This window comes from Streptomyces sp. NPDC033221, assembly GCF_055577005.1.
On record NZ_JBVIQN010000024.1, the window covers coordinates 56,101 to 141,587 of the forward strand.

General features: G+C 72.1%; 56 protein-coding genes and 3 pseudogenes (1 of these 59 running past the window's edge). 28 read left to right on the forward strand and 31 right to left on the reverse strand.

The annotated features are described in order from the left end of the window. Nucleotides 1–243 carry the end of an oxygenase MpaB family protein gene (locus ACZ53K_RS27590; protein ID WP_468841516.1) on the forward strand. 573 nt of this gene lie to the left of the window's left edge, so only the last 243 of its 816 coding nucleotides appear in the window; its start codon lies off the left edge, out of view; the stop codon is at nucleotides 241–243. A gap of 420 nt (nucleotides 244–663) precedes the next feature. Next, nucleotides 664–1,851, forward strand: a complete 1,188-nt coding sequence (locus ACZ53K_RS27595) for a cytochrome P450 (RefSeq protein ID WP_468841518.1) — start codon at nucleotides 664–666, stop codon at nucleotides 1,849–1,851. Between the two features lie 54 nt (nucleotides 1,852–1,905). On the opposite strand, the gene ACZ53K_RS27600 is transcribed toward ACZ53K_RS27595, so the two are convergent. Then, entirely contained in the window at nucleotides 1,906–2,940 is a 1,035-nt protein-coding gene (locus tag ACZ53K_RS27600) for a sulfotransferase (RefSeq protein WP_468841520.1), read from the reverse strand. Nucleotides 2,941–3,249: 309 nt separating this feature from the next. Between ACZ53K_RS27600 and ACZ53K_RS27605 the strand changes: the two genes are divergently transcribed. Then, nucleotides 3,250–4,413: a threonine synthase gene (locus tag ACZ53K_RS27605; protein WP_468841522.1), complete on the forward strand. Its 1,164-nt coding sequence runs from the start codon at nucleotides 3,250–3,252 to the stop codon at nucleotides 4,411–4,413. Between the two features lie 109 nt (nucleotides 4,414–4,522). Here ACZ53K_RS27605 and ACZ53K_RS27610 read toward each other — a convergent pair whose 3' ends face one another. Next, nucleotides 4,523–6,808, reverse strand: a complete 2,286-nt coding sequence (locus tag ACZ53K_RS27610) for an ATP-binding cassette domain-containing protein (RefSeq protein WP_468841524.1) — start codon at nucleotides 6,806–6,808, stop codon at nucleotides 4,523–4,525. Between the two features lie 272 nt (nucleotides 6,809–7,080). Here ACZ53K_RS27610 and ACZ53K_RS27615 point away from each other — a divergent pair, with 272 nt between their 5' ends. From ACZ53K_RS27615 to ACZ53K_RS27640, 6 genes are all read left to right on the forward strand, one after another. Continuing rightward, nucleotides 7,081–8,988 (forward strand): hypothetical protein, encoded by a 1,908-nt coding sequence (locus ACZ53K_RS27615; RefSeq protein WP_468841526.1) that lies wholly within the window; start codon nucleotides 7,081–7,083, stop codon nucleotides 8,986–8,988. Continuing rightward, a complete protein-coding gene (locus ACZ53K_RS27620) occupies nucleotides 8,985–10,568 on the forward strand; it encodes a SagB family peptide dehydrogenase (RefSeq protein ID WP_468841528.1) in 1,584 nt (527 codons plus the stop codon). Before ACZ53K_RS27615 ends, ACZ53K_RS27620 begins: the two co-directional genes overlap by 4 nt. 146 nt (nucleotides 10,569–10,714) lie before the next feature. Next, on the forward strand, nucleotides 10,715–10,897 hold the full coding sequence (locus ACZ53K_RS27625; RefSeq protein WP_468841530.1) for a hypothetical protein: 183 nt from the start codon (nucleotides 10,715–10,717) through the stop codon (nucleotides 10,895–10,897). Between the two features lie 85 nt (nucleotides 10,898–10,982). Beyond that, a complete protein-coding gene (locus ACZ53K_RS27630) occupies nucleotides 10,983–12,944 on the forward strand; it encodes a TOMM precursor leader peptide-binding protein (RefSeq protein WP_468841532.1) in 1,962 nt (653 codons plus the stop codon). An 85-nt stretch (nucleotides 12,945–13,029) separates the two neighbouring features. After that, nucleotides 13,030–15,624, forward strand: coding sequence for a lantibiotic dehydratase (locus ACZ53K_RS27635; RefSeq protein WP_468841534.1), 2,595 nt, complete (start codon nucleotides 13,030–13,032; stop codon nucleotides 15,622–15,624). Further along, entirely contained in the window at nucleotides 15,611–16,624 is a 1,014-nt protein-coding gene (locus tag ACZ53K_RS27640) for a lantibiotic dehydratase C-terminal domain-containing protein (RefSeq protein WP_468841536.1), read from the forward strand. Before ACZ53K_RS27635 ends, ACZ53K_RS27640 begins: the two co-directional genes overlap by 14 nt. On the opposite strand, the gene ACZ53K_RS27645 is transcribed toward ACZ53K_RS27640, so the two are convergent. Continuing rightward, the gene (locus tag ACZ53K_RS27645) at nucleotides 16,593–19,418 is read right to left on the reverse strand and encodes a helix-turn-helix transcriptional regulator (protein WP_468841538.1); all 2,826 of its coding nucleotides are present in this window, start codon (nucleotides 19,416–19,418) and stop codon (nucleotides 16,593–16,595) included. The two genes, ACZ53K_RS27640 and ACZ53K_RS27645, sit on opposite strands and share 32 nt — an antisense overlap. Before the next feature lie 294 nt (nucleotides 19,419–19,712). Here ACZ53K_RS27645 and ACZ53K_RS27650 point away from each other — a divergent pair, with 294 nt between their 5' ends. Then, on the forward strand, nucleotides 19,713–20,492 hold the full coding sequence (locus ACZ53K_RS27650) for an SDR family NAD(P)-dependent oxidoreductase (protein WP_468841540.1): 780 nt from the start codon (nucleotides 19,713–19,715) through the stop codon (nucleotides 20,490–20,492). 150 nt (nucleotides 20,493–20,642) lie between these two features. Beyond that, nucleotides 20,643–21,038: a DUF779 domain-containing protein gene (locus tag ACZ53K_RS27655; protein WP_468841542.1), complete on the forward strand. Its 396-nt coding sequence runs from the start codon at nucleotides 20,643–20,645 to the stop codon at nucleotides 21,036–21,038. 162 nt (nucleotides 21,039–21,200) lie between these two features. Here ACZ53K_RS27655 and ACZ53K_RS27660 read toward each other — a convergent pair whose 3' ends face one another. Beyond that, entirely contained in the window at nucleotides 21,201–22,148 is a 948-nt protein-coding gene (locus ACZ53K_RS27660; protein ID WP_468841544.1) for a DUF1444 domain-containing protein, read from the reverse strand. 486 nt (nucleotides 22,149–22,634) lie between these two features. Between ACZ53K_RS27660 and ACZ53K_RS27665 the strand changes: the two genes are divergently transcribed. The 3 genes from ACZ53K_RS27665 to ACZ53K_RS27675 all read left to right on the forward strand — a co-directional run bounded on the left by ACZ53K_RS27665 (nucleotide 22,635) and on the right by ACZ53K_RS27675 (nucleotide 24,459). Beyond that, a complete protein-coding gene (locus tag ACZ53K_RS27665; RefSeq protein WP_468841546.1) occupies nucleotides 22,635–23,165 on the forward strand; it encodes a methylated-DNA--[protein]-cysteine S-methyltransferase in 531 nt (176 codons plus the stop codon). Between the two features lie 6 nt (nucleotides 23,166–23,171). Continuing rightward, a complete protein-coding gene (locus tag ACZ53K_RS27670) occupies nucleotides 23,172–23,576 on the forward strand; it encodes a winged helix-turn-helix transcriptional regulator (protein ID WP_468841548.1) in 405 nt (134 codons plus the stop codon). 415 nt (nucleotides 23,577–23,991) lie between these two features. After that, on the forward strand, nucleotides 23,992–24,459 hold the full coding sequence (locus tag ACZ53K_RS27675) for an RICIN domain-containing protein (RefSeq protein ID WP_468841550.1): 468 nt from the start codon (nucleotides 23,992–23,994) through the stop codon (nucleotides 24,457–24,459). A 37-nt stretch (nucleotides 24,460–24,496) separates the two neighbouring features. Here ACZ53K_RS27675 and ACZ53K_RS27680 read toward each other — a convergent pair whose 3' ends face one another. Further along, entirely contained in the window at nucleotides 24,497–25,609 is a 1,113-nt protein-coding gene (locus ACZ53K_RS27680) for a Gfo/Idh/MocA family protein (protein ID WP_468841552.1), read from the reverse strand. A 140-nt stretch (nucleotides 25,610–25,749) separates the two neighbouring features. On the opposite strand from ACZ53K_RS27680, the gene ACZ53K_RS27685 reads away from it, so the two are divergent. Further along, on the forward strand, nucleotides 25,750–26,097 hold the full coding sequence (locus ACZ53K_RS27685) for an ArsR/SmtB family transcription factor (protein ID WP_468841554.1): 348 nt from the start codon (nucleotides 25,750–25,752) through the stop codon (nucleotides 26,095–26,097). A 265-nt stretch (nucleotides 26,098–26,362) separates the two neighbouring features. Beyond that, the gene (locus ACZ53K_RS27690; RefSeq protein WP_468841556.1) at nucleotides 26,363–27,022 is read left to right on the forward strand and encodes a TMEM175 family protein; all 660 of its coding nucleotides are present in this window, start codon (nucleotides 26,363–26,365) and stop codon (nucleotides 27,020–27,022) included. A 426-nt stretch (nucleotides 27,023–27,448) separates the two neighbouring features. Here ACZ53K_RS27690 and ACZ53K_RS27695 read toward each other — a convergent pair. The 15 genes and pseudogenes from ACZ53K_RS27695 to ACZ53K_RS27765 all read right to left on the reverse strand — a co-directional run. Continuing rightward, a pseudogene (locus tag ACZ53K_RS27695) lies at nucleotides 27,449–28,147 on the reverse strand (MerR family transcriptional regulator); the annotation flags it as partial. Between the two features lie 321 nt (nucleotides 28,148–28,468). Then, complete coding sequence (locus ACZ53K_RS27700; protein WP_468841558.1) at nucleotides 28,469–29,959, reverse strand: NAD(P)/FAD-dependent oxidoreductase; 1,491 nt, start codon at nucleotides 29,957–29,959, stop codon at nucleotides 28,469–28,471. A 57-nt stretch (nucleotides 29,960–30,016) separates the two neighbouring features. Further along, nucleotides 30,017–31,165 (reverse strand): 3-dehydroquinate synthase, encoded by a 1,149-nt coding sequence (gene aroB, locus ACZ53K_RS27705; protein ID WP_468841560.1) that lies wholly within the window; start codon nucleotides 31,163–31,165, stop codon nucleotides 30,017–30,019. 323 nt (nucleotides 31,166–31,488) lie between these two features. After that, the gene (locus ACZ53K_RS27710; RefSeq protein ID WP_468841562.1) at nucleotides 31,489–31,725 is read right to left on the reverse strand and encodes a hypothetical protein; all 237 of its coding nucleotides are present in this window, start codon (nucleotides 31,723–31,725) and stop codon (nucleotides 31,489–31,491) included. Nucleotides 31,726–31,887: 162 nt separating this feature from the next. Then, nucleotides 31,888–32,169 (reverse strand): DUF5133 domain-containing protein, encoded by a 282-nt coding sequence (locus ACZ53K_RS27715; protein WP_468841624.1) that lies wholly within the window; start codon nucleotides 32,167–32,169, stop codon nucleotides 31,888–31,890. A 46-nt stretch (nucleotides 32,170–32,215) separates the two neighbouring features. Then, entirely contained in the window at nucleotides 32,216–33,121 is a 906-nt protein-coding gene (locus ACZ53K_RS27720) for an RNA polymerase sigma factor SigF (protein WP_468841564.1), read from the reverse strand. Between the two features lie 206 nt (nucleotides 33,122–33,327). Then, complete coding sequence (locus ACZ53K_RS27725) at nucleotides 33,328–33,741, reverse strand: DUF3662 domain-containing protein (protein ID WP_468841566.1); 414 nt, start codon at nucleotides 33,739–33,741, stop codon at nucleotides 33,328–33,330. Nucleotides 33,742–33,845: 104 nt separating this feature from the next. After that, on the reverse strand, nucleotides 33,846–34,067 hold the full coding sequence (locus ACZ53K_RS27730) for a hypothetical protein (protein WP_468841568.1): 222 nt from the start codon (nucleotides 34,065–34,067) through the stop codon (nucleotides 33,846–33,848). A 130-nt stretch (nucleotides 34,068–34,197) separates the two neighbouring features. Then, on the reverse strand, nucleotides 34,198–35,028 hold the full coding sequence (locus tag ACZ53K_RS27735; RefSeq protein ID WP_468841570.1) for an ABC transporter permease: 831 nt from the start codon (nucleotides 35,026–35,028) through the stop codon (nucleotides 34,198–34,200). After that, nucleotides 35,025–35,978 carry an ABC transporter ATP-binding protein gene (locus ACZ53K_RS27740; RefSeq protein WP_468841572.1) on the reverse strand — a complete coding sequence of 318 codons (954 nt, stop codon included), beginning with the start codon at nucleotides 35,976–35,978 and terminating at the stop codon, nucleotides 35,025–35,027. The genes ACZ53K_RS27735 and ACZ53K_RS27740 overlap by 4 nt, the downstream gene beginning before the upstream one ends. Before the next feature lie 65 nt (nucleotides 35,979–36,043). Continuing rightward, the gene (locus ACZ53K_RS27745) at nucleotides 36,044–40,456 is read right to left on the reverse strand and encodes an amino acid adenylation domain-containing protein (RefSeq protein ID WP_468841574.1); all 4,413 of its coding nucleotides are present in this window, start codon (nucleotides 40,454–40,456) and stop codon (nucleotides 36,044–36,046) included. Further along, nucleotides 40,441–48,036: an amino acid adenylation domain-containing protein gene (locus ACZ53K_RS27750; RefSeq protein ID WP_468841576.1), complete on the reverse strand. Its 7,596-nt coding sequence runs from the start codon at nucleotides 48,034–48,036 to the stop codon at nucleotides 40,441–40,443. Before ACZ53K_RS27750 ends, ACZ53K_RS27745 begins: the two co-directional genes overlap by 16 nt. Next, nucleotides 48,024–58,922: a non-ribosomal peptide synthetase gene (locus ACZ53K_RS27755; protein WP_468841578.1), complete on the reverse strand. Its 10,899-nt coding sequence runs from the start codon at nucleotides 58,920–58,922 to the stop codon at nucleotides 48,024–48,026. The genes ACZ53K_RS27750 and ACZ53K_RS27755 overlap by 13 nt, the downstream gene beginning before the upstream one ends. A 215-nt stretch (nucleotides 58,923–59,137) precedes the next feature. After that, nucleotides 59,138–60,313, reverse strand: coding sequence for a sensor histidine kinase (locus ACZ53K_RS27760; protein WP_468841580.1), 1,176 nt, complete (start codon nucleotides 60,311–60,313; stop codon nucleotides 59,138–59,140). Between the two features lie 11 nt (nucleotides 60,314–60,324). After that, nucleotides 60,325–60,978: a response regulator transcription factor gene (locus ACZ53K_RS27765; protein WP_468841582.1), complete on the reverse strand. Its 654-nt coding sequence runs from the start codon at nucleotides 60,976–60,978 to the stop codon at nucleotides 60,325–60,327. A gap of 169 nt (nucleotides 60,979–61,147) precedes the next feature. Here ACZ53K_RS27765 and ACZ53K_RS27770 point away from each other — a divergent pair, with 169 nt between their 5' ends. Together ACZ53K_RS27770 and ACZ53K_RS27775 are read left to right on the forward strand one after the other, a co-directional pair. Then, nucleotides 61,148–61,672, forward strand: a complete 525-nt coding sequence (locus tag ACZ53K_RS27770; protein WP_468841584.1) for a hypothetical protein — start codon at nucleotides 61,148–61,150, stop codon at nucleotides 61,670–61,672. A 455-nt stretch (nucleotides 61,673–62,127) separates the two neighbouring features. Further along, entirely contained in the window at nucleotides 62,128–64,176 is a 2,049-nt protein-coding gene (locus ACZ53K_RS27775) for a transglycosylase domain-containing protein (RefSeq protein WP_468841586.1), read from the forward strand. Nucleotides 64,177–64,260: 84 nt separating this feature from the next. On the opposite strand, the gene ACZ53K_RS27780 is transcribed toward ACZ53K_RS27775, so the two are convergent. Together ACZ53K_RS27780 and ACZ53K_RS27785 are read right to left on the reverse strand one after the other, a co-directional pair. After that, a complete protein-coding gene (locus ACZ53K_RS27780; protein WP_468841588.1) occupies nucleotides 64,261–65,535 on the reverse strand; it encodes a polysaccharide deacetylase family protein in 1,275 nt (424 codons plus the stop codon). A 181-nt stretch (nucleotides 65,536–65,716) separates the two neighbouring features. Beyond that, complete coding sequence (locus ACZ53K_RS27785) at nucleotides 65,717–66,850, reverse strand: amidase domain-containing protein (RefSeq protein ID WP_468841590.1); 1,134 nt, start codon at nucleotides 66,848–66,850, stop codon at nucleotides 65,717–65,719. Nucleotides 66,851–67,076: 226 nt separating this feature from the next. Between ACZ53K_RS27785 and ACZ53K_RS27790 the strand changes: the two genes are divergently transcribed. Further along, nucleotides 67,077–69,467 (forward strand): ATP-binding cassette domain-containing protein, encoded by a 2,391-nt coding sequence (locus tag ACZ53K_RS27790; RefSeq protein WP_468841592.1) that lies wholly within the window; start codon nucleotides 67,077–67,079, stop codon nucleotides 69,465–69,467. A gap of 36 nt (nucleotides 69,468–69,503) precedes the next feature. Here ACZ53K_RS27790 and ACZ53K_RS27795 read toward each other — a convergent pair whose 3' ends face one another. The 4 genes and pseudogenes from ACZ53K_RS27795 to ACZ53K_RS27810 all read right to left on the reverse strand — a co-directional run bounded on the left by ACZ53K_RS27795 (nucleotide 69,504) and on the right by ACZ53K_RS27810 (nucleotide 74,536). Beyond that, nucleotides 69,504–71,135, reverse strand: coding sequence for a carboxylesterase/lipase family protein (locus ACZ53K_RS27795; protein WP_468841593.1), 1,632 nt, complete (start codon nucleotides 71,133–71,135; stop codon nucleotides 69,504–69,506). A 56-nt stretch (nucleotides 71,136–71,191) separates the two neighbouring features. Beyond that, nucleotides 71,192–72,755 (reverse strand): annotated as a pseudogene (locus ACZ53K_RS27800) (alpha-amylase family glycosyl hydrolase). 159 nt (nucleotides 72,756–72,914) lie between these two features. After that, nucleotides 72,915–73,532 carry an HAD family hydrolase gene (locus ACZ53K_RS27805; RefSeq protein ID WP_468841594.1) on the reverse strand — a complete coding sequence of 206 codons (618 nt, stop codon included), beginning with the start codon at nucleotides 73,530–73,532 and terminating at the stop codon, nucleotides 72,915–72,917. A gap of 41 nt (nucleotides 73,533–73,573) precedes the next feature. Next, nucleotides 73,574–74,536, reverse strand: a complete 963-nt coding sequence (locus ACZ53K_RS27810; protein ID WP_468841595.1) for a GlxA family transcriptional regulator — start codon at nucleotides 74,534–74,536, stop codon at nucleotides 73,574–73,576. A gap of 328 nt (nucleotides 74,537–74,864) precedes the next feature. Here ACZ53K_RS27810 and ACZ53K_RS27815 point away from each other — a divergent pair, with 328 nt between their 5' ends. Together ACZ53K_RS27815 and ACZ53K_RS27820 are read left to right on the forward strand one after the other, a co-directional pair. Further along, nucleotides 74,865–75,332 carry a DUF2269 family protein gene (locus ACZ53K_RS27815; RefSeq protein ID WP_468841596.1) on the forward strand — a complete coding sequence of 156 codons (468 nt, stop codon included), beginning with the start codon at nucleotides 74,865–74,867 and terminating at the stop codon, nucleotides 75,330–75,332. 2 nt (nucleotides 75,333–75,334) lie between these two features. Further along, nucleotides 75,335–75,619: a DUF3817 domain-containing protein gene (locus tag ACZ53K_RS27820; protein ID WP_468841598.1), complete on the forward strand. Its 285-nt coding sequence runs from the start codon at nucleotides 75,335–75,337 to the stop codon at nucleotides 75,617–75,619. On the opposite strand, the pseudogene ACZ53K_RS27825 reads toward ACZ53K_RS27820, so the two are convergent. The 4 genes and pseudogenes from ACZ53K_RS27825 to ACZ53K_RS27840 form a co-directional block, all read right to left on the reverse strand. Further along, nucleotides 75,616–75,717, reverse strand: a pseudogene (locus ACZ53K_RS27825) (phosphotransferase); the annotation flags it as partial. The gene ACZ53K_RS27820 and the pseudogene ACZ53K_RS27825 sit on opposite strands and share 4 nt — an antisense overlap. 205 nt (nucleotides 75,718–75,922) lie before the next feature. After that, on the reverse strand, nucleotides 75,923–76,642 hold the full coding sequence (locus ACZ53K_RS27830) for a phosphoribosyltransferase (protein ID WP_468841600.1): 720 nt from the start codon (nucleotides 76,640–76,642) through the stop codon (nucleotides 75,923–75,925). A 141-nt stretch (nucleotides 76,643–76,783) separates the two neighbouring features. Further along, entirely contained in the window at nucleotides 76,784–78,133 is a 1,350-nt protein-coding gene (locus ACZ53K_RS27835; protein ID WP_468841602.1) for an erythromycin esterase family protein, read from the reverse strand. Further along, a complete protein-coding gene (locus tag ACZ53K_RS27840) occupies nucleotides 78,123–78,818 on the reverse strand; it encodes a dienelactone hydrolase family protein (RefSeq protein WP_468841604.1) in 696 nt (231 codons plus the stop codon). Before ACZ53K_RS27840 ends, ACZ53K_RS27835 begins: the two co-directional genes overlap by 11 nt. A 337-nt stretch (nucleotides 78,819–79,155) precedes the next feature. On the opposite strand from ACZ53K_RS27840, the gene ACZ53K_RS27845 reads away from it, so the two are divergent. The 6 genes from ACZ53K_RS27845 (at nucleotide 79,156) to ACZ53K_RS27870 (ending at nucleotide 83,243) form a co-directional block, all read left to right on the forward strand. After that, entirely contained in the window at nucleotides 79,156–79,527 is a 372-nt protein-coding gene (locus tag ACZ53K_RS27845; protein WP_468841606.1) for a VOC family protein, read from the forward strand. Between the two features lies 1 nt (nucleotide 79,528). Then, complete coding sequence (locus tag ACZ53K_RS27850; RefSeq protein WP_468841608.1) at nucleotides 79,529–80,476, forward strand: DNA-3-methyladenine glycosylase family protein; 948 nt, start codon at nucleotides 79,529–79,531, stop codon at nucleotides 80,474–80,476. 177 nt (nucleotides 80,477–80,653) lie between these two features. Continuing rightward, nucleotides 80,654–81,118, forward strand: a complete 465-nt coding sequence (locus ACZ53K_RS27855; RefSeq protein WP_468841610.1) for a cupin domain-containing protein — start codon at nucleotides 80,654–80,656, stop codon at nucleotides 81,116–81,118. A 101-nt stretch (nucleotides 81,119–81,219) separates the two neighbouring features. Continuing rightward, the gene (locus ACZ53K_RS27860) at nucleotides 81,220–81,609 is read left to right on the forward strand and encodes a hypothetical protein (protein ID WP_468841612.1); all 390 of its coding nucleotides are present in this window, start codon (nucleotides 81,220–81,222) and stop codon (nucleotides 81,607–81,609) included. Nucleotides 81,610–81,910: 301 nt separating this feature from the next. Further along, on the forward strand, nucleotides 81,911–82,447 hold the full coding sequence (locus ACZ53K_RS27865; protein ID WP_468841614.1) for a VOC family protein: 537 nt from the start codon (nucleotides 81,911–81,913) through the stop codon (nucleotides 82,445–82,447). Further along, nucleotides 82,440–83,243, forward strand: coding sequence for a MerR family transcriptional regulator (locus ACZ53K_RS27870; protein WP_468841616.1), 804 nt, complete (start codon nucleotides 82,440–82,442; stop codon nucleotides 83,241–83,243). Before ACZ53K_RS27865 ends, ACZ53K_RS27870 begins: the two co-directional genes overlap by 8 nt. A gap of 30 nt (nucleotides 83,244–83,273) precedes the next feature. On the opposite strand, the gene ACZ53K_RS27875 is transcribed toward ACZ53K_RS27870, so the two are convergent. Beyond that, nucleotides 83,274–83,810: a hypothetical protein gene (locus ACZ53K_RS27875; protein ID WP_468841618.1), complete on the reverse strand. Its 537-nt coding sequence runs from the start codon at nucleotides 83,808–83,810 to the stop codon at nucleotides 83,274–83,276. A gap of 481 nt (nucleotides 83,811–84,291) precedes the next feature. Between ACZ53K_RS27875 and ACZ53K_RS27880 the strand changes: the two genes are divergently transcribed. Then, entirely contained in the window at nucleotides 84,292–85,338 is a 1,047-nt protein-coding gene (locus ACZ53K_RS27880; RefSeq protein WP_468841620.1) for a DUF2332 domain-containing protein, read from the forward strand. The last annotated feature ends 149 nt before the right edge of the window (nucleotides 85,339–85,487 follow it).

Below are 85,487 nucleotides of genomic sequence, written 5' to 3' on the forward strand. Positions count from 1 at the left end.
GCCACCCGCGGAATGCTGATCCGGCGCTTCTTCCCGGCTCCGTTGGGCCCGTTCGTCCGTACCGCCGCGGACGCGTTCCTGGACGGGCCGCTGCGCCGGGCCGTCGGTGCCCGCCGCCCCTCCGCTCCCGTACGTGCCTTGGTCGACGGCGGCATGCGCCTGCGTGCCCGCCACAACCGGCGCGCTCACGCCGCCCCGGGCTACCGGCCGGACCTGCCGCCCGTCGTGCGCGATCTCGCTTGACGGGATCGGCCGCGACGCTGCAATTTCGCAGGTCCTGTCCCCGTGGCTGCTCGCCTTTCCTGCCGTCTGTCATGTCCCATGCGTCCAACGCGGATACATGGCCGGTTGGACAGGCCCATTGTCCATGGATCCGTCCAACCGGTTGCGGTTGACCCTTTACATCGGTGACCGCAAAGTTGGGGCCATCGGATCTCGCATTCTCTGCAGCAGCGGGGCGGGCATCGGCCGGTGCGGGAGGGCCGGGTGAATTCCGGTGATGCCGCGGAATGCGCCGCATCAGGATGGTGGTGATGTCGGATTGCCACGGCCGCTGTGACCGCTGCCCCCGCGGGAAATGCGGGCGCGTAAAGGCTTACACGCATTACCGGACCCGGCGGTGGTCCGCGTTGCCGCAGTCGACGACGGAGAAGGGATGTCAGGATGACGCCGCCCCACGAGATACCCGTACACCTCCGCCGGGACCGCTTCGACCCGGTTCCCGAGCTCCGGCGACAGATCAAGGAGTCGCCGCTGACGGTGGCCGACGTGGACTTCGGGCCCTTCGGCCGGGTGAAGTGGCTTGCCACCGGCGAGGCCGAGGTACGGGAGGTGCTGGGCGACCTGAAACGGTTCAGTTCCGCACTGCCCGACTCCGGCGAGGACGGGACCGGTACGCCGGCCCTGCCGGGGAACCTGCTGACGTGCGACCCGCCCGACCACACCCGCCTGCGGCGGATGGTGGCTCCGGAGTTCACAGCGCGGCGGACCCGCAGGCTGGAGCCGCGCATCCACGAGGCCGTGGCGGAGTGTCTGGCCGCCATGGAGCGCGTCGGGCCGCCGGCCGACTTCATGCGCCAGTTCGCCTGGCCCCTGGCCGGGCTGATCACCTGCGAGCTGCTGGGCATTCCCCGGGACGACCGGGCGGAACTGGCGCGTTACCTGGACATCTCGCAGAACGACGCCGGGTCCCCGGAGCAGCAGACGGCCATCGGGAAGGCGTACTGGGCGTACATGGTCAAGCTCGCGAACCGGCAGCGCCGCGACCCCGGCGACGGCCTGTTCGGCGCGGTGGTGCGCGCGCACGGCGCGGACATCGGCGACGAGGAGCTGGCGGGCATCGGCGCGACCTTCGTGTCCGACGGGTTCCTGCAGGTCGCCGGCATGCTGGGGCTGGGCACGCTGGTACTGCTGGACCACCCCGACCAGCTCGCGCTGCTCCGGGAGCGGCCGGAGCTGATCGACCGGGCCGTGGAGGAACTGCTGCGCTACGTCACCGTCATCCACACCGTGACGCCGCGGACCGCCCTGGAGGACGTCGCCATCGGGGACCAGGTGATCAAGGCGGGTGAGCGGGTGGCCTGCTCCCTGTTCGCCGTCAACCGCGCGCAGGGCGGGCCCGAGGCCGACGGCTTCGACCTCACCCGGGAGCCCGGGCCGCACATGGCCTTCGGGTACGGCCTCCACCACTGCGTCGCCGCTCCGCTGGTCAAGATGGAGATGGCCAGCGCCTACCCGGCGCTGCTGCGCCGGTTCCCCGGCCTGCGGCTCGCGGTGCCGCCGGACGAGGTCCGCTTCCGGGTCTCGCAGACGCGGCAGTTCAGCCTGGAGAGCCTGCCGCTGGACTGGTGAGGCTGCGCCTGACCGCGCCGCCCCCGCGCGGCCGTACCGCCCCGGGCCCCTTGATCACCGATCCGGTTGTTCCGCCAGGATGCCGGCGCCCGGGGCGCAGCTCTCCCCCAGTTCGCCGAACGCGGCGGCCGGCAGCCTTCGGGCGGCGCCACGGCGACTGTGGTCGAGGAGTGCGGACGCGGTGCGCAGCCATTGCGGCTCGGGGTCGACTCCGACGAACCCGGCCAGGCGGGTCAGCTCCTCGGCGGGACTGTCGAGGAGGCCCTCGTAGGCGAGTGTGGTGCGCCGGTTCGCAGGTAGCTGTCCGAGGAACTTCGTTCCGTCGGTGACGAGTTCGGACCACAGGGCGCCGAAGGTACGCAGCGGGATGTCCCGGTCGAGTACCAGGGCGGGATCGAAGCGTTCGTCGAGCAATGGCGACAGGTCAGCGGGAAGCGCGCGCACGTGCTGGTCGGTGAGGTCGGCGAAATTCCCGACTCCGGCGCGTGCCTTGATCTCGCGCAGCAGGGCAATCGTGCGGTATCCGGTGTGGCGGCTCATCGACAGGGCGCAGTCCGGTCCGTCCCTGAACATGTGCACGAACTTCGCTTCCGGGAACGCGGCCCGCAGCCCTGGTGCCCAGCCGATCGAGTAGCCGGAGCGCTCCACGACGGCGGTCCGTCCGAACCGCGCGCAGAGCAGGCCGAACAGCTCTCGGTGATGCTCGGCCGCGGTGCGCTCGGGCCATGGGACCACTGACATGTGGAGCTCGTCGAGCAGCTCGTCCGGGGCGTCGGTGAGGTGCGGCAGCACCATCAGGGAGAGCGCGGGAATGCCGGTGGTCTCCGCCGCGTACCGCCCCGGCCGGCGGGTGTAGAGGAATTCCGGCATCGTCAGACCGCTGCGCAGCATCCGGTCGAAGTGCAGGGCGGGCCGGAAGAGGAACTGCCAGAACTCTTCACCGGTCACTGTCCCCTCGGGGAAGGCGGCGTCGCCGACGGAGGCCATGAATTCGTTGAGGCTCAGTACGTCCGGATGGGCGTTGAGGATGCGGGACAGAGCGGTCGAGCCGCTACGTCCCGTTCCGATGACGAAGGTCAAGGAGCGCATGGTTCAGCCTCCGTGGTGTCGCGACACTCAGGACCGGGAGACATCACTCCCGGCGCATGAACGCTTCCCTCCGGCGGCGACATTACTGCCGGTTCCCCCAAGGCGACCGCACGCCGTGCCACGGCCGGCGGCCGGGCGGTACGCCGGTGCCGACGGCGCGACACGCTGAGGAAGCACCGGCCACGGTCCGCGCGGACCGTACAGTGATCGCCACCGCCGTCGTCCACCCACCGCGGACCGCCCACGGCCTTCGCGCGGGTATCGAATCCTTCCGCCGCACAAGGGGACATCGCCGTACCTATGGTCGCCGTGATCGAAAGGGACGCGGGTACGAAGTTCGTACTCGCGTGCGCATGCTGCGCCGCCGAGCTGGAACCGGCGCTGGTGTACCGGTGTCCGGAATGCTCGGGGGCGCTGGAGCCCCGCTACGAGCTGGCGGGTGCCGCCCCGCGCGACCACGAGGACCCCGAACAGGTTTACTTCGACTTCCTGCCGCTCTCCTCCCCCGGGTTCCTGGACAGCCGGGTGACCATCCGTACGCCCTCCCGCCCGGCGCCCCGCCTCGGTGCGGCGATCGGGGTGCCGGGGCTGTGGGTCAAGGACGAGTCGCGGCAGCCGACCGGCACCACCAAGGACCGGCTGGCCTCGGTCGTACCGGCGGTGCTGCGCCAGTACGGGGTGAAGGAATTCGTCGCTTCCAGTACGGGCAACAGTTCCACGGCGCTCGCCCGCGCGGTGCTGCGGGACCCGGCGATGCGGGCGCACTTCTTCTGCGGCGCGGAATTCGTCAGCAATCACGCGATGGCGGAGAGCGAGCAGATTTCGCTGACCGTCGTCCCGGGTACGTACGTGGACGCGTCCGACGCGGCCCGCAGATTCGCCGCGGAGAACCGGTTGCACCTCGACGCCGGATTCTTCAACTGGGCCCGTCGCGAGGGGCTCAAGCTGGCCTATCTGGAGGCCGTCGACGCGATGGACCGCACACCGGATGTCGTCGTGCAGGCCATCAGCAGCGGTATGGGATTGCTGGCCGCCCACAAGGGGCTGCGGGAATACCTGGAGATCGGCCGGGCCGACCGGATGCCGCGCTTTCTCATGGTCCAGGAGGAGTCCTGCGCCCCGGCGGCGAAAGGCTGGCGGGAGGGCCGTACGGAGCTGACCGACGCCGACCGGATCGACTGTCCCACCGGGCTGGCCACGGCCATCCTGCTCGGTAACGGCGCGCCGTACTACCCGTATCTGCACCGCATCGCCTCGGAGACCGGCGGTTCGATCGTCTCGGCGTCCCGCGCCGAGCTGGTCGAAGCGCGGCGGATGCTCGTCGGACTGGAGGGGCTGGACGTGTGTTACGCGTCGGCGGCGACGATCGCGGCGGTGCGCGCGGAAGCGGCGGCGGGCCGGATCGGGAAGGGCGCGACGGTGCTCGTCAATCTGACCGGACGCGATCGGACCGCGGCGGGTGGCTCCGTATGAAGGGAGGGAGTGGCCCGCACCGGACGGCCGGCGGTGGCGGCCGTGGCCGTCCGGCGACATGACGCCGCTCCCCTGGCATGCGGGCAGGGACCGGCCCCGTCACGTACTCTCAGCGCCCCACGTACTCCCGCAGATGCCGAGCCGTCAGTGTGTCACCGCGGTCGACCAGCTCGGCGGGGGTCCCCGTGAAGACCACCTGCCCGCCGTCGTGTCCGGCCGCGGGGCCGAGGTCCACGATCCAGTCCGCGTGGGCCATCACCGCCTGGTGGTGTTCGATGACGATCACCGAGTTGCCGTGGTCCACCAGCTGGTCGAGCAGGGCGAGCAGCTGGTCGACGTCGGCCATGTGCAGGCCGGTGGTGGGCTCGTCCAGGACGTACGTCGTCGCTTTCTCGTTCATGTGGATGGCCAGTTTGATGCGCTGCCGTTCGCCTCCCGAGAGGGTGTTGAGCGGCTGGCCCAGCCGCAGGTAGCCCAGTCCCACGTCGGTGAGCCGTCCAAGGACGGCGTGCGCCTGCCCGGAGGGGAAGAACGCGTGCGCCTCCGCCACGGACATCGCCAGCACCTCGCTGATGTCCTTGCCGCGCAGCTTGTACGTGAGGACCTTCGGCGTGAACCGCTTGCCCTCGCACTCCTCGCACACTGACGCGACCCCCGCCATCATCGCGAGGTCGGTGTAGACCAGCCCGATGCCGTTGCAGTGCGGGCAGGCGCCCTCCGAGTTGGCGCTGAACAGGGCTGCCTTGACGCCGTTGGCCTTGGCGAAGGCGGTACGGATCGGGCCGAGCAGCCCGGTGTAGGTGGCCGGGTTGGAGCGGCGCGAGCCGCGGATCGGTGACTGGTCGGCGACCGCGACGCCCTCGCGTCCCGCGACGTAGCCGTGGATCAGCGAGCTCTTGCCGGAGCCCGCGACGCCGGTGACGACGGTCAGTACCCCGAGCGGTATCTCCACGTCGACGTTCCGCAGGTTGTGCCGGTCCGCGCCTTCGATCGTCAGGGTGCCGCGCGGTGTGCGTACCGTCTCGCGCAGCCGGGCCCGGTGCTCCAGGTACCGCCCGGTGAGCGTCCCGGAGGCGCGCAGTCCCGGCACGTCCCCGGTGTAGCAGATCCGCCCGCCGTCCGTGCCTGCGCCCGGGCCGAGGTCCACGACGTGGTCGGCGATGGTGATGACCTCCGGCTTGTGCTCGACGACGAGCACCGTGTTGCCCTTGTCCCGCAGGCGCAGCAGGAGGTCGTTCATGCGCTGGATGTCGTGCGGGTGGAGTCCGACGGTCGGTTCGTCGAAGACGTAGGTGACGTCGCTGAGGCTGGACCCGAGGTGCCGCACCATCTTCACGCGCTGTGCCTCGCCGCCGGAGAGGGTGCCGGCGGGGCGGTCCAGGCTCAGGTAGCCGAGGCCGATCTCCACGAGGGAGTCGAGCAGGTGCCGCAGGTTGGCGAGGAGCGGCGCCACGGAGGGGTCGTCGACCGCGCGCAGGAACGCGGCGAGGTCGCTGATCTGCATGGCCGAGCACTGGGCGATGGTGGTGCCGTCGATGGTGGAGGAGAGCGCGGCGGCGCTCAGCCGGGTGCCTCCGCAGGCGGCGCAGCCGGTGAAGGCGACGGCGCGGTCCACGAAGGCCCGGATGTGCGGTTGCATCGCGTCGCGGTCCTTGGACAGGAACAGCCGCTGGACCTTGGTGACGAGCCCTTCGTACGTCGTGTTGAGGGTGGCGGCCTTGACCTTGGTCGCGGGCTTGTGGAGGAAGTCGTGCCACTCCCGCTCGGTGTAGTCCTTGAGTTTCTTGTCCGGCGGGAAGAACCCGGAGCCGGCCATGACCTGCCAGTACCAGGAGCCGACGGCGAAGTTGGGCACCGTGACGGCGCCTTCGTCGAGGGAGAGTTCGCGGTCCACGAGCTGGTCGATGTCGATCGTCGACACCTGGCCGATGCCTTCGCATTCGGGGCACATGCCTTCGGCGCTGTTGAAGCTGAAGGCGCTGGAGGTGCCGATGTGCGGGGTGCCGAGGCGGCTGAAGACGATCCGCAGCATGGTGTACGCGTCGGTGGCGGTGCCCACGGTGGATCGGGAGTTGGCGCCCATCCGCTCCTGGTCGACGATGATGGCGGCGCTCAGGTTGCGCAGCGCGTCCACGTCGGGGCGGCCCAGGCTCGGCATGAACGACTGGATGAACGCGGTGTAGGTCTCGTTGATCAGGCGTTGTGCCTCGGCGGCGATGGTTCCGAAGACGAGCGAGGACTTGCCCGACCCGGACACTCCGGTGAAGACGGTGAGCCGCCGCTTGGGCAGGTCCAGTGACACGTCGGTCAGGTTGTTCTCGCGTGCGCCGCGCACCTCGATGACGTGGTGCAGGTCCGCGGCGGCCGGCCGGGGGCCGGAGGGGGCAGCGGGCATGTCGGTTCCTTCTCCTCTGGTGCGGCCGGGCGGTGGCGCCTCGGACGGTCGGGGCGGCAGGGGGCGGGCAGCGGCCTTGGACCCCCGTCGCGTCGCCGTACTCTGCCACAATTTCCGCGTACGGTGTACTCGGTTAGCGCGTGGAGCCCGGTCACGGCAGGCCGCCGGACCGTAGCCCGATCACTGTGGTCGGTCTACGGTCCGGCCGTAGAGACGTGCGTCGCAGGCGGTGGTGACACTCGGGGGCGATCCGCCGACCCCGAGGACAGACGATGCGACCGAAACTCAAGCCCGACGTGCTGTACGTGCCCACCGCGGAGGGGGTGCACCTGTTCGGTGCGGGCGCCGGCCTCGAACTGCGGGGCGGCGCCATCTATCAATGGGTGGACCGGCTGGCGCCGCATCTGAACGGCACCACCACCCTGGAGGGGCTGCTGGGCGGCCTGCCGGAGGACAAGCGCGCCGTGGTCGCGGCGCTGCTACGGCGCCTGGAGGAGGGCGGCTGCCTCACCGACGCGGAGGAGGACGAGCCGCACGGCCTGACAGCTCGTGAACTGGAGACGTACGCGCCGGAGATCGCGTTCGTCGAGTACCACCGCGGCTCGGCGGCCCGGCGTTTCGAGACGTACCGCAACAGTGCGGTGGTGGTGCTGGGCGCCGGGCCCGCGTTCACCGCGCTGATCGCTTCGGCGCTGCGCTCGGGTGTCCGCAGGCTGCGCGCGGTGTGCACGCCGGAGTTCCCCACCGACGAGGACCGGCTGACCGAGCTGACCGAGCTGACCGGCAGTTCCGTACAGCGTGACCCCGACCAGGAGCTGATCCGTACATCCCTGTCCGGTGACTCCGACGCGGAACTCGCCGCGGCACTGGAGGGGGCCGACGCCGTCATTCACGTGTCCTCGGCGCCGGTGACGGACCGGGCCGTACGGCTGCACCGGCTGTGCGGACAGGCCGGTCAGCTCCTCGTGCAGGGCCTCGTGCTGGATGACGTCGCCTGGCTGGGGCCGTCCGGCGACGCCTGGGCGTCGGCCTGGCAGCGCCTGGCGGCGCCGGAGCCGTCGCGGCCCAATACGTTCCTCACCGGTCCCGCCGCGGCCGTGGTCGCCGGTCACCTGGGCCTGGCCGCGTTCACGGCGCTGACGGGCGCGCGGGAGAACGAACCGGCGATGCTGACCCGGATCGACCTGGAGACCCTGCGCACCTCGACGCACACCTTCCTCCCGCACCCATCCACCATGGACGCGACGGAGGAGAGCGCCGAGGAGTTCGGGCAGCGTGTCGAGCGGCTCCGTTCGGCCGGCCCGCTGCCCGCCGCGGAATTCTCCGCACGCGCCGCGACCTGCTTCGACCGGTACACGGGGGTGCTGCGGGCCCTGGAGGAGGGCGACCGCACACAGATACCGCTGAATGTGACCGAGGCGGTACGGCCCGAGGAGGCCGGTGAGCGGGTCTTCGGGTGGGGCACCGGTTTCGCGCAGGCCCGGCAGCGGGCGGCGCTGCGCGGGCTGGCCCGGTACGCGGTGACGGCGCCCGATCCGCGGCGGTTCGCCGGTGGCGGTTCGGTGCGGGGCTGGGACCTGGCGGGCAAGGAGGTCACGGCGGTGCCGGCTCGGGACGTGTTCACGTCGGGGCCCGGTGTGGCCGCCGCTCTCGACTGGACCGAGGCGGTGACCGCGGCGGTCGCGCAGCAGTGTGCGCGGCTGGCGGTGGAGGACGTGCGGTCGGGCGCCGTGGAGGCGGTCCGGCTGGACGTGGCGGGCGCGCCGCTGGACGAGGCGGGCCGCCGCCATCTGGACATGCTGCGCCCGGCGGGTGGCGAGGTGGTGGCCGCCGACATCGGTGCGGCGTTCGGTGTGCCGGTCCTGGCCTGGTGGCAGGGCGCCCGGCCGGTCGGGGTGACCTGCGGCCCCGGCGCGGTGACCGACGGGCTCGAACTGGTCCTGCTGGACCGGCAGTCCGAGCTGACCGGCGAGTCCGCGTACGCTCCGCGGCCGGTCCCGGAGATCGGCGCACCGCCGCGTGGGCCGGGCGGCGCGCCCGTACCGGCGGACGCGGACCTGCCCGCGCTGGTGGAGGCGCTGGCGTCGCGGGGACGGTCCCCGGTCGTGGTGCCGCTCGACCACGACCCGGCCGTGCACGCGGTGCTGCCGAACATCGTCCGGGTGGTGCTCGCCGGATGACCAAGGCCATCACCGGCCGGGCCGGGTCGCTGGGGCTGCGGTTCTGGTACGACACCTTCGAGGGCGTACGGGAACTGTTCGCCGAGGGCCACGGTTCGGAGGGCGGGCCGGACGATCCGCTGCCGAGCAAGACCTACCGCGGGCTGCCCCGCCAGGTGCTGGCCGCCCCGCCACGGCGCATCGGTGACGCGCGCTGGTCCTTCCCCGGCTTCCGCGACCAGCATCCCGAGGGCCCGCCGTCCAGGCCCTGGGACGGGAACACACTGTCCGCGCTGCTGCACCACACCTACGGTCTGGGCCGGATGGAGCTGGGCCCGCAGGCCGCCTGGCCGTACCACCGGCTGGTGGCTTCAGCGCGCTGCTTCCACCCGATGGAGCTGTACGTGTGGCTGGGCGGCGACACCGGGGGCGTACCGGCAGGGTGTTACCACTACGACCCGCTGCACCACGCACTGACCGCGCTGCGGCCCGGCGGCATCCCGGACGAACTGCAGGCGGCCGTGGCCGGCAAGGGCCGGGACACAACCGCGCTGCTGGTGCTCTCCGCGTACTTCCGCAAGACCGCGTTCCGGTACCGCGACTACGCCTACCGGCTGTGCGCGCAGGAGTCCGGCATGGTCATCGGCAACGCGCTCATGGTGGCCGGTGCGCTCGGCCTCGACGCCCGCGTACACCACCGGTTCCTGGACGAGCCGGTGAACCGGGCGCTGGGCCTGGACGGCGCGGAGGAGACCGCGTTCGCCGTGCTGGAGGTCGGGGCGCGGGACGGTGTGCCCGCGGCTCCGGCGTCCGGCCTGGCGCCCCTCGTGACGGAGCATGTCCGTACCAACCGGGAGGATCCGGCCCGCTGGACGCGGCTGACCACGCTGGACGCCGGCAGCCGGCTCACCGGAACCACCCGCTTCGAACCGGTCGACCCGGCGCCGTTCCACCGACCCGCCGGCGGCACCGCCGAACCGTTCGCCGACGACGACCGGCCGCCGGAGAGCGTGGAGCTGGGCGACGCGCTGCGCCGCAGGGACTCGGGCGGGCGGATGTTCCTGCCGGACCGTACCGCGTTGCCGCGGCGGCAGCTCGCGGACCTGCTCCGGTACGCGCTGGAGCCGGTGCCCTCGGACCACGGTGATGCACCGCTGCGGCCGCTGCTGGACTGTCACGTACTGACGCTCAACACCGGCGGCCAGGCTGCCGGGTTGTACCGGCTGGACCCGGCCCCCGCGCTCGTCCCCGTACCCGGACGTGACGGGCGGCCCACGGTGACCATGCTGTGCGACCGCACTCCGTCGGTGAACACCGCGCGCGCCAACGCGGTCGTCTTCCTCACCGTGGACCGCTACGAGGGCGACCGCGGATTCGGGGACCGCGGCTACCGGATCCTGCACCACGAAGGCGGCATCGCGGCCCAGCGCCTCAGCGTGCTGGCCGCCGCGGAGGGTCTCTCCGCCCGGATCACCAACGGGTACGACGACCGGGTCGTGCGGGAACTGCTCGGCGGCGGTCCCGCCCACGTACCGATCTTCGCGATCGTGCTGGGCCGGCGGCAGGCCACCTCCCAGTACGAGCCCCCACTGGACTGGTGACCACAGGCACCGTAGGGCTCCGGTCCCCCGGCAGACCCTACGGGTCCTCCGTAGAGACCCGGAGCCCCCGCGGATCACAGAATCGGCTCGGACAGCGGGCGACCGCCGTCCGCAACCGTCACCCACAGAGGAAGGAGGGACACGACATGGACGCGAACCTGAAGCTGGACCTCGACGACCTGAGCGTGGACCAGCTCGACATCCTGCCGACCGCCCCCGGCTCTACCCTGGAGTCGATCAACGTCGGCCACGCCATGGTCGAGATCGGCGCATCCAACTGCACCTCGAAGGGCTCGCCCGCGAGCTGCTGCTCTTGTTGCTGCTGCTGATCAAGCCGCACGGCAGGGCCGTGCCCGGCGCGTTCCGCGCGTCGGGCACGGCCCGGTGCCACTGACGGGACAGGAAAGACGGAACGTGCGAGGAACGCAGGAGGGGATCGTGCCGGACCGGCCGACCGGACTCGCGGTACGGGGCGAAGGGCTGCTCGCACAGGCGGTCCGCGACGCGGTCTCCCGCCGGCATCCGCCGGCCGCCGAGGACAGCGACCGGTGCGCCGCGCTGCTCACCGTCGACGACGGCTGGCGGGAGGCCGACGTGCCGGGCCGCCCGGACCTGCCGTGGCTGCCCGTCCGGGTGGAGCTGGGCAACGTCGTCATCGGGCCGCTGGTCCTGCCGGGGCGGCCGGGGTGCGCGCAGTGCGCCCGTACCCGCAGGGAGCGTGCCCTGGGGCCGGACAGTCCCCGCGCCGAACTGCTGCGCCGCCACGGTGATCAGCTCGCCGAACGGCCGTCGCCGCTGCTGTCCGCCTGGGCACGCGACACGGTCGCGGCCGTCGTGGAGGCGGAGGCCGCCGCCGTGCTCGACGACCCGGAGCGCGCCGGCACCCGCAACGCGATCACCATCATCGGCCTGGCCGCCCTCACCGCCGACTCGCACCCGTTCCTGCCCGACCCCTGCTGCCCCCGGTGCGGCAGCCTCCCCGACGACCGGCCGCCGGTCCTGATGGACACCCCGCGGCCCAAACTCGGCCGGGACACCCATCGCGTACGCAGTCTCGACACCGGCTGGGACGGTCTGCTGCGGACCTACGTGGACGGGCACACCGGCATCGTCCAACAGCTCGACGTCCGCACCGATTACGCCTACCCCATGGTCTCCGCGCCGCTGCGGCTGCCCGACGGCATCCAGGAGGCGGGCTTCGGCCGCGGCCTGGACTACAGCGGATGTGAACGCACCGCGCTGGCCGAGGCCCTGGAGCGGCTGGGCGGCGCGCGGCCCGGCGGCCGGCGTACGGCCGTCCGCGCGGGCTACGAGCAGGTCGCCGACCGCGCGGTGTGCCCGACCGACCTGGGCCTGTATCCCGCGGACCGCTACGCGGACCCGGAATTCCCCTATCCGGCGTTCACGCCCGACCTGGAGATCAACTGGGTGTGGGGGCACTCCTTCGGCCGCGGCGGGCCCGTGCTGGTGCCCGAGGACTACGCCTATTACCGCACCCATCACGGGAATGCCCAGGCCCGCCCGCTGGCCTACGAGGTCTCCAACGGCTGTGCCCTCGGCGGCTGTCTGGAGGAGGCCGCGCTGCACGGCATCCTGGAACTGGCCGAGCGGGACGCGTTCCTGCTCACCTGGTACGCCCGGCTGCCGGTGCCGCGCGTGGACCTGGACACCGTGGCCGATCCGGCGGTACGGCTGCTGACCGAGCGCATCCGGCAGGACACCGGCCACCGGGTCGCCGCCTTCGCCACCACGCCCGAGCACGGCATCGCCACGTCCTGGGTGATGGCCGTGCACCCCGGGGACGGGCTGGAACCCGCCGCGATCTGTGCCGCGGGCGCCCATTTCGACCCCGAGAAGGCGCTGCTCAACGGCCTCTTGGAGCTGACGGCGAACCTGGGCTGGAACCGTGCCGCCTACCGCGAGGAGCTGCGCCGGATCGAGGCGATGGTCGCCGATCCGCACCAGGTGCGCGAGATGCGCGACCACGCGCTGCTGTACTGCCACCCGGACGCGTACGACCGGTTCGGTTTCCTGCCCGGCGAGGACGCGGCGCAGCCGGTGGCCGAGGCGTTCGCCCGGGCGACGTGCCGGCCGCGCAACGCGGACCTGCGCGACGACCTCGCCGAGGTGGTCGAACGTTTCACCGCCCAGGGCCTGGACGTGATCGTGGTCGACCAGAGCACCGACGAACACCGCGCCGCCGGCTTCGCCTGCGCGAAGGTGATCGTTCCCGGTCTGCTGCCGATGACGTTCGGGCACCGGATGCGCCGCACCCACGACCTGCCCCGGCTGCGCGAACTGCCGGCCCGGCTCGGCCACCGGGACGGGCCGCTGGAGCCGGCGGACGTCAACCCGCACCCCCACCCGTTCCCGTGACGCTCCGGCCGCCCCCTCCCCGTACGGCCGGACCCGCCCGTACGCAACGACCAGAGCCGACCCGCACGCGAAGGCAGGGACAACGATGAGTGGCTTCCACGTCGCGGACACGTTCGGCGTACGCGTCGGCGGTCTGCCGGTGTCGGTGCTGGACGGCCTGCGATCGGCCGAGGTGTGGCGGCGGACCGGCGCGCTGCTCGACGGCGCGCGCGAACTGGCCGGGCGCGGCGCGGAACTTTCCGACGCGCTGTACGCGTTGATCGGACAGGACCCCGCCGTCAAGCCGGCACTGGTCGCGCTGCGCCGGGCGGTGCACAACCAGCGGACGCCGGGCGAGCGCTGCTGGAACGACGAGGTACGCGCCGCCCTGCCCGCCGGGGTGGTGGCGGACGTCGAGCGGTGGTCAAAGCTTCTGGCGGCCCACCGGCAGGACACCGACGACCTGGACCGCCTGCTCCCCCAGGACGCCGCCGAACGCCATGCCGCCCTGCGCGAGGCGGCCGCGCACCCGGTGTTCCGGCACGGTCTGATCCAGGGCAGCCCGGTGCTCCACGAGCAGCTGCGCAAGTGGCTCCGGCGTCCCGAAGGCACCCCGCCGGACCGGAAGCTGGCCCTGCGGCTGGCCAAGTACCTGTCCCGGGTGGCGGCCAAGACCAGCCCGTTCAGCACCTTCACCGTCAACGGCCTCGGCCGGTGGGACGGTCCGCGTGCGGATGCGGGCGGACCGGTGGTGCGCGACACCGTCGAGATCAACCTGTGGCTCGTCCAGCAACTCGTCCGGCGGCTGCGCGAGCACCCGGCCCTGGCACCCGCCGTCCGGCTGCGGGCCAACCCGAGTGCCCTCCTGGCCGACGGCCACTGGGAGTTCCTGGGCCCCGGCGAGGAGGAGCCGCTGCGTACCCTCCCGGTGTCCGCGCCGGTCCGAGCATGTCTGGACTTCGTCTCCGACGGCCCCCGCCCGCGCCACGAGGTGGCCGCCCACCTGGTCGAGCGGAGCGGCGCCACTCGGGAACAGGCCGGGCAGTACCTCGCGCGGCTCACCGAGCTCGGTCTGCTGGAGGCCGTGCCCCCCTTCTCCGAACAGGCGATGGACCCGCTCGCCGAGCTGCGGGCATGGGTGGACACCGGCGGCCCGGCGCTGGCCGAGGTGTCGGCGCAGCTAAAGGAGGTGGCCGCGCTGCTGGACGGGTACCCGGGGCTGAGCGACCCGGACGACCGTCAACGGCGCAACCAGGAGATCCACGAGGCGCTGGGCCGGGTCGCCGAACGCGTCGGGCCGGAGCACGTCATCGTGCCGCCCAAGAACCACATCATCGAGAACGCCCTGCTCGTCGGACCACCCCCGGCCCAGGACCGGCAGGCGTGGGAACCGCTGCTGCGCGACCTGGACACCGTCCGCCGCTGCTTCGCAGCGCTCGACCCGGCGCTGCCCGGCCGGGTGGCGCTGGCCCGGCTGTTCACCGCGCGCTTCGGGGCCGGCGCGGGCGTACCGTTCCTCGCGTTCCACCGTGCCGTACAGGAAGAGCTGCGTACGGACCCGCAGCTGCCCGGCCTGCTGACCGTCTCGCAGCACGGCTACGCGCCGCTCGCCGACAGTCCGCTGCCCCGGATCAAGGAGCTGCTGCGGATACGGGCCGGGCTCACCGGCGCGGCCCTGAACGCGCGGCCGGACGCCGACGGGGTGGTGCACGTCGATCCGGCCCGGCTGACGGCGCTGGCCGACAGCTGGCCCGCGTGGCTGCGGCCGCCCGGTTCGGCCGCGTTCTACGGCCAGCTGACCGGCGGGCCCGGAGACCCGGCCGGGTTCGTGGTGAACGCCGTCAACGCGGGGCACGGGCGGGGCCGCGACCGGATCCGCCGGCTGCTCGGCCAGGCCGGAGTCACCGTGGCGGGTGAACCTTCCGGCCCGCCCGGCGACGTGATCCTGGCGGACACCTGCCACCACTACGGCAGCAATGTGGGCCTGCGCGACCTGACCATGACCGACGAGATCGACTACCCCGGCTCGGCGAGCCCGCGTCCGGCGGAGCGGCGCATCCCGCTGCACGACCTGGAGGTGCGCCACGACCCCGTACTGGACCTCCTCGTGCTGTGGTCGCGCACCCGCGACCGCCAGGTGCGGCCGGTGCACCCCAGTCTGATCGCGGAGTTCTGGCTGCCGCCGGCCATGCGGCTGCTGATCCAGGCGTTCGGCGACACACCGACCCTGCTCATTCCCGGCCGGCGGATGTTCGGCGACATCTCCCCCGTCACGGCGCAAGGCGTGCTGCGCGAGCCCCGGATCACGATCGGTACGGTCACGGTCAGCCGCCGCCAGTGGGTGTTCCGTACGGGCGAGGCGCCGGTGCGCGGCAAGGGCGAGGCGGACCGCCCGTACCTGCTGCGCCTGGCCGCCTGGCTGCGCGAACACGGCGTCCCGGAGCGCTGCTTCGTGCGCGCGCTGGATCCGTCCACGCTGACCGGCGGCAACATCTGGCAGCTCAAGTCACGCAAACCGCTGTACATCGACTTCGCCGACCTGCTGCTGGTCGGGCTGTTCGAGCGGATGCTCACCGAGGAGGGCAGTCTGCTGTTCCTCCAGGAAGCCCTGCCCGACCCGTCCGCCGCGCCGCACTACGGGGACGCCGGAGCCCGCGTCACCGAACATCTCGTGGAGGTCGGTCCCGATGTCCGCCGTTGACCGCCCGGTGCACCCCGCCACCGCCGAAGCGTCCGACTGGGTGTGCGCCCACGTCTTCCGCGACACCGGCCACGACGCCCTGCTCACCGAGTGCGTCCGCCCGCTGGTCGCCGGCCTGTCCGCCGACGGGCTGCTGCACCGCTACTTCTTCCTGCGGTACTGGGAAGGCGGCCCGCACGTACGGCTGCGCCTGCTGCCCACCGGTACGGAAGCGGCCCGCGCGGTACGGCAGCGGGCCGCCACCGCGATCGGTGCCTTCCTGCGGGACAGTCCGGCGCCCGACACCGTGGACCGCACGCGGTACGCCGGACTCGCCGGCGAACTGGCCTCCCTGGAGGACCTTCCGGAACACGACCGGGTGCTGCGCCCGAACAACACGGTCGAGTTCCTGCCGTACCGGCGCGAGCACGCCGTGTACGGGCACGGCGCGGCCATGGCCTCCACCGAAGAACACTTCCAGGAGTCCAGCGAACTGGCCCTGGCACTGATCGCGGCCGGTGCGACCGGGCAACAGCGGGCACTGCTCGCCCTGGACCTGATGCTGTCCGTACTGGCCCTGTGCGACGAGCTGCGCGCGCAGTGGGTGGCGAGCGGGCAGCCGCTCATCCCGTTCGCCGGTGGCAGCGAGCCCGCCGCCACCGAGGAGCACTACCGAGCCAGACGGGACCACCTGCGGGAACGTGCGCTGCGCGTGTGGCAGCTCGCCCCGGACCCCACCGGGTCGACCCCGCAGGCGCACTGGCTGCGGTCGATCCGCCGGCTGCAGGACCGGCTCACCGGCTGGGAGGACTCCGGCACCTTCACCTCCGCGTGGGCAGGCTCGCCGCTGGCGCACGGCCCCGACCTGGCCGCGCTGCCGCACCCGGCCACCACACTGATCCTGCTGCGCTGCGCACACCTGGCCAACAACCGGCTCGGTCTGACCCTGGACCAGGAGAACCACCTACGCTTCCTGGCAGGCCGGATCGTCACCGACCTGCCACGGACGCCGGTCCCCTGACCCGGCCCGGCGTCAGGGGCCGGGAGGAGGACGGACCGGGTCCGGTGTGACGGGCGCTGCCGTCGGACACCGGGCGCGCCCGGTCGTCCGGCGTCTCGGCGGACGGCTGCGCCGGGAACGCCGCGGCCAGCTCCTGGCGGCCCGAGATGCCCAGCTTCCGGTAGACGCCGGACAGGTGGAACTCCACCGTGCGCATGGTCAGGAACAGCATCTGGGAGATCTGCCGGTTGGTGTGGCCGCTCCGGGCCAGCCCGGCGATCTTCGACTCCTGCGGTGTCAGCAGCGGATGCGTACGGAGTGGCTTGTCGTGGGCCGGGGCGGGCTCCGGCGCCGTACCCAGCCGCCGGGCCAGCGGCACGGCACCGCACTCGCCGGCCAGCTCCAGCGCCGCGGCGTACTCGCGGTCCGCGTCGGCCGGCCGGCCCGCGGCGCGCAGCGCGGCACCCAGGTCGGCCCTGGCCACCGCCAGTTCCAGGCGGGCGGGCGACGCTTCGAGGTGCCGTACCGCTTCGGCCAGCAGCATGCGCCGGCGCTCGCCCGACCGGGTCATGGCGAGGGCGTGCCCGGCGATCCCGATGGTGCGCGGCGTGCCCCAGCGGCGGGCGGCCTCCAGTTCCTCGCGCGCCAGGGATTCGGCCGGGTCGGTGGCGCCGTCGGCGGCCAGCGCGAGCGCCGCGCGGGAGCGCCACGGCACGATCGCCGGATTGACGGCTCCCCGGCGCGTCAGCTGCCGCCCGGCGGCCAGCAGATCGGCGACCGCCCGGGCGTGTTCCCCGCGCAGCCGCCACAGGGCCGCCCGCGCGGCGAGCAGGTACGGACCCTCGTACCGGCCGTGCGGCTCGTCGTCCGGACCGTGCTCACCGGACCCGTGTGCGGCCAGCAGCGCGGCGGCCTCCTCCTGGTCACCGCAGAGCACCAGCGCCTCCACCAGGCCGGCCACCGCGAAACCGGTGATGATCGGCAGCGCGGTGCGGCCGGGGCCGATCTCCTCGATCACCGGCCGCAGGATGGCCACGGCGCCGGGCAGGTCCCCGGCGACCCGGCAGATCCTGGCGCGGGAGATATCCGCCGTCAGACCGGCCCGACGGCCCGACATCGCGCGGCTGAGCCGCCCGGTGCGCCAGCAGTGGGACCGCGCCTCGGCGAGTTCGTCGGCGCGGATCAGGGCCGCGCAGCTCTGCCAGATGCGCCCGAGGTCGCCGTGCTCCACCCCGGTCAGCGCCTGCCGCGCCGCGGCGAGGGCCGCGTTCCGGTCCGTTCCCCGGTCGGCGGCGATCGCGGCCCGCAGATTGGCCCGTTCCCTGCTGCGCCCGTGACCGGCCGGCTCCGGCCCGTCCGCCAGGCGGTGCGCCTCGGCGGAGGGGCCCGCCGGGTCGAGCAGCGAGACGGTGGCCTTGCGGAGCGTGAGCCCGCGTACCGCCTCCGGGTGGCCGGTGCCGATCCGGTCGGTCGTCTCGTCCAGTACGGAGGCGGCGTCCGCCGGCCTGCCCCGGTCGATCAGCATCCCGGCCACGTCGAGGGCGAGTTCGGCGCAGACCTCGGGGTCCTCGGACTCGCGCAGCAGGGTGTCCAGTCCGCTGAGTGCCAGGTCCGGGTCGACGAAGGTCTCGGCCTCGGCCAGTTCGCGCCGTACGGCCGAGCGGACGTCCGCGGGCAGCCGGTCCCGCAGCACGCACCGCAGATAGCGGCTCGCCTCCTCGGCCCGTCCCTCGTGCAGCAGTTTGCGGGCCGCGGTCCGCAGCGGCTCGACCGCCCACTCCAGCCCGGTCGGGCCCGCGGCGGCGAGCTGCTGGGCGATCCGTTCCGCTCCCCACTGCTCGTCGCGCAGGATCCCGGCCACCTTCAGGTGCGCGGCTATCCGGGAGCCGACCGGCATCCCGGCGAGCACCGCGGCGCCCAGCAGCGGGTGCCGGAACGCCGGCGGCACCCGGTTGGCGAGCACCTGCCGCGTCACGAGCGTGTCGATGGCCTGCAGCGCCCCGGGCACCGGCAGTTCGGCCAGCGTGGCGGCGTGGGCGACCTCCGCGCTGTCCCCCAGAATCGCGACGGCCCTGGCCATGGCCAGGGCCGGTCGGGGCAGGTCGTCGAGCCACCGCCGGGTACATCGCAGGGCTTCGGGGCCGATCGCGCCGCGCAGGTCCGGTGCCGTGACGGCCGTCGCCGGGCGGCCTGCCAGGTGGGCCAGCAGCAGGCCGGGGTTGCCGCCGGTCAGTTCGTGGCACACGGCGGCCGCGGCGGCGTCGAGCGTGAGGCCGCACTGCTGCGCGGCGAATCCGGCGACGGCGTCCGGCGGCAGGCCGGTCAGTTCGATGTGCTCGGCGCGGGCGAGGAGTTCGGCCACGCCGGTCGACCGGCCGCCCTCGGGGTCGTCGCCGGCCGCGCCGATGACCAGCAGCGGTGCGGGCCGGTCGGACGCGGCCAGGGCGACCAGCCAGCGGGCCGTCGACGCGTCGATGTCCATGAGGTCGTCGACGCACACCGCGAGGGGCGAGCGTGCCAGCACGTCCCGACCGTGGCCGACGTAGGCGTCCAGGGTCTCCGGTCCGTCGCCGCCCGGGCGGCCGAGGGCCTGGCGGGCCGCGGCGAACGGGGTGTCCCGTACGGCCGGCCCGCCGGTGGTCGTCCCCACCCGGAAGCCCGCGGCCGCGGCGCGGGCGGCGGCCGTCTCCAGCAGCGCGCTCTTGCCGGCGCCGCGTTCCCCCCACACCGCGACGATCGCCGGAACGCCGCCGCCCGCCCGCCCGATCAGCCCGTCCAGCTGGGCCAGCTCCCCTTCACGACCGGTTAACGGCATCGACAGCCCTCCCGATAGACATGAATATGTCGGGACGTCATGACACCCGATAGGTTCGTCCATCTTTCATCCTGATACGCGCCAAACCGGAACGGCTACTGCCGACCGGGCCAAGAACGGCCGATTCGGCACCTCTGTCGGCCAATTCCGGTCTGCCGAGGGCCCGGCTCCGGGGCTTCGCACCGCCGGACCGGCCCCGCCCCCGGAACGCGTCCGCGGGCGACGCCCCAGCGTCGCGCCCGTACCAACGCCCCGAAGCTCTCCGGCGTCCGCCCGCCCGTCTAAGGTGCGGCAATGACCTCGCACACCTATCTCACCGAACTGTTCTCACTGGACGGGCTGGTCGCCGTGGTGACCGGCGGCAGTTCCGGCATCGGCCGAGCCATCGGCGGGGCTCTCGCCCGCTCCGGCGCGAGCGTCGTGACCGTGGCGCGCAAGGAGGCCGAACTGCGCGCGACGGTCGACGAGCTGACGGCCGACGGCTGCCGGGCCGCGTGGGTGAGCGCCGACCTCGGTACGCGTACGGCCGTACGCGAAGCGGCCGAAGAGGCGGCCGGGGTGTTCGGTGAGCCCGACATCCTCGTCAACTGCGCCGGGGTCAACCTGCGGCCGCCGATGAGCGAACTGGACGACGCGGTGTGGGACACCACGATGGCGGTGAACCTGGAGGCGCCCTACCTCCTGGGTCAGCGCTTCGGTCCCGGCATGGCCGAGCGGGGTTTCGGGCGGATCATCCACATCACGTCCCAGCAGGCGCACCGGGCGTTCGTGCAGAGCGGCGCGTACGGCGTGTCCAAGGGGGCGCTGGAGTCGCTGGCCCGCTCCCAGGCCGAGGCGTGGTCGCCGTACGGCGTCACCTGCAACACCCTCGTGCCGGGCTTCGTGCTGACACCGCTCAACGCCCGTCTGGCGTCCGACCCCGAGAAGGTGGCGGACCTGGCCGCCCGCACCATGACCGGGCGCAACGGCCTCGCCGAGGACTTCGCGGGCGCCGCGGTCTTCCTCGCGAGCCGCGCCTCGGCGTACGTCACCGGGCAGTCGCTCTTCGTGGACGGCGGCCTCTCCGTACACTGAGCCGCCCCGCGACTACACTTCACGCGGCGCCGGCCGGCCACCTCCGCGGCGAGCCCCCGGAGCCGCACCGCCCCGATCCGGACGCACGGCGAAGGAGTGGCACATGAACCGTTACGAGCCCGCGGCCCCCGGACGTCTGCGGCGGACGCCATGAGCGCCGGAGCGGAACACCTCACCGGGCGCATCGCCCTGACCTCGGCGGCCGAGGAGCTGATCCGGCGGCTCCGCGCGGCCCACGGGCCGCTGATGTTCCATCAGTCGGGCGGGTGCTGCGACGGCAGTTCCCCGATGTGCTATCCGGCGGGCGAGTTCCGTACGGGCGCGGCGGACGTACTGCTCGGGCGGCTGTCTGTGCCGGGCGTCGCCGAGACGGTGGACTTCTGGATGGCGGCGGACCAGTTCGCCCGCTGGCGGCACACCCATCTGACGGTGGACGTCGTGCCGGGGCGCGGCGGAGGCTTTTCCCTCGAAGCTCCCGAGGGGGTGCGATTCCTCATCCGCTCGCGGCTGTTCACCGAGGAGGAGCGGGCGCGGCTCGGCGACTGAGGCGGCGGCCCGGGCCCCGGGCGGAAGTCTGGTGAGGCCCCGCGCACGGGGGATGACGCGGGGCCTCACCTGGTGAAACGACCGAACCGGGTGCGGGGTTCCCCGCCGACGCCCGACTTTGCGAAAAGTTTTCACCTCAGCCCCGGAGCCGACGCACCGCCCTCACGCCTCGTCCTGTACCAGCCGCTCCAGCATGTCCTGGAAGTCGACGTCCACGACCACCCGCAGCCCGTCCCCGTCCGGCTCGCTCAGCCGCGTCATCGCGCCGCGCCGCCACCAGTACACGTTGGGACTGATCGCCCCCGCCGCGTCCTCGTGGCCCGCCGCGGCGAACTGCGCCATGGCCTGGAGCGCCGGGACGACCTGCGCGTCATGGATGGGATGGAAGGCCAGCTGGTGGCGGAAGGGCAGCGCGACCAGCGCGCCGTCCTCGGTCAGCGGCGTCCCCATGATCCGCTCGACCAGCTCCTCCAGGACCAGCACCCGGCTGGCGGTGAAGAACGAGTCGCCCAGCACCACCTCGAAGGCCGAACCGTCACCGCGCCGGACCGTCTCGTGCCCCTCCACCGGCAGCGCGCGCAGGTTGTTCAGCGCCCTGATCCGCAGCTCGGGCACCTCGCCCAGGTCCGTCAGCGAGTCCTCGCTGAGCATCTGCACGGCCTCCGGCAGGTCCAGGGCCAGCACCTCGCGCAGCCCGGGGGCCGGCGTCCGCCCGTACCGGAAGGCGTCCGCGGGCGGCAGGGTCTCCTCGGCGACCACCCGCGGGAACAGCCGGGCCCGGATCTCGTCCTCGGAAAGGGTCTCCATCGGCTGCGGCCCGTCCATGGTGCGCAGCACCTTGCCCACGTGGTCGCGGATCATCCCCGGCCACACCCGCTCGCCGCGCCGGTCGCGGTGGCAGACCGCGGCGAGGTTGCCGAGGCCGAACCGGCGGCCGCCGGCGTCGGCGACCACGCCCGCGTACACCGTGACCTCCAGGCCCCGTTCGGCGAACGCCTGCCGGACCTGCGCCCGGAAGACGCCGCCCTCCCGCTCCGAGAAGAAGGAGAACTCCCCGTCGCGCGGGGCATCGCGCGGATCCCGTTTCGGTCCACGGCGGAACAGGCCCATCTCTTCCTCCCGGCGACGGCCACGATGCCGCCGATCGTAACGGGTGCACCGAAGCCCCCGACCCGGTCCCCGGCCCGCCGCACCCCGGCTCCCCCGCCGCACCGTTGTACGGCCGGCCGGGGTCCTCCATGGTCATGCTGCCCAGGAACGCGGCTGGTCATGGCGCTCGTGGGCAGCGGGACCGGCAGCCGGGCGACGGGCGGGTGCCGCCCGTGGCGCGATAGGCTGCGGGGCCCGCTCTGAGGGTGTGGCGGCCCCGGCGGGTGCACTGGCTCCGGCGGCGCGCGCCGCTACCGCCCCGCACCGGACGCACCGGACGCTTCGGCGGCGGTACGCGGACACGTCCATCGCCCGCACGGGCGTCGCCAGCGGGAATGCGACGTCCGAATCCCGCCAGCCGCCACACCCCGGCGGCGGCACAGTGGAAGTGACGGACGAGCCGGTGAACGGCGCCATAGCTCAGAGAACAGAGAAAGGGGCCGGACGATGACGGCCACGACGGTCCACACGACACTCGGCAGCCCGCTCGGCGACCTGCTGCTGGTGGGCGAACCGTCCACCACCGCACCGGGCGGCACCGCGCTGACCTCCCTGTCCGTACCGGACCAGAAGGGCGGCGCCACGGTCCTCGGCACGTGGACCCACGCCCCCGCGGCCTTCACGGAGATCGCCGCACAGCTCAGCGCCTACTTCGAGGGCCGGCGCACCAGCTTCGCCATCGAGTACGTACCCGGGGGCACCCCCTTCCAGCAGCGCGTCTGGGAGGCCCTGGAGGCCGTCCCGTACGGCGAGACGTTCACCTACGGCGACATCGCCACCCGCATCGGCGCCCCGCGCGCGGCGGTACGCGCGGTGGGCACCGCCATCGGCCGGAACCCGCTGCTGGTCGTCCGCCCCTGTCACCGGGTCATCGGCGCCAACGGCACCCTCACCGGCTACGCGGGCGGCCTGCAGCGCAAGGAACAACTCCTCCGCCTGGAAGGCGCGGCCTGCGTCGCGGGGACGCGCACCGCTTGACGGCCGGTGTGGCGGTACAGGGAGCCGGCTCCGTTCCCAGGCGTTTTCCAGTGGTCACCCGAGTACGCCGACCTGCGGCGCGCGGACTCTCTGGCGCGGGAGATCTTCTCGGACGTCGCCAACAAGTGGGCGCTCCTGATCATCGAGGCGCTCGGCGAGCGCACCCTGCGTTTCAGCGCGCTGCGGAACGAGGTCGAGGGCATCAGCCACAAGATGCTCACCCAGAACCTGCGCATGCTGGAGCGCAACGGCCTGGTCGGCCGGAAGGTCCACCCCACCGTGCCGCCGCGGGTCGAGTACACCCTCACCGAACCGGGCCGGGCCCTGCGCGCCACGGTCGACGCCATGTGCGGCTGGACCCACCGGTACCTCGGTCACATCGAGGAAGCGCGCCGCGGCTTCGACGCCTGACCCACCGGGCCACAGCAGGGAACGGCGCCAAGTCCCCCCGGTCCCGGCGCCGTTCCGCCCGCCGCTCCTCCCTTCCCCCCACCACCCGCGAACGCGGGCCGGGAGGAGCGGCCGGCAGCGGCTGGACCCGAGTCGGGCAATCCCCCGCATCACCCAACCCAGGCAGCCTCGGCCGGAGCCCGTCCGCAGTGGGACGGGCGCCCGAAGCACTGCCGAGTATATTGGCTCGGAGCCAGTCAACGCAGCGGCTGCACCATGACCTTTTTCGAGCGGCCTGTTCCGCGAGCCCCACGATCATGCTCCGGGCCGTCTCCCGCGTGACGTTCCGGCGCGGCGAACACGGCAGCCACACCCGTTTTCGTACACTTGAGCGAATCGACGGCGGTGGGCCGCGACGACGGAAAAAGGGGCGGACGTGAGAGATGCCGAGGGTCTTGCGGCGGTCGGCGAGGGGGCGTATGTGCTGCGCAATGTGGGCAGCGGCCTGCTGCTGGAGGTCGAGGACGGCCGCAAGGGCAGCGGGGCGAACGTGCGGCAGGGCACGGAGGACGGTTCACCGGCCCAGCTGTGGCGGGTCACCGAGGTCCACCCCGGCAGCGGACTGCGCCATCTGACCAACGTGGGCAGCGGCAAGCGCCTGGACGTCACCGGCGCCTCCACCGAGAACGGCGCCAACGTCCAGCAGTGGAAGGCCAACCATTACGGCGCGCAGGAGTGGCTGCTGGAACAGGACGTGGCCACGCCCGGCACGTTCACGCTGACCAACTACGCCAGCGGCCTGCTCCTGGAGGTCGCCGACGACAGTCCGGAGCCGGGGGCCAACGTCCAGCAGTGGGAGGACCGGGACCGCCCGGGCCAGTGGTGGCGGCTGGAGAGCCGCTGACAGGGGCGGCCGAGCCGGGGCCCCCGCCGTCGCCCGCTCAGAAGCCGGCGGCGCGCTCGATGCGGTCGAGCAGGCGGTGGCGGCGGGCGGCGTGGGCGAAGTCCGGGGCATGGTGGGTGCCGCCGGCCAGATCGGTCCGGATCTGCTCGTAGGCGTGGGCCACGGTGTACGCCACCTCCGTGGTGCGGCCGGCGAACGCGGGGAGCGTCGCGTACGCGTCGGGGAGCGGCAGTTCCGCGAGCACCGCGTCCTCACCCCGCGCGCCGTACACGGTGACCTGGCCGAACTGCAGATGACCCGAATCGCCGGTGACCAGCAGGTCGCCGGCGGTCCCGTTGATCTCCCAGTGGAAGTTGGTGGCGCGGGACAGGCCGCCACGGAAGTGCACCGAGGCCACCGCGCCGCCTTCGAGTACGCCGCTGACGGCGATCTGGTCCGGCACGTCCATCCGCGCCGGCTCGCCGGTCACTTCGTCGTACACCTTCGGACGCCGGGTCGCCATGGTGGCGTCCAGGTCGGTGAACTCACCGAGGGCCATGGTCACCGCGTCGATGGTGTGACCGAAGGGAATGGTGAGCATGGAGCCGCCGTTGCCGCGGTCGAGGAGGTACGCGCCGTCCGGCTCGAACCGCGCCCCCCAGCGACGGCCCGAGGCGATGATGCTGGTGGACAGCACCTCCCCCACGTACCTGTCGGCGATCAGGTCCCGTACGTACCGGACCGGCGGCGCGGAGCGGGCCTGCAGCCCGACGAAGGTGCGGACACCCCGGGCTTCGGCGACGGCGGCCAGCTCTTCGGTCTCCGCGAGACCGTTGCCCAGCGGCCACTCGCTGAGGACCATCTTCCCGGCTTCGAGGGCGGCCAGGGCCAGTTCGCGGTGGTGCGGGACCTTGACCGCGACGACCACGAGGTCGACCTCGGCACGCCGTACGAGTTCGTCGGCGCTGCCGAAGGCCAGCGGAACGCCGTACTTCTCGCCCGCGGCCCGTGCGGACCGCGCAGTACTGGCGGACAGGGCGCGGACCTCGTATCCCGGTACGGCGGACAGTGCGGGCAAGTGGGCGCGGGCGGCCCAGCCGCCGGAGGCGCTGAGGCCGATGATGCCGACGCCGATCGGGGCGGCGGTGGGGGTGGGGGTGTGCGCGGGCATGGCGGATTCCTTTCACCGGGCACGCGGAACGCGGTGGTGCGCTCGGTCGAGCGGCGATCACGACGGTAAACCATGTTCGCGCTAAAGTGAACATGGTTCGGTGGCTGACCACGCGCGGGACAGTGGGGGATACTGAGGGCATGGCCAGCCGAACGTCCTCCCCCCTGCTCCACCCCGACGAGCGGGACTTCGACCTGTTCACCGTCATGAGCGCACTCACCGACCCGGTCCGGCTGAGCATCGTCCTCACCCTCTCCACCGAGTCCGCGGTGCCCTGCGGCACCTTCGACCTGCCCATCGCCAAGTCCGCGCTCAGCCGCCACCTGCGGGTGCTGCGCGAGGCGGGCGTCATCAGCCAGCGGGACGAGGGCACCCGCCGGGTCAACTCACTGCGCGCGCGAGAGCTGGACCGCCGCTTCCCCGGCCTGCTCACCCTCGTACTGAAGGAAGGCTCCGAGCGCGGCGCGCCGCAGCCGGTGGCCGGCTGAGGAGCACGCCCTGCGGGAGATGCCGGTACCGATCGGCTGAACCGACCGGGACGCCGGCCCGGTCGACGTGTTTTCGCCTCGGGATGAGCAGAAGCACGATAGCTTCCACAGCGGCAGGGACATTGTCACCGGGGACAGCCACCGCATCCCCGCCGCCAGTGGCTGACACCGAAATGTGCCCCCAGTCCGGTCGGCCCACCCTTTCACCCCTCGCCACCAGCACCCTTCAAGGTCACACAGGGAATCCTGATGTCAGGAAGTTCGGATGAGCGGAAATGTGCGGCCGAAGCCGGGGTTTTCGCCCGAGAGGCTGACCTTCTTCACGGATGCGATCTTCGCGATCGCGATGACGCTGCTGGCCGTCGAATTGAAGCGCCCGGACGAGAAGGAGCTCGCGTCGGCTCGTGCGCTGGGTGGTTTCCTGGTCGACCAGCGGGACTCCTACCTGGCGTTCGCGCTGGCATTCGTCCTTCTCTGGTCGGTGTGGCGCCGCCACCACAAGCTGATGGACCGGATCGGCAAGCTGTCTGCCGCCTTCACGGCCTGGCACGCGCCATTCCTCATGCTGGTCGCGTTCCTTCCGTTCCCGACAGCGGTCATCGGCGTGTCCGTCGGCAATCCGCTGGCGCAGACCCTGTTCGCCGGCACCATCGCGGCCATGGCCTGCTGCGAGGCCGTCATCAAGGAGATCTCCACCAGCACCGGCCTGATCACCGGCGACGCCGCAGAAACCCGTCGGCACACCGATAACTCCTGGGCAGTCGGCCTCTGGTTCGCCCTCAGCGCCGTCGTCGCCTGGCTGCTCCCGTACGCCTTCGTCCTGTGGTTCTTCGCCTCGCTGGCCGCCCGGTACGGAGGAGCGCTGATCTCCCGCCTGCGCACTTCCCACCCGGATCCGCACGACGGGGATACGCCGCGGAGCTGAGCGCCGGCCCGTCCGGGACCGCACCGCACATACGGTAGGGCGGGCCCGGTTCGGCGGTTCAGTCACCTGGAGGGGGGGCGTTTTCGCCGCCGACGGCGCCCCGTCACAGTGGCTTGTTCTTGCTTGAGCCGGTCGAAATTCTCACGGACGTAACGGCGTATCTCCGTCATCGGGAAGGGAGTCGGGGGTTGTTCGAGCGTGAGGTTGCCCTGTTCCCACCTGGCCGCGGTGACCTCGTCCCAGGAAGCGTGCGCGTAGACCTCCAGCAGGACGGGTGGCATATGTGGTTCTGCCAGCAGGTCGGCTTTGTTGACCAGGATATCCCGCATGGTCCGGAGGTTGGGCAGGAACACCGTGGTGATCCAGAGTCGCCATTCCACCAGTTCCTCCTCGGTCAGTGGCAGCTCGTCCGGCCCGTGCTGCAATGGCGATCAACTCGTACGCGGCGCGCCAGTGCTCGTTCTCCACGCGGGAACGTCCGATCGCGCGGTACTCGTCGGCAGTGGCCACCCGAATCCGGCTCAGCGCGCGGTACTGGGCGTCGATCTCGGCCTGCACCGCATCGGAGTCGGCGGGCACCTCGGCGGCCAGCAGTTCGGCCAGCCGGATCATCTGGGCCGTGCGCTCGCGCTGGGCGGCCTCGATCTCGGCTTCGCTGAGCGTCGAGTTGTACTGCTGGACGGCCTCGGCCAGCTCCGGAAAGTCGCGCAAGGTCTTCATGTACTGGGTGGGCCGGATGCCTTCGAACAAGTTCTCCGCTCGGTTGATGCTGGTCATGGGGCTGCCGTCCTTCCTGGACCGCTCCAGTTCGGTGATGGCGCGGGAGACGGTGGCGGCCAGGGCGTCGAGCCGGTCGCGTTCGGCGAGCAGCCGGCGAAGGTGGCCGCGCAGGGCCTCCACTTCGCCGACCTGCGCGGCCAGGATCCGGCCGATCTCGGACAGGCCCAGGCCCAGCGCCCGCAGTACGAGAATCTGCTGCAGGAGCAGCAGCTGCGGTTCCTCGTAGTAGCTGTGGCCGTTCGCGCCGATCCACGCCGGCGGCAGCAGACCGGCCTGGTCGTAGTGCCGCAGGGTCCGGGCCGTCACGCCCGACATGCGCGCGACCTCCGCGATCGGCCACGCCATCGCCGCCTTCCAGCCCGGCTGCACTCGGATTCCGTACCCCCTGGGAGCCGTCACGCCGGCCGGCGAGAGCGGGAACACACTGATCTCTCCGATGCCGACGTGGCCCATCGCCTCGTGGCAGCGTGGCAAGGCACCGGACCAGCCGTGGCAGCCGTGGACGACAGCGCACTCCTCGGCTTCATGGCGGCCACGCTGGAGGACCGATCCGGGCACCAGCGCTCACGAATCCGCATGCATCAGCACGCGTCCGTACAACGGGGAAGACGTGAGATCTACCGCCGCCTTCACGCGGCTCTGGCCGACCGCCTCACCGCTGCGCCCTCATCGACGAACCGCGGACGAGTGGTGCGCGCGGGCGGCGTGCAGGTGGTCGGCCAGCCATCGGGCGGGGTGATCGTTGCCGCGGGAGGCCAGGATGAAGGCGAGCAGAAGGATTTCCGGGGGCAGGGCGGCTGGGTGGCCCAGCCGGTCGAAGAGCCGGTGGGCGCGGTCGTGTACGTAGGTGGCCACCGGTTCGTCGTCGAGGAAGAACGGCAGCTGCAGGCCGTGTTCCCTGGCGGTCTCGGCGGCGTGGGAGGCGGTTTCGGTGAGCGACTGCTCCGCCGTCATGGTCTCGATGGGCGCCCGGTGCGGGGTGAACCACGCCATGTCCGCGTCCGCGTCCGGCGGGCCAGGGGCGAGGAGTTGGCCGGCCAGATGACGGGCGATGGCCGGGGCGCAGTGGAAGCCGTCGCGGTAGGTGCCGGTGGCGAAGTACAGGCCCGCCACCGGGCAGGGTCCGATGAGGGGGAAGCCGTCCAACGTGATGGGGCGTGCGCCCCACATCCATGCGCTGAGCTGGCTGTTCGCGATGGCCTGGTCGATCTCCTGGCGCGCGGTGCGGATCAGGATTTCGGCAGCGCCGACCACCGGCCCGTCCGGGCGGTGGCAGGTGAGGAAGTTGGTGGCGCCCAGGTACTGCTGGTCCGTCACCGGCAGGGGCAGCAGGTGCAGGCCGCAGCCGGCGGCCCGGTTCGGTGTACGGATCACCTGGCGGGCGCCGCCGGGCCGGGTGCGCCGGGTCAGCAGGGCGGATCCGGCGCCGTGCAGCAGCGGGGGCACCGCCCCGGGCGGCAGCACACCGGTGGTCAGCTCGCTGCTGCGGCTGCCGGCGGCCAGGACGACCGCGCCGGCGCCGAGCGTGCTGCCGTCGGCCAGCCGTACCCCGCGTACCGTGTCCGCGGTGGCCAGCACCTCGCGAACGGTGTCCGGAACCGTACGTACCCGGTGCCGGCGGGCGGCCGCCTCCAGGGCGGCCAGGACGGCGCGCGCGTCGACGCAGCCCTCCCGGTGCAGGTGCACCGCCCGCAGCGGGCGGGCCTGCGGCGCGGGGTCCAGGCCGGGGATGTCGGCGGCATCGATGAGGTCGTGCGGTTCACCGTGCTCCTCGGCGGCTCGGCACAGAGCCGTGAAGTTGTCGGCAGCGATCGACCCGGCCCCGGCGCCCAGAACGATGAAGGTACCCGGTACGTGGGAACGCAGCGCGGCCCGTCCCACGGGCGGCCCGGCGTCGTCAGCGAGCTGATCCAACCACCCCGGCCACCGTTCCAGCGCCTGACGGGCAAGCGCGAACTTCGCCAGCGCCGCTGGATGCCAACCGGTGTACCGGGTGACCTCGCCGAAACAGTTGAGCATCGCTCCGGCCGCGGCAGTGGCCGCCCCTTCCCGACCGGGCGGGCCGATCACCGCGATCCGCAGCCCAGGGGCGCGCCGGGCGGTCTCGATGGCCACCGACAGGCCGAGCACTCCGTTGCCCACCACCGCCACATCCACACTCGGCTCCCGCACCACGCCACGGCCTGCCTTTCGTCTGCAAGGGACAACGGTGTGCTACCGGCGGCCGGGCCGCAGTACGTCGTCGAACGCCGCCTGCGCGGTGGCCCGGTCCGGCATGGGCACGAGCGTGGCGGCGCCGCGGCGGGGACTGAGGACGAAGGAGGGCCGGCCTAGGCTGACCTTTTTGTCCTGCTGCATCAGGGCCCACATCCGCTCGAAGGGGACGGCGGTCTCCAGGCAGGTGGGCAGGCAGGTGGGCAGTCCCACTCGGCGCAGGGCGTTCCGGGTGTCGGTGACGATGCCGTCGCCGGTGCTGTCGGTGCCGTCGCTGCCGGTGAGCAGTTCGCAGATGCGGGCCGCGTAGACCATGCCCAGGGCGACGGCTTCGCCGTGGCGCAGCCTGAAGCCGCTGGCGGCCTCGATCGCCTGGCCGGCGGTGTGACCATAGTTCAGGTGCCGGCGAAGGCCCAGGTCGGCCACGTCGTCGGCGAGCAGTTGCGCCTTGGCCCGTACGCTCCTCTCGATCAGCCGCCGGTACTGCTCGGCCTGCTCAGCCGTATCACGATCGCTGTCCGGCAGCAGGTCGAGAATGACGGGGTCGGCGATGAAGCCGCACTTGACGACCTCGGCGAGGCCGGAGCGCAGCTCACGCACGGGCAGGCTCGGCAGGACCGTGTCATCGGCCAGAACCCTCTCAGGTTGATGGAAGGTGCCGGCCAGATTCTTGCCGGCCGGGAGGTTGATGCCGGTCTTGCCGCCGACGGCGGCGTCCACCAGGGCCAGCAGCGTCGTCGGGGCATGGACCAGGCGGGCACCGCGCTTCCAGGTGCTGGCGACAAAACCGGCCAGGTCGGTGACCGTGCCGCCGCCCAGGGCGACAACCAGGTCGTTGCGGGTGGCCCGCACTTGGGCCAGCGACTGGTAGCAGTGGTTGACGACCTCAAGGGTCTTGGCGTCCTCCCCGTCGGGGACCTCGACCACGACGCGCTGGGGCCCCGCCTCGCCGATGGCCCGCAGCGCTTCGGGGAACAAGGCGGCGACCGGCCCGCTGGTGATCACCACGACCGCACGGGCGCCGCCGACGGCCTCCCGCCACGTCTGCGTACGGCCAAGTTGCCCGGAGGCGAGCGTGAAGGGGTACGTAGTACTTCCGGCCCGGACCACGACAGTTGTCGGTGCGGGCGGGGCGGGCTCCTCCTCCATCGCGACATCCCTTCCCTGACGCAGCACCGCCCGGGGCGGGATCGAAACCGTTCATGCGTGCGGCAGCACGCGGACGGGCCACCAGACCGCCTGCCACACGACTTCCAGTGCACCGCAGCAGACGCAATAGCGCGCGCTGCGGTAGGCCGTCCGCCGGTCGGCATGCCGGCAGACGGCCTATCGAGCCGCGGTACGGGCGGCAGCGGCCAGTGCGGAGGCGGTACCGCTCGCCTTCGACCTGCTCAGGTTCGCCCCGGACCGGGGCTTCCGCCGGTTCTTCAAGTGACACTCCCGCACCGACGGCGTACAGGCATCCCTCCCCCTCATGGGCATCCCACTGCTGGGAGACGCGCATCCTGCTGGCAACGGCGGGCATGCAGCACCGCTTCGACGCCGTGGTGGACCGGCGCGACCGTGTCCGCCTGCACCACTCCGCCTACTGCACCGCTTCGACGCCCCTCGAAATCAAGCACCGGCCAGGTCAGGAACCGGACCAGCACGTCATCGAAACGACTCCCGGCATCCCCTTCGAACAGGTCGACAGCCTGCTCGCGCGGCACGTCATCAGCAGGGTGCCCGTCGTGGACCCGGACGACGAGGTGCCGAGCGTCCTCTGTCGTCGCTCCGTACGACGATGCCTGCGGGCCGACGGGCCGCCGACATGCGAGTCCCCTCCCGTTGTACTACCAGGAGGGGACTCGCGTGCGTTCACGTCACCGCGCTCAGGCGGTCAACCGCACATCGGATTCGGCTGCCGGTGCCGCGTCCGCCGCGTTCTTGATCCGCTGCGTGGCGTCGGTCACGTGGGGTGTGGCCGCGAGCTGTTGTCGCGCCGCGGCGAGGGCGTCCTCGGTCCTCCGGGTTCCCGTCGAGACGCACAGGGTGTACGAGACGTCCTCCAGCCGCTGCCGCGACGCGGACGTGCCCTGCTCGGCATGGAGAATCCGCAGCGTCTCGTACTGCTCGACAAGATCCCGCAGGATCGCGGGGTGGGCCATCAACACGGTCTTTCCCTCCATGGTCGTAGGGGCCTTCCGGCACACGGAAGTGTCAGGCTTCGACGCACAGACCTGTGCGGAGCTTGCCGAGGGTGCGGGCCAGGAGCCGGGAGACGTGCATCTGGGAGATGCCGAGGGCCTCCCCTATCTTGGACTGGGTCATCTCCTGGCCGAACCGCATCTCGATGATCTGGCGTTCCCGGTCGTCCAGCTCCTGCAGCAGCGGAGCGAGGGCGTGCAGGTTCTCGACCGTCTCGATGGCGGGGTCGGTCTCGCCCATGGTGTCGGCCACCGTACGGGCCTTGCCGCTCGACGGGCCGTCGTCGGACTGCTCGTTGGGCGAGTCCAGGGAGCCGGCGGCGTAGCCGTTGGCGGCGACGAGGCCGTCCAGGACCTCTTCCTCGGTGATCTTCAGATGGGTGGCCAGGTCCTTGACCGTGGGGTCGCGGTCAAGGGTGCCGGCGAGCTGCTCCTTGGCCTTGGCTATCTCCACCCGCAGCTCCTGGAGCCGGCGCGGGACGTGTACCGCCCAGCTGGTGTCACGGAAGAAGCGCTTGATCTCACCCACGATGTACGGCACCGCGAAGGAGGTGAACTCCACCTCGCGCGACAGGTCGAACCGGTCGATCGCCTTGATCAGGCCGATCGTGCCGACCTGGATGATGTCTTCCATCTCGCCGCTGCCGCGGTTGCGGAACCGGCTGGCGGCGAACCGGACGAGGGACAGGTTCATCTCGATGAGCGTGTTGCGCGCGTACTGGTATTCGTGCGTGCCCTCTTCAAGGTGGCAGAGCTGCTCGAAGAACAGCTTCGACAGTTCACGCGCGTCCTTGGGAGCGATCTTCCCCGCGTCCTCGACCCATGGCAGCCCCTCGGCAACGTCCCGTGTCTCGCTCGACGGCCGGTCCGTACCAGCCGTTTGTCCGAGCTCCACAGTCTGTACTGCTGCCGTTGTCATGACTCGCCCTTTCCTGCGTCGACGACGATGCGAGGAGACGGGTTCCCAGATCGACACCGCTCATTCCTCACAGATCAAAAACAGTCGGCGCAGGTCGTGCCATCCGTGGCGCAATACAGACCAACAGAACGGACATTGATGGTTATTGGCGACTTATAGAGCAGTACGGTTAGGTATGATGTATCGTCACATCCTTCTCACCCTGGTCATGGTGCGGGCGTCGCCGTCCGGGGCGCCTCCGGGGGCGTCTCGGCGAACGCGTCCGCCGGAATGTTGGGCATGGCCTGGCTGGATATGCGATAGCGCCCTTCGAGATGGTCCTCGGCACCGGTCACGTGGACGGTCAGCGGACCGGCCCACTCGTAGTCGTGTTCGGCGGCGTGCCGGGCCAGGACATCGGTCAGTTCCTGGCCTATCTGCTGGTCGCGCTCGCCGAGCTGTTCGTGGACGGCGGCGGCGAGCTCGACCTTGTAGGCGTTGGGGACGAGCACCCGGCGCCGGCCGCACACCACGGCGTGGCTGTCGCATTCGCGTCGCAGGTCGTCGCAGAGCTCGACCGGGTCGTTGCCGAGCACCTTGTCGACCAGCGCGCTTTCCCAGTGCTCCACTGTCTTTTCCATGCGCGTGAGCAGTCCCATGCCCAGCCGGGTGCCCGGTTCGGGGTATCCCATTCGGCATGGCGGACGGCGGCGACGACCCGTCGGGCGCGTGCCTCCCGTAGCCGCTATGGGTGTCGGATCTCCGGCGGCACCGGAGGGGCGGGGGCGGCCGGCGGCGCCGGAGCCGCGAAGGGCGGCGGTTCCTCGGCCGTCGACGACTTCGGGCGGGCGGGCCGCGGTACGGCCGGAACCGCGGGCGGGGTGGGCGCGGCGGGCTCGGGGGCGGGCGGCCGGGGCGGCGCCGGAACCTGGATCTGGAATCCGGTGTTCTCGTGCGATGCGGACATGGGTTCTCCCCTTTCGGGAGTGGAGGAGGTCGGGTTGGCTGGAATGGTTGGTTGGGAATGGCCGGGGTGGGTGGGTTGAGGTGGGTGGATCGGGATGGCCGGCGGCTGGAATTGCCGGAAGCGGCGGGCGCTACTGCATGACGCGCCGCGCGAACGAACGCATGGCGAGCCATACGAAACCCACCGCGCCCACGAACAGAGCCAGCATGAAGGCCCAGGTCGGCATGTGGTCGATCTGGGGCGTGAGGACGGCACGCAGTCCCTCGTTCATGTAGACCATGGGGTTGAGGAGTACGCCGATCTGCAGCCAGGCGGTGTTCTCCAGCGCCGTCCAGGGGAAGTAGACGCAGCCGAGCATCATCGCGGGGAACATCACCAGGGTGAACAGCACCTGGATCTGCCGTGGGTCGATCCGGGTGGCGAGGTACATGCCGATCGACGAGGCCAGCACCGCGCCCGCCAGCAGCACGAAGACGAGCATCGGCCAGTTGGCGACCTGCACGGCGGGCCCCTGGCCCTGCGCGTGCACCAGCAGGACGACCGGGAAGACCAGGATGCCGGCGACGAGTCCTTCGACGACCGCGGAGAGGATCTTCTGCAGTCCGAGCACCCGGACCGACACCGGCGCGAGCGCCCGGTCTTCGATGGCTCCGGGCCCGGACAGCTCCATGACCAGCGGGAATGTCACGGCGGCCATCGCCTGCAGGACCATGGAGGAGCCCACCAGCCCCGGCACCATGATGGTCGAGAAGGCCTCTCCCCCGGGTCCGGCGCCTCCGCCGACCTTCGGCAGCACATAGGCGAAGACGAAGACGAACAGCAGCGGCTGGATGACGATACGGACGGCGCTCATCACGAAGTTGCGGCGCAGCACTCTGGCGTCGCGCGCCATCATGGCCCCGAAGGTGTGCAGGGCGCGGCTCCTGGCGGCCGGTGCCTTGGTCAGCACGGTGGTGGTCATTCGCGGAACTCCCGTCCGGTGAGGGTCAAGAACACGGTTTCCAGGCTGGGGCCGAGCTGGGACGCGTCGACGACGGTGAGGCCGGCCTTGGCGGCCAGCGCGACCAGGTCGCTCAGCACGCCGTCGGGGTCCTTGGCGAAGACCCGTACCTGTCCCTCCGTGGCCTCCACCCGGTCGGCCCGCGCCATCGCGTGGACCGCGGCGAGGTCGAAGGGGCCGCCTTCGAAGACGAGGGTGACGACGGTTTCGGCGCCCACCGACTCGCGCAGGGCCCGGACGCTGTCGCAGGCCAGGACCCGGCCGTGGTCGATGACGGCGAGCCGGTCGCACAGCGTCTCGGCCTCTTCCATGTAGTGCGTGGTGAGCAGGATCGTCTGCCCCTCGGTCTGCAGCCCGCGCAGGATGTCCCAGAGGTGGATGCGGGACTGCGGGTCGAGTCCGGCCGTCGGTTCGTCGAGGAAGAGCACGTCCGGGCTGTGGACGAGGGCCCGCGCGATCATGATGCGTTTGAGCTGGCCGCCGGAGAGTTCAAAGACCCGCGCCCGGGCGCGGTCGGCCAGTCCGAAGAGGTCCAGCAGCGCCTGCGCCCTGGCCCGGGCGGCGCGGCGGGCGAGGCCGAAGTACCGGCCGCGGAACTCCAGGTTCTCGGCGACGGTCAGCTCGATGTCGAGCGTGTTGTCCTGTGCCACCACGCCGATGCGCCGCTTGACCGCCACCGCGTCGGCGGCCACGTCCAGGCCGCAGACCTCCGCGCGGCCGGCCGTGGGCCGGACCATCGTCGTGAGCATCCCGATGGTGGTGGACTTGCCGGCGCCGTTCGGCCCGAGCAGGCCGAAGAACTCCCCCTTCGCCACGCTCAGTGCGAGACCGCGTACGGCCTCCACCTCGCCGCCCGGCCCCGGGTAACTCTTGCGCAGACCGTCGGCGTGGATCGCCAGATTGCCGGACATCCGTGCACCTTCCTGTTCTCGTGCCCGCCGCCCCGTCGTCGAGGCCGTCATCGCGGGATAACGGGTCATGTCCTGTCGCTCGCGTCCTGGTGGAGGGCGCCGTGCGCCGCCGTGGCGGCCGGTGCGTCGATCCGCAGCCGGCCGAGCTTGGCCGCGGGTTCCGCCGCGACCTGCCGCAGTACGCCGGTCAGCTCGTCGGCCAGCGCTTCGACGGTCCGCTGCTCGTACACGTCGGCGCTGTACCAGACGGCTCCTTCGACGCCGGCCGGGCCGCTGCCGGGGGCCCGCAGCTCGCGCAGGGTGACGGCGAGTTCGCTGCGGGCCGCGCCCCGGTTGCGGTGGGCGGGCCGCAGGGGTTCCGCCGTCAGCCCCGGCAGGTCCCAGGGCGGCTCGGGCAGGTTCTCCATGCCGGTGATCATCTGGAACGGCCGGTGTCCGAGGCGTTCCTCGACAAGCTGGGACGGCAGGTCCTGGTGAGCGTAAGCGGCGAGGTCGGCCGTGCGGACCCGGCGGACGAGTTCGGTGAAGGTCGGGTCCCCGCCCGCGTCGGTGCGGAGCACCAGGTGGTCGGCGAACAGGCCGACGACGTCGCTCGTCGCGTGGTCGGCCCGGCCGGCGGAGACCGTGCCCATCGGTACGTTCACGGCGCCTCGGCGTGCCCACAGGGCGGCGATGGCCGCGCGCAGCACCATGAACAGGGTCGCCCGTTCGCGCCTGGCGGTCTCCAGCAGGGCCCGGTGCACGGTCTCGTCGACCGCGAAGGTGACGTTGCCGCCCAGCCCGGTGGGGGTGGCCGGTGGTGTCCGGTCCCAGCGGAGCAGGGGCTGTTCCGGGAGGTCGGCGAGGACGCCGGTCCAGTACGCGAGGCGGCGTCCGAACGGGCTGTCCGGCTCGTCCAGGCGCGCCGTCCGCTCGTGCTGGCGTACGGCGAAGTCCGCGAACTGGACGGGCAGCGGTGCCCACCTGGGTTCGCCGCCGGCGGCCCGTGCCGTGTACGCAGTGGACAGGTCGCGGGCGATCAGCCCGGCCGACCAGCCGTCCGCGACGATGTGGTGCACCACGATCTGGAGCACGTGGTCGTCGGGTGCGACGGTGAGGAGGGCCGCCCTCGCCGGTGGTCCGGCGGCCAGGTCGAAGGGTCGGGCGTGGTCCGCGTCCAGGGCCGCGGACAGTCCGTCCTCGGTGACGGGGATGACGGTCAGCCGCGGCCTGCCGGGGTCGGTGACCTCCTGTCCGCCGGTCTCCGGGAAGCGGGTGCGCAGGGCTTCGTGCCGGGCCACCACGTCGTGCCAGGCGGTTTCGAGTGCGTCCGTGCGCAGCGGGCCGCCAAGGCGGACCGTCAGCGGGATGTTGTAGCGGGACTCGCCGGAGACCATGGAGCGCTGGCCGGGTGTCAGCGGTATGACGTCGGGGCGCGGTCCGGCGGTGAGTCCGGTCTGTTCGCCGGTGCCCGTCAGCCGTTCGGCCAGGGCGGCCGGGGACGGCGCTTCGAAGAACACCCGTACTTCGAGGTCCTTGCCGAGGACGGCCTGGACGCGGCCCGCCAGGCGGGTGGCCAGCAGCGAGTCGCCTCCGAGGTCGAAGAACCCTTCCTCGGCGCCGACTCGTGGCAGGCCCAGGACCTCGGCGAAGAGGGAGCAGAGGATTTCTTCGACGGGTGAGCTGGGGCCGCGTCCGTGGTAGCCGGCCGGGAGGTCGGGTGCGGGCAGGGCGGTCCGGTCGACCTTGCCGTTGGCGGTCAGCGGCAGCTCGTCCAGGACGACCGTGGCCGACGGGACCATGTAGTCCGGCAGCCGGTCGGCCGCGAAGTTCCGTATGCCGTCCGCGTCGCCGACGACGTACGCGACCAGCCGTTTGTCGCCTGGCCGGTCCTCCCGCACGATGACGGCGGCCTGGTCCACACCCGGGCACTGCCCCAGTACGGCCTCCACCTCGGCCGGTTCGATACGGAAGCCCCGCACCTTGGCCTGGTCGTCGGCCCGTCCGAGGAAGATCAGTTCTCCGTCGTGGTTCCAGCGCACCAGATCGCCGGTCCGGTACATCCGGCCGCCGCCGTACGGGCACGCCACGAACCGCTCCGCCGTCAGCGCCGCGCGCCCGAGGTAGCCCTGGGCGACGCCCTGTCCGGCGATGTACAGCTCGCCGGTGACCTCGGGCGGGACCGGCCGGAGCGCGTCGTCCAGCGCGTACACCCGGACCGCGTCGCGCGGCCCGCCGATCGGCAGGACGGCCGGGGCGGGGGTGCCGGGTCCGACGACGAAGGTCGTGGCGCACAGGGTGGTCTCGGTCGGCCCGTAGAGATGGGCGACGGTGGCATCGGGGCAGGCGTCCCGGACACCGGCGACGGCCTCGGCCGGTACCGCGTCCCCGCCCGTCAGGACGTACCGGAGGCCGGCGAAGCACTCCGGGGTCTCCTGCGCGAGGACGCGGAAGAGCCCGGCCGTCAGGTGCACGGCCGTCAGCCCGTGGTCGGTGACCAGGCGGGCCAGCGCCTTCGCGGTGATGTCGGCCGGGGGCGCGACCACCACGCGGCCGCCGTTGAGGAGCGGCACCCACAGTTCGAGGGTGGCGGCGTCGAAGGTGTGCGGGGCGTGGAAGAGGACGCGGCCGGTGGCGATGCCGTCCCAGCAGGTGTCCTGGGCCAGGGCGGCGACGTTGCCGTGGGTGGTGACGACGCCCTTGGGTGTCCCGGTGGAGCCGGAGGTGTACATCACGTACAGGCCGGAGTCCGGTGTCACGGGGGCCGTGAGCGGGGCGTCGGAGCGGTGGCGCAGCGCCGCCTCGACATCGGATTCCGTCAGGACGGCGGCGGGCGCGGCGTCGTCGAGCAGGGCGCGTACCCGTTTGGCCGGCTGGGTGGTGTCCACCGGTACGGCCACGGCTCCCGCCTTGGCGATGCCCAGCAGCGCCACGACGAGTTCCGGCGAGCGGGCGAGCGTGACGACGACCCGGTCCCCCGGCCGGGCGTCGGACGCGTGCAGGTGCCGGGCGACCTGGTTGGCCCGGGCGTCGAGGTCGCCGTAGGTCAGGGCCGTCTCGCCGGAGACCACCGCGATCTCGTGCCGGTGCTGCCGTACGGTCCGTTCGAAGAGGCCGGTGACGGTTGTCGGCACGGGTCCCGTGGCGCCGGTGTTCACACCGTGCAGCAGCCGGTCCCGTTCGCCGGGCACGAGTACGTCGATGTCGCCGGCGCGCACGTCCGGGTCGGCCACCAGCTGTTCCAGGATGCCGGTGAACCGGGCGGCGAGGAGTTCCGCGCTCCGGGTGCTGATCAGTTCCGGGCGGTGCGTCAGGAGGAACAGCAGCTCGGGTCCCGGGAAGACGGCCAGGCTGACCGGGTAGTGGCTGACGTTGTGCCCGCGTACGGGAGTGAGCTTCAGCGGGGGCCCGCCCTCTTCCGCCAGCGCGCCGCGCGGGAAGCTCTCATAGACCAGCAGGCTGTCGAACTCGGCGCCGGGGCCGCCGGCCCGCTGGATCTCGCTGAGCCCCACATATTGGTGGGACATCAGGGCACCCTGCCGGGCCTGTACGTCGCCGAGCAGTTCGGACACCGGCCGGTCGGCCGTCAGCGGTACGCGGACCGGCACGGTGTTGATGAAGAGTCCGAGCATGGACTCGACGCCGTGCAGCTCGGCGGGGCGGGCCGCCACGGTCGCCCCGAACACCACGTCGTCCCGGCCCAGCAGGCGGCCGAGGAGGAGCGCCCAGGCTCCTTGGACGAAGGTGTTGGGGGTCAGGCCGTGGCGGCGGGCCAGCTCGGTGAGCGCCTCGGTGGCCGGCCGGTCCAGTTGCGCGTGCACCTGGCCGTGACCGGCGGCGGACGCCGGACGGCCCGTCACCGGTGCCAGCAGCGTCGGCTCGCGCAGCCCGGCGAGGTCGGCCCGCCAGGCGGCGCGCGCCGACTCCTTGTCCTGGGCGTTCAGCCAGCCGAGGTAGTCGCGGTAGGGCGTGACGGGCGGCAGGCCGGAGGGGTCGCCGCCCGCTTCGTAGAGCGTCCACAGCTCGTGCTGGAGGGTCGGCAGCGACCAGCCGTCCATCAGGATGTGGTGGTTGGTGAGGATCAGCCGGTGCCGGTCGGGTCCGAGACGGAGCAGGACGAGCCGGAGCAGCGGCGGTACGGCCAGGTCGAAGCGCCGGGCGCGTTCCTCGTCCGCGAGGCGCTGTGCCTCGGCGAGGGCCTCCCCGGGTGGTTTGTCGGTCAGGTCGACGTTCCGCCAGGGCAGCCGTACGCGGGCCGGGATGACCTGGACGGGGTGTTCGAGGCCCGGTGGCTGGCGGAAGCAGGCGCGCAGGGTGGCGTGCCGGGCCACCACGGCCTGCCAGGCCGCTTGCAGCGCGGCCGTGTCGAGATTCCCTTCGATGTCCAGGACGTCCTGGACCACGTAGGCGTCCTCGGCCTGCTCGTCGTACAGGGAGTGGAACAGCAGTCCCTCCTGTAACGGTGTCAGCGGCCACACGTCTTCTATGCGGCGGTCCACGGCACTCCTCCTCCACCCGGTATGTCGTTGAAGTCGTCTTCCAGCGCTTCCAGCTGGCCCAGCGTCAGATCGACCAGCGGCAGGTCGGAGGGGGTCAGGCCGCCCGCGTCCGGCGCCTCGGCGAGCGCGGCCAGGCCGGCCAGCAGCCCGGTCCAGCGGTCGGCGATCCGTACGGCGCCGTCCTCGGAGAAGGCCCCTGCCTGCCACGACACCAGCAGCACCAGCTCCGGGCCGCCGTCGCCGTCGCGGACCAGGCCGCCGAACTCCAGCGTGTGCAGGGCGGGCAGCCCGGGGTCGGCGTCGGCGCCCATGGAGCGGGGGCCGGCCGGCTGCCAGTCGCCGGTGTCCGGGCCCGCTACGGTGAACCGGCCCAGGTAGTTGAACCCGGCCGTGGGCGCGGGCAGACCGTCCCCGTACGGCTGGGTGGCCTGTTCCTTGACCCGTTTGAGCAGCCGGTCCGCGGCGGGGCCGCCCGCGCGCACCTCGTCGAAGTCGGTGACACCGGCGTCCAGCCGGACCGGGCGCAGCGTGGTGAACCAGCCCACCGTGCGCGACAGGTCCAGGTCGCCGTCGCGGCCGTGCCCCTCGATGTCCAGGGTGACCGGGCCCGGCCGCTCCTCGGTGAGGGCGGCGGTGAGCGCGGCGAGCAGCACATCACCCGTCGTGGCGTGGAAGGCCGCGGGGACGGTGGTCAGCACCGCGGACGCGGTCCGCGCGGGCACGGTGAACGTCCGCTGCCGCATCTGCCCTTCGGTGCCCTGCGCCGGCCCGGTGGCCCGCGGCGGCCCCGCCGCCGCCACCTGCCGGGCGTAGGTGCGGAACGACGCGGCGACCGGCGCCAGGTCGGCGTCGGGGTCCGCCCAGGCCGCGGCGAGGTCGGGCAGCAGGATGCGCCAGGACACCGCGTCGAAGACCAGGTGGTGGACGACGATCGCGAGCCGTCCGGGCCGCCCGCTCCCCCGGTCGAACCAGACCGCGTGCAGCGTGGTGCCGGTCCGCGGGTCGAGGCGGCCGGACGCCGCCCGCGCCTCCGCGTCGATCAGCTCCTCGAACGCCCGGTCCGTCAGCCCGGTGGCGTCGACGCGCCGGACCAGGTCCGGCGCGGGCGCCGCTTCGCCGACTTCCAGGTACGGTTCCGCGCCGTCCGGGACGACCAGGCGGGCCCGCAGCATCGCGTGGTGGGTCATCACCTTCCCGACGGCCCGGGTCAGCCGGTCCAGACCGGCGTGGGCGGGGACCCGTACGACGGTCCACTGCGCGAACCTGGCGGCCAGCGTGGCCGGGCCGCCGCGTGCGGTCAGCTCCCGCATGATCGGGGTGAGGGGTACGGTTCCGTGGCCGTCCTCGTGGTGGACGTCGTCCTCCGTGACGGGCCGGGCGACGAGGGCGAGGGCCTCGGGTGTCTTCTGCTGGAAGACGTCCGACGCGCTGATGCGGTATCCGGCCTTGGCCACGCGGGAGACGAGCAGCAGCGAGATGATGCTGTCGCCGCCGAGCTCGAAGAAGCCGGCGTCGGCGGCGACCGGGAGGGGCGTTCCGCCCGCCGTTCCGGCTTCCGGTTCCGGCGTTCCGAGGCCCAGCAGTTCCGCGAAGAGGTGGCAGAACAGCGTTTCGAGCGGGGTGCGGGGTGCGCGTCCCGCGGACGCCGCCGTGTAGTCGGGTGCGGGCAGGGCCGTCCGGTCGACCTTGCCGTTGGCGGTCAGCGGCAAGGCGTACAGGGGGACGACTGCGGCAGGGACCATGTAGTCCGGCAGCCGCTCGGCCGCGAAGTCCCGTACGCCGTCCGCGTCACCGACGACGTACGCGACCAGGCGTTTGTCGCCGGGCCGGTCCTCCCGCACCACGACGGCGGCCTGGTCCACACCCGGGCACTGCCCGAGCACGGCCTCGATCTCAGCCGGCTCGATACGGAACCCCCGCACCTTCACCTGGTCATCGGCCCGCCCGAGGAAGACGAGGTTGCCCTCCCGGTCCCAGCGCACCAGGTCGCCGGTCCGGTACATCCGGCCACCGCCGTACGGGCACGCCACGAACCGCTCCGCCGTCAGCGCCGCGCGGCCCAGGTACCCCCGGGCGACGCCCTCCCCGGCGATGTACAGCTCACCGGGCACGCCCACCGGGACGGGCCGCAGGAACCGGTCCAGGGCGAAGACCCGGAAGCCGTCGCGGGGGCGGCCGATCGGCAGGACGGACGGTGCCCGTGTGCCGGATGTGACGGTGTGGGTGGTGGCGCAGAGGGTGGTCTCGGTCGGCCCGTACAGATGGTGGACGGTGGCGCCGGGGCAGGCATCGGTCACGCGGGCGACCGCTTCGGCGGGCACCACGTCCCCGCCGGTCAGCACATGCCGCAGGCCCTGGAAGCACTCGGGCGTCTCCTGTGCCAGTGCCCGGAACAGTCCGGCCGTGACGTGTGCCGCCGTCACCCCGTGTCCGGTGACGAGTCCGGCGAGCGTCCCGCCGTCCATGTCCACCGCGGGCGCGACCACGACACAGCCGCCGTTCAGCAGCGGCACCCACAGTTCGAGGACCGACGCGTCGAAGGCGTGCGGCGCGTGGAACAGGACGCGGCCGGTTCCGATGTCGTCCCAGCACGCGTCGCGCGCGAGGGCCGCCGCGCCGCCGTGGGTGACCAGTACGCCCTTGGGTGTCCCGGTCGAGCCGGAGGTGTACATCGCGTACAGGCCGGACGCCGGTGCCAGGGGTACGGGAGGCGGGGACGCGGGGCAGCCGTCGAGCGCTTCCTGCCACCCGGCCTCGGTCACCACCAGCGCGGGGGCGGAGTCCTCCAGCAGGAACCGCACCCGCTCGGCCGGGTACGCGGTGTCGACGGGGACGAACACGGCCCCCGCCTTGGCGGTGCCGAGCAGTACGGTCACCAGCTCGGCGGTCCGCGGCAGCAGCACCGCCACCCGGTCCCCCGGACCGACGCCCTTCGCGCGCAGGTGGTGCGCGAAGCGGTTGGCCCGCTCGTCCAGTTCCCGGTAGGTCAGGGTCAGCGCGCCGGACACGACGGCCGGAGCGTCGGGGCAGCGGGCCGCGACCTCCTCGAAGAGGGCGGGAACCGTCCGTCCGGCGGCGCCGGTCCCGGGCCTGCCGATGTTCACCCCGGCGACGAGCTGCTCCCGCTCCCCGCCCAGGAGGATGTCCAGGTCCCCCACCCGGGCCTTGGAGTCGTCGGCCAGCCGCCCGAAGATCTCCACCAGCCGCGTGGCCAGGGCCTGCGCGGTGGCCGGGTCGAACAGGTCGGTGGCGAACTCCAGCAGGCCGTCGAGGCCGCCTCCGTCCGGGCGTTCCCGCAGCACCACCGACAGGTCGAACTTCGAGGACGCCAGCCCCACCGGGACGACCTCGGCTCCGAGTCCGGGTGTCGCGAAGTCCGTGCCCGGCGCGTTCTGCAGGGCGAAGGCGACCTGGAACAGCGGGTGCCGGGCCAGCGAGCGGACCGGATTCAGCACGTCCACGAGGTGTTCGAAGGGCAGATCCTGGTGGGCGTACGCGGCGAGGTCGGTCTCGCGGACCCGGCCGACCAGTTCGGTGAAGGACGGATTGCCGCTGACATCCGTACGCAGCACCAGGGTGTTGAGGAAGTTGCCCACGAGGCCGTCGAGGGTCTCGTCGGTGCGGCCGGCGATGGGTGTGCCGAGCGGTACGTCCTCGGCCCCGCCGAGCCGGGACAGCAGCACCGCGACGGCGGCCTGCGCGACCATGAACAGGGTGGCGTCACATGCTCTGGCGATCTCCAGGAACCGCTGGTGCACGGCGGCATCAACGGTGAACGGGAGCATCGCGCCCCGGTGGCTCGCCGTGGCGGGCCGGGGCCGGTCGAAGGGCAGCTCCAGCTGTTCGGGGAGGTCCGCGAGGGTGCGGGTCCAGAAGTCGAGCTGCTTGCCGAACAGGCCGTCCCCGGTGCTGCCGGGGTCCCCGCCGGCCGCTTGGGCGTCCCCGTCGTCGCGGGACAGGAGTTCGCACTGCCAGCGGGTGAAGTCGGCGTACTGGACGGGCAGCGGTGCCCAGCCGGGTGTGCGGCCCTCGGCCCGTGCCGTGTACGCCGCCGACAGGTCGCGCATCAGGACGCCCATGGACCAGCCGTCGGAGGCGATGTGGTGGACCACGATGAGCAGGACGTGCTCGGTGGGCGCCATCTCGAACAGGCGGATCCGCCAGGGCAGTTCCGCTTCGAGGTGGAAGCCCTGGGCGGCCTCGGCGGCGAGGGTCTCGTCCACCGTCGCCTCGGTGGCGGCGGCCACGGGTATGCGGGCCGGTACGGCGGCCAAAATCTCCTGGCGGGCGGTTCCGTCATGCTCCGGGTAGCGGGTGCGCAGCGTCTCGTGCCGGGCCACGACGTCGCCCCAGGCCGCTTCCAGCGCGGCGACGTCCAGTGCACCGGTCAGTCGGACGGCCAGCGGGATGTTGTTGGTCGCGCTCGGTCCTTCCAGGCTGTGCAGGAACCACATCCGCTGCTGCCCGAACGACAGCGGCAACGGGTCGGGGCGCTGAGCCGCGACCAGTGCCGGTCGCACGGCTTCGTACGCGTCCAGCCGCCCGGCCAGGCCCGCGGCCGTGGGTGCTTCGAACAGCGCCCGTACCGAAATCTCCGCACCGAGCGCGGCTTTGATGCGGCTGGCCAGCCGGGTCGCCAGCAGGGAGTCCCCGCCCAGGTCGAAGAAGCCGTCATCGACACCGACCCGGTCCAGACCCAGGACCTCGGCGAACAGACGGCAGAGGATCTGCTCCTGAGGAGTGCGGGGCGCGCGGTCCGAGGCAGCCGCCGCGTAGTCGGGTGCGGGGAGTTCGGCCCGGTCGACCTTGCCGTTGGCGGTCAGCGGAAAGGCGTCCAGGGGGACGACTGCGGCAGGGACCATGTAGTCCGGCAGCCGCTCGGCCGCGAAATCCCGTAACCGGGCGGTCTCTCCGACGACGTAGGCGACCAGCCGTTTGTCGCCGGGCTGGTCCTCCCGCGCCAGCACCGCGACCTGTGCCACCTCCGGGCACTGCGCGAGGACGGTTTCGACCTCGGACAGTTCGATACGGAATCCCCGGATCTTCACCTGGTCATCGGCCCGGCCGAGGAACACGAGATGCCCGTCCCGGTCCCAGCGCACCAGGTCACCGGTCCGGTACATCCGGCCACCACCGTACGGGCACGCCACGAACCGCTCGGCGGTCAAGGCGGCGCGGCCGAGATACCCGCGTGCCACACCCCGCCCCGCCACGTACAACTCCCCCGCCACACCCACCGGAACCGGCCGCAGGAATCCGTCCAGGACGAACACCCGTACGCCATCCCGTGGCGCCCCGATGGGGAGTGCCGAGGGCACCTTCGCTCCCGGGTCGATGGCGAGCGTGGTCGCGCACAGTGTGGTTTCCGTGGGGCCGTACAGGTGACGCACCGTCACGCCGGGGCAGGCGTCCATGACGCTCGCCACGGCTTCGGCGGGGACCACGTCGCCGCCGGTCAGGACGTGCTGAAGGTCGGCGAAGCAGGCGGGGGTCTCCTGGGCTAGCACCCGGAACAGCCCGGCCGTCACGTGGACGGCCGTCAGCGCGTGCTCGTCGGCCAGCCGCGCCACGGTTTCCCCGTCCAGGTCCGTCGTCTCCGGCGCCACGACCACACAGCCGCCGTTCAGCAACGGCACCCACAGCTCAAGCGTGGAGGCGTCGAAGGCGTGCGGAGCGTGGAACAGGACGCGGCCCGAACCGATGTCGCCCCAGCACGAGTCCAGGGCCAGACCCGCCACACCCCCGTGCGTGGCCACCACGCCCTTGGGCACGCCGGTCGAACCGGAGGTGTACATCCCGTACAGCGCCGACTCCGGCGACACCCACACCGGCAGTGGAGCGGCCGAGAATTCCCGGAGCGCCGCGTCGACATCCCCCTCGCCCACCACCAGCACCGGCGCGGCGTCCGCCAGCAGGAACCGCACCCGCTCCGCCGGATAGGACACGTCCACCGGCACGAAGACGGCCCCCGCCTTCGCGATGCCCAGCAGTGCGGTCAGCAGGGCGGCGGAGCGCGGCATCGCCACGCCCACCCGGTCCCCGGTGGTCACCCCACGCGCACGCAGCGCGCGGGCGAATCGATTCGCCCGCGCGTCCAGCTCTTCATAGGTCAGGGACTCCCCGTCGGACACCACCGCCACTTCGTGCGCGTACCGCCGCACGGCGCGTTCGAAAAGGCCGGTGACGGTCGTCGGCGCGGCCCCCTGCGCGCCGGTGTTCACGCCGTGCAGCAGCCGGTCCCGTTCGCCGGGCACGAGTACGTCGATGTCCCCGATCCGGGTGGCCGGGCCGGCGGCCAGCTGCCCGAGGATCCGGACGAGGCGGTCGGCCAGGAGCTGCGCGTCGGCGCGGGTGAACAGGTCGGGGCGGTAGGTCAGCCGGAACCGCTCGGACATCGCGGTGAACGTCAGCGGGTAGTGCGCGGCGTCCCGGCCGCCGACGCTCGCCAGGTTCAGGTCCCCGGACACCGACCGTGCGGTGGTCCCGGTCAGGTCGAGCAGGTCGACGGGGTAGTTCTGGAAGACGGTCAGGGTGTCGAACAGGGTGCGGGTCCCGGCGATGCCCTGGACCTCGGCCAGGCTCAGGTGTTCGTGCGGCAGCAGCGCCGCCTGCGCGTCCTGGAGCCGGGTGAGCAGCTGGGCGACGGTGTCGGTGGCCGACCAGCGGGCCCGTACCGGCAGTGTGTTGATGAACAGGCCGACGGTGGTGTCGATGCCCGGGATCTCCGGCGGGCGCCCGGCCGTGGTCCCCCCGAAGACCACGTCGTCGCGTCCGGTCAGGGTGCCGAGCAGGACGGCCCACGCGCCGCGCATCACGGTGCTCATGGTCGCGCCGTTGCGGCGGGCCAGGGCCGCGAGGTCCGTCACCAGCGGGGCGGGCAGTTCGACCCGTATCTCGTCGGGGTCGACCGGCGCGCGGTTGCCCGTCTCCGGCGCGACGAGGGTGGGCTGCGCCCCCTGGAGCGCCTGCCGCCAGGCCTCGGCGGCGGCCGTTTTGTCGCGGCGCGCCAGCCAGGCGAGGTAGCTGCGGTACGGGGTGACCGGCGGCAGGGCGTGTTCGTCGCCGCCGTTGCGGTACAGCTCGACCAGTTCGTTCGCGATGATCGAGGTCGACCAGCCGTCGCAGAGGATGTGGTGGACGGTCAGCACGACACGGGTGCGGGTGTCGCCCACCCGGACGGCGGTCAGCCGCAGCAGGGGCGGGTCCGCGAGGTCGAAGCGCCGGGTCCACTCCGCGCGCACCGCCTCGTCCAGGGCGTCCGCGCGCCGGCCGGCCGGGACGGGACGCAGGTCCAGTTCCTGCCACGGGAGGTCCGACTGCTGCGGGATGACCTGCACCGTCTCGCCGGACTTCAGGGTGCGGAACCCGGCCCTGAGGGTCGGGTGGCGGCGCAGCAGCGCGTGTCCCGCCGACCTGAGAGCGTCCGTGTCGAGGGGGCCGTCCAGGTCCAGGACCACCTGGCCCCGGTAGATGTCCGTGGCCTCGGCGTCGTACAGGGCGTGGAACAACATGCCCTTCTGCATCGGCGCGAGAGGCCATATGTCGGCCAGTCCGGGCTTGCTCACGGCTACTTTCCCCATTCCGTTTCGAGCTGGTCGATGTCGTCCTGCGTCAGGGAGACGAGGTCGAGGTCCGACGGGGTACGGCCGCCCGAGTCGGTCTGCGCGGCGCACGCCACCAGGGCCTCGGCGGCCCGGAACCACGCGTGGCCGAGCCGCCGGATGCCGGCCTCGGAGACCAGCGCCGGGTCCCAGGCCCAGTGCGCCGTCAGCCGGGGGCCGTCGTCGGTGTCCACGGTGCGGGCGTCGAGGTCGACCGGGTGGGTGCGTACGCCTTCGGGCGGGTGGGCGTCGCCGGTGGCGGTCCACGCGGTGGCCGCCCGGCCTTCGTCCGCGGCGGGGACGCGGCCGAGGTAGTTGAACAGCAGCGGTGGTGCGGCGAGTCCGGCCAGGGCCGCGGACGTCCGCGCGTTCAGGTGGCGCAGCAGTCCGTGGCCGATGCCGTGCTCGGGCAGTTCCCTGATCTGCTCCTTGACGCGTTTGAGCACCGCTCCCGGGTCGGGGGCGCCGGTGCGGGCGCCGGATTCCGCGTTGCCCGGGTCGAGCCGGACCGGGTGGACGCTGGTGAACCAGCCGACCGTACGGGACAGGTCGGTGCCGGGCGCGAGGCCGCTCTCGCGGCCGTGCCGTTCGAGGTCCACCAGGACGGCGCCGGGCCGGCCGCGCCAGTCGGCGACCGCGAGGACCAGCGCGGCGAGGAGCACTTCGGTGACATCGGCGTGGAAGGCCGCCGGGACGGTGGTGAGCAGGGCCGCCGACGTGTCGGGGGCCAGGGTCATGCTCAGTGTCCCGGTCCCGCCCGGCCCGGTGCGGGCCGTCGGCAGCAGCGGGGTGGTGGGCGCGCCGATCCGTTCCCAGAGCGGCAGTTCGGCGACCCTGGCAGGGTCGTGGGCGGCCTGTCGCAGCAGTCCGGCCCAGCGGCGGAAGGACGTACGGACGGGTGGCAGGGCCGGGTCGGTGCCCGCCCGCACCGCCTCGTACGCGAAGGCCAGGTCGTCGAGGAGGATGCGCCAGGAGGCGCCGTCCACGCAGAGGTGGTGCGCGGCGAGGAAGAGCCGGCCGGGCCGGTGCGAGCCCGCGTCGAACCACACCGCCTGGAGTACGGCGCCGGAGCGCGGGTCGAGGCGGCCGGTCGCGGCGGCGCACTGCTCGCGGACGATCGTGGCCGTGATCTGCTCGGCCGGTCCGGGCAGCCGCACCGTGCGCAGCATGCCTGCCGCCGGTACCGCTCCCGGCGGCCGGACGTGCAGCGTGTCGTCGGGGCCGAGGCGGAACCGCAGGGCGCCGTGGTGGTCGAGGACGGCCTGGAGGGCGGTGGTGAGTTCCGCGGCGGTGAGGCCGGTGGGTGTCCAGACCATGACGGACTGGTGCAGCGGTCCGGCGAGAGCCTGCCGGTCGGCGAGCTGCCGCATGACCGGGGTGAGGGGTACGGGGCCGTCGCCGTCGTCGTGCCGGGTCTCCTCTTCCGTGACGGGCCGGGCGGCGAGGGCGAGGGCTTCCGGGGTCTTGTGCTGGAAGACGTCCGTCGCGCTGATCCGGTATCCGGCGCGGGCCGCGCGGGCGACGAGTTGCAGGGAGATGATGCTGTCGCCGCCGAGTTCGAAGAAGTTGGCGTCCGCGCCGACATCGATGACCGGGGCCGGAGCCTCGGGGGCCGCGGGGGGTTCCGGGGCTGCGGGAGCGCCGGGGTGCGGGATGTCCGGGCGCGGTACGACCGGTTCCGGAACGACCGGGGGCGTTACGTCCGGGTGTGGAACGTCCGGGCGCGGGACGTCCGGATGCGGTGCGGGCAGGCCGGGGCCCGCGTCCGAGGCCACCAGGCCGAGCACCTCAGCGAAGAGGTGGCAGAAGAGCGTTTCGAGCGGGGTGCGCGGCGCGCGCCCCGCGGATGCCTCCGTGTAGTCGGGTGCGGGCAGCGCGGCCCGGTCGACCTTGCCGTTGCCCGTGATGGGCAGGGCGTCCAGGCCGACGACGGTGCCGGGGATCATGTAGTCCGGCAGCCGGTCGGCCGCGAAGTCCCGTACGCCGTCCGCGTCGCCGACGACGTATGCGACCAGGCGTTTGTCTCCGGGGCGGTCCTCCCGCACCACGACGGCGGCCTGGTCCACACCCGGGCACTGCCCGAGCACGGCCTCGATCTCAGCCGGCTCGATACGGAACCCCCGCACCTTCACCTGGTCATCGGCCCGGCCCAGGAACACGAGATTCCCGTCCCGGTCCCAGCGCACCAGGTCACCGGTCCGGTACATCCGACCACCGCCGTACGGGCACGCCACAAACCGCTCCGCCGTCAGCGCCGCACGGCCCAGGTACCCGTGCGCGACCCCGCGCCCGGCCACGTACAGCTCCCCGGCAACGTCGGTCGGTACCGGGCGCAGCAGCGGGTCCAGGACGAAGACCCGTACGCCGTCGCGGGGGCGGCCGATCGGCAGGACGGACGGTGCCCGCGTACCCGGCGCGACGGTGTGGGTGGTGGCGCACAGGGTGGTCTCGGTCGGCCCGTACAGATGGTGGACGGTGGCGCCGGGGCAGGCGTCGGTGACGCGGGCGACCGCTTCGGCGGGGACCACATCGCCGCCGGTCAGGATGTGTTCCAGGCCCGCGAAGCACTCGGGTGCCTCCTGGGCCAGCACCCGGAACAGTCCGGCCGTGACATGGACGGCCGTCAGCTCGTGCTCGACGGCCAGCCGCGCCACCGTCGCCCCGTCCAGGTCCAGCGGCGGCGCGACGACGACACAGCCGCCGTTGAGCAGCGGCACCCACAGTTCCAGGGTGGACGCGTCGAAGGTGTGCGGGGCGTGGAAGAGCGTCCGGCCGGTGCCGATGCCGTTCCAGCAGGGGTCGAGGGCGAGTGCGGTGACGTTCGCGTGGGTGGCGAGGACGCCTTTCGGGGTTCCGGTCGAGCCGGAGGTGTACATCACGTAGAGGCCGCAGTCCGGCGTCACCTGCGCCGGCAGCGGGACGGCCGGGAAGTGCCGCAGCGCCTCCGCCACCTCGGAACCGGTCATCACCAGGACGGGAGCGGCGTCCTCCAGCAGGAACCGCACCCGCTCGACCGGGTACGCCGTGTCCACCGGCACGGCCACCGCGCCCGCCTTGGCGATGCCCAGCAGCACGGCGACCAGTTCCACCGAGCGGTCCAGCAGCACCGCGACCCGGTCGCCGGCGGTGACGCCCTTGGCGTGCAGGTACCAGGCGCACCGGTTGGCCCGGGCGTCCAGTTCCCGGTAGGTCAGTGTGCCGTCGGCGGATTCCACCGCCGCCTCGTCGCCGTGCCGCGCGACGACCTGGTCGAAGCGCCGCGGCACGGTCTCGTCCCGCCGGTCCGTGGACTCCGCCGCCATGACCCGGGTGCGCTCGTCCTCGCCGAGCACGTCCACCGCCCCGGCCCGTACGGCGGGGTCGGCCGTGACCTGGTCGAGCACCCGCAGCAGCCGGGCCACCAGGCGTTCCGCGGTGGCCTGCTCGAAGAGGTCGGTGGCGTACTCCAGGTAGCACTCCAGGCCCGCGGCTGCGCCGTCGGTGTCCCGGCGTTCCCACATCAGGACCGACAGGTCGAACTTCGAGGTGGACATCTCCACCGGGACCAGCCGGGACTCCAGCCCCGGGGCGTCGAAGTGCGTCTCGGGGGCGTTCTGGAGGGCGAAGGCGACCTGGAACAGCGGGTGCCGGGCCAGCGAGCGGACCGGGTTGAGCACCTCGACCAGGTGCTCGAAGGGGAGGTCCTGGTGGGCGTACGCGGCGAGGTCGGTCTCGCGTACCCGGCCGACCAGTTCGGTGAAGGTCGGGTCGCCGCTGACGTCCGTGCGCAGCACGAGGGTGTTGAGGAAGTTGCCGACCAGGTCGTCCACGGCCTCGTCCGTACGGCCCGCGACGGGGGTGCCGAGCGGAATGTCCTCCCCGGCGCCCAGCCGGGACAGCAGCACCGCGAAGGCGGCCTGCGCGACCATGAACAGCGTGGCGTCGCACTCCCGGGCGATCTCCGCCAGGCGCCGGTGTGCCGCGGCGTCCACCGAGAAGGGCAGGAACGCGCCCCGGTGCGTCGCCACCGGCGGGCGGGGCCGGTCGAAGGGCAGTTTCAGGTGTTCCGGCAGCCCGGCGAGGGTTGCGGACCAGAACGCGGCCTGGCTGCCGAACAGGCCGTCCTCGGTGTCCTGGGTGAGCAGGTCGCGCTGCCAGAGGGTGAAGTCGGCGTACTGGACGGCGGGCGGCGCCCAACCGGGCGCACGGCCCTCGGCCCGCGCCGCGTAGGCGGTCGCCAGGTCGTCGGCCAGAACACCCATGGACCAGCCGTCGGAGGCGATGTGGTGCACCACGATCAGCAGGACGTGGTCGGCGGGCGCCACCTCGAACAGTGTGATGCGCCAGGGCAGTTCGCGCTCGATCCGGAAGCCCTGCTCGACGCCGGCGGCCAGCGCCTGTGCCACGTCGTCCGCGGCGACGCCGACGGTGGTGAGGTGTACGGCGACCTCTGCCGCGTCCACGATGTCCTGGCGGGCCCCTCCACCGTGCTCCGGGTAGCGGGTGCGCAGTGTCTCGTGCCGGGCCACGACGTCGCCCCAGGCCGCTTCCAGCGCGGCGACGTCCAGCTCGCCGGTCAGCCGGACGGCCAGCGGGATGTTGTTGGTCGCGCTCGGTCCTTCCAGGCTGTGCAGGAACCACATCCGCTGCTGCCCGAACGACAACGGCAACGGATCGGGCCGGTCCACCGGTGCGAGCACCGGCCGTACGGCCTCGTACTCGTCCAGCCGCCCGGCCAGGCCCGCGACCGTCGGCGCCTCGAACAGCGCCCGCACCGAAATCTCCGCGCTCAGAGCTCCCTTGATGCGGCTGGCCAGCCGCGTCGCCAGCAGGGAGTCCCCGCCCAGGTCGAAGAAGCCGTCATCGATACCGACCCGGTCCAGGCCCAGCACCTCGGCGAACAGACGGCAGAGGATCTGTTCCTGCGGAGTGCGGGGCGCACGGCCCGACGACTCCGCCGCCGTGTGGTCGGGGGCGGGCAGCAGGGTCCGGTCGACCTTTCCGTTGGCCGTCAGCGGCAGCTCGTCCAGTACGACTGTGGCTGACGGAATCATGTAGTCCGGCAGCCGCTCGGCTGCGAACTCCCGTAGCGCGGAGGCATTCCCGACGACGTAGGCGACCAGCCGCTTGTCGCCGGGCTGGTCCTCGCGCACGAACGCCGCCACCTGCGCGACACCGGGGCACTGTCCGAGCACGGCTTCGACCTCGGACAGTTCGATACGGAATCCCCGGATCTTCACCTGGTCGTCGGCCCGGCCCAGGAAGACCAGGTTGCCGTCCCGGTCCCAGCGCACCAGGTCACCGGTCCGGTACATCCGGCCACCACCGTACGGGCACGCCACGAACCGCTCCGCGGTCAACGCGGCGCGGCCGAGATACCCGCGTGCCACACCCCGCCCCGCCACGTACAACTCCCCCGCCACACCCACCGGAACCGGCCGCAGGAACCCGTCCAGAACGAACACCCGCAAGCCGTCCCGGGGCGTCCCGATCGGCAGCACCGGCGGCACCTTCGCCCCCGGCTCGATGACGAAGGTGGTGGCGCACAGCGTGGTCTCGGTCGGTCCGTACATGTGACGGATCTCGACGCCGGGGCACGCCTCGGCGACACGGGCGACGGCCTCGGCGGGGACCACGTCGCCGCCGGCCAGGACGTGCTGAAGCCCGGTGAAGCAAGCCGGGGTCTCCTGGGCCAGCACCCGGAACAGCCCGGCGGTCAGGTGCACCGCCGTCAGCGCGTGCTCGCCCACCAGGCGGGCCAGCGTCCCGCCGTCCAGGTCCACCGTCTCGGGCGCCACGACCACACAGCCGCCGTTCAGCAACGGCACCCACAGCTCGAACGTCGAGGCGTCGAAGGCGTGCGGAGCGTGGAACAGCACACGGCCCGAACCGATGTCGCCCCAGCAGGAGTCCAGGGCGAGCGCGGCGACACCCCCGTGCGTGGCAACGACTCCCTTGGGCACGCCCGTCGAACCGGAGGTGTACATCACATACAGCGCCGACTCCGGCGAAACCCGCACCGGCAACGACGCAGCCGCGAACCCCCCTCCGGCGGCTTCACGCACCTCCTCTTCGCCCACCAGCAGCGTCGGCGCGGAGTCCGCCAGCAGGAACCGCACCCGCTCCGCCGGATAAGACGCGTCCACCGGTACGAAGACGGCCCCCGCCTTCGCGATGCCCAGGAGTACGACGACGAGTTCCGCCGACCGGGGCAGCGTGACGGCGACCCGGTCGCCGGGGGCCACGCCCTTGGCGTGCAGATAGCGGGCGAACCGGTTGGCGCGCGCGTCGAGTTCGCCGTAGGTCAGGGTGGTGTCGCCCGTCGTCACGGCGGTTTCGGTACGGGACCGCAGCACGGTGGCGTCGAACTGGCCGAGGAGCGTGCGGTCGCCCGGACCCGCCGCTCCGACGTTGACGCCGGTGACGAGTTGCCGCCGCTCCTCGGAGGCCAGCAGGTCGACCTCACCGACCCGCAGTTCCGGGTGGCCCGCGACCTGGTCGAGCACCGCGAGCAGCCGGGTGATCAGACTCCGCGCGCCGTCCGGGTCGAAGAGGTCGGTGGCGAACTCCAGGTAGCCGTCCAGGCCGGTGCCGCCGGGCCGCTCCCCCAGGCCGAAGACCAGGTCGAACTCGACCGTCGCGGGCGGCACCGGGACCGGTGCCGCGGCGAGGCCGGGCAGCTCCCATGCCGGGTTCAGCTCGTCCTCCATCACCAGCAGCACCTGGAACAGCGGATGCCGGGCGGTCGAACGGGCGGGCCGCAGCGCTTCCACCAGGTGTTCGAACGGGAGGTCCTGGTGGGCGTACGCGGCCAGGTCGGCGTCCCGGGCCCGCGCCACCAGTTCGGTGAAGGACGGGTTACCACCGGCATCGGTGCGCAGCACCAGGGTGTTGAGGAAGAATCCGACGACGCCGCCCAGGGACTCGTCGGTACGGTCCGTGACAGGCGTGCCGAGCGGGATGTCCTCGCCCGCGCCGAGCCGGGACAGCAGCAGCACGACCGCGGCCTGGGCGACCGTGAACAGTGTGGTGTCACACGCGCGGGCGATGGCGCTCAGCCGCCGGTGCACCCGGGCGTCGACGGTGAACGGCAGTACGGCGCCGCGATGGCTGGCGGTGGCCGGGCGCGGCCGGTCGGTGGGCAGTTCGATCTGGTCCGGCAGGCCGGCGAGGGCCGCGGTCCAGTGGGCGAGTTGGGTGTCGAGCAGGCCTCCGCCGCTGTCCAGCAGCGCGTGCTGCCAGAGGGTGAAGTCGGCGTACTGGACGGGCAGCCGTGCCCAGCCGGGCGCGTGGCCCGCGCTCCGCGCCGCGTACGCCGTCGAGAGATCGCGCGCGAGGACGCCCATCGACCAGCCGTCGGCGGCGATGTGGTGGACGACCACCAGGAGTACGTGGGTGTCGGCGGACAGTTCGAACAGGGTCGCCCGCCGGGGCGGTGCCGTGTCGAGGGCGAACCGGCGGCCGATGTGCTCGGCCAGTGCGGCGTCGAACGCCTCCTCGGAGGTGTGGACGACCGGCAGGTCCGGAGCGCCGAGCGGGTTCCCCGGCTCCGGGCCGCCGCCGTCCAGCACCAGTTGGTGCGGTACGCCGTCCCGCTCGGGGAAGACCGTACGCAGCGGCTCGTGGCGCGCGATCACGTCCGCCCACGCGGCGCGCAGCGCGGCCAGGTCCAGGCTGCCGGTGAGCCGGGCCGCCATGGCCATGTTGTAGGCGCCGCTGCGGTCCTCCAGCCGGTTCGCGAACCACATGCGCTGCTGCCCGAACGACAGCGGCAGGAACTCCGGCCGCTCCGCCGCGACCACGGGCGGGCGGCCGGCGCCCAGTTCGTCGAGCCGCCCGGCCAGGCCCGCGACCGTGGGCGTTTCGAACATCACAGTCATCGGGATCTCGACGCCCAGGGCGGTACGGGCCCGGCTGGTCAGCCGCATGGCGAGGAGGGAGTCGCCGCCCAGGTCGAAGAACCGGTCGTCGATGCCGACCCGGTCCAGGCCGAGGACCTCGGCGAACAGCCGGCACAGCAGCTGTTCCCGCGGGGTGCGGGGCGCCCGGTCCGAGGTGGCGGCGGCGTGGTCGGGGGCGGGCAGCGCGGCCCGGTCGACCTTGCCGTTGGGCGTCAGCGGCAGTGCGTCCAGGGGGACGACCGTGCCGGGGATCATGTAGTCCGGCAGCCGCTCGGCGGCGAAGTCCCGCAGGCCCGCGGCGTCACCGACGACGTAGGCGACCAGCCGTTTGTCTCCGGGCCGGTCTTCCCGTACGACGACGGCCGCCTGGTCCACACCCGGGCACTGCCCGAGGACGGCTTCGACCTCCGCCGGTTCGATCCGGAAACCCCGGACCTTTGCCTGGTCGTCGGCGCGGCCGTGGAACACCAGGCTGCCGTGCCGGTCCCAGCGGACGAGGTCGCCGGTACGGTACATCCGCCCGCCGCCGTACGGGCAGGCGACGAAGCGTTCCGCGGTCGGCGCGGGGCGGTTCAGGTAGCCGGGTGCCAGGCCCCGGCCCGCGACGTACAGCTCGCCGGTGACGCCGACCGGTACCGGCCGCAGGGCGCCGTCCAGGACGAAGACCCGTACGCCGTCGCGCGGCCCGCCGATCGGGAGTACCGCCGGAGCCTTCCCGCCCGGGGGGACGGTGCTGGTGGTGGCGCAGAGGGTGACCTCGGTCGGCCCGTACAGGTGGTGCAGCGTGGCGTCCGGGCAGGCTTCGGCGACGCGGGCGACGGCTTCGGCGGGGACCACGTCGCCGCCGGTCAGGATGTGCCGCAGGCCCGTGAAGCAGGTGGGCGTCTCCTGGGCGAGCACCCGGAACAGTCCGGCGGTGACATGCACGGCCGTCAGCGCGTGGTCGTCGATCAGCCGGGCCAGCGCCCCTGCGCCGAGGTCCGCCTCCGGGGCCACCACCACGCATCCGCCGTTGAGCAGCGGCACCCACAGTTCGAACGTCGAGGCGTCGAAGGCGTGCGGGGCGTGGAAGAGGACGCGGCCGGTGCCGATGTCGCCCCAGCAGGTGTCGCGTGCGAGGGCGGCGACGCCGGCGTGGGTGGCGGTCACGCCCTTGGGCGCGCCCGTCGAACCGGAGGTGTACATGACGTACAGGCCCGACTCCGGCGCGACCGGTACCGGGAGCGGTGCGGCCGAGAAGTCCCGCAGGGCGGCGTCCCGCAGGGCTTCCTCCCCGCTCACGAGCAGCGTGGGGGCGGCGTCCTCCAGGAGGTACCGCACCCGCTCGGCCGGGTAGGACGGGTCCACCGGCACGGCCAGCGCACCGGCCTTGGCGATGCCCAGGAGGGCGACGACCAGGCCGGCGGAGCGCGGCAGCAGGACGCCGACGCGGTCGCCCGGCGCCACTCCCCCGGCGTGCAGGTACCAGGCGAACCGGTTGGCCCGTGCGTCCAGCTCCGCGTACGTGAGGGTGTCCCCGCCGGAGACGACCGCGGGCGCGTCCGGGAAGCGGGCGGCCACCTCCGCGAACCGGGCGGGGACGGTGGTGTCCGGTGCGGCGTCCCGGCCGGTGTTCGCCTCGGTGAGCAGCCGCTCCTCCTCGCCGTCGAGCAGGACGGCGACCTCGCTCACCGGCAGCGCCGGGTCCGCCGTCACCTGGGCGAGGACCGCGGTGAGCCGGGCGGCCAGCGTGGCGGCGGTGTCCCGGTCGAAGAGTTCGGCGTTGTGCCAGAGCCCGCCGTCGATGCCGGCGGGCCGGCCGTCGGCGTCGTGGCGTTCGGTCAGGTTGAGATAGAGGTCGAAGAGGCCGAACGTCAGGTCGTCCCGTGCGGCCTCGATGCCGACCCGCTCCGGTACGGCGGTCAGGCCGGGCAGGTCCCAGGCGGAGCCGGGCGAGTCCTCCATCACCAGCAGCACCTGGAACAGCGGGTGCCGGGCCAGCGAGCGGTCCGGGTTCAGCACGCCGACGAGGTGCTCGAACGGCAGGTCCTGGTGGGCCTCGGCGGCGAGGCCGGTGGCACGGACCCGGCGTACCAGGTCGGTGAAGGCGGGGTCGCCGGTGAGGTCCGTCCGCAGGACGAGGGTGTTGGCCACGAATCCGACGAGCCCGTCGAGCGTCTCGTCGGTGCGCCCGTCGACCGGCGAGCCGGTGGGGATGTCGTCGCCCGCGCCCAGCCGGGAAAGGAGTACGGCGAGGGCGGCGCGCACCACCATGAGCGGGGTGGCGTCGCAGTCAGCCGCGATCTTCAGGAGCGCCCGGTGCAGGTGCGGCGGAATCCGGACCGGTACCGAACTTCCCTCGTGCCGGGGTTCGGCCGGGCGGGGCCGGTCGCAGGGCAGGTCCAGCTGGGCCGGCAGCCCCACCAGGGCCTGGCGCCAATAGGCGAGCTGCCGCCCGTACACGCTCTCCGGGTCCTGCTCGGCACCGAGCAGCTCCTGCTGCCGCCGGGCGTGGTCCGTGTACGCGACGGGCAGCGGCGGCCAGCCCGGCGCGCGGCCCTGCGACCGGGCGGCGTACGCCCGTGAGACGTCCCTGGCCAGCACCTCCAGCGACCGGCCGTCCACGGCGATGTGGTGCACGACCAGCAGCAGCACGTGCTCGCGGGGGGACAGGGCGTACAGCGTCGCCCGGCACGGCGGTTCGGTCCGCAGGTCGAACTCCCGGCCCGCTTCGGCGGCGAGGGTTCCGGCCAGTTCCCGCTCGTCGACGCTCCGGTTCCCGAGCCCGGCCGGCGGCTCGTCCCGGACCTGCTGCCACGTCTCCCCGTCCGCCTCGGAGAAGACCGTACGCAGTGCCTCGTGACGCCCGACGACGTCGGCCCACGCCGCCTCCAGGGCGGGCCGGTCCAGCCCGCCGACGAGCCGGACCGCCATGGCCATCGTGTACGCGGCGCCCGCGTTCTCCAGCCTGTTGACGAACCACATCCGCTGTTGACCGAACGACAACGGAATCCCCGTCGGTTCCGTCCGGTCACCGCGGTTATTCCCGTTTGCACGCACGCCGAGCTCCCCCCGTGGAATTACAACGCCGCGCGGCCACATGGTTTCCGGGGCGCGCGGCGGCAGCTCTTGCGGCGAACATACCCGCACCGGACCGGAGCCGCGCAGTGTCCAGACAGCGGAACATTGACGTCCAGAAAGCGGGGGAATTCCCCGTGGCGTCAGTGTGCGACGGGTGGGAAATTGACGCGGATTTCGAGGCCGCCTTCCGGCAGTGCCTCGGCATGCAGTTGCGCGTCGTGGGCGGCCGCGATGGCCGCGACGATCGACAGGCCGATGCCCTGGCCGTCGTGGCCGCCGAGCCGGGTCGCGCGCAGCCGCTGGAACGGCTGGAAGATCAGGTCGAGCTGGGAGGGCAGGACCTCGGGCCCGGTGTTGCGCACGCTCAGCGCGGGCCGGCCCTCGTGCAGGCCCGTCCACACCCGAACCCGCCCGTCGGGCACGTTGTGCCGGACCGCGTTGTCGACGAGGTTGGTGAGCAGCCGCTCCACCAGCGGCGGATCGCCCAGCACGGCGGCCGGTGCCAGGTCGCTGCCGATCCGTACGCCGGGCGGGCCGTCGGTGTCGCGGGGCCGGCCGAGGTATTCGGCGGCCAGCCCCGCCAGGTCCACCGGCACCCGCCGGTCCAGGCCGCGCTGGCTGCGGGCCAGCGTCAGCAGCGCCTCGATCAGCTTCTCCTGCCGGGCGTTGCTGCCCAGCACGCGGACACAGGTCTCCCGCAGTTCGGCGGCGCTCGCGTCCGGGTCGGCGAGGGTGATCTCCAGCAGACTGCGCTCGAAGGTGAGCGGAGTGCGCAGCTCGTGGGAGGCGTTGGCGACGAACCGGCGCTGCGCCTCGAACGCGCCTTCGAGGTGGTCGAGGAGCGCGTCGAACGTGTCGGCCAGATCCTTGATCTCGTCGGACGGGCCGGGCGCTCCGAGCCGCCGGTGCAGGTCGTTCGCCGAGATCGCCTTCGCGGTGTCGGCCATGGTCCGCAGCGGCCGCAGCGCCCGGCCGGCCATCAGCCAGCCCAGCCACACCGACAGGAAGGTCAGCAGGGCCAGCGCGATTCCGGACGAGGTGAGCAGCTTTTCGAGGTAGTCGCTGCGCTGCTGTTGCAACTGCTGCTCCAGATCCACCGTCGGGGCCGGTACGTCGGCGGCGGCGCCGAGGCCGCTGGGCGTCACGGTCGCGGCGGGCGGGGAGGGCGGGTCGACGCCGGCCCACGGTGGCCGGCCGGCCACCAGCAGGTAGACGACGGTGAGCAGCAGTACCCCGGTGACCAGGAAGAGCGCCCCGTACAGCAGCGTCAGCCGCAGCCGGATGGTCCACCGGACCCTGGGGTGTGCGCGGCGCATCCCGGCTCCCCTCAGATCCGGTAGCCGGCCTGGGCGACCGTCTCGATGAGCGGCGGGTCGCCCAGCTTGCGCCGCAGCCGGCTCACGGTGACCTTGACGGTGTTGGTGAACGGGTCGGCGGCCTCGTCCCAGGCCCGCTCCAGCAGCTCTTCGGCGGAGACCACCCGGCCGCCCGCCGCCAGCAGCAGCTCCAGCACCGCGAACTCCTTGGGGCTCAGGTCGAGCCGGGTGCCCGCCCGCTGCGCGGTGCGCTTGCCGGGGTCCAGCTTGAGGTCGGCGTGGCACAGGACCGGGGGCAGCGCGGGCTGGCTGCGGCGCCCCAGGGCGCGGATCCGGGCGACCAGTTCGGCGAAGGCGAAAGGCTTGGGCAGATAGTCATCGGCGCCGCTGGTCAGGCCCTCGACCCGGTCCTCGATCGTGGCGGCGGCCGTCAGCATCAGCACCCGCGCCGGATTGCCCTCGGTGATCAGGGTCTGGCACACCTCGTCGCCGTGCAGGCCGGGCAGGTCGCGGTCGAGGACGACGACTTCGTACCGGTTGACCGCGGTGCGTTCCAGCGCGGCCTTCCCGTCCAGGACGACGTCGACCGCCATGCCTTCCCTGCGCAGGCCCGCGGCCAGCGTCTCCGCGAGATCGCGATGATCCTCCACCACCAGAATCCGCATGGCCCCCACCGTCGGTTCGGCACCGTTGATTGTGATCTTGCGCGGGGGGCGGTTACAGCGGCGTAAGGCCCGGTCGGGGTTACAGGCACTTAACACCCGGTGTTCCGTCGCGGTAACCGCCCGGTTGCTGAACTGGCTTCCAGACACCCAGCGTCCCAGAGGAGTTGACATGTCAACACCGTCCGAAGAGGAAACACCACGCAAGAAGCGCCGGCTGTTCGCCGTACCGCTGCTCGTCGCGGCGCTGGCGGCCGGCGGGACCGTGCTGGCACTCCAGACCACGTCGTCCGCGGCACCGGCCGCCTCGTCGTCGCAGTCCGTCGCCCGGACGGCGCAGGCCTCGTCCTCGGCGTCGGCGTCGAGCGGTACGGGCAAGGCCGCCGGGGACTCGGCGACGCGGGAGCGCCAGGCCGAGGCGTTCACGCAGTGCATGAAGGACAACGGGATCAAGGACTTCCCGGGGATCACCATCAAGGAGAACGGCCAGCTTCAGCTGAAGTCGGGTGGCAACATCAACCCGGTCTCCAAGGCCTACCGGTCCGCGGCCAAGGCCTGCGCGTCGAAGCTGCCGTCGGACAGCAGCCTGCCCAAGGAGCCCGCCGCGGTGACTCCGGAGACCCCGGCGCTCGGTTTCACCTGCACCGAGGACTGCCCTGCCGCGCCCAAGGCGCCGAGTCTGCCTTCTGAGTTCTGACCTTCCGGCACGATGTCCAACCGCCCTCATTGGGCGGTTGGACATTCCCGCCCTGCCCGAATTCAGCGGAATCGGGGCTGTAACCGCGGCGTAACCGCAGGCCCGTCATCATGGAAGTTTCGCACCCCGCTCAGGAATTGCGGACGCTGTTCGAATTACGGGACCCATTCGGCCCCATGGGCATGTCGGTGACCGAATTCACTGTCCTCCCCCCAGGGTCGCCGGAGACCGCGCGGCCCGCCCCGGCCGTCCCCCGTGCGCACGACGACCGGCCGGGGCGCCGCGCCCCGGTCTCCGGCGGGCCCGCCCCTCGGCCGGCCGGCGCGCCGACCGTCATCGGGACCGGCCCGCCGAGCGGCACCACCGCTGTCCGGTCGGCCCGTCGCTCCGGAAATGTAACGTTTCCGTGGCAGAGCAGAACATTCGTACGGGGAGTAATCCCATAGGGTCGAGCGGTGATCGAACGTCGAAAAGGGGCACATGCCCGGGCCACCACACCCTCCGCCGCGGCCGGCCGCTGGTCCGCCCTCGGCCGGTGGTGGGCCGCAAACCGCCACAGACTCCGGCTCCGCCGCCCGGCCTACCCGCGCCCGGGACGCTCGGGCTTCCGGCGCTGGGTGCCCTCCTGGCGCCAGACGCTCGGGCTGACCGGCTCCTTCATCGGCGTGCTGACCGGACTGCTGGCGATCATGTACGCGCGTACCGAGATACCCGCCGACCTCAACGCCTTCGCCACCCAGCAGGACAACGTCTACTACTGGGCCGACGGCACCGAGATGGCCCGTACCGGAGACATCAACCGGCAGGACATGCCCCTCGGCTCGGTACCGGAGAAGGTCCGGTGGGCCGCGCTGGCCGCCGAGAACGAGACGTTCTACTCGGACAGCGGCATCTCGCCCAGCGGCATCATCCGCGCCGCCACCCGGATGGTCACCGGGGGCGACACCCAGGGCGGCTCCACCATCACCCAGCAGTACGTGAAGAACGCCTACCTCAACCAGGACCAGACGTTCACCCGCAAGCTCAGCGAGATGTTCATCGCGATCAAGCTCGACAACAAGATGACCAAGGACGAGATCCTCGAGCGCTATCTCAACACCAGCTGGTACGGGCGCGGCACCTACGGCATCCAGCGCGCCGCGCACGCGTACTACGGCAAGGACGCCTCCCAGCTGAACGTCAGCGAGGGCGCGTTCCTCGCCTCGCTCCTCAAGGGAGCCGCGCTGTACGACCCGGGGCTCGGCGCCGAGCCCCGCGAGCGCGCCGTGGAACGCTGGAAATGGGTGCTGGACCGGATGGTGGCCATCGGCAAGCTCTCCGCGGAGGAGCGGGGCCGCTACACCCACTTCCCCGAGCCGCAGGCCCCGCCCAAGCCCGCCGGGCTGACCGGCCAGAACGGCTATCTCGTGGAGACGGCCCGGGCCTACGTCGGCGCGCACACCGACATCTCCGAGAAGGACTTCGCCCTCGGCGGCTACCAGATCCACACCACCTTCGAGAAGCCCCGGATGGCGGCGCTGTCCAAGGCGGTCGGGGACGTACGGTCCAAGCTCGACCCGGTGAGCCGCGCGGCCGACCGCGACGTGCGCATCGGCGCGGCGTCGGTGACCACGGACGGGCGGATCGTGGCCCTGTACGGCGGTCCCGACTACCTGAAGCAGGGCTTCAACGACGCCAACTCCTCCGTGGTGCCCGCGGGCAGCGCCTTCACCCCGTTCGTCTACGCGGCGGCGCTGCGCGACGGCGTCGAGCGCGAGCGCGGCAAGCCCCGTACCCCCGTCACGCCGGCCACGGTCTACGACGGCGACAACAAGATCACCCTGCGGACCCCGGAAGGCCCGTACTGGGACCGCGCGGGAAAGATCGCCAAGGCGGAGAACGACGGCGGGAAGTCCTGGGGCAGGATCCCGCTGAGGAGCGCGGTCGCGCAGTCCGTCAACACCACGGTCATGCAGCTGGGCATGGACGTGGGCCTGGAGCGGGTCGGCAAGGTCGGCGTGCAGACCGGGCTGCTGGAGAGCAGCCTCGGCGAGAAACTGCCGTCCTTCGCCCTGGGCACCGCCACGCCCAGCGCGATCCGCATGGCCGACGCGTACGCCACGTTCGCGGGCCGGGGCAAGCACACCGAGCCGTACTCGGTCGGCAAGCTCAGGCGCAACGGCGCCGACGTGCCGGTCGGCAAACCGGCCGCCGAGCAGGTGCTGCCCCAGCAGGTGGCGGGCGCCGTGGACGACGCCCTGCGGGAGTCCGTACGCCGGGGGACGGCCACCGCGGCGAAGGCGGCGGGCCCGGACGCGGCCGGCAAGACGGGCACCGAGCAGGACAACAAGTCCTCCTGGTTCGTCGGTTACCGCGGCACCCTGTCGACCGCCGTCTCCCTCGCGCGCATCGACCCCAAGAGCCAGGAGCTGCAGCCGCTGGACGGCATCGGCGGCCGGGCGAAGGGCGCGCTCGGCAGCCCGTACCCGATCGACATCTGGACGCGGTACATGACCGCCAAGTAGCGCCCGCGCCACGGAAAGCCCCCGGCCCGCGCCCCTGCTTCAGGGACGCGGGCCGGGGGCTTTCGTGCGCTCCGGCACCCCGGGCTACTTCACCACCGAGGACCAGTCCGTGATCTGTGCCGGGTCCAGCCCGCGCATCCGCTGCAGGACGGCGGGGTCCTGGACGTCCAGCCAGTCGGCCACCTGCTTGAAGGTGGCGCAGCGTACTTCCTTCTTCGTGCACACCGCCTTCACGACGTCTTCGATGGCCTTCATGTAAATGCCACCGTTCCAGTCCTCGAAGTGGTTGCCGATGAACAGCGGCGCCCGGCTCCCGTGGTAGACGCGGTTGAATCCGTTGAGATATCCGTCCCGGGTCAGCTTCCGCCACTGCTCGTACTTCGCCGGATCGCCCTTGGTGTTGTCACCGGACTGGTTGAAGAGGAAGTTGAAGTCCATGGAAAGGACCTGCTTCTCGCTCTGCGGGTAGGGCAGCAGCTGCAGCGGGAAGTTCCATATGCCGTTCTTCTTCGACGGCCATATCTGAAAGTCGCCGGGTGAGCTGGCGTCGTAGCGCCAGTTGAACCCCTTGGCCGCGGTGAGCAGGTTCTCCTGTCCCTCCAGGCAGGGCGCACGCCCTCCCACCAGCTCCTTCTTGTAGTCGAAGGGCAGCGGGGGCAGGCTCGTGTAGCCGGTGTTCGTCTTCCAGTTCTGGACGAAGGAGTACGACTGCTCGATCTCGCTCTTCCACTCCGCGACGCTCCAGTCGCCGCCGCCCTTGGCCCCGCAGAAGTGGCCGTTGAAGTGGGTGCCGATTTCGTTGCCGTCCAGCCACGCGCTCCGGAGCTGCCGCAGGGTGTCCTTGATGTGCTCATTCGTCGCGTACGAGATCGCCGAAGCGCCCGGCTTGTGCTGCGGCGGCTTGTACATCGTCGCCTTCGCCTTCGGCAGGAGATAGGTGCCGGTGAGGAAGTACGTCATCTTGGCGTTGTTCTCCTTGGCCACCTCCCGGAAATGCGAGAAGAGATGGTCGCCGCCTTCCAGCGCGCCGTCCCAGGAGAACACCACGAACTGCGGCGGCTTCTCACCGGGCTTGAGCTTCGTGGGCTTGGGCTGGTGGGGCTGCGGCCCGGTGTAGGACGTGGAGCCGTCCCCGAGCACCTTGACCTTGCCGTCCCATTTCTCCTCGGGCTTCGGCGTCCCCCCGGCCTTGCCCGCGCCGCCCTCCGGCGGTGCCGGCCGCTGCTGGGCGGCGTCCTTCGAGGGCGCCGCCTCCTTCTTGTCCGCACCCTGGTCTTCGGAACCGCAGGCCGTCAAGCCGAGGGCGAGAGCCGCCACGGTGACCAGAGCCGGCGCGCCGAGCGCGCTCCTCTTCGACATTTCCCTACCCCCTGGCACCAAAACACGTGTTCTGGCCCAAGTATCACAGAGGTGTCATGCCACTCATCAACCCCTGGCCCCCCATATCGCGCCACACCACGGGCCCGGCCGGTCGGCCGGGCCCACGGCCCGCCGCACGGACGGCGGCCGGGCGGCACGACGGGGCCGCCCGGCCCTGCCGTCAGGTGCGGTAGGCGTAGTAGACCGAGTCCGGGTAGGACGCGATGATGCTCGCCACCGACTTCCGGTAGGTGTTGGTCGAGTGGTACGTCAGATACGGCACGCCGTAGCTGCTGCGGTACGTGGTCATCATGGAGTGGTCCTTGGACCCGTCACCGTCGAAGTCCATCTGCATGACGTCGCCGACGTCCATCTGGTAGACGTTCGACAGGCTGGTCACGCGCTGGGAGTTCAGCGCGTACCAGGACCACTCGTTGGCCCCCACCCAGCTGTCGGACTGGTGGTCGGCGTCGTACCACCACTTGCGGTAGTCCGAGGACGCGCCGCCCTCCGTCTTCCAGCCGCCGGCCTTCAGGGCCTGGCTCAGGAAGTTCGTGCAGTCGCCGCCGGCCGCGTTGAACTTGCGGTACTGGGGGTTGTAGTTCCGCCAGTACTTCTCCGAGTACGCGGCCATGGCGGCGTAGTCATAACCGCCGGTCAGCTGCTTCCGGGGCGACGGGCGCAGCGGCCGCGAGGTGCCGGCGGGAAGCGCGCTGGGCATGGTGTCGCCGGCGTCCGCGACCGTCGCGGCCCGCAGCGTCGGGGCGTTGATCGCGCCGGGCCCGTCGTCCTTGGACCGGATCCCCGTCAGTTCCCAGGTGCCGCCCGGGGCCGCGGTGAAGTCCATCTCGTGGCGCGCCTTGAAGCCGGTCGTGGCCGGTTCGTCGCCGCGGATCTTCTTGTACGTGAGCGTGGTGCTCTCGGTGACCTCCACCGTGGCGTGCCGGCCGCTGAGCCGGGTGCCGTCCACGGTGACCTGGGTGTCGGCGGCGGTGTACGCCTCCCCCAGGGCGGCGAGCCGCTGCTTGCGGGCCCGCAGCGAGGACACCCCGGCGTCCTCCGCCCGCGCCAGGCGGGCCGACAGGTGCACCTGCTTGCGGGGCAGCGGGGCTATTCGGCCCGAGCGGCTGTCGAGCAGCGCCGCCGTGCGCTGCGTCAGTACGGCGTCGGCGGTACGGCTGAAGGTCTGCGTCGTCGTCCGGTCCACGCCGGCGGTACGCGGCGCCGCCGCGGCGGACGAGGCGGGCAGACACATGGCCGCCGCGGCCACGGCGAGCACCGTGCCGACGGCGGATCTGAGGATCGTTGATTTCACGAATTTTCCCCTTGTCACCCCGGCCCACCCGGGCCGGGCAGGGAATCTTTACACAAAAAGCCCATCAGCGGATCACTGGGCCGAAGGAAACGGAACCCGCCGTTCGGCCGGGGCCTCGCGCGGTCGGCCGAATCGATCACGAATCGAGAAGCGCGGAACCCCGCCCCGCAACTAGCGTCATGCCGGAGAGACCGCGCAGGCGGCCCCCGCCACAGAGGGAGACACGATGAGCAAGGCCGTAGGACCGGACCCGCAGTCGCCTGCGCCGCACGTCGCCGACCGCCACGACCTGATCCGTGTGCACGGGGCGCGGGAGAACAACCTCAAGGACGTCAGCATCGAGGTCCCGAAGCGCCGCCTGACGGTGTTCACCGGTGTCTCCGGCTCGGGCAAGAGCTCACTGGTCTTCCACACGATCGCCGCCGAGTCACAGCGGATGATCAACGAGACGTACAGCGCCTTCGTGCAGGGCTTCATGCCGGCGCAGGCGCGGCCCGAGGTCGATGTGCTGGAAGGGCTGACCACCGCGATCATCGTCGACCAGCAGCGGCTGGGCGCCGACCCGCGCTCCACGGTCGGCACCGTCACCGACGCCAACGCGATGCTGCGCATCCTCTTCAGCCGGCTCGGGCAGCCGCACATCGGCTCGCCCGGCGCGTTCGCCTTCAACGTGCCCTCGGTCCGGGCGAGCGGCGCGATCACCGTGGAGCGCGGCGGCAAGAAGGCGGTGAAGGCGACCTTCAGCCGTACCGGCGGCATGTGTCCGCGCTGCGAGGGCCGGGGCACGGTCTCCGACATCGACCTCACCCAGCTCTACGACGACTCCAAGTCGCTCGCCGAGGGCGCGTTCACCATCCCCGGCTGGAAGTCGGACAGCTTCTGGACCGTACGGGTCTATGCCGAGTCGGGCCTGCTGGACCCGGACAAGCCGATCCGCAGGTTCACGAAGCGGGAGATGCAGGATTTCTTGTACCGGGAGCCGACCAAGGTCAAGGTCGAGGGGGTGAACCTCACCTACGAGGGGCTGATCCCCAAGATCCAGAAGTCGTTCCTGTCCAAGGACCGGGAGGCGATGCAGCCGCACATCCGGGAGTTCGTGGACCGGGCGGTCACCTTCCAGACCTGCCCCGAGTGCGACGGCACCCGGCTGAGCGAGGCGGCCCGGTCGTCGCGGATCGCCGGGACCAGCATCGCCGACGCGTGCGCGATGCAGATCAGCGACCTGGCCGCCTGGGTGAACGGCCTCGCCGAGCCCTCGCTGGCACCGCTGCTCACGACGCTCCGGCACACCCTCGACTCGTTCGTGGAGATCGGCCTCGGCTACCTCTCGCTCGACCGGCCTTCGGGCACCCTGTCGGGCGGCGAGGCCCAGCGCGTCAAGATGATCCGCCACCTCGGCTCCTCGCTCACCGACACCACCTACGTCTTCGACGAGCCCACCACGGGCCTGCACCCGCACGACATCCAGCGGATGAACAACCTGCTGCTGCGGCTGCGGAACAAGGGCAACACCGTGCTCGTCGTGGAGCACAAGCCGGAGACGATCGCCATCGCCGACCACGTCGTCGACCTCGGCCCCGGCGCCGGTACGGCGGGCGGCACCGTCTGCTTCGAGGGCACCGTCGAGAAACTGCGCACCTCGGGCACCGTCACCGGCCGCCACTTCGACGACCGGGCCGCCCTCAAGGAGACGGTACGCAAGGCCACCGGCGCGCTGGAGATCCGCGGCGCCGCGAAGCACAACCTGCGGAACGTCGACGTGGACCTCCCGCTCGGGGTGCTCTGCGTGGTCACCGGCGTGGCGGGTTCCGGCAAGAGCTCACTCGTGCACGGCTCGATCCCGGCCGGCGCGGGGGTGGTATCGGTCGACCAGACGCCGATCCGCGGTTCACGGCGGAGCAACCCGGCGACGTACACGGGGCTGCTGGACCCGATCCGCAAGGCGTTCGCGAAGGCCAACGGCGTGAAGCCGGCCCTGTTCAGCGCCAACTCCGAGGGCGCCTGCCCGCAGTGCAACGGCGCCGGCGTCATCTACACCGACCTGGCGATGATGGCCGGTGTCGCCTCCCCCTGCGACGAGTGCGAGGGCAAGCGGTTCCAGCCCTCGGTGCTCGAATACCGGCTCGGCGGGCGCGACATCAGCGAGGTGCTCGCGATGCCGGTGGCCGAGGCCCAGGAGTTCTTCGGCGACGGCGAGGCCCGTACTCCGGCGGCCCACCGCATCCTCGGCCGGCTCGCGGACGTCGGGCTCGGCTACCTGAGCCTCGGCCAGCCGCTGACCACCCTGTCCGGCGGCGAGCGGCAGCGCCTCAAGCTCGCCACGCACATGGGCGACAAGGGCGGTGTCCACGTCCTCGACGAGCCGACCGCCGGCCTCCACCTCGCCGACGTCCAGCAGTTGCTCGGCCTGCTGGACCGGCTCGTCGACTCCGGCAAGTCGGTGATCGTCGTCGAGCACCACCAGGCGGTCATGGCGCACGCCGACTGGATCATCGACCTCGGTCCCGGCGCCGGCCACGACGGCGGCCGGATCGTCTTCGAGGGCACGCCCGCCGATCTCGTCGCCGCCCGTTCCACGGTCACCGGCGAGCACTTGGCGGCCTATGTCGGCGCCTGACCGCCGCCCGCACGCGGCGGGCCGGACCATGTCGCTTCACGGAAGCCGGTGCCAGAATTCCAGCGCGTGCTCCCCGGCGTAATCGACCGGCGCGATGCGGTCCGGCGACAGCGCCTGTGTGTACGGGCGTGCGTCGTCGTGCCGGTAGGGCAGCCAGGCCGGCAGGCGGGGCCCGTTGGGCGTGCCCGTGCGGGCGAACGCGGCCCACTGGTCCGTCATCGTGTCCGAAAGCCACCGCTGCGCGGCCGTGAAACGCCGCTGCGCCGCCGCCTCCTCGAACAGGTACGGCGTATCGCCCGCGTGATAGGCGCCGAAGTCGAAGCGGCCGGGCAGCGGGAGGTACAGGGGCGCGTTGCGGTCGGCGAATTCGTAGGCGTACGCCGGGACGCGCCGTGCCAGCGCCGTGTGCTGGGCGTGCGTTCCCCGGGCCCACATCCGGTCGGTGACGACCGCGGACCATGCGATGGCCGGTGACGGGAACGCCGTCAGCGGGTACGCGGCGCGCACCCGCTCGGCGTGGCCGCCGAACGCCGTCGCGAGGGACCGGTCGTAATCCTCCTTCGTAAAGGGCTTGTTGACGGCGTCGTACAGCATCCCCACGAAGGTCCGGTGTTCGTCGCGGGTCGCACCGGAGAGCACCGGCACCCGGTGGAAGCGGCCCGCGCGCAGGGCGTCCGGCGGGAGTTCCGGCAGGGTCTCGTTACCGTAGGCGAACACTTGGAAGGCGTTCATGATGTACGGGACCTTGAGGATCTTCTTGACCGGCAGGGCGCGCAGGCACCGCAGGGTCCGTGCGGGCTCGGGCGCCGCGCAGCCGAGCGGGGCGGTCATCTCCGCGCTGATGTCCTCCATCTCCCGGGCCGAGCGCCAGACGAACCACGGGTAACCGGGTACGCCGGGCCCCATCGCCCCGGCCGGCATGTCCATCATGCCCTCGCCGCTGGACAGGGCGGCCCGGTGGAACAGCCCCCGGGCCCCCGGCGAGGTGAGGTGTCCGGTGATGGCGGATGCGCCGTACGAGGAGCCCGCCACCGTCACGTTCCCCGCGTCGCCGCCGAAGACGCCCGCGTTGCGGCGCACCCAGCGCAGCGCGGCCTGCTGGTCCTGGAGGGCGAAGGTCCCCGAGCCCTTGAGGCCCGGGTGGGCGAAGCCGCCGAACACTCCCAGCCGGTAGTTGACCGTGACGACCACGAGACCGCGGTCCGCGAGCCGCCGCGCGTCGAAGAAGCTGCCGCCGCCAACCGAGCCGTCACCGTGGATCCACACCAGTACGGGCGCGGGGCGCCGTACGCGGGCGGGCGTGGTGACGTTGAGGACCAGGCAGTCCTCCTCCTCGCTGGACACCCGCGCGTACGGGGACGGGACCTGCGGACACAGCGGCCCCGGCCGGGTGGCGTCCCGGGCCCCGCGCCACGACGCCACCGGACGCGGGGCCGCCCAGCGAAACGCGCCCTTGGGCGGTCCGGCGTACGGAATGCCCTGGAAGATGCGGTGCCGGGCGGACCGGACGCCCCGTACCTGACCGGTGTCGATCCGTACGGTGACGCTGTCCTGCACGGCACCGCTCCCCGGCCGCGCGCCGCCGGGTGCGGCCGGTGCCGCGGCCCCCGCGCACAGAAACGCCACGAGCGCCGCGGCCCCGGCCATCCTCCTGGGACGTGTCCTCATGAGCGTTCTCCTCCCAGCAGTGGCACAAGGCCGCGCGGCCGCGCGACGCGCACCGGTCATGGAGGAAACGGCGGCGGTGATCCCACGGACACGGCCGCCCGCTCCACGCCCTTCTCACCCGAGCCCCGGTGCGTCGCCGTACGGACCCAGGCCGTCGTCCACGGCGGCAGCAAGCCGCCGGTGACCGGTGCGGAGGACAGCAGCAGGGTGCCGTCGGGCAACGGCTTCCGGCTGTCCGACAGGTTCGTCAGACAGTGCCAGCCGCCCGAGCGGCGGAAATGCAGCAGCCCTTCAGCTACTGATTCGGGGCCGCTGACCCACTCCAGGGCCTCGTCGTCGAGCAGTTCACGGCGCAGCCGCAGTGCGGCGCGGCAGGCCCAGTTCCTCGCCCTGGTAGAGGTAACCGGCGCCGGGCAGCGCCAGCATCAGCAGGGTCGCGGCGAGCGCCCGGCGCAGCCCGTACTCCCGTTCGAAGGCGGGTGCCAGGCCGTCGGACAGCAGCCACGCCTCCTCGTCACAGCCGTCCGGCAGGCCGTGCCGGGAGGCGTGCCGGATCACGTCGTGGTTGGAAAGCACCCAGGTCGCCGTGGCTCCGGCGGCGCGGGCGTCGGCGAGCGCGGTGTCGATGGAGGCACGCAGTTCACCGGCGTGCAGGGCCGTCGTCAGGAAATCGAAGTTGAAGGCCTGGCCCAGCTCCTGCGGGGTGGCGTAGGCGGTGCGGCGGGAGTTGCGTACCCACGCCTCGGCGACCGCGACGCGCGGCGGGTCGTACTCGTTGAAGACCTTGCGCCAGTCGCGGAAGATGTCGTGCACCTCGTCGCGGTCCCAGAAAGGGTGGCTGCCGTCCTCGGGCAGGTCGTCCGGTTCGTACGCCTCGACGCCGCCGGTGTCGCGGAGCGGCGCGGTCAGGTCCTTGGCCAGGCCGTGTGCCACATCGACGCGGAAACCGTCCACCCCGCGGTCGGACCAGAAGCGCAGCGTCGTGCGGAACTCCGCGTGCACCTCGGGGTTGTCCCAGTTGAAGTCCGGCTGCTCCGGGGCGAAGAGGTGGAGGTACCACCAGCCGTCGGGCAGCCGGGTCCAGGCGGGGCCGCCGAAGCAGGAGGCCCAGTCGGTGGGCGGCAGTTCGCCGTGCTCGCCCTTGCCTTCCCGGAAGACGTACCGTTCGCGCGCGGCGGACCCGGAAGCGGAGCGCAGCGCCTCCTGGAACCACACGTGCTGGTCCGAGGAGTGGTTGGGCACGATGTCGACCATGACTTTCAGGCCCAGCCGGTGTGCCTCTGCCACCAGCGCGTCGAAGTCGTCGAGGGTGCCCAGGCGGGGGTCGACGTCACGGTAATCGGCGACGTCGTAGCCTCCGTCGGCGAGTTGGGAGGGGTAGAAGGGGCTGAGCCAGACGGCGTCCACGCCCAGGCCGGCGAGGTGGCCGAGCCGGGAGGTGACGCCGGGCAGGTCGCCGATGCCGTCGCCGTCGGAGTCGGCGAAGCTGCGGGGGTAGATCTGGTAGGTGACGGCCTGCCGCCACCAGTCGCGGTGGACGCGGCCGGCCGTGCCGGTGCCTGCGGTGGGGTGCTGTGCGGTCACCTGGCTGCCTTTCGGTTGGTGGTACGGAGGAGTCATGCCCGTGACGAGGGAACGGCGGAAGACCATGCCCGGCGAGCCGATGGGCAGGGTGGCCGCTGCTCCCGTGGATATCGTCCCGTACCGGACAACCCGGCGTACGTGCTGAGCGCCCGACCTGCCATTCCAGCCGGGCGGCCGCCACTCGAACCGGCCGCCTCAACCGAGCATCGGCGCCAGCACCTCCCGCAGTTGACCGATGTGCCGGTAGTGCAGCCCTGTCATCCCGATCGCCCCGGCCGCCGCGACATGGCCGGCGGTGTCGTCGATGAACAGGCAGCGCCGCTCCTCCGCTCCGGCCCGCCGGGCGGCCGCCCGGAAGAGGCGGGGGTCCGGTTTGGCCGCCCCGAATTGTGCACTGTTGACCACCGCGTCGAACGCTTCCCCCAGGCCCGCCCCGGCGAGGTAGGTCTCCAGCCGGGTGGTGGCGTTGGAAACCAGGACCACCGGCACCTTGCCGCGCAGCTCGGACAGGAGTTCCACGACATCGGTGTCGACCTGCCCGGTGAGCGCGCTCCAGGCGGCGACCAGTTCCCTGGCCCGCTCGGACGAGCCGCAGGCCGGGGCCAGGGCCTCCGCGACCCGGCACCGCCACTGTTCATCGCTGCACTGCCCGGTGACGGCCGGCAGCAGCAGCTCGTCGCCGAACGCTGCCCCGGCCAAGGTCCCTTCGGCCAGCCCCCAGGAACGGTCCAGTGCGGACATCCCGTCGGGGTCCCACAGATGTACGACCCCGTCGAAGTCAACCAGCACAGCGTCGAACGGCAGTGTGTCCATGCCACTCGATCATGCCACCCGATCGTGTGACCGCGCCCCGTTCAGGACGCGTTGGCGCGGCAGGACGAGCGGAAGGACGAGCGATAGGACTGCGGGGTGACGCCGACGACACGCTTGAACCGTTCCCGGAAGGCGGTGGGCGATCCGAAACCGGACTGGGCCGCGACGCGCTCCACACCGTACTCGGTGGTCTCCAGCAGGAACTGCGCGCGCCGCACCCGCGCCCGCAGCAGCCATTGCAGCGGCGTGGTGCCCGTCTGCTCCCGGAAGCGGCGGCTGAACGTCCGCTCACTCAGCCCGCTGTGCGCGGCCATGTCCGCGAGGGTGATGTCCTGGTCGAGGTGGTCATCGAGCCACGCCAGCACCGGCTCCAGCAGGGAACCCTGTGGTACGGGCGGCCGGGCCTGCACAATGAACTGCGCCTGCCCGCCCTCGCGTTCCAGCGGCGTCACCGCGAACCGCGCCGAGTTGGCCGCGACCGCCGAGCCGAAGTCCCGGCGGATGAGGTACAGGCACAGGTCCAGCCCCGCGGCGGCCCCGGCCGAGGTCAGGATCTGGCCGTTGTCCACGTACAGCACGTCCGGCCGTACGTCGATGCGCGGGAACCTCTCGGCCAGCTGGTCGGCCGCCACCCAGTGGGTGGTCGCGCGCAGCCCGTCCAGCAGCCCGGCCTCGGCGAGGATGAACGCGCCCGTACAGATGGAGACGATGCGGGTGCCGGCGGCCGCAGCCGCGCGCAGCGCGTCGCACACCTCCGTACCCGGAGGAGCGGCGCGGACCGAACAGCCCGGTACGACGACCGTGTCCGCGTCCCGCAGCGCCTCCAGACCGTGCGGGGCGATGAGCGTGAACGTTTCGGTAATCACCTGGGGCTGCGGCGCGCAGACCCGGACCCGGTACGGGTGGCCCCCGTCCGCCAGCCGGGTGCTCGCGAACACCTCGATCGGGGTCGCCATGTCGGCCGTCACCACATGGTCCAGGGCCAGTACCGCCACCGTATGCATGGGGACACGGTAAGCGAGCGCCCACGACCACGAACAGCCAGGTCAGGGAGGTGTGCCGGCTTCGGCTCCAGGCGGGGGCGCGGTGGCGGGAACCCGTTGGAAATTGTCGTTTCAGCCCATGGGGGACCGGTGGCTGCCCGTCCTAGCCTTGCGCTGCACGTTGCCGGGCGGTGGTGCGCCAGCACGCCGCCCGCGCCTGAGCTGAAGAAGGAAACACCCCTTTCATGCCTGTTTTCATGCCTGTTTTCGTGTATGCCGACCGCGTTCCCCGCGCCTCGGCTGCCGCCGCTCCCCCGGCCTCCCGGCACGCACGGTCCGGAGCCGGCCGGTGACGAAGTTCCTCCTCGCCGTGCACGTCCTGGCCGCGATCCTCGCCGTCGGCCCGGTGACGGTGGCGGCCAGCATGTTCCCCGCCGCGGTACGCCGGGCCCAGACGTCCGGGCCGGACGCCGCCGCACTCTCCGGCGTCCGGCTGCTGCACCGGATCTGCCGCGTCTACGCCGGCATCGGCCTGGCCGTACCGGTCTTCGGCTTCGCCACCGCCAGCAGCCTGGGCGTCCTCGGCGACACATGGCTGATCATCTCGATCGTGCTCACCGCCGCGGCGGCAGGCATTCTCGCGCTGCTGGTCCTCCCGGGCCAGGAGGAGCTGCTCGGCCGGCTCGACGGCGCCGGGTCCCCGGTGGAGCACAGCGCCACCGCGCGGCTCGCGATGTTCACCGGCGTCTTCAACCTGCTGTGGGCCGTCGTGACCGTCCTCATGATCATCCGCCCCGGTTCCACCACGGGAGCGTGACCGTGCGACGCGACAGACACCTCCTCCGTATCGCCGCCGCCGTCGAACTCGTCTCGCTCGTCGTCCTGCTGGGCAACCTCGCGACCGCGCACCTGCCCGCCGTCTCCTCCCTGACCGGCCCCGTCCACGGCTGCGCCTACCTCTTCACCGTCGTCGCCACCGCCCGAGACCGGCGCCGCACCCCAACCGCCGTCGGTCTCGCCCTGCTGCCGGGCATCGGCGGACTACTGGCCGTACGACGCCTGACACCGGCCACGGAACGGCCCGGTCGGGCTCCCGCCGCCTAACCGGCCGGCGCCGCGGTGATCTGACGGGTGGTCTGCGCGGCGCCCCGGGGTTCGGTGGCGGCGTACGAGACATGGGCGTTCAGGCCGGTGGCCGGCGCCCGGGAATTCGGCTCCGCCCCCGTTCCCCACTCCGGCCCTGGCTGCGTCATCCGTTCGTTCCCCGGCGCCCTCCCCCGCTCTTCTCCCGGTCGCCAAGTGCGGCTCCTGCCGTCGGCCCGCTCCGTACGCGGACGGTCCGGGCGATCCCACTGCGCCTCGACCCGGCCTGTCGACCACTTTCCGGGCCCCGCGCCCCTCGCCCTCTCACGCCGCGGAGGACGCGGCGCGCAGCACGGCGATCACTTCGTCGTCACCGACCTGGCTGAAGTCGTCGTACCACTCACCGACCGCCCGGAAGTGGTCGGGTTCGTGCAGGACGAGCACCCGGTCGGCCTCCTCGGACAGGTCCGCGACGGCATTGCGGGAGCCGACCGGTACGGCGAGCGCCAGGTGCGCGGGCTGCCGGCGGCGCAGATGGCGCAGCGCGGCGAGGGCGGTCAGGCCGGTCGCGAGGCCGTCGTCGACGAGGAGTACGGTCCGCCCGGTGATACGGGGTTCGGGGCGGCCCTCGCGGTAGAGCTCTTCCCGCCGGTGTAGTTCGGCGCGTTCGCGTGCCACGGACGGGGCGAGCCGGTCCTCGGCCAGGCCCAGGAACCGCAGGGCCCGGTGGTCGAAGACGGGCTGTTCCTCGTCGACGATGGCGCCGATGCCCGTCTCGGGCGAGCCGGGTACGCCGATCTTGCGGGCCACCAGCACGTCGAGGGGCGCCTGGAACTCCCGGGCGATCTCCGCGGCCACGGGCACGCCGCCGCGCGGCAGGGCGAGTACGAGCGGGTCGGCCGCACCGTACGGCCACGTCACGGCGCCGGGGGCACCGGCCGCGTGGTCGGGTACCCCGGCCGCGGCGTGCTCGGCGTCGTCGGCCGGGGCGTGCAGCCACTGGGCGAGGGCGCGGCCCGCGTGCCGACGGTCGGTGAAACGCATGGTTGCTCCTTGCCCTCGGTCGTCGAGGGACGCCGAGAGGACCTGGTGGCTGAAGGAGACGGATCACTGGCCGGTAGCAGTGGCCGGCGATACTGACCAGTGGCCATGGCCGGCATCACTGCCCCATGGCCGTGGCCGGTGTCACTGGCCGGTGGGCCAGGTCTCCTCCTCGCCGGTGGCGGGCGGTTCGGGGTGCAGCGGGGTCAGGGCGTGGGTGCGGTCCAGGTACAGGAAAGCGTCGTAGCGCTGGGCGAGCGTGGTGGGTACGTAATTGGCATACGCGTCCTGCTCCGGCCGGTAGACGACGCCGATGGCCCGGTGGTCGCGTCGCACTCCGGCCCAGCCGGCCGGTGCCCCGGCCTCCGGATGCAGGCCGGTGCCGGTGTCCCGTGGCGGGAAGACGAACAGTGCCCGCTCCTCGGGCAGCGCCTGGTGGAGCAGTTCTTCGACGCTGCCGGTGCGGGCCTCGGGGATGCGCAGCGTCCGGGCCGGCGCTCCCCAGCGGCTGCCCGCGACGACCGATCCCTGGTACGAGCCGAAGCCGACGAGCACGACACCGTCCGCGGCGTGCCGTTCCCGTACCACCTGGCCGATGTTGATCATCCCGGCCGGGGCCATGGCCGTGGCCCGCGCGTCGCCGACGTGGGTGTTGTGTGCCCACACCACCGCCTTGGCGCCGGGGCCGTGATGTGCCGTCAGGCGGTCCAGGGTGTCGGCCATGTGGTGGTCGCGGATGTTCCACGACTCGGGTCCGCCGTGAACCATCGCCCGGTAGTAGCGTTCCGCTCCGGCGAGGGTCTCGGCGTTCTGCAGCGCGGCGAGGTCCGCCACGGACGAGGTGTCTTCCGGCCGCCGGGCCCGTTCGCGCAGGGCCACCAGGAGCCGCACCACCTCGGGTTCGCATCCGGAGGGCAGCGTCCGGGTCGCCAGGGCGTACGTCTGCGGGTCCTGCCCGTACGGTTCGAGGCACCGGTACGCCTCTTCCGCCTGTCCCACCTGGTCCGGGTGGTGCTCGCCGAGGTAGCCCAGCACCGCCTCCAGGGACTCCCACATGCTGTAGACGTCCAGGCCGTAGAAACCGACCCGCTCCCCGGGCGGCAGGCCCGTGTTGTGTGCACGCAGCCATCCGGCGAAGCGCGCCACGTCCGTATTGGCCCACATCCAGCGCGGCCAGCGGCGGAAGCCCTCCAGGGCTTTCTGCGGGTCCTCGGGCGCGCCGGGTGCCGCGGTCACCGAGCAGTGCAGGTCGAGGCAGTCGGGCCAGTCACCCTCGACTCCGACGAAGGCGAACCCTTTCTCCGCGATCAGCCGCTGCGTCAGTTGGGCCCGCCACCAGTAGTGATCGGCGGTGCCGTGCGAAGCCTCCCCCAGGAGGACGTAGCGGGCGTCGCCGATCCGGTCCATCAGCGGGTCCAGCGTGGCGGCGTCCGCCAGCGGCAGGGCGGTGTCGAGAATCCGCGTCAGGTCGGAGTCCAGCGGTTCAGCCGCCATCGCCGCCCCCGGAACCGGGCGACCGGGAGGACTCGGCGGCGGGCGCCGGCGGGTGCAGGAACCACTCCCGCGCCGATTCGGTCACCTGCTCCAAGGTGCCGGGCTCCTCGAACAGGTGCGTGGCTCCGAGCACGACCTCCACCTCGCAGGGCGCGTGCATCTTCGAAGCGGCCTCGCGGTTGAGCCGCAGCACCTCGGTGTCCAGCTCTCCGACCAACAGCAGCACCGGCGCCCGTACCTGCTCCAACGCCTCCCCCGCCAGGTCGGGCCGGCCGCCCCGGCTCACGACGGACCGGACCCGGGCAGGCCGCCGCCCGGCCGCCACCAGGGCGGCGGCCGCGCCCGTACTGGCGCCGAACAGGTGCAGCGGCAGGCCCCGGGTGGCCGGATGCTCGCACAGCCAGTCGACCGCCGCGACCAGCCGCTCGGACAGCAGCGGGACGTCGAAGCGGTACCGCTCGGAGGCGGCGTCCTCCTCCGCCTCCTGCGCGGTCAGCAGATCCGGCAACAGGGCGGCCAGACCGGAGCGGCGCAGCGCGAGGGCGACCGCGCGATTACGGGGACTGCGCCGCGAACTGCCGCTGCCGTGGGCGAAGAGCACCACGGCCCGCGGCGAGTCCGGCAGTTCCAGGTCGCCGTCGAGCACCACCCCACCGGGTGCGGACACCGTTTCGTGCGTAGTCACTGCGTCCTGTCCTCGCCTTGTTCCGTCGTTCGGCCGCCCGGCCATCCGACCGAGCGCCTGCGCGGTGATTCCCCGCCGCACCACACCGCGCCAGGCCGGGCCACAGCGGCCCCGGCACTCACCGTACGCGCGCCCTGCCGTGACCGGAGGTACCGCTCCGGTCAGTGTGTCGAGCGTGGCGAACGGGCGCGGACGCAGACGCGGGGGCCGGTGCAGGCAGCAGCGAAACACGCCCATGTCAACACTTTGACATACGGGTCGCTCCGGACCTAACGTGACCCATGTCAAACCTCTGACACCACATCACGCCACGCCACCCCAGGAACTGAGGATCACCATGTCTGTCACCGTCGACGGCCCCGACTTCGTCGCCCTCCAGGTCCGCGACCTGGAAGCGGCAGCAGTCTTCTGCGAGCAGCTCCTGGGGATGCGCCGGGCCGCCGTCTCGCCGCCCCACGCGGTCGTATTCGACACCGAGCCGACCCCGTTCGCCGTCCGCGAGCCGCTCCCGGGAGTCAACCTCGCCGAGGCCTCGCGCCCCGGCCTGGGAGTGGTGCTGTGGTTCCGGACCCCGGACCCCCGCGAGCTCCACGACCGGCTCACCGCCGCCGGGGTCACCATCCTGACCCCGATCGAGGAAAGCCCCTTCGGTCCGAAGTTCTCCTTCGAGGGCCCCGAGGGCTATATACTCACCGCGCACCGGGGCTGATATGCCCACGGTTTCCCTCACCCCCGCCGGCCCCTTCTCACTCGCGTCCGGCATACGGTTCCTGGAGAGCTTCACTCCCGCGAGCCATACCCCTCCGGCGGACGGAATCCTCCGCCTGGCCTTCCCCTCCGACGACGCAACCTCCGTGGTCGCCGCCACCGTCCAACAGAACCCGGCAACAGACGGCGGCACAAGCACCCTGCAAACCACATTCACGCTCCATCCCGACACCCATACCGACGCGGATACCGACGCGGCCGTACAAGCCCAACTCGCCCGCATCCTCTCCCTCGACATCGACGGCACCGGATTCCCGGCCCTTGGCGCGGACCCCGTGATGGCCGAACTCATGGCGCAATACCCGGGATTGCGCCCGGTGTGCTTCCACTCACCCTATGAAGCCGCCGCCTGGACCATCATCGGGAACCGCATCCGCAAGACCCAGGCGGCCGCCATCAAAGCCCATATCGCCCGCCGGTACGGACACCGTATGCACATCGCCGGCCAGACCCTGCACGCATTCCCCACACCCGCCGTCCTGCGCAACCTCACCCACATGCCCGGACTGACCGACCTCAAGGTCCAGCGGCTGCACGCGCTGGCCGAAGCCACTCTCGACGGACAACTCGACGCAGCCCGTCTGCGCGCCCTGCCCGCTGACTACGCCCTCGCCGAACTGCGCGCCCTGCCCGGCATCGGTCCCTTCTCCGCCGAACTGATCCTCATTCGCGGAGCAGGCCACCCCGACGTCTTCCCCCGCCACGAACCACGCGTCCACCAAGCCACCGCCGCCGCATACGGGCTCGACGCAGCCGCAGCCACCGACTTCACCCACCTGTCCAAGATTGCCGCGCACTGGAAGCCCTACCGCAGCTGGGCCGCATTCCTGCTCCGGGTCCACGCCCACGACACGTTCCCGCCGGTCCCCACGCACCGTGACAACAAATAGCCCGCGATTATCGCCAAGTGCGTCCAGCGCATTTGCCCCCTCCAGGCCCAAGAACAAGCCAAGTTGGTACACCATGTGGTGTGAGTCCTCAACGCGGGCAATCATTGAGTAATCAATCAATGTGACTCCGTCGAACCGGCCACCGACCAGGGGCCGCGCGTCGGGAGGGGGCCTCACATGAGCATCGCTCTCGTACGGAACCCGGGCGACGGCCCGGACTTCCGCTACTACCGGAGCGTGATCGAGCAGGTCGTGACCAGCGCCGAGACGAACGGAGCGGTCACCGTCATGCGCCTCACCGTGGGCCGCGCGGACGCGCCGCCCTTGCACAGCCACCTTCGGGAGGACGAGAGCTGGGTGGTCCTGTCCGGCCGCGTCCGGTTCTGGGTCGGCTCGACCTCGCTCGACACGTGCGGTGTGCACGATGCCGAGCCCGGCGCCTACATCTACGGGCCCCGATCGGTCCCCCACACGTTCCAGGCCATCACGCCGGCCGCGGAAGTCCTCGTCATCAACAACCCCGGAGCCATCGAAGACTACTTCCACGCGATCGGCCCCGCCGACGCGCGCAGCGACGCCGAACACACCGACATCCTGAGGCAGTACGGAGTGGTGCTCTTCGATGACCCGCCTCCTGCCTGAGGCTTGTCCCGTATAAGGGCGCGAGCTGGGGGTTTGCCTGACAGTACGGTCGTCGGGTGGAGTCGAAGAGGATGAACGAATGTCCATTGCACGGAGCCGGTGTGCTTCCCGGGTACCTGGTCGGGCGACGTCTTGAGCAAGTGGTCGCCTCATGGCACCGATACGGCGCGGCGGATCCATCCGGCCCGCTGGACGTGTGGCTGATCGACGACGAGGCTGTCGCCACGCACGTCACGACCGGTTCGGACTGGTGCCTGATCGTGGAGACGACAGCCCCCTTCGCGGGATTCGACATGGCGGAGTCAGGTCGCATTGAGGTGACGCCGATCAGGGGCGAGACCCCGTTCGCTGCTCACCTCGGCGGAACGATACTGGCAGTCAGCGAAGAGGGGGACCCGGACAGCGGGCGGCTCGCGCTGGAGATCACCTTCGGCGCTGGCCGTGTCCGCTGCGAGAACTGGTCCGGGGGTCTCCGCCTGTCCAGCAAGTAGTCAGCACGTCGGCACGCGCGGGAGCCGTATGAGGATCCCGCCATGGCTGGGTGCGATCACGGCGTCGTCGCAGCCGCCCTTGATAGTCCCGTTCACCGGACTGAGGCGCCCCGAGATCGCCGATGAAATGCGGCGCGGGCGGCCGTGAGGCCTGCCGCTGGAGGACCGGGTACCGCTGATCGCTACGTATCGGGTACGAACGTGACGCTGCTCCCGCTTGCCCTGGCCGCACCGTCGCGACAGGGCGAGTTGTACGGCCCGGCTTGACCCTCACGTTGCGTGAGGCCGGAGAGTGGGGCTCATGAGCGACTACTACAACGCGTTCGAGATCAGCCCCGTGCCCGCTCCCGGCCCGGATGCGGTTCCGCCGGAGCCGTTTCGTGGGATTTATGGAATGCCCGCGTTCGTGACGATCCCCACGAGCGATGTGGCGGCGTCGATGGACTTCTGGATCCGTGGGCTCGGGTTCTTCGAGCTGTTCAGCATTCCCGGCAAGGTGATACATCTGCGCCGTTGGGCATTCCAGGACGTACTCCTGGTTCCGGCGGCGAGCGTTCCGGAGCAGACGCCGGCGATGAGCCTCAGCTTTGCGTGCGTGCTCAGCCAGGTCGATTCCCTCGTCGAGGCTTGTCGTACGTTGCGCCCGGACTCGGTCGACGGGCCGCGGGATACTCCCTGGAACACCCGCGACGTGACGGTGACGACCCCCGAGAACGCACGGATCGTTTTCACCGCGGCGAAACCCTTTGATCCCGCCAGTCAGGAGGCAAGGAACCTTGCAGCCGTCGGTATCACCCCGCCGGACGGCGGCCGCGGTGACAATACGGAGCATGCATGATGCCACCGATACCGATGGCCTGACCGTTGGTCAGGTCTCGACGCGCCTGGGCGTGACAGTCCGCGCGCTGCACCACTGGGACGAGATCGACCTGGCGCGGCCGTCGCTGCGCACGGCTGCCGGGTACCGGCTCTACACCGCTGGTGATCTGGAACGCCTATACCGCATCGTCATCTACCGTGAGCTCGGTCTCGGCCTGGACAAGATCCGGGCTGTCCTGGACGACTCCTCAGCGGATGTGCTCGGCACACTGCGCGCGCAGCGCACCCAGGTTGCCGAGCGGATCGATCGTTTCCGGCAACTCAGCACCGGACTGGACCGGATGATCGACGCCCACGAGCGCGGCCTGCTGCTGACCGTCGAGCAGCAGGCCGCGATCTTCGGCCCCCAGTGGAATCCGGAATGGCCGGCCCAAGCCCGTCAGCGTTACGGAGATACGGCGCAATGGCTGCAGTACGCCGAGCGTTCGGCCTCTCGCGGCCCGGAGGAATGGCAGGCCATCGCCGATGCCATGGCCGGCTTCGAGCGCGCCCTCGGGGACGCGATGGACGCCGGCGTCACACCTGGTAGCCCGGAAGCGAATCGACTCGTCGAGTGGCACCGCGAGGTTTTCGCTTCGTACTTTCCCCTCACCCGGCAGATGCAGGTCTGCCTCGGCCGCATGTACGAGGCCGACCCGGAATTCGCCGCCCACTACGACGGTATTCGCGCCGGCCTTGCCACGTGGTTCCGTCGCATCATCGACACCAGCGCACGCGCGCACGGCATCGACCCCGACACCGCGATCTGGCGGTGATGAGGCGTGTCGGGTGCACGGTGAACGCTTTCAGCGTCCGGGTGTTGTGCGATGGCGGTAGGAGTGTGCGGCGATGAACAGGCCGATGCCCCACACCAGGAATTGCGGGATTCCGTAGACGACGATCCAGGGGCTGAAAATGCCGTCATCGTTGAAGTCGTTGACCGTCCGTGCAGCGGCCCAGACGGTGTAGAGGAGGAGGAAGGCCGAGACGGCGAAGGCCGTGGCGGTCAGCGTTCGGCGGTGGACTCTGTGCCCGGCCAGGAGCGGAGTCCAGCTCGGGAACACCAGGCCCCACGGCCGGACCAGGCTCAACGCCAGGATTCCTGCCAGCAGGGCCAGTCCGCTGAGTACGAGAAGGTACGGGCCGCCGCCGACCGCGTACCACTCCCGGAACTTCTCCTCGTTCGCCCAGAGGGGAATGCCCAGCGCCCAGATCGCGTGGATCGGAATGAACCCGACGGTCGCGGAAAGCGCCGACGCATAAGCGGCTCGTACGGCCCATCGGGGCGGGGGCGGGACCTCGGCAACGGTGTCTTCTGAACGGGAAATGGCGAATTCCGACATGGCCTGGTTCTCCTGATGCGGTGGAATGGGGTGATCAAGAGGAACGGTTCCATGGCCGGTATTCCGGAGCATCGGGCCCGGGGCTGACGCTCACTCATCTTCTGAGGTGGTCGAGGCACCGAGCCGCTCCCCCGAGCGGGGGAGCCGGTCTCCTCCTCATCCGCCTACGACCCGGTCGGTACGCGCTTCACACCGCCGGACGGCGCCGTCGTCACCGTGCCGGATTCCGCGGGGGTGTGGCCTCGGGCGTCGGAGCCGGGGCCGGGGGCCCGCGGTTCCCAGGCGCTGTACGAGGTGGTCCGGCACGCCGTCCCGCACGTCATTCAGGGCTTCACAGCAGCGTCCCGCTCGCCTCGGTTCGCCCAACGACCGGCCTGTCCCTCCCTCGCGGCAAGCCCCATCGCCGTCTTAGAATCGCCGGATGCCAGGGCCGACCGCACAAGACGCCACCCCCAAAGGCAGGGCGCGCACCCTCGCTCAGGTGTACCGACGCTTCGCTGAGGGCGTCGCCGCCGGGACATCGCCGCTGTACGAGCACATCGCCGTCGCCCTGAGCGAGTCCGACGAGGCGCTGCGCGCCATCGAAGCTGCGCCGGCGCGCAGGCGGCACCCCACGGTGATTCTCGCCGCGCTGCACGACCTCGCCCTCGCCGGGCGCGCCCCGGCGCTGGCCGCGGCCTATTCCGCCGCGGACGGTGAAGCCGCCGCAGGCGCGGCGATCGACACGCTGCTGCGCATGACCGACTCGGTCGTGACCCTCGCCGCGCGTCGGCGGACACGGGCCGATGAGACCGGACGCGGCGCCGTGCTGTACCCGGCCATCGCCGAGGCGGCACATCGGGTGGGCGCGAATGCGGTGGGGCTGATCGACGTGGACTGTTCGGCCGGGCTCGATCTCCACGTCGATCGTGTCGGCATCACGTACGGCAACGGGCAGGCGCTGGGCGATCCGTCGTCACCCGTGCACTTGTCGGCTTCGGTCGTGGGAGACCGGCCCGTTCCGACGCGGGCGATGCCCGAGGTCGTCGCCAGGGTCGGCATCGACCTCGACCCGGTGGATGTGACCGACGCGGATGACGCCCGGTGGTTGCGCGCCTGCCTGTGGCCAGATCAGCCGGATCAGCCCGAGCGGGCCGCGAGGCTCGAAGCGGAGATCGCGTTGGCGGCGACGGCTCCTCCGCTGCTGCTGCGAGGTGAGGCCGTCGAGGTGTTGCCCGACGCTTTCGACCGCGTGCCCGCGGACGCCCTGCCCGTCGTCACCACGACGTGGTCGCTGTCGCGCTTGCCGCTCGAAAGCCGCCTGCGTTTCCTGCACCGCCTCGACGAAGCGGCGGCGGGCCGGCCGGTGGCGTGGGTGTCGGCGGAGGGGGTCGGAGTCGCGCCGACGATACCGTCCCTCGGCGATCGCCGCGCCTCCGGCCACAGCATCATCGGCCTGGCGGTCTTCGGCGGGCCGGCTCTGCACGCCGAGGCCCTTGGCCGCTGCTGGTCGCGGGGCCGCTTGCTGGCGTGGTTGGCGAACTCTTAGAGCGCCTGTCAGGTCCTGTCAGGGCCTGGACAAAGCCTGACTGGCGTCCGACAGGGGGTCAGCCGATGGGGTTGACGAAGGTGGCGGGGTGGGTGGCGCCGTCCTGGTGGGTGAGGGGGCCCCAGGGCCACTTCAGGGTCAGGGAGGTG

What these genes read in the sequence shown, in the direction of transcription:
- ACZ53K_RS27830 (WP_468841600.1), bottom strand. Translation starts at nt 76,642, where the DNA reads ATGCGTTTCACCGACCGTCGGCACGCGGGCCGCGCCCTCGCCCAGTGG.
- ACZ53K_RS27875 (WP_468841618.1), bottom strand. Translation starts at nt 83,810, where the DNA reads ATGTCGGAATTCGCCATTTCCCGTTCAGAAGACACCGTTGCCGAGGTC.
- ACZ53K_RS27765 (WP_468841582.1), bottom strand. Translation starts at nt 60,978, where the DNA reads ATGCGGATTCTGGTGGTGGAGGATCATCGCGATCTCGCGGAGACGCTG.
- ACZ53K_RS27735 (WP_468841570.1), bottom strand. Translation starts at nt 35,028, where the DNA reads ATGACCACCACCGTGCTGACCAAGGCACCGGCCGCCAGGAGCCGCGCC.
- ACZ53K_RS27660 (WP_468841544.1), bottom strand. Translation starts at nt 22,148, where the DNA reads ATGGGCCTGTTCCGCCGTGGACCGAAACGGGATCCGCGCGATGCCCCG.
- ACZ53K_RS27655 (WP_468841542.1), top strand. Translation starts at nt 20,643, where the DNA reads ATGAGCGCCGGAGCGGAACACCTCACCGGGCGCATCGCCCTGACCTCG.
- ACZ53K_RS27615 (WP_468841526.1), top strand. Translation starts at nt 7,081, where the DNA reads ATGCGACCGAAACTCAAGCCCGACGTGCTGTACGTGCCCACCGCGGAG.
- ACZ53K_RS27810 (WP_468841595.1), bottom strand. Translation starts at nt 74,536, where the DNA reads ATGCATACGGTGGCGGTACTGGCCCTGGACCATGTGGTGACGGCCGAC.
- ACZ53K_RS27795 (WP_468841593.1), bottom strand. Translation starts at nt 71,135, where the DNA reads ATGAGGACACGTCCCAGGAGGATGGCCGGGGCCGCGGCGCTCGTGGCG.
- ACZ53K_RS27610 (WP_468841524.1), bottom strand. Translation starts at nt 6,808, where the DNA reads ATGCCCGCTGCCCCCTCCGGCCCCCGGCCGGCCGCCGCGGACCTGCAC.
- ACZ53K_RS27760 (WP_468841580.1), bottom strand. Translation starts at nt 60,313, where the DNA reads ATGCGCCGCGCACACCCCAGGGTCCGGTGGACCATCCGGCTGCGGCTG.
- ACZ53K_RS27600 (WP_468841520.1), bottom strand. Translation starts at nt 2,940, where the DNA reads ATGCGCTCCTTGACCTTCGTCATCGGAACGGGACGTAGCGGCTCGACC.
- ACZ53K_RS27865 (WP_468841614.1), top strand. Translation starts at nt 81,911, where the DNA reads ATGAGCGACTACTACAACGCGTTCGAGATCAGCCCCGTGCCCGCTCCC.
- ACZ53K_RS27720 (WP_468841564.1), bottom strand. Translation starts at nt 33,121, where the DNA reads ATGACAACGGCAGCAGTACAGACTGTGGAGCTCGGACAAACGGCTGGT.
- ACZ53K_RS27790 (WP_468841592.1), top strand. Translation starts at nt 67,077, where the DNA reads ATGAGCAAGGCCGTAGGACCGGACCCGCAGTCGCCTGCGCCGCACGTC.
- ACZ53K_RS27730 (WP_468841568.1), bottom strand. Translation starts at nt 34,067, where the DNA reads ATGTCCGCATCGCACGAGAACACCGGATTCCAGATCCAGGTTCCGGCG.
- ACZ53K_RS27780 (WP_468841588.1), bottom strand. Translation starts at nt 65,535, where the DNA reads ATGTCGAAGAGGAGCGCGCTCGGCGCGCCGGCTCTGGTCACCGTGGCG.
- aroB (WP_468841560.1), bottom strand. Translation starts at nt 31,165, where the DNA reads ATGGAGGAGGAGCCCGCCCCGCCCGCACCGACAACTGTCGTGGTCCGG.
- ACZ53K_RS27650 (WP_468841540.1), top strand. Translation starts at nt 19,713, where the DNA reads ATGACCTCGCACACCTATCTCACCGAACTGTTCTCACTGGACGGGCTG.
- ACZ53K_RS27770 (WP_468841584.1), top strand. Translation starts at nt 61,148, where the DNA reads ATGTCAACACCGTCCGAAGAGGAAACACCACGCAAGAAGCGCCGGCTG.
- ACZ53K_RS27620 (WP_468841528.1), top strand. Translation starts at nt 8,985, where the DNA reads ATGACCAAGGCCATCACCGGCCGGGCCGGGTCGCTGGGGCTGCGGTTC.
- ACZ53K_RS27835 (WP_468841602.1), bottom strand. Translation starts at nt 78,133, where the DNA reads ATGGCGGCTGAACCGCTGGACTCCGACCTGACGCGGATTCTCGACACC.
- ACZ53K_RS27740 (WP_468841572.1), bottom strand. Translation starts at nt 35,978, where the DNA reads ATGTCCGGCAATCTGGCGATCCACGCCGACGGTCTGCGCAAGAGTTAC.
- ACZ53K_RS27640 (WP_468841536.1), top strand. Translation starts at nt 15,611, where the DNA reads ATGTCCGCCGTTGACCGCCCGGTGCACCCCGCCACCGCCGAAGCGTCC.
- ACZ53K_RS27685 (WP_468841554.1), top strand. Translation starts at nt 25,750, where the DNA reads ATGGCCAGCCGAACGTCCTCCCCCCTGCTCCACCCCGACGAGCGGGAC.
- ACZ53K_RS27625 (WP_468841530.1), top strand. Translation starts at nt 10,715, where the DNA reads ATGGACGCGAACCTGAAGCTGGACCTCGACGACCTGAGCGTGGACCAG.
- ACZ53K_RS27680 (WP_468841552.1), bottom strand. Translation starts at nt 25,609, where the DNA reads ATGCCCGCGCACACCCCCACCCCCACCGCCGCCCCGATCGGCGTCGGC.
- ACZ53K_RS27850 (WP_468841608.1), top strand. Translation starts at nt 79,529, where the DNA reads ATGCCCACGGTTTCCCTCACCCCCGCCGGCCCCTTCTCACTCGCGTCC.
- ACZ53K_RS27845 (WP_468841606.1), top strand. Translation starts at nt 79,156, where the DNA reads ATGTCTGTCACCGTCGACGGCCCCGACTTCGTCGCCCTCCAGGTCCGC.
- ACZ53K_RS27870 (WP_468841616.1), top strand. Translation starts at nt 82,440, where the DNA reads ATGCATGATGCCACCGATACCGATGGCCTGACCGTTGGTCAGGTCTCG.
- ACZ53K_RS27595 (WP_468841518.1), top strand. Translation starts at nt 664, where the DNA reads ATGACGCCGCCCCACGAGATACCCGTACACCTCCGCCGGGACCGCTTC.
- ACZ53K_RS27645 (WP_468841538.1), bottom strand. Translation starts at nt 19,418, where the DNA reads ATGCCGTTAACCGGTCGTGAAGGGGAGCTGGCCCAGCTGGACGGGCTG.
- ACZ53K_RS27805 (WP_468841594.1), bottom strand. Translation starts at nt 73,532, where the DNA reads ATGGACACACTGCCGTTCGACGCTGTGCTGGTTGACTTCGACGGGGTC.
- ACZ53K_RS27750 (WP_468841576.1), bottom strand. Translation starts at nt 48,036, where the DNA reads ATGGGGAAAGTAGCCGTGAGCAAGCCCGGACTGGCCGACATATGGCCT.
- ACZ53K_RS27635 (WP_468841534.1), top strand. Translation starts at nt 13,030, where the DNA reads ATGAGTGGCTTCCACGTCGCGGACACGTTCGGCGTACGCGTCGGCGGT.
- ACZ53K_RS27725 (WP_468841566.1), bottom strand. Translation starts at nt 33,741, where the DNA reads ATGGAAAAGACAGTGGAGCACTGGGAAAGCGCGCTGGTCGACAAGGTG.
- ACZ53K_RS27855 (WP_468841610.1), top strand. Translation starts at nt 80,654, where the DNA reads ATGAGCATCGCTCTCGTACGGAACCCGGGCGACGGCCCGGACTTCCGC.
- ACZ53K_RS27665 (WP_468841546.1), top strand. Translation starts at nt 22,635, where the DNA reads ATGACGGCCACGACGGTCCACACGACACTCGGCAGCCCGCTCGGCGAC.
- ACZ53K_RS27690 (WP_468841556.1), top strand. Translation starts at nt 26,363, where the DNA reads ATGAGCGGAAATGTGCGGCCGAAGCCGGGGTTTTCGCCCGAGAGGCTG.